This window comes from Staphylococcus sp. AtHG25, from assembly GCF_003217445.1.
GTDB classification, from domain to species: Bacteria; Bacillota; Bacilli; order Staphylococcales; family Staphylococcaceae; genus Staphylococcus; species Staphylococcus haemolyticus.
In genome coordinates this window covers 1-81,547 of record NZ_QJSN01000012.1, presented here as the reverse complement: position 1 = coordinate 81,547, position 81,547 = coordinate 1, and the positions used below count along the sequence as shown (strand labels likewise).

The 81,547-nt window shown below is 32.4% G+C and carries 87 protein-coding genes, 8 tRNA genes, 3 rRNA genes and 1 riboswitch; of the genes, 87 read left to right on the top strand and 11 right to left on the bottom strand.

Translation table 11 applies throughout. The features are described 5' to 3' along the window. The 14 genes from BDW31_RS09565 to BDW31_RS09500 all read left to right on the top strand — a co-directional run. Window positions 1–110: ribosomal RNA gene (locus tag BDW31_RS09565) — 23S ribosomal RNA — on the top strand; the annotation flags it as partial. Window positions 111–181: 71 nt separating this feature from the next. Further along, a 5S ribosomal RNA gene (rrf, locus tag BDW31_RS09560) occupies window positions 182–296 on the top strand. A gap of 12 nt (window positions 297–308) precedes the next feature. Beyond that, window positions 309–383 (top strand) — tRNA-Asn (locus BDW31_RS09555). Window position 384: 1 nt separating this feature from the next. Beyond that, window positions 385–459, top strand: a tRNA-Glu gene (locus BDW31_RS09550). 5 nt (window positions 460–464) lie between these two features. Further along, window positions 465–540, top strand: a tRNA-Val gene (locus BDW31_RS09545). Between the two features lie 10 nt (window positions 541–550). Continuing rightward, window positions 551–634, top strand: a tRNA-Tyr gene (locus BDW31_RS09540). A gap of 6 nt (window positions 635–640) precedes the next feature. Then, window positions 641–715: transfer RNA gene (locus tag BDW31_RS09535), tRNA-Gln, on the top strand. 3 nt (window positions 716–718) lie between these two features. Next, window positions 719–791: transfer RNA gene (locus tag BDW31_RS09530), tRNA-Lys, on the top strand. Between the two features lie 222 nt (window positions 792–1,013). Further along, window positions 1,014–1,820: a diadenylate cyclase CdaA gene (gene cdaA, locus BDW31_RS09525; RefSeq protein ID WP_011275189.1), complete on the top strand. Its 807-nt coding sequence runs from the start codon at window positions 1,014–1,016 to the stop codon at window positions 1,818–1,820. A 1-nt stretch (window position 1,821) separates the two neighbouring features. Further along, a complete protein-coding gene (locus BDW31_RS09520) occupies window positions 1,822–2,754 on the top strand; it encodes a CdaR family protein (RefSeq protein WP_053025315.1) in 933 nt (310 codons plus the stop codon). Window positions 2,755–2,777: 23 nt separating this feature from the next. After that, window positions 2,778–4,130 carry a phosphoglucosamine mutase gene (gene glmM / locus BDW31_RS09515; RefSeq protein WP_053025314.1) on the top strand — a complete coding sequence of 451 codons (1,353 nt, stop codon included), beginning with the start codon at window positions 2,778–2,780 and terminating at the stop codon, window positions 4,128–4,130. A 666-nt stretch (window positions 4,131–4,796) separates the two neighbouring features. After that, window positions 4,797–6,602 (top strand): glutamine--fructose-6-phosphate transaminase (isomerizing), encoded by a 1,806-nt coding sequence (gene glmS / locus BDW31_RS09510; protein ID WP_110709604.1) that lies wholly within the window; start codon window positions 4,797–4,799, stop codon window positions 6,600–6,602. Window positions 6,603–6,858: 256 nt separating this feature from the next. Next, entirely contained in the window at window positions 6,859–7,641 is a 783-nt protein-coding gene (locus BDW31_RS09505) for an ABC transporter ATP-binding protein (RefSeq protein WP_053025313.1), read from the top strand. Between the two features lie 71 nt (window positions 7,642–7,712). Beyond that, entirely contained in the window at window positions 7,713–8,567 is an 855-nt protein-coding gene (locus tag BDW31_RS09500; protein WP_226955430.1) for an HAD family hydrolase, read from the top strand. Between the two features lie 56 nt (window positions 8,568–8,623). On the opposite strand, the gene BDW31_RS09495 is transcribed toward BDW31_RS09500, so the two are convergent. Next, complete coding sequence (locus tag BDW31_RS09495; protein WP_053025312.1) at window positions 8,624–9,742, bottom strand: hypothetical protein; 1,119 nt, start codon at window positions 9,740–9,742, stop codon at window positions 8,624–8,626. A 131-nt stretch (window positions 9,743–9,873) separates the two neighbouring features. Here BDW31_RS09495 and BDW31_RS09490 point away from each other — a divergent pair, with 131 nt between their 5' ends. Then, a complete protein-coding gene (locus BDW31_RS09490) occupies window positions 9,874–10,605 on the top strand; it encodes a metallophosphoesterase family protein (protein ID WP_053025311.1) in 732 nt (243 codons plus the stop codon). 77 nt (window positions 10,606–10,682) lie between these two features. On the opposite strand, the gene czrB is transcribed toward BDW31_RS09490, so the two are convergent. Continuing rightward, window positions 10,683–11,633, bottom strand: a complete 951-nt coding sequence (gene czrB, locus BDW31_RS09485; RefSeq protein ID WP_053025310.1) for a CDF family zinc efflux transporter CzrB — start codon at window positions 11,631–11,633, stop codon at window positions 10,683–10,685. After that, on the bottom strand, window positions 11,626–11,955 hold the full coding sequence (locus BDW31_RS09480) for an ArsR/SmtB family transcription factor (protein WP_037551884.1): 330 nt from the start codon (window positions 11,953–11,955) through the stop codon (window positions 11,626–11,628). Before BDW31_RS09480 ends, czrB begins: the two co-directional genes overlap by 8 nt. Window positions 11,956–12,096: 141 nt before the next feature. Between BDW31_RS09480 and BDW31_RS09475 the strand changes: the two genes are divergently transcribed. The 6 genes from BDW31_RS09475 (at window position 12,097) to BDW31_RS09450 (ending at window position 17,174) form a co-directional block, all read left to right on the top strand. After that, entirely contained in the window at window positions 12,097–12,753 is a 657-nt protein-coding gene (locus tag BDW31_RS09475; RefSeq protein ID WP_053025309.1) for an SDR family oxidoreductase, read from the top strand. Window positions 12,754–13,086: 333 nt separating this feature from the next. After that, a complete protein-coding gene (locus tag BDW31_RS09470; protein WP_037551888.1) occupies window positions 13,087–14,019 on the top strand; it encodes a type I phosphomannose isomerase catalytic subunit in 933 nt (310 codons plus the stop codon). Between the two features lie 53 nt (window positions 14,020–14,072). Then, window positions 14,073–14,303 carry a hypothetical protein gene (locus BDW31_RS09465; RefSeq protein WP_011275203.1) on the top strand — a complete coding sequence of 77 codons (231 nt, stop codon included), beginning with the start codon at window positions 14,073–14,075 and terminating at the stop codon, window positions 14,301–14,303. Window positions 14,304–14,529: 226 nt separating this feature from the next. Beyond that, complete coding sequence (locus BDW31_RS09460) at window positions 14,530–15,903, top strand: EVE domain-containing protein (RefSeq protein ID WP_053025308.1); 1,374 nt, start codon at window positions 14,530–14,532, stop codon at window positions 15,901–15,903. Between the two features lie 190 nt (window positions 15,904–16,093). Continuing rightward, the gene (locus BDW31_RS09455) at window positions 16,094–16,489 is read left to right on the top strand and encodes a thiol-disulfide oxidoreductase DCC family protein (RefSeq protein ID WP_037551892.1); all 396 of its coding nucleotides are present in this window, start codon (window positions 16,094–16,096) and stop codon (window positions 16,487–16,489) included. Between the two features lie 241 nt (window positions 16,490–16,730). Continuing rightward, the gene (locus BDW31_RS09450; protein ID WP_110709602.1) at window positions 16,731–17,174 is read left to right on the top strand and encodes a Dps family protein; all 444 of its coding nucleotides are present in this window, start codon (window positions 16,731–16,733) and stop codon (window positions 17,172–17,174) included. Between the two features lie 73 nt (window positions 17,175–17,247). Here the strand turns inward: BDW31_RS09450 and deoD are convergent, their stop codons facing one another. Further along, a complete protein-coding gene (gene deoD / locus BDW31_RS09445) occupies window positions 17,248–17,958 on the bottom strand; it encodes a purine-nucleoside phosphorylase (RefSeq protein ID WP_037551894.1) in 711 nt (236 codons plus the stop codon). 166 nt (window positions 17,959–18,124) lie between these two features. On the opposite strand from deoD, the gene deoC reads away from it, so the two are divergent. From deoC to BDW31_RS09425, 4 genes are all read left to right on the top strand, one after another. Beyond that, window positions 18,125–18,787 carry a deoxyribose-phosphate aldolase gene (gene deoC, locus BDW31_RS09440; RefSeq protein WP_053025306.1) on the top strand — a complete coding sequence of 221 codons (663 nt, stop codon included), beginning with the start codon at window positions 18,125–18,127 and terminating at the stop codon, window positions 18,785–18,787. Between the two features lie 61 nt (window positions 18,788–18,848). Then, window positions 18,849–20,150, top strand: a complete 1,302-nt coding sequence (locus BDW31_RS09435) for a pyrimidine-nucleoside phosphorylase (protein ID WP_037551899.1) — start codon at window positions 18,849–18,851, stop codon at window positions 20,148–20,150. A gap of 15 nt (window positions 20,151–20,165) precedes the next feature. Then, window positions 20,166–21,353, top strand: a complete 1,188-nt coding sequence (deoB, locus tag BDW31_RS09430) for a phosphopentomutase (protein ID WP_011275210.1) — start codon at window positions 20,166–20,168, stop codon at window positions 21,351–21,353. After that, a complete protein-coding gene (locus BDW31_RS09425) occupies window positions 21,353–21,703 on the top strand; it encodes a DoxX family protein (protein WP_053025305.1) in 351 nt (116 codons plus the stop codon). The genes deoB and BDW31_RS09425 overlap by 1 nt, the downstream gene beginning before the upstream one ends. Window positions 21,704–21,783: 80 nt before the next feature. Here the strand turns inward: BDW31_RS09425 and BDW31_RS09420 are convergent, their stop codons facing one another. After that, window positions 21,784–22,254: an S-ribosylhomocysteine lyase gene (locus BDW31_RS09420; RefSeq protein ID WP_037551902.1), complete on the bottom strand. Its 471-nt coding sequence runs from the start codon at window positions 22,252–22,254 to the stop codon at window positions 21,784–21,786. A gap of 255 nt (window positions 22,255–22,509) precedes the next feature. On the opposite strand from BDW31_RS09420, the gene BDW31_RS09415 reads away from it, so the two are divergent. From BDW31_RS09415 to BDW31_RS09405, 3 genes are all read left to right on the top strand, one after another. Next, window positions 22,510–23,694 carry a M20 family metallopeptidase gene (locus tag BDW31_RS09415; protein WP_053025304.1) on the top strand — a complete coding sequence of 395 codons (1,185 nt, stop codon included), beginning with the start codon at window positions 22,510–22,512 and terminating at the stop codon, window positions 23,692–23,694. Continuing rightward, the gene (gene ldmS / locus BDW31_RS09410) at window positions 23,691–24,884 is read left to right on the top strand and encodes an L-aspartate--L-methionine ligase LdmS (RefSeq protein ID WP_037551906.1); all 1,194 of its coding nucleotides are present in this window, start codon (window positions 23,691–23,693) and stop codon (window positions 24,882–24,884) included. Before BDW31_RS09415 ends, ldmS begins: the two co-directional genes overlap by 4 nt. Before the next feature lie 252 nt (window positions 24,885–25,136). Next, window positions 25,137–25,802 (top strand): DUF2750 domain-containing protein, encoded by a 666-nt coding sequence (locus BDW31_RS09405; protein ID WP_037551908.1) that lies wholly within the window; start codon window positions 25,137–25,139, stop codon window positions 25,800–25,802. A 335-nt stretch (window positions 25,803–26,137) separates the two neighbouring features. Here the strand turns inward: BDW31_RS09405 and coaW are convergent, their stop codons facing one another. Further along, on the bottom strand, window positions 26,138–26,938 hold the full coding sequence (gene coaW, locus BDW31_RS09400) for a type II pantothenate kinase (RefSeq protein ID WP_037551909.1): 801 nt from the start codon (window positions 26,936–26,938) through the stop codon (window positions 26,138–26,140). Window positions 26,939–27,130: 192 nt separating this feature from the next. Between coaW and BDW31_RS09395 the strand changes: the two genes are divergently transcribed. The 3 genes from BDW31_RS09395 (at window position 27,131) to BDW31_RS09385 (ending at window position 30,447) form a co-directional block, all read left to right on the top strand. After that, window positions 27,131–27,991, top strand: coding sequence for a GNAT family N-acetyltransferase (locus tag BDW31_RS09395; RefSeq protein WP_037551913.1), 861 nt, complete (start codon window positions 27,131–27,133; stop codon window positions 27,989–27,991). Between the two features lie 114 nt (window positions 27,992–28,105). Next, a complete protein-coding gene (gene rpoE / locus BDW31_RS09390) occupies window positions 28,106–28,624 on the top strand; it encodes a DNA-directed RNA polymerase subunit delta (protein ID WP_053025303.1) in 519 nt (172 codons plus the stop codon). Window positions 28,625–28,839: 215 nt separating this feature from the next. Beyond that, a complete protein-coding gene (locus BDW31_RS09385) occupies window positions 28,840–30,447 on the top strand; it encodes a CTP synthase (RefSeq protein WP_053025302.1) in 1,608 nt (535 codons plus the stop codon). 64 nt (window positions 30,448–30,511) lie between these two features. Here the strand turns inward: BDW31_RS09385 and BDW31_RS09380 are convergent, their stop codons facing one another. Continuing rightward, a complete protein-coding gene (locus BDW31_RS09380) occupies window positions 30,512–31,033 on the bottom strand; it encodes a DUF2529 family protein (protein ID WP_037551919.1) in 522 nt (173 codons plus the stop codon). Window positions 31,034–31,233: 200 nt separating this feature from the next. On the opposite strand from BDW31_RS09380, the gene fdaB reads away from it, so the two are divergent. The 27 genes from fdaB to fabZ all read left to right on the top strand — a co-directional run bounded on the left by fdaB (window position 31,234) and on the right by fabZ (window position 54,770). Continuing rightward, on the top strand, window positions 31,234–32,091 hold the full coding sequence (gene fdaB, locus BDW31_RS09375; RefSeq protein ID WP_011275221.1) for a class IIb fructose-bisphosphate aldolase FdaB: 858 nt from the start codon (window positions 31,234–31,236) through the stop codon (window positions 32,089–32,091). A 282-nt stretch (window positions 32,092–32,373) separates the two neighbouring features. Further along, on the top strand, window positions 32,374–33,645 hold the full coding sequence (locus BDW31_RS09370; protein WP_110709601.1) for a UDP-N-acetylglucosamine 1-carboxyvinyltransferase: 1,272 nt from the start codon (window positions 32,374–32,376) through the stop codon (window positions 33,643–33,645). A 186-nt stretch (window positions 33,646–33,831) separates the two neighbouring features. After that, a complete protein-coding gene (locus BDW31_RS09365) occupies window positions 33,832–34,167 on the top strand; it encodes a winged helix-turn-helix transcriptional regulator (protein ID WP_011275223.1) in 336 nt (111 codons plus the stop codon). 168 nt (window positions 34,168–34,335) lie between these two features. Then, window positions 34,336–35,763: an aldehyde dehydrogenase family protein gene (locus BDW31_RS09360; protein WP_053025300.1), complete on the top strand. Its 1,428-nt coding sequence runs from the start codon at window positions 34,336–34,338 to the stop codon at window positions 35,761–35,763. A 266-nt stretch (window positions 35,764–36,029) separates the two neighbouring features. Continuing rightward, window positions 36,030–37,346 carry a transcription termination factor Rho gene (gene rho, locus BDW31_RS09355; RefSeq protein ID WP_011275225.1) on the top strand — a complete coding sequence of 439 codons (1,317 nt, stop codon included), beginning with the start codon at window positions 36,030–36,032 and terminating at the stop codon, window positions 37,344–37,346. A 120-nt stretch (window positions 37,347–37,466) separates the two neighbouring features. Beyond that, entirely contained in the window at window positions 37,467–37,724 is a 258-nt protein-coding gene (locus BDW31_RS09350; RefSeq protein WP_011275226.1) for a type B 50S ribosomal protein L31, read from the top strand. A gap of 150 nt (window positions 37,725–37,874) precedes the next feature. Next, on the top strand, window positions 37,875–38,474 hold the full coding sequence (locus tag BDW31_RS09345; RefSeq protein WP_085060569.1) for a thymidine kinase: 600 nt from the start codon (window positions 37,875–37,877) through the stop codon (window positions 38,472–38,474). Further along, window positions 38,474–39,550, top strand: a complete 1,077-nt coding sequence (gene prfA, locus BDW31_RS09340) for a peptide chain release factor 1 (protein ID WP_011275228.1) — start codon at window positions 38,474–38,476, stop codon at window positions 39,548–39,550. The genes BDW31_RS09345 and prfA overlap by 1 nt, the downstream gene beginning before the upstream one ends. Continuing rightward, complete coding sequence (gene prmC / locus BDW31_RS09335; protein WP_110709599.1) at window positions 39,537–40,373, top strand: peptide chain release factor N(5)-glutamine methyltransferase; 837 nt, start codon at window positions 39,537–39,539, stop codon at window positions 40,371–40,373. Before prfA ends, prmC begins: the two co-directional genes overlap by 14 nt. Window positions 40,374–40,456: 83 nt before the next feature. After that, a complete protein-coding gene (locus BDW31_RS09330; protein ID WP_085060568.1) occupies window positions 40,457–41,500 on the top strand; it encodes an L-threonylcarbamoyladenylate synthase in 1,044 nt (347 codons plus the stop codon). Next, complete coding sequence (locus BDW31_RS09325; protein WP_037551928.1) at window positions 41,497–41,913, top strand: low molecular weight protein arginine phosphatase; 417 nt, start codon at window positions 41,497–41,499, stop codon at window positions 41,911–41,913. The genes BDW31_RS09330 and BDW31_RS09325 overlap by 4 nt, the downstream gene beginning before the upstream one ends. A gap of 110 nt (window positions 41,914–42,023) precedes the next feature. Further along, the gene (locus tag BDW31_RS09320; protein WP_110709597.1) at window positions 42,024–42,548 is read left to right on the top strand and encodes a TIGR01440 family protein; all 525 of its coding nucleotides are present in this window, start codon (window positions 42,024–42,026) and stop codon (window positions 42,546–42,548) included. 26 nt (window positions 42,549–42,574) lie between these two features. Then, window positions 42,575–43,813, top strand: a complete 1,239-nt coding sequence (glyA, locus tag BDW31_RS09315) for a serine hydroxymethyltransferase (protein ID WP_110709596.1) — start codon at window positions 42,575–42,577, stop codon at window positions 43,811–43,813. Between the two features lie 26 nt (window positions 43,814–43,839). Then, window positions 43,840–44,469, top strand: a complete 630-nt coding sequence (upp, locus tag BDW31_RS09310) for a uracil phosphoribosyltransferase (RefSeq protein ID WP_037551932.1) — start codon at window positions 43,840–43,842, stop codon at window positions 44,467–44,469. 18 nt (window positions 44,470–44,487) lie between these two features. Continuing rightward, window positions 44,488–45,621 carry a non-hydrolyzing UDP-N-acetylglucosamine 2-epimerase gene (wecB, locus tag BDW31_RS09305; RefSeq protein ID WP_037551934.1) on the top strand — a complete coding sequence of 378 codons (1,134 nt, stop codon included), beginning with the start codon at window positions 44,488–44,490 and terminating at the stop codon, window positions 45,619–45,621. A gap of 154 nt (window positions 45,622–45,775) precedes the next feature. Beyond that, window positions 45,776–46,126 (top strand): ATP synthase subunit I, encoded by a 351-nt coding sequence (locus BDW31_RS09300; RefSeq protein ID WP_037551936.1) that lies wholly within the window; start codon window positions 45,776–45,778, stop codon window positions 46,124–46,126. Between the two features lie 27 nt (window positions 46,127–46,153). Beyond that, window positions 46,154–46,879: a F0F1 ATP synthase subunit A gene (gene atpB, locus BDW31_RS09295; protein ID WP_011275237.1), complete on the top strand. Its 726-nt coding sequence runs from the start codon at window positions 46,154–46,156 to the stop codon at window positions 46,877–46,879. Between the two features lie 32 nt (window positions 46,880–46,911). Beyond that, window positions 46,912–47,124: a F0F1 ATP synthase subunit C gene (gene atpE, locus BDW31_RS09290; RefSeq protein WP_011275238.1), complete on the top strand. Its 213-nt coding sequence runs from the start codon at window positions 46,912–46,914 to the stop codon at window positions 47,122–47,124. An 85-nt stretch (window positions 47,125–47,209) separates the two neighbouring features. Next, complete coding sequence (locus BDW31_RS09285) at window positions 47,210–47,740, top strand: F0F1 ATP synthase subunit B (RefSeq protein ID WP_037551939.1); 531 nt, start codon at window positions 47,210–47,212, stop codon at window positions 47,738–47,740. After that, window positions 47,740–48,279, top strand: coding sequence for a F0F1 ATP synthase subunit delta (locus BDW31_RS09280; protein ID WP_037551941.1), 540 nt, complete (start codon window positions 47,740–47,742; stop codon window positions 48,277–48,279). Before BDW31_RS09285 ends, BDW31_RS09280 begins: the two co-directional genes overlap by 1 nt. Window positions 48,280–48,299: 20 nt before the next feature. Further along, the gene (atpA, locus tag BDW31_RS09275; protein WP_011275241.1) at window positions 48,300–49,808 is read left to right on the top strand and encodes a F0F1 ATP synthase subunit alpha; all 1,509 of its coding nucleotides are present in this window, start codon (window positions 48,300–48,302) and stop codon (window positions 49,806–49,808) included. 31 nt (window positions 49,809–49,839) lie between these two features. After that, window positions 49,840–50,706 (top strand): ATP synthase F1 subunit gamma, encoded by an 867-nt coding sequence (gene atpG / locus BDW31_RS09270; protein WP_085060563.1) that lies wholly within the window; start codon window positions 49,840–49,842, stop codon window positions 50,704–50,706. A gap of 21 nt (window positions 50,707–50,727) precedes the next feature. Next, a complete protein-coding gene (gene atpD, locus BDW31_RS09265; RefSeq protein ID WP_037551943.1) occupies window positions 50,728–52,140 on the top strand; it encodes a F0F1 ATP synthase subunit beta in 1,413 nt (470 codons plus the stop codon). A gap of 20 nt (window positions 52,141–52,160) precedes the next feature. After that, a complete protein-coding gene (locus BDW31_RS09260) occupies window positions 52,161–52,562 on the top strand; it encodes a F0F1 ATP synthase subunit epsilon (RefSeq protein WP_011275244.1) in 402 nt (133 codons plus the stop codon). Window positions 52,563–52,689: 127 nt separating this feature from the next. Continuing rightward, window positions 52,690–52,923, top strand: a complete 234-nt coding sequence (locus BDW31_RS09255) for a DUF1146 family protein (RefSeq protein ID WP_110709595.1) — start codon at window positions 52,690–52,692, stop codon at window positions 52,921–52,923. A gap of 104 nt (window positions 52,924–53,027) precedes the next feature. Then, window positions 53,028–54,293: a UDP-N-acetylglucosamine 1-carboxyvinyltransferase gene (gene murA / locus BDW31_RS09250; RefSeq protein WP_110709593.1), complete on the top strand. Its 1,266-nt coding sequence runs from the start codon at window positions 53,028–53,030 to the stop codon at window positions 54,291–54,293. Between the two features lie 39 nt (window positions 54,294–54,332). Beyond that, window positions 54,333–54,770, top strand: coding sequence for a 3-hydroxyacyl-ACP dehydratase FabZ (gene fabZ, locus BDW31_RS09245; RefSeq protein ID WP_110709592.1), 438 nt, complete (start codon window positions 54,333–54,335; stop codon window positions 54,768–54,770). Window positions 54,771–54,819: 49 nt separating this feature from the next. Here fabZ and BDW31_RS09240 read toward each other — a convergent pair whose 3' ends face one another. Continuing rightward, window positions 54,820–55,263, bottom strand: a complete 444-nt coding sequence (locus BDW31_RS09240; protein ID WP_110709590.1) for a YwpF-like family protein — start codon at window positions 55,261–55,263, stop codon at window positions 54,820–54,822. A gap of 188 nt (window positions 55,264–55,451) precedes the next feature. Between BDW31_RS09240 and BDW31_RS09235 the strand changes: the two genes are divergently transcribed. The 7 genes from BDW31_RS09235 (at window position 55,452) to yidC (ending at window position 61,075) form a co-directional block, all read left to right on the top strand. Beyond that, window positions 55,452–55,850, top strand: coding sequence for a single-stranded DNA-binding protein (locus BDW31_RS09235; protein WP_110709589.1), 399 nt, complete (start codon window positions 55,452–55,454; stop codon window positions 55,848–55,850). A 338-nt stretch (window positions 55,851–56,188) separates the two neighbouring features. After that, entirely contained in the window at window positions 56,189–56,896 is a 708-nt protein-coding gene (locus BDW31_RS09230) for a transglycosylase family protein (protein WP_110709587.1), read from the top strand. 109 nt (window positions 56,897–57,005) lie between these two features. Beyond that, window positions 57,006–57,108, top strand: a riboswitch (TPP riboswitch). 75 nt (window positions 57,109–57,183) lie between these two features. Then, on the top strand, window positions 57,184–57,873 hold the full coding sequence (gene tenA, locus BDW31_RS09225; protein WP_110709586.1) for a thiaminase II: 690 nt from the start codon (window positions 57,184–57,186) through the stop codon (window positions 57,871–57,873). Continuing rightward, on the top strand, window positions 57,866–58,687 hold the full coding sequence (thiD, locus tag BDW31_RS09220) for a bifunctional hydroxymethylpyrimidine kinase/phosphomethylpyrimidine kinase (protein ID WP_037551958.1): 822 nt from the start codon (window positions 57,866–57,868) through the stop codon (window positions 58,685–58,687). Before tenA ends, thiD begins: the two co-directional genes overlap by 8 nt. Then, the gene (gene thiM / locus BDW31_RS09215; protein WP_110709584.1) at window positions 58,680–59,471 is read left to right on the top strand and encodes a hydroxyethylthiazole kinase; all 792 of its coding nucleotides are present in this window, start codon (window positions 58,680–58,682) and stop codon (window positions 59,469–59,471) included. The genes thiD and thiM overlap by 8 nt, the downstream gene beginning before the upstream one ends. A gap of 1 nt (window position 59,472) precedes the next feature. Then, window positions 59,473–60,111 (top strand): thiamine phosphate synthase, encoded by a 639-nt coding sequence (gene thiE, locus BDW31_RS09210; RefSeq protein WP_037551962.1) that lies wholly within the window; start codon window positions 59,473–59,475, stop codon window positions 60,109–60,111. A gap of 88 nt (window positions 60,112–60,199) precedes the next feature. Beyond that, a complete protein-coding gene (gene yidC / locus BDW31_RS09205) occupies window positions 60,200–61,075 on the top strand; it encodes a membrane protein insertase YidC (protein ID WP_037551964.1) in 876 nt (291 codons plus the stop codon). A gap of 64 nt (window positions 61,076–61,139) precedes the next feature. Here yidC and BDW31_RS09200 read toward each other — a convergent pair whose 3' ends face one another. Beyond that, a complete protein-coding gene (locus BDW31_RS09200) occupies window positions 61,140–61,781 on the bottom strand; it encodes an HD domain-containing protein (RefSeq protein WP_110709583.1) in 642 nt (213 codons plus the stop codon). A 99-nt stretch (window positions 61,782–61,880) separates the two neighbouring features. Beyond that, entirely contained in the window at window positions 61,881–63,365 is a 1,485-nt protein-coding gene (gene cls / locus BDW31_RS09195; protein WP_037551969.1) for a cardiolipin synthase, read from the bottom strand. Between the two features lie 229 nt (window positions 63,366–63,594). On the opposite strand from cls, the gene BDW31_RS09190 reads away from it, so the two are divergent. The 3 genes from BDW31_RS09190 (at window position 63,595) to BDW31_RS09180 (ending at window position 64,309) form a co-directional block, all read left to right on the top strand. Continuing rightward, window positions 63,595–63,846 carry a metal-sensitive transcriptional regulator gene (locus tag BDW31_RS09190; protein ID WP_375342106.1) on the top strand — a complete coding sequence of 84 codons (252 nt, stop codon included), beginning with the start codon at window positions 63,595–63,597 and terminating at the stop codon, window positions 63,844–63,846. A gap of 11 nt (window positions 63,847–63,857) precedes the next feature. Next, on the top strand, window positions 63,858–64,064 hold the full coding sequence (csoZ, locus tag BDW31_RS09185) for a putative copper chaperone CsoZ (protein ID WP_037551971.1): 207 nt from the start codon (window positions 63,858–63,860) through the stop codon (window positions 64,062–64,064). A 107-nt stretch (window positions 64,065–64,171) separates the two neighbouring features. Next, a complete protein-coding gene (locus tag BDW31_RS09180; RefSeq protein WP_011275260.1) occupies window positions 64,172–64,309 on the top strand; it encodes an Lmo0850 family protein in 138 nt (45 codons plus the stop codon). A gap of 48 nt (window positions 64,310–64,357) precedes the next feature. Here BDW31_RS09180 and BDW31_RS09175 read toward each other — a convergent pair whose 3' ends face one another. Further along, window positions 64,358–65,548, bottom strand: a complete 1,191-nt coding sequence (locus tag BDW31_RS09175) for an FtsW/RodA/SpoVE family cell cycle protein (RefSeq protein WP_037551974.1) — start codon at window positions 65,546–65,548, stop codon at window positions 64,358–64,360. A gap of 417 nt (window positions 65,549–65,965) precedes the next feature. On the opposite strand from BDW31_RS09175, the gene BDW31_RS09170 reads away from it, so the two are divergent. The 19 genes from BDW31_RS09170 to BDW31_RS09080 form a co-directional block, all read left to right on the top strand. Continuing rightward, a complete protein-coding gene (locus tag BDW31_RS09170; protein ID WP_053020221.1) occupies window positions 65,966–67,036 on the top strand; it encodes a D-alanine--D-alanine ligase in 1,071 nt (356 codons plus the stop codon). A 15-nt stretch (window positions 67,037–67,051) separates the two neighbouring features. Beyond that, window positions 67,052–68,407 carry a UDP-N-acetylmuramoyl-tripeptide--D-alanyl-D-alanine ligase gene (locus BDW31_RS09165; protein WP_110709580.1) on the top strand — a complete coding sequence of 452 codons (1,356 nt, stop codon included), beginning with the start codon at window positions 67,052–67,054 and terminating at the stop codon, window positions 68,405–68,407. Between the two features lie 270 nt (window positions 68,408–68,677). Continuing rightward, entirely contained in the window at window positions 68,678–70,189 is a 1,512-nt protein-coding gene (gene cshA / locus BDW31_RS09160) for a degradosome RNA helicase CshA (protein ID WP_037551982.1), read from the top strand. Window positions 70,190–70,354: 165 nt separating this feature from the next. Further along, window positions 70,355–70,834, top strand: coding sequence for a PH domain-containing protein (locus tag BDW31_RS09155; protein ID WP_085060551.1), 480 nt, complete (start codon window positions 70,355–70,357; stop codon window positions 70,832–70,834). Beyond that, the gene (locus BDW31_RS09150) at window positions 70,827–72,350 is read left to right on the top strand and encodes a PH domain-containing protein (protein ID WP_110709578.1); all 1,524 of its coding nucleotides are present in this window, start codon (window positions 70,827–70,829) and stop codon (window positions 72,348–72,350) included. Before BDW31_RS09155 ends, BDW31_RS09150 begins: the two co-directional genes overlap by 8 nt. Continuing rightward, the gene (locus BDW31_RS09145) at window positions 72,343–72,870 is read left to right on the top strand and encodes a PH domain-containing protein (protein ID WP_110709577.1); all 528 of its coding nucleotides are present in this window, start codon (window positions 72,343–72,345) and stop codon (window positions 72,868–72,870) included. Before BDW31_RS09150 ends, BDW31_RS09145 begins: the two co-directional genes overlap by 8 nt. Window positions 72,871–72,879: 9 nt before the next feature. Next, window positions 72,880–73,239: a holo-ACP synthase gene (acpS, locus tag BDW31_RS09140; protein ID WP_037551987.1), complete on the top strand. Its 360-nt coding sequence runs from the start codon at window positions 72,880–72,882 to the stop codon at window positions 73,237–73,239. A 95-nt stretch (window positions 73,240–73,334) separates the two neighbouring features. Then, complete coding sequence (gene alr, locus BDW31_RS09135; RefSeq protein WP_110709575.1) at window positions 73,335–74,483, top strand: alanine racemase; 1,149 nt, start codon at window positions 73,335–73,337, stop codon at window positions 74,481–74,483. 85 nt (window positions 74,484–74,568) lie between these two features. Next, on the top strand, window positions 74,569–74,739 hold the full coding sequence (gene mazE, locus BDW31_RS09130) for a type II toxin-antitoxin system antitoxin MazE (protein WP_037538759.1): 171 nt from the start codon (window positions 74,569–74,571) through the stop codon (window positions 74,737–74,739). Next, window positions 74,736–75,101 carry a type II toxin-antitoxin system PemK/MazF family toxin gene (locus BDW31_RS09125; protein WP_011275272.1) on the top strand — a complete coding sequence of 122 codons (366 nt, stop codon included), beginning with the start codon at window positions 74,736–74,738 and terminating at the stop codon, window positions 75,099–75,101. The genes mazE and BDW31_RS09125 overlap by 4 nt, the downstream gene beginning before the upstream one ends. A 306-nt stretch (window positions 75,102–75,407) precedes the next feature. Next, on the top strand, window positions 75,408–76,409 hold the full coding sequence (locus BDW31_RS09120) for a SpoIIE family protein phosphatase (protein ID WP_085060547.1): 1,002 nt from the start codon (window positions 75,408–75,410) through the stop codon (window positions 76,407–76,409). 98 nt (window positions 76,410–76,507) lie between these two features. Then, window positions 76,508–76,834 (top strand): anti-sigma factor antagonist, encoded by a 327-nt coding sequence (locus BDW31_RS09115; protein ID WP_011275274.1) that lies wholly within the window; start codon window positions 76,508–76,510, stop codon window positions 76,832–76,834. A gap of 28 nt (window positions 76,835–76,862) precedes the next feature. Beyond that, entirely contained in the window at window positions 76,863–77,315 is a 453-nt protein-coding gene (rsbW, locus tag BDW31_RS09110) for an anti-sigma B factor RsbW (protein ID WP_052071620.1), read from the top strand. After that, window positions 77,290–78,060, top strand: coding sequence for an RNA polymerase sigma factor SigB (sigB, locus tag BDW31_RS09105; protein WP_011275276.1), 771 nt, complete (start codon window positions 77,290–77,292; stop codon window positions 78,058–78,060). Before rsbW ends, sigB begins: the two co-directional genes overlap by 26 nt. A gap of 249 nt (window positions 78,061–78,309) precedes the next feature. After that, on the top strand, window positions 78,310–80,457 hold the full coding sequence (locus BDW31_RS09100; RefSeq protein WP_110709573.1) for a Tex family protein: 2,148 nt from the start codon (window positions 78,310–78,312) through the stop codon (window positions 80,455–80,457). Beyond that, on the top strand, window positions 80,450–80,905 hold the full coding sequence (locus BDW31_RS09095; RefSeq protein ID WP_049426538.1) for a SprT family protein: 456 nt from the start codon (window positions 80,450–80,452) through the stop codon (window positions 80,903–80,905). The genes BDW31_RS09100 and BDW31_RS09095 overlap by 8 nt, the downstream gene beginning before the upstream one ends. Before the next feature lie 254 nt (window positions 80,906–81,159). Further along, a tRNA-Leu gene (locus tag BDW31_RS09090) sits at window positions 81,160–81,245 on the top strand. Between the two features lie 21 nt (window positions 81,246–81,266). Further along, window positions 81,267–81,340: transfer RNA gene (locus tag BDW31_RS09085), tRNA-Gly, on the top strand. Between the two features lie 114 nt (window positions 81,341–81,454). Next, a 16S ribosomal RNA gene (locus BDW31_RS09080) occupies window positions 81,455–81,547 on the top strand; the annotation flags it as partial.

The window sequence follows — 81,547 nt, the reverse complement described above, 5'->3', positions numbered from 1 at the left end:
CCCAACTTCGGTTATAAGATCCCTCAAAGATGATGAGGTTAATAGGTTCGAGGTGGAAGCGTGGTGACACGTGGAGCTGACGAATACTAATCGATCGAAGACTTAATCAATTTATTTCAACGTTTTGCGAAGCAAAATCATTTACTTACTATCTAGTTTTGAATGTATAATCATTCTCTTGTCTGATGACAATGGCAAGGAGGTCACACCTGTTCCCATGCCGAACACAGAAGTTAAGCTCCTTAGCGCCGATGGTAGTTGGATTTACGTTCCGCTAGAGTAGGACGTTGCCAGGCAAATTAAATTATTCCGCAGTAGCTCAGTGGTAGAGCTATCGGCTGTTAACCGATCGGTCGTAGGTTCGAATCCTACCTGCGGAGCCATGGCTCCTTGGTCAAGCGGTTAAGACACCGCCCTTTCACGGCGGTAACACGGGTTCGAGTCCCGTAGGAGTCACCATTATTGGAGAATTAGCTCAGCTGGGAGAGCATCTGCCTTACAAGCAGAGGGTCGGCGGTTCGAACCCGTCATTCTCCACCATTTATATATCGGAGGGGTAGCGAAGTGGCTAAACGCGGCGGACTGTAAATCCGCTCCTTCGGGTTCGGCAGTTCGAATCTGCCCCCCTCCACCATTCTAATGGGCTATAGCCAAGCGGTAAGGCAACGGACTTTGACTCCGTCACGCGCTGGTTCGAATCCAGCTAGCCCAGCCATTAGAGCCATTAGCTCAGTTGGTAGAGCATCTGACTTTTAATCAGAGGGTCAGAGGTTCGAATCCTCTATGGCTCACTTATTAGCACTCCTAATCAGGAGTGCTTTTTTTATAAAATTAAATAGAAGTATTATAAAGTTTATCTATTTGAAGATTGATTATATTGGTAATAAATCATTAATCAATTGCTGATTAATTGAATAATCTACTTTTTTTAATACAATTTATTTGTTCATATGACAGTTGTAATTATCATTGGTATAATTATGACTATGGAAAATATATTCGGAGGAGATGCTATGGATTTTTCCAACTTTTTTGATAATCTTAGTACATTAAAAATTGTGACGAGTGTGCTGGATTTACTTATAGTATGGTATGTCCTTTATCTTCTCATAACTGTATTTAAAGGAACCAAAGCAATTCAATTACTTAAAGGTATTCTTTTTATTGTAATTGGTCAACAAGTGAGTAAAATTCTAAATTTAACTGCTACATCTAAACTTTTTGATATTGTAATTCAATGGGGTGTTCTTGCGCTTATTGTTATTTTCCAACCCGAAATAAGAAGAGCATTGGAGCAGTTAGGTCGTGGAAGCTTATTTAAGCGTTATACTAATACATACAGTCATGATGAAGAAAAGTTAATTGAAGCAGTATCGAAAGCTGTTCAATATATGGCTAAAAGACGTATTGGTGCTTTGATTGTTTTTGAAAAAGAAACGGGATTACAAGATTATATTGAAACGGGTATAGCGATGAATTCTGAAATATCTCAAGAATTATTAATTAATGTATTTATACCAAATACCCCGCTACATGATGGTGCAATGATTGTTCAAAATTCTAAGATTGCTAGTGCAGCTAGTTATTTGCCTTTATCAGATAGTGCTAAAATTTCTAAAAGTCTAGGAACGAGACATAGAGCTGCAGTGGGTATCTCTGAAGTTTCAGACGCATTTACAATTGTTGTTTCAGAGGAAACAGGTTCAATATCTGTAACTTTTGATGGTAAATTACGTAGAGATATCTCAACTGAGGTATTTGAAGAATTATTAGCCGAACATTGGTTTGGCACACGCTTTCAAAAGAAAGGTGTGAAATAAGATGCTAGAGAGTAAATGGGGTCTCAGATTTATTGCTTTACTATTGGCAATCTTTTTCTATTTATCAGTTAATAATGTATTTGGAAATATTTTTAGTAATGATAATTTATCACAAAATTCATCTAAAACAATTGAAGATGTACCTGTTGAGATAATTTATAATTCCAAAGTATTACATGTAACTAAAGCACCTGAGACTGTTAATGTAACTGTTTCAGGTCCACAATCTAAATTATTAAAAATCGAAAACGCCGATGATATTAAAGTTGCAGTGGATTTATCCAACGCTAAAGCCGGAAAATACAAAGAAGACTATATCGTTAAAGGCTTAAGTAATGATATTAATTACAATGTTAAACCTAAGCAAGCTTATGTTACTTTGGAAAATAAAGAAACTAAAACGATGCATGTTCAAGCAGATATAGGGAAAGATGATATAGACCCAAACTATAAAGTGAAAGACAGTTCTGTTGAGCCTAATTCTGTCAAAGTAACTGGAGGACGAGAACAACTTAAGAAAATCGCATATTTAAAAGCTACTTATAAAGAAGCTAACAAATTAAGGCAAGATACTTCTAGTGTAGCAGATGTTACTGCTTTTGATAAATCATTAAATAAATTAGATGTTAATATACAGCCTAATGAAGTCAAATTAAATGTTAAACTCCAAGAATATAGCAAAAAGGTTAAAGTTAAAATTAATAAAAAAGGCAGTTTACCTGATGGTGCTAGCTTGGATGATATAACAGTTGATGAGAATGAGATAGAGATTTATGGTAATAGAGATGATTTACAAGATATTAATGAGATAGAGGCAAATGTTGATCTTAAGAATATAACTGAATCTAAAGATCAGAATGTTCAATTAAATTTACCAGATAAAGTAAAGAAATCTGATCCAGATGAAATAACAGCACATATTAGCTTAAAATAACAAATTAAAAAGGAGTATTAATGATGGGAAAATATTTTGGTACTGATGGAGTAAGAGGAATAGCCAATAAAGAGTTAACACCTGAATTAGCATTTAAGTTGGGTCGTTATGGTGGTTATGTACTAGCACATAATGAAGGTGCTGACAGACCAAAAGTTTTAGTTGGTAGAGATACACGTGTGTCAGGTGAAATGCTTGAATCTGCTTTGATTGCAGGATTAGCTTCAATTGGGGCTGAAGTTATGAGATTAGGTGTTATATCTACACCTGGAGTAGCTTATCTTACTAGAGAAATGGGAGCTGAATTAGGTGTAATGATTTCAGCTTCGCACAATCCAGTGGCTGATAATGGAATTAAGTTCTTCGGTGCAGATGGTTTTAAATTATCTGATGCTCAAGAGGAAGAGATTGAAACATTATTGGATCAAGAAAATCCTGATTTACCAAGACCAGTTGGAACAGATATTGTACATTTTTCTGATTACTTCGAAGGTGCTCAGAAATATTTAAGCTACTTAAAATCAACTATTGATGTTAATTTAGAAGGATTAAAAATCACACTTGATGGTGCAAATGGTTCTACATCAGCACTAGCACCTTTCTTATTTGGAGATTTAGAAGCTGATACTGAAACAATTGGCTGTAGCCCAGATGGTTATAATATTAATGATAATTGTGGATCAACTCATCCTGAATTATTAGCTGAAAAGGTTCTTGAAACTGAAAGCGACTTTGGTTTAGCATTTGATGGCGATGGTGATCGATTAATTGCTGTTGATGAAAAAGGTAATATTATTGATGGTGACCAAATCATGTTTGTCATTGGTCAAGAAATGCATAAAAACCAAGAATTAAACAACGATATGATTGTTTCTACTGTTATGAGTAATTTAGGTTTCTATAAAGCTTTAGAAAACGAAGGTATCAAATCTAATAAAACAAAAGTTGGAGATAGATACGTAGTAGAAGAAATGAGAAAAGGTAACTACAACCTTGGTGGTGAGCAATCAGGACATATTGTTATGATGGATTACAATACTACAGGAGATGGTTTATTAACTGGTGTTCAATTAGCTGCTGTTATTAAAATGAGTGGTAAACCTTTAAGTGAGTTAGCTGCTCAAATGAAAAAATATCCGCAATCTCTAATCAATGTTAAAGTTACAGATAAGCATCATGTAGAAGAAAATGTAGATGTTAAAAAAGTGATGGATGAAGTAGAGACTGAAATGAATGGTGAAGGTAGAATTTTAGTTAGACCATCAGGTACAGAACCGTTAATTCGTGTAATGGTCGAGGCTTCAACTGACGAAGATGCGCAACGTTTTGCACAACGAATTGCTGATGAAGTTCAATCTAAAATGGGCTTAGAGTAACCAATTTAATAAAACAATTTTCGTTTTCCTTCAAAGTTTACATTTAATGTGTGGCTTTGGAGGTTTTTTAAATGTTTAATTAACGTTTTTCTGAAGCGTTTTCATTTAATTGGTTGCGATATTGTTTAGTAATAATTTAATAATTAGAAACAATTATTATGTAATTTAGAAGATTACAAAAGATATTTATTTTAAATTTTTACTAAAAAGGTCGGAAATTGTTTGCATTCATTTATTTGAAAAGTGTAAAATAAATAATATTGGAAGGAGGATAGTTCAAAATTAATTATAAAGCGCCAGGGCAAAATATAAGTGTACCTATAATCAAAAGTTAAATATGAGAGCTTTTGTAGGGCAATTTATTACTTTGCAGACGAGGAGAATAGTCATCGAAAATATCGGCGGATGCTATTCCGGATGAGGCTCATTCGTTAGCTTATTATTTAAAACATTTAGGTAACTAAATGCACAAAAATAATAAGAATGCCTAAAATTTATAAAATCTTAGAAATATAATATGGCTTTAATGGGTAAATACAATAAATATAAAACATTAATAATAAATAGAATTATTAATAAAATTACTAATGTTTAAAAACACTTTACCTTTTTAAATTTTATATAACAGATAAAATTTTCAAGCTATATTTAACGGAGGAAAAATTTATGTGCGGAATTGTAGGATATATTGGATATGATAATGCAAAAGAATTGTTATTATCAGGATTAGAAAAATTAGAATATAGAGGGTATGACTCAGCTGGTATTGCAGTTGCAAACGATAATGGTACAACTGTTTTTAAAGAAAAAGGTCGTATTGCAGAATTAAGAAAAGTTGCTGACAACAATGACACTGATGGTCACGTTGGTATCGGTCACACACGTTGGGCTACACACGGTGTACCAAGTACAGTGAATTCACATCCTCACCAATCTAATAATGAACGTTTTACATTAGTTCATAATGGTGTAATTGAAAATTATGAAGAATTAAAAAGTGAATATTTATCAGATGTAACATTCCAATCTGAGACAGATACAGAAGTTATTGTTCAATTAGTTGAACACTTCTCGAATAAAGGTTTAGAAACTGAAGAAGCTTTCTCTAAAGTAGTTTCTTTATTACACGGTTCATATGCATTAGGCTTACTTGATAATCAAGATAGCGATACAATCTATGTAGCTAAAAACAAATCACCTTTATTAGTTGGTGTTGGAGAAGGGTTCAATGTCATTGCATCAGACGCATTAGCTATGATTAAAGTAACGAATGAATACAAAGAAATTCATGACCATGAAATTGTTATTGTTAAAAAAGACAGTGTAACTATTAAAGACCTTGATGGCAATGTACAAGATCGAGACACTTATACTGCTCAAATCGATGCTTCAGATGCTGAAAAAGGTATCTATGATCACTACATGCTTAAAGAAATTAATGAACAACCAGCAGTTATGCGTCGTATTATTCAAGAGTATGAAGATGAAAATGGCGACCTAAAAATTGACCCTGAAATTGTTAAAGATGTTGCAGCTGCAGATCGTATATATATCATCGCAGCAGGAACAAGTTATCATGCAGGTCTAGTTGGTAAAGAATACTTAGAAAAATGGGCTGGTGTACCTACTGAAGTACATGTAGCTTCTGAATTTGTTTATAACATGCCACTATTATCTGAAAAACCATTATTCATTTATATTTCTCAATCAGGTGAAACTGCTGATAGCCGTGCAGTGTTAGTTGAAACTAACAAATTAGGTTACAAATCATTAACAGTTACAAATGTGGCTGGTTCAACATTATCACGTGAAGCAGATCATACATTGTTATTACATGCTGGTCCTGAAATTGCAGTTGCTTCAACAAAAGCATATACAGCTCAAATTGCTGTTTTATCAATCTTATCTCAAGTTGTAGCTAAAGCACATTGTCGAGATAATGATATTGATTTATTGAGAGAATTAGCTAAAGTAACAACTGCAATTGAAACAATTGTAGATGATACTCCAGTAATGGAACAAATTGCTAAGGATTTCTTAGAAACAACGCGTAATGCATTCTTCATCGGACGTACAATGGACTATAATGTAAGTCTTGAAGGCTCATTAAAACTAAAAGAAATTTCATATATTCAAGCTGAAGGATTCGCTGGTGGAGAACTTAAACATGGTACAATTGCATTAATTGAAGACGGCACACCTGTAATCGCATTATCTACACAAGAAAAGGTTAACTTATCAATTCGTGGTAATGTCAAAGAGGTAGTAGCACGTGGTGCAAAACCATGTATTATCTCTATGGAAGGTTTAGAAAAAGAGGGAGATACTTATGTAATTCCACATGTACATGAGTTATTAACTCCGCTTGTATCTGTAGTTACATTACAATTAATTGCTTACTATGCAGCACTACACAGAGGATTAGACGTAGATAAACCTCGTAACTTAGCTAAATCAGTTACAGTTGAATAATTCGTATAAATTTTGAGCCGGGGTAAAATTTAATAAGGTTAGACAACATTGAAATTGAAGTGGCTAACTTAAATGTGAAAGCGTTAATCGCATGCTCTTCTCTAATATAGTTATCCTAGTGGGAGCAAGATGTTAAATTCATTAAGAATTTGATCTTGCTCTTTTTTTATTTGAAATACTAACTTATAAAATATAGTCTGTTATTTTGAAAAAATGTCTGAATTATCTTACAATTATCGTATTGTGAGGTGATACTATGCTAATTTCAATGAATAATGTACATCGATATAGAAGAGGTAAGCATATATTAAACGGTATTGATTGGAATATTAAAAAAGGGGATAAATGGATATTATATGGTTTAAATGGTGCTGGAAAAACAACTTTATTAAATATTCTAAACGCTTATGATTCAATTACAAGTGGCAACATAGTCCTTTTTGGTATGACACCTGGAATGGTTGGATATTCAGCAGATAATGTGAGACAACATATCGGTTTCATTTCAAACAAGCTCACTAATCAATTTCAAGATGGAGAGCATGTGATAGATGTGGTATTAAGTGGCTATTTTAAATCTATTGGCCTATACAAAACATTCAATCATCAACAATTGTTAGAAGCGCAGAAGCTATTAAAATTAGTCGGTATGGCAGAATTTGAGAATGAATACCTCGGTTATTTATCAACTGGACAACAACAAAGGGTTATGATTGCACGTGCGCTTATAAGTAATCCAGAATTATTAATTTTAGATGAGCCAGCTTCGGGCTTAGATTATTTAGCGCGTGAAACACTATTGGAAGTATTAGAAACTTTATCACATGAGCGACCTGAAATTACTATCATTTATGTGACACACTTCATTGAAGAAATCATACCAATATTTGATAAAATTTTTATTTTAAGTAAAGGCATGAATTTTGCACAAGGAAAGATTGATGATGTTTTAACTAATAAGACGATGTCATCTCTTTTCAATAAAAATGTAGAAGTTGTGAATTATAAAAATCGATTTTCTTTACACATGATAGGGTAATCTCGTTGCACATTTCATCAAATAATGCCACAATTTTAAAAAAGACACGTAAAGGAGAAGGCTACATGACATTGAATAATATCAAAGCGATTTTTCTAGATATGGATGGAACAATTTTACATGAGAATAATAAAGCTTCAATTAAAACAAAATCAATTATTGATGAATTACGAGAAAAGGGATATAAGGTATTTTTAGCAACTGGTCGATCATATACAGAGATTGATCAACTTGTACCTCCTCAATTTGAAGTTGATGGAATCATCAGTTCTAATGGTACGAGTGGAGAAGTAAACGGTGATAATCTTTTCATGCATAGTTTATCGAGTGAAAGTGTTAAACGAATCGTATCTTTAGCACAACAGCAAGAAATATATTATGAAGTTTTCCCATTTAATGGATCAAGAATTGCGCTAAATGAAGATAAAGCATGGATGCAAGAGATGATTAAAGGTGATACGCCTCCAAATCATGTAAGCGAAAGTGAATGGAAATCAAGATTAGATGCAATGTCTGGTAAGATTGATTGGAAAGAGGACATACCTGAAGATGACTATGCTAAAATTTATTTATTTACGCCAAACTTAGAAAAAATAACAACTTTTAGAGATGAACTTATTCAAAATCAAGTGCTTTTAAACATTAGTGTTTCTAATTCATCAAGATTTAACGCTGAAACTATGGCATATCATACCGATAAAGGAACGGGTATTAAAGAAATGATAGAACACTTTAATGTTAAACAAGAAGACACGCTTGTAATAGGGGATAGTGATAATGATAGAGCTATGTTTGCATTTGGTGGTTATAGCGTCGCAATGAAAAATGCACGACAAGAAATACAGGAAATTACTAATGAAGTGACACAATTCACTAATGAAGAAGATGGCGCTGCATTATTCTTAGAAAGCAAATTCCTAAAATAAAATTGTGGAACATAAAAGGTGGAACCCCTATTTAATTGGGTTCCACCTTATTTGTATTATTTATCTTTATTGAAATTATGACTTGCTTCATCTTTGGCATTCTCAGATTTTTGTTTAACATTGTTTGTAACATTATTTGAATGTTCTTCAACATTGTTTTTAGAAGATTGATGAGTATTGTCAATTTTTTGTTGATTACTCAATGTGTCATTTTTATTAGTTACGCTTTTATTTTTATTTTTGTGCTTTTTCTTCTTCTCGTTAGTAGTTTTATTTAATTTTTCACCACGTTTTAAGAAGTACTGAACTGCACCCATTATAAGAACAAAATAAAGGATTAAACGTAATATAACAATAATTACTTGTGCTACATACAGAATGACTGTAGCAACTTTTTGAGACATGTTTCCAGTTGTTACAGAAAGAATTGTACCAAGTGGTTGAGTAATGATAATAATAATTAAATTTAATAAAAGAACAGCTATAAAGAATTTAAACCAAGTTTTATGGCCATTTCTAATACCTTTAAAGCCAACTTTAAAGTGAGACATTGCACTATAGTTAGATTCTCTTACTAATGAAACAGTATAATTAATCATTAAAATGAAAAAGAACCATGATACGATTGATGTGATTAATCCAATAATAATTAAAATAATAATTTGAATTGTTAGTAAAATGGCAATTGCATTATCAGATGAACTTACAGCTGACTGTAATGATGTAAATAAAGGTGTTAATGCTAAATTAAATAAATAATTTAATGCCATTATAATTAAGTACATCACTATAAATAAGCCAATTGAGATTAATGATAAAATTAAACTCTTACCATATTTACCTTTTTTGAATGCAACAAATAAGTCATTGAAATGAACATTTTCACTTGAAATTGCTTTTGCAATAACATTAATTGCACCTGCTAGTAATTGATAACCTGCAAATATAAAGAATAATAATCCCAATAATAAAGCCAGGATCATAATAATTAAATATGGACCCGATGATTGTTGTAATTGCGCTGCTAGCTGCATTTGCATGAAATATTGCATAAAGAAAGTTCTAGCAACAGCAAAAACCGCAAATACTACAATGAAACTAACGATACTAAACAAAATCGTCTTAAGAATTTGCGGTTTAGCATTTTTTAATGCCCAACTATGATATTTGAACAAATATAAGCACTCCTTTACTTTAATATAAATACAATATCAAAATTTATACTTTTTTTAAAATAATATCTAACATATTTGAAGATTAAGTGTTAAAATATGCTAATGATTAAATTTTGAAAGGAGATATCATCATGAAATTCGCGATTATTACAGATGTGCATGGTAATTTCGATGCATTACAAACTGTCTTAGATGATATTGATAATAGAGTAGACATCGATAAAATTTACAATCTCGGGGACAATATCGGAATTGGTCATGAAACAAATAAAGTACTCGATACAATATTTGATCGTGATGATATGGAAATTATAGCTGGTAATCATGATGAAGCGGTTATGTCATTAGTAAATAACACGCCTTATCCTGAAGATTTGAAGGATAAATTTTATGAGCATCATCAATGGATAGAGAGCCATATGGATGAAGATTACTATGACCAACTTAATTTGTTACCTAGATATATCGAAAAAACTATTTGTGGAAAAAAATTACTATTCATTCATTATGAAATTGAGAATCAAAAATTAGAGACTGGCATAGAAGGACAGCCGTATAGTCCAATTACTGAAAATAGTAAAGAAAATATTATTGAATTATTTAAAGATAAAGATGCTGATTTAATTGCATTTGGCCATAACCATCAAATGCATTTATATGATGATAATAAAACAATTTATTTTAATCCTGGCGCAATAGGTTTAAACAATGGTGCCAATGCCGTCTACGGTATTGTAACTATTAATGATAATGAGTTTTCAATCGAAAGAATTAAGCTACCTTATGATAATGAAGAATATTTACAAGGGTTTGATGAAAAACAAGTGCCTGCGAAGCAACTCATTTTTGAACATTTTCTATAAGTTTTAAAAATCAGGGGTTAGACAGAATTTAACTCGAATTCAACGTCTAACCCCTGATTAATTTTTAATAAGTTATACTAATGTGAGTGTTGATGCATAACTCCAGAACATAAAATTGATTCGTCATGTTGATGTTTTGGTGTTTCTAATTGAATCGTCATATGTTGTATATTAAGATGTGCTAATTCATGTTCTATTTGTTTAAGTAATTGTTCACAATCCTCTATCGTAAGTGATTTATCTACTACTGCATGACAACTTAAAGCATTCATATCATTAGAAATAGTCCAAACATGATAATCATGAACATTTTGTATTTCCTCATGACCCATTATTGTATAGATGACTTGTTCTAAATCTATGTCAGAGGGCGTTCCTTCCATTAAAATATTAATAGATGATTTCGTAATTCCGTATGCACTCTTTAAAATTAGCAGTGAAACCACTATACTCGCAATAGGGTCTGCAATTGTAAAATTAAATGTCCATATGAGTATTGAGGCAATAATTGCACCAACAGACCCTAATAAATCTCCTAGTACGTGAATAAACGCACCACGCATATTTAAATTGTGATTGGTATCTCCGCCTTTAAACATTATAAGTGCTACTACGATATTAACTATTAAGCCTACTAAACTAATAATAAACATTTCTGTTGATTGAACTTCAGGTGGTGCAAAAAATCTTTTAATTGCTTCAACGATAATAACTACACTAATAACAAATAAAGTGACGCCATTAAACAATGCAGCTAAAACTTCAAAACGTTTATAACCAAATGTTTTACTAGATGTGGCATTCTTTTCAGCATAAATAAATGCAATAAGGGCAACACCTAGAGAAACTGTGTCGCTAAACATATGTAGTCCGTCAGATAATAATGCTAAACTATTAGCAATAAAGCCACCTACAATTTCTATCACCATGAAAAGCCCAATAATAATAAAGGAAATGGCTAAAATTTTTTTATTATTAGTATGTACATGTGAATGGTTGTGTGAATGTGTATGAGAATGACTAGTCATTTGAAACTTCACCTCTTAGATGTTTCGTATGATGAATGGCTTGTTTCAATAGGGTTGAAACATGTTGATCATCAATCGAATAGATTTTTGATTGACCTTGTCTTAAGGACTTAACAAGTCTAGCTTGTTTAAGGATTTTAAGTTGATGAGAAACATTAGACTGGCTCAAGTTTAGCGTATGTGTAATATGACCAACGCTAGATTCCTCTTGCTCTAACAATAATAGAATTCTTAATCTATTTTTATCACTTAGGGCTTTAAAAATTTCAGTAGTCTGTATTAAGGTAGCATCTTCGTTCCAACTGCTTAAAGATACATTCAAATAAATCACCTCTTATATATGAATATATGTTCATATATTAATTTAATATACATGATTGACTATGTCAAAAATGACTTACGTTTTAATTTTTATTTAAGTGGTAAATTGATGGAAGTAGAAATACTAAGGAGGAAGATTTGAATGAGTTTATTAGTTATAGGTGCTAACGGTGGAGTAGGTTCTAAATTAGTAAAGCAACTAAAAGAAGATCAGGTAGATTTTACAGCTGGTGTACGTAAAAACGAACAGATCGAAACATTAAAGCAAGATAATATTGAAGCAACTTTAGTTGATGTAGAAAAAGATAGTATTGAAGACTTAACTGAAACATTTAACGGTTATGATAAAGTTTTATTTACTGTGGGTTCTGGAGGCAGTACAGGTGCTGACAAAACTATTATTGTAGATTTAGATGGTGCGATTAAGACAATTGAAGCTAGTAAACAAGCCAATATTAAACATTATATTATGGTGTCAACGTATGATGCTCGTCGTGAAGCTTTTGATTCAAGCGGTGATTTAAAACCATATACAATTGCTAAGCACTATGCTGATGAACACTTAAAAAATTCTGGATTAAATTATACGATTGTTCATCCAGGTGCGTTAGAAGATAAAGAAGGAACTTCTAAAATAGAGACTGATTTATACTTTGATGGAAGAGGTTCTATACCTAGAGAAGATGTGGCATCTGTGTTAAAAGAAGTTGCTTTATCTGAGAATAAATTCATAAATAAAGAATTCCAAGTTATTACAGGTAATCAATCAATAAGCGAAGCATTGTCTTCATTTGAATAAATGAGTTGTTTAAAGATAATCATTGAATTAAAAAATGCTTTCATTAAACTTTAACTAATAGTAATTATTTCAGTTGTGGTGGGATAATGAATTCTAATTGAATTATGTCCCACTTCTTTATGTGTTTTATCATTTAAATAATTTCTATTAAAATAAAGATAAAGTTGATATAATAAGGATACGAATGGTAACACAAGTAATGTTGGATAATTATTTTGAATATAATTTCACTTTTACATAATTAATTTTTAAGTTTTATACATATAAATCAGATATTATCATTTACTTTAGAAATAGAGAATATAGCCTTAAATGGTTTTAGGGGGTGCAACTATGCCATTATTTTTAAAGCCTATTTTTTTCGAGAAAATTTGGGGCGGTAATAAATTAACTCAATTCAATTATGATATACCTAGTGAATCCACAGGAGAATGTTGGGGGATTTCTGCACACCCAAATGGAAAGAGTATGATCCTTAACGGGCCTTATGCTGGACAAACATTAGACCAAGTTTGGACGCAACATAGAGAATTGTTCGGTGATTTTCCAAGCAAAGATTTTCCGTTATTGTGCAAAATAGTTGATGCGAATGAGCCGCTATCGATTCATGTTCACCCAGATGATTCTTATGCTTATGAATTTGAAAATGGGCAATATGGCAAATCAGAATGTTGGTATATTATTGATGCAGAAGAAGATGCTGAAGTTTTAATTGGTACTACGGTTAACTCTAAAGAAGAACTGGAAGATCAGATTAGCCAAGATAATTTCTTGGAATCTTTAAAAAGAGTTAAAGTACAACCTGGGGAATTTTATTTTATTCCTGCTGGTACTATACATTCAATCGGTTCAGGTATAACTGTGTATGAAACAATGCAATCTTCAGATATTACATATAGATTATATGATTATAATAGACAACGTGAAAATAGTTCTTCATTAGATGTTGATAAAGCATTAGATGTTATTCAATATTCTCAAGAACTACCTAGTATCGTTCCCGAAAATGAAATTATTGAAAATCATAAATGCAGTCACATTGTGTCTAATGATTTCTTTACAATGGTTAAATGGGAAGTTAGTGGGACATTAAATTATATGAAACCTAGAGAATTTTGTCTTGTTTCAGTTTTAAATGGTGATGGACAAATTATTATTGATGGAGAAATCTTCAAGATTCAAAAAGGTTCCAATTTTGTTCTGACTTCAGAAGACTTAGATAGTGTCTTTGAAGGAGACTTTACGCTAATCATTAGTTATATTTGATTTTTATTGTTCGTGTTATAAATGATTCATTGTATTAAAGAGGAGTGTGAATATTGAAACAGTTTTTATATATCTCTTTAGTATGTGGTGTGATAGCAGGGGCAGGTGTCTTTTTCAATATGCCACAATATCCTTCACTTGTTATTCCTAGAGTTGTTGCAATATTAGGTATTATAAGTGCAATTATTACCATTAAAGACAAAGATTTAAGTGGATTACTAAAACTTGGTGGCATCATGATCAATTTAATGCCATTATTAGGTAGTTTACTAGCACCTCATTAAATTAATGCATAGGGGAATATTTAGAATTATTTATGATGGATTCTGAATGTTCCCCTTTATAGCAACTTATTAAAATGAGATAAAACACTAAAAAAATTAAACATAAATAACGACGATATGTTAAGATTTATAGCATAACTTAATAAACATAGCGTTTAATTAAAATACAATGAAATCAATTAAAATACATAATAACTTTTGAGAATTAATTTAAAGGAGACCCACAATGGAAGAAGAAGTAAATTACTTTTGGCTTAACTGTGGCTATACTAGATGGAATCACAATGAACCGTTAGTAGGTCAAACAACATTATTTGAATCTGGAGCTCAATTCAACCCTACTCAAGGTTTTAGAGCCTTCAAAAAGGCTAAGACAGGGGATCAAGTTATATTTTATCAAGTCCAAACAGATACTGGATTACTTGGTATTGGAGAAATTATTAGTGTTCAAACAGGTGCTCAAAATAAAATTAGAGTTGAATTTAAATTTAATGAACTATTAAAATCACTTACAACTGATTATTTAAAGCGAAGTGAAACGCTTGATTTTCGCATGAATAATATGCGTGAAACTTTAATCAATCAATTAACTAAAGAAGAGTATGATTTAATTGTTTCACTAGGTAAAGGTGAATTGAAACTTCCACGTTATTTCTTCCTTTCTGAAACTGAGTCATTTGAATCAGGAGAATATTATACTATTTATACTCATACGTATAACGGCATTAAACGTAATGGATATCATTTTTACAATCAGTTAGAAATAGGAGATAATCTTATCTTCTATAATAAATATGAAGATCAATCAGTGGTAGGTATTGGAGAAGTTTCTCGACATATTCATGAGAAACCACCTATTCCTGGTAGAACAAATAGTACTGCCATTGAAATATATTATGATAAGCATATTACTCCAGTGACATTAGGTGCATTAAATAAACATCCTAAGTTAAAAAATCTTTATTTTTTACAAGAAAATGCGAAACAAGCCATCGCAAGCATGAGTCAAACTCAATACGATGCTATTATTGAAATGAGTAATAATGATAGTGTGAAAACACCTTTTGAAACAATTAAAAAAACTGAAATTGATTCAGCAAATCATGATGAGTCAATAAAACCTTTTATATTGTTGATTGTTGAACAACGTGAAGAAGGATTGAAAGCGGCAAATAATTTATTACAAAAGACAAATGCAAATCCTGTAATAACTAGTGGACATCCGGATTTTACAGAGGACATGTTATATGGTAAATATTTACCAAATGAAACTGGTGCCCTATACTATCGCGAAGGTTTTATCACTCAATTAATGCCTAAAAATGATAAAAGTTATTTAGTCATCGATAATTTTAATAGAATTGATCCTGACATTTTCCAAACTTACATCAATGTGTTAGAAGGATATGAAGTAACATTACCTAGGTATAATAAAGAGGGGCAAATGGTAAAATGGTCAAGAGAAAAAGATTCATTCTATCATTTTAATCCGAACTGGCATATTATTGGTGTAACTTACGACCGTCTAGAAGATATAAAACGCAAATATTCAAATCAATTTCTTAAATATACAAGAATTGTAAAAGTAAATCATGAATAACTTAAGATAACTAAACCTGAGACGTTTTACTATGTCTCAGGTTTTTAATTTTATTATTATGGCTTTAAAATTTTATATCAAATTTAAATCATTCATAGTTAAAGGCATGCTATACTATGGACATTTTTAATGTTTAATGTAAGGCATAGAATGGAATATTTATAATAAGACTTAGAGGAAGGTGAAAGAAATGCCTATTATTTATTACGATGGTAATTGTGTTTATTGTTATAACTATTGCATTTGGTTAATACAGAATGGACTTCCTAAGAGTTATGAATTCGCAACTTTAAAAGGGGAAGCAGGGCAACACTTATTTGAACAACATCCAGAAGCATTAAATAAAAACAGCGTGATTTTACAACGTGGTCAACATTTAGAGTTTAAATCTAATGCGATTGCTAATCTTATCATGACTACAACGAATTACAAGTGGTTAGGATTGTTAATTAAAGTCATTCCACGTCAAATAAGAGATTTAGCGTATAATTTATTTGCAAATAATCGAAATAAGATGTGGAAGACGCATTGGCATAAACCAAATGAATATGAAAAATCCTTTTTCATAGATGATAAACGCATGTAATTGATAAAATATTGTCATAATTGATAATGAGAGGTTTGTTAGTAAATATATATATAATTTTAGTTGCTGATGTAAATCACTTTTCAAACACTGGTAAATAAGTTTTAATAGTTGATAGGAAAAGGTAGTTATAAAAATCAGTGCAAAAAATGTTAAGCATAACTATTTACAAATTATAATGATTATAATATAATAATTATTGTAATAAAGAGAAACCAATTCAGAAGTACAAGGAGAGAATATAATGAGTCAACAAGATGTAGTAAAAGAATTAAATCAGCAAGTTGCAAACTGGACTGTAGCGTATACTAAATTACACAATTTCCATTGGTATGTTAAAGGACCTAATTTCTTCTCATTACATGAGAAATTCGAAGAGTTATACAATGAAGCTAGCCAATATGTAGATGACTTAGCTGAACGTATTTTAGCAATTGGTGGAAATCCTGTTGGTACATTGAAAGAAAGTCTTGAAATTTCTATCGTTGATGAAGCTGGTAAAAATTACTCAGCTGAACAAATGGTTGAAGCCTTCTCTAATGATTTAACTCATATTTCAGAGCAATTAATTAAATCTATAGAAGTAGCTGGAGAAGCTGGCGATGATGTTTCAGAAGATATGTTCATCGGTATGAAAAATTCTGTTGATAAACACAATTGGATGTTCAAATCATATTTAGTTTAATTAATCATATAAAAAGGTGCTTGAGATTTCATTATCGTCTCAAGCACCTTTTATTATCTATTAGAATTTGATATTACTCGGCGATTTCCAATGCAATTTCCATCATTTGAGTAAATGAATTTTGTCTTTCTTCAGCTGTAGTTGCTTCGTCTTTTAGAATATGGTCACTAACTGTAAAAATACCTAACGCTTTTTTACTAGCATTAATTGCATTCAAGTATAAACCTGCTGATTCCATTTCTATACCCAATATTCCCATTTTTTGCCAATTATCATTGAATGTTTTATCAGCATTGTAGAATGTATCTGAAGATAAAACATTACCTACATGGCTTACTGCTCCTATTTCATCTGCTACATTTTTAGCTTTAGTGATGAGATCATAGTCAGCTATTGGAGCAAAGTGACCAGGTATATTAAATTGATCAACATAATTAGAATTTGTAGATGCTGCTTGAGCAATAATGACATCATATAAATTTACATTCTCTTGTAATGCGCCACATGAACCTACGCGAATAATAGTATCAACATCAAAGAAATTATATAACTCATAAGAATAAATACCGATACTTGGTATTCCCATCCCTGATCCCATTACAGAAACTTCTTTTCCTTTATATGTACCTGTGTAACCAAACATATTTCTAACTTCATTAAATTGTTCAACATTTTCTAAAAAGTTATCAGCAATATATTTTGCACGTAATGGATCGCCAGGCATTAAAACAGTCTTTGCGATTTTTGTTCCATTAGGTTGAATATGAGGTGTGCCATTTGTCATTAATATCTTCTCCTTATCATGATTGTTAAGATTAAGATAACATTTGTTTAACTTTTTTGCGAATTTTTGTACTATAGAAATGAGAGGACTATATTAATTTAAATAGTTAATATTCCAGTTAGATGGAATATCATTAAAATTTAACAACATATTGGAGGAAACTACTATGAATTATGCTAAATTTATTGATCACACATTATTGAAACCGGAATCTACACGTCAACAAATCGATCAAATTATTGATGAAGCCAAAGAGTATAACTTTAAATCTATTTGTGTAAATCCTACACATGTAAAATATGCAGCAGAACGATTAAATGATTCTGATGTATTGGTTTGTACCGTTATAGGTTTCCCACTTGGTGCTACTACAACTGCTACTAAAATCTTTGAAACTGAAGATGCCATTAAAAATGGCGCATCTGAAATTGATATGGTTATCAATATCGGCGCACTTAAAGATGGAAGATTTGAAGAAGTTCAAAAAGACATTGAGGGCGTAGTTGGAGCAGCAAATGGAAAAACAGTAAAAGTGATTATTGAAACTGTGCTTTTATCAGATGAAGAAAAAGTTAAAGCAAGTGAATTAGCGAAAGCAGCAGGTGCTGATTTCGTTAAAACATCAACTGGTTTTGCTGGGGGAGGCGCTGCACCTGAAGGTGTGAAATTAATGAAAGATACAGTGGGAGACGAATTAGAAGTTAAAGCATCAGGTGGCGTTCGCAGTTTGGAAGATTTCAATAAAATGATTGATGCAGGTGCTACGCGTATAGGTGCGAGTGCAGGTGTTCAAATTATTCAAGGCTTAGAGTCAGATTCTGATTATTAATAATGCAATTAACGTAACAGCACATAGATACAACAGCTTATTTTGAGAGGGGTTCAGAATTATGAGAATGGTAGATATTATTGAAAAAAAACGCGATGGTAAATCATTATCAAAAGAAGAAATTGAATTCTTTATCAAAGGTTACACGAATGGGGATATCCCGGATTATCAGGCATCGAGTTTAGCTATGGCTATCTTTTTCCAAGATATGAATGACGAAGAGCGCGCAGCATTAACTATGGCAATGGTTAATTCAGGTGATGTGATTGACTTATCAAAAATCAATGGTATTAAAGTTGATAAGCACTCAACAGGAGGCGTTGGTGATACAACTACATTAGTATTAGCGCCTCTAGTGGCAGCAGTGGGTGTCCCAGTAGCCAAAATGAGTGGACGTGGCTTAGGACATACGGGTGGAACAATTGATAAATTAGAATCAATAAAAGGATTCCACGTTGAAATCTCTGAAGAGGATTTCATTAAACTTGTTAATGAAAATCAAGTAGCTGTTATTGGACAGTCAGGTAATTTAACTCCAGCTGATAAGAAACTTTATGCATTGAGAGATGTAACAGGGACAGTTAACTCAATTCCTTTAATTGCATCATCTATTATGAGTAAAAAAATTGCTGCGGGTGCTGATGCTATCGTCTTAGATGTTAAAACTGGTAATGGTGCTTTCATGAAAACATTAGAGGACGCTGAAGCGTTAGCTCATGCTATGGTTAGTATAGGGAATAATGTAGGTAGAAATACAATGGCTATTATTTCTGACATGAGCCAACCACTTGGTCGAGCGATTGGTAATGCTTTAGAATTGAAAGAAGCTATTGATACATTAAATGGTAAAGGACCAGAAGATTTAACTGAACTTGTATTAACACTCGGTTCTCAAATGGTAGTTCTAGCTAATAGAGCAAAAACACTTGAGGAAGCACGTCAATTATTAAATGAAGCAATTGAAAATGGTTCAGCTTTAGAAAAATTTAAAACATTTTTAGAGAATCAAGGTGGCGATGCCTCAGTAGTTGATGCGCCTGAACTATTACCAACAGCAACATATCAAATCGAGTATAAAGCTCAATCAAGTGGCGTAGTTTCAGAACTTATTGCTAATGAAATTGGTGTTGCTTCAATGATGTTAGGTGCTGGGAGACAAACTAAAGAGGATGAAATAGATTTAAGTGTTGGGATTGTATTAAATAAGAAAGTAGGAGACGTTGTTAAAGAGGGAGAATCTTTATTAACCATTCACAGTAATCGTGAAAATGTTGACGACGTTATTAAGAAACTTGATGAAAGTATTGAAATTCAAGCACAAGCAACAACACCAACATTAATTCATAAAATAATTACAGAGTAGGAGGGAGTGTTAAATATGACTACACCATTCAAAAGAGTACATTTAATTGTTATGGATTCAGTAGGTATCGGAGAAGCGCCTGATGCTGCAGCTTTCAATGATGAAGGATCTCATACATTAAAGCATACATTAGAAGGATTTAACCAAACGCTACCTAATTTGGAAAAATTAGGATTGGGTAATATTGAAGAATTACCTGTTGTCAATAAAGTTGAACAACCAGGTGCTTTCTATACTAAACTTAGTGAAGCTTCAGTGGGTAAAGATACCATGACAGGACATTGGGAAATCATGGGCTTAAATATCATGCAACCATTTAAAGTATATCCAAACGGATTTCCTGATGAGTTAATACAAGAGATTGAAGAAATGACAGGTCGTAAAGTTGTAGCAAATAAGCCCGCTTCAGGGACAGCCATTATTGATGAATTAGGTGAGCATCAAATGAAAACTGGGGACTTAATCGTCTATACTAGCGCTGACCCAGTACTTCAAATTGCTGCACATGAAGATATTATTCCTCTTGAAGAATTATATGATATTTGTGAAAAGGTTCGAGAATTAACTAAAGATCCTAAATACTTAATTGGTCGTGTAATTGCACGTCCGTATGTAGGTGAACCAGGAAACTTTACACGTACTTCTAATCGACATGATTACGCACTCAAACCATTTGGCAAAACTGTTATGAATACATTAAAAGATAATAACTATGATGTTATTGCTATAGGAAAAATTAATGATATTTATGATGGTGAAGGTGTAACTGAAGCAATAAGAACAAAAAATAATATGGATGGTATGGATCAATTAATTAATGTCGTAAAAAAAGATTTTAATGGCATTAGTTTCTTAAATTTAGTTGATTTCGATGCACTATACGGCCATCGTAGAGACAAAGAAGGTTATGCACAAGCTATTAAAGATTTCGACGAGCGATTACCAGAATTAATCGACAATCTTCAAGAAGATGATTTAGTTATTATCACGGCTGATCACGGAAATGATCCTATTGCCGATGGTACTGATCATACTAGAGAGTATATCCCAGTACTTATGTTTAGCCCTAAAATTGATAAATACCATGAATTATCAGGAGACAGTACGTTTAGTTCAATCGGTGCGACCATTGCAGATAATTTCAATGTGGAATTACCTGAATTTGGTAAGAGTTATTTGAATGAAATGGGAGTAGAACATTAATGAAAGTATTTCGTTATTTATTAGGTTTATCATTTGGAACAGCTGGCGTTCTACATTTTACTAATGAACGCTCATTTAGAAATATTGTTCCAGAATACTTACCATTACGTAAAACAGCTGTTTTAGTAACAGGTGTATTTGAAATTTTCTTTGGCATTATGTTGTTATTAAAACGTCCTGCTAATTGGTTAAAAACAGGTATAAATCTTTTCTTATTAGCTGTATTACCAGCAAATATATATATGGCACGAAAAGAATTACCTTTAGGTGATAAACAAGTACCTAAATGGGCATTATACACAAGACTACCAATGCAATTTGTTTTAATTGCACTAGTGAAAAAATTATAGAAGAGAAAAGTAAAACCACCAATATTTAAATATACTTAAGTATATTTAAATATTGGTGGTTTTTATTTTGAATATGAAATTTATTTACCTTCACCAAAAATATCTGACCATTGATTGCGTTTATCTAAAAATGCTTGCGCAATTTCTTTTGCACCTTCAAGTGAATGACTTGCTGCCCAACCGCATTGTACTTCATTGCAAGCGGGTACCTCAGTAGCTTCTAAAACATCATTTAGTGTTTTTTCAATTATATTTAACACTTCTTCATAGTCGTCATGATTAATAAATGAAACATAAAAACCAGTTTGACAACCCATTGGACTTAAATCTACAACTTTATCAGTATGATTTCTAATGTTTTCAGCCATTAAATGCTCTAGTGAGTGTAACCCAGGCATTTCCATGTGCTCCTTGTTAGGTTGTTTGAAGCGAATGTCATATTTTTTAATAACATCACCATTTAAGCCTTCCATTGTACCAGCTAAACGGACGAAAGGTGCGACAACTTTAGTGTGATCTAGATTAAAACTTTCAACGTTCATTTTAGTCATGATAAATCCTCCTATATTAAATAAGCTTAATTATTAAGTTAACGATTTGATTGTATCAATAGTTAAGGGTATTTACAATTTTCAAAATTATAGTTAAACAAAGTTAATTGTGAGAAAATTTCGTAAATATAAAGTTATTTAATGACAACAATCTTTAAATCCGATAAAATAAGTAATAATTAATTGAGAAACGATATGGTTACAATATCCAAAATATTTTTAAAAATTTTTACAATAATAAGGGAGTTATGATTTATGAGTAATAAACAAGGAATTTTAGATTATATAGAGAATAATAAATATGATTATGTTGAAATTAGTCATAGAATACATGAACGCCCTGAATTAGGCAATGAAGAAATTTTCGCGTCTAGAACGCTTATAGATAAATTGAAAGAGAATGATTTCGATATAGAAACGGATATTGCTGGACACGCTACTGGATTTATAGCTACATATGATTCTGGGCAAGAAGGCCCGGTTATTGGCTATTTAGCTGAATATGATGCATTACCAGGCCTAGGTCATGCATGTGGTCATAATATTATTGGAACTGCTAGTGTACTTGCGGGTTCAGCATTGAAACAAGTTATAGACCGCATCGGTGGCAAAGTTGTCGTGCTCGGTTGTCCTGCAGAAGAAGGTGGCGAAAATGGTAGTGCAAAAGCGACATATGTTAAGGCTGGTATTATCGATGATATCGATATAGCATTAATGATTCATCCAGGTAATGCAACTTATCCAACCATTGATACACTAGCGGTGGATGTATTAGATATAAAATTTTATGGCAAAAGTGCACATGCTTCTGAAAATGCTGACGAAGCTTTAAACGCTTTAGATGCAATGATTTCATATTTTAACGGTGTAGCACAGTTAAGACAGCATATTAAAAAAAGTCAACGCGTACATGGTGTTATCTTAGACGGAGGAAAAGCTGCAAATATTATACCCGATTTTACACATGCTCGATTCTACACACGTGCAACAACTCGAAAAGAACTAGATATTTTAACAGAAAAAGTTAATCAAATTGCTAGGGGTGCCGCAATTCAAACAGGTTGTGATTATGAATTTGGCCCTATACAAAATGGTGTGAACGAATTTATTAAGACACCTAAATTAGATGAATTATTTAAAAAGTACGCGCTCGAAGTTGGTGAAGATGTAAGTCATGATGATTTTGGTTTTGGTTCAACAGATACGGGTAATGTCAGTCATATAGTACCTACGATTCATCCTCATGTGAAGATAGGATCTAGAAACTTAGTTGGTCATACACATAGATTTAGAGAGGTTGCGGCAAGTGTACATGGTGATCAAGCGTTAATTCATGGTGCGAAAATTATAGCATTAATGGGATTAGAACTAATTGAAAATAAGGGAATGTTTGATGAAATTGTTCAACAGCACTCTCATATAAAGGGGCAGTCAAAATGACGATAAATGAAAAGGGTCTAAAATTAACTTTAAGTGACTTATATAATGAAAATATAGTGTATAACTCGAGACCATCTTATGTTTCAAATCCATGGTTAAAGCCAGAGGAGCATCAATCTAATTTCTTAACTGGTAGGGAAATGCTTATTGCAGATTCAATGCCAATGATTGTACATGAAGCAAGTATTACTGAAAAATTAGATCAACTATTTAATCTTGTTGGAAAAAAAGTTCCCACAAATACGTATCAATTTAAAAACCGTGAAACATATGAAGCACTATTAAATCGAATTGTTAAAGAAGAAGGTAAAGATATATATTTTCAATATATTCATAGTGAAGATGTTGTTTCGGATAAATGCTACGCTGTAGATAAAGAGACATTTGTAGCTTTGAACAATAAAGCGCGAATACCAGAATGGACGAATCATAAATATTTACCAGAGCGAGAAATTGTATCGATAAATGATTTTAAAGCGCGCATAAAAGAATGGGATTTCCCTTTTGTAATTAAACCAGGTGATGACTTACCAACAGCTGGTGGATATGGTGTAATGATTTGCTATGATGAAGAAGACTTAGCTAAAGCAACACAACGTATTTTAAAAGCAAGTGATGCTACGGATAATTTAATAATTGAACAAAAAATTGAAGCGGTAAAGAATTATTGTGTTCAGTATGCTTATTCTGAAGAAATAGGTGTGACTTATTTAGGGACTGCACATCAAATCACTGATAAATATGGATTTTATGCTGGAAATGAAAATGTTCAAGATGTTCCTCAACAAGTTATTGATGCAGGAAGAGAAATTATGGAAAATGGTGTAAAGTTGGGTTTCTTCGGTGTAGCTGGATTTGATTTACTATTAGATAAAAACGATGATGTTTTTGCCATCGATTTAAACTTTAGACAAAATGGCTCAACAAGCATGTTATTATTACAAGAAGAATTAAATTCATCATATCAGAAATTCTATAGTTACTTCTCTAATGGTGATAATGAACATTTCTTTAATACAATTTTAAAATATGTCAAAAAGGGCGTATTATATCCATTATCTTATTATGATGGTGATTGGTTTGGAAAGAATGCAGTTAATTCTCGTTTTGGTTGTATATGGACTGGAGATTCAAAAGAAGCCATAGAGAAAATTGAAAAATCCTTTTTAGCTGAATTAGATAAAAATTAAATTACCCTAATCACTATCCATTGATAGGTATATAGCAATAATTTTAAAAAGCATAATTTCAATTCTTAGCATTTAAATGAATCAAAAGATAATAATTCAATATAGTTATAGCTCTATGCGTCAATTTGGGAGCAAGACATGGCATTCATCAAGAATACAGTCTTGGTCCTTTTTTTAGAATAGAAATTTGACGACATAAGTATTGTCATTTAGTATTTTAATAGTTGCAAATTAGAAATGGAGGGTTATGCATTGTCTTATAAGAATGAGGCGTACTTTAAAGATGTACTGATTAATGAAGTGTTTTATGTTGCTAACAAAAATAAAAAACTGGTCAGACTAAATAGTAATAACCAAGATTATGTTGGCGTTTGGACTCAAGAAGGACAAGCGGAAGACTATTTAAAACATGCGTCAATCGATTATGACCGTGTGCTAAAAATTGATATTGATACATTCGTTACATATGAATTGGATGACTTATTTGATGAGGATGATCAAGTTATCATTAATCAAACATCACAAGAAACTGGTCAAATTGTAAAAGTCGTTAAAATGACTGATGAATTAATGTCAGAGTTGGATAAAATTCGTATTAAAGAATTTGTAAAGGATGTTGCCAAAGAAGACCAAGTATTTGGTTTATCAAAACATGGCGAAAATCACTTTATATTGATTAGTGATGATAGTGAAGACAAACCTCAAATCATGCCGGTTTGGAGCTTGAAAAATAGAGCACTCAAAGTTCGTGATGAAGATTTTGAGGAATGTGAATTAATTGAAATTGAAGGTAGTGTATTTAGTGATTGGTTAGATAAGTTGCGTGATAATGACCAAGCTGTCGCAATTGATTTGAAACCTGGTGTGGTAGGCACAGTCATTTCTGCACAAAAATTATCAAATGAATTAACTTTTTAATTTGAAGCACGTAACATTTAGTGAAATCTTGTCTTTATATATACATTATTAAATAGTCGATGTTAAATATGTCGATGCAGTTAAGAATTAGATAAATTGTAGAGGGAGCAGACAGAATTAATATTTTTCAAAATTTATTTGTTGTATCCCCAGCTTGCTTAGCTTGTATAATTTCTTTAGGAAATTCTCTTTTCTGGGGCCCGTCTGCCATGCAAGGTTACTAGAATTAAAAAGCTTGTTACAAGTGCGCTTTTTAATTCAGTCAACTACTGCCAATATATATTTGTAGCCTGAGGCATTGAATTATGTCCCAGGCTCTTTTCAATAATAAGTATTTAATTTAAATAAATTGCGCCAAGTGCTCCTGAAAAAGCACCATTCTCAATGTAATATGGTTTGAAACCACGTAATACCGTATAATCTTCAATTACTTCACGTAAAAGTGGATTATTGTTGAAAGAAGACCCGATATATACAACATTCTCAGTTTTATTTTCACGAGCAACGGTTATGGCCATAGTAGTTATTACTTCACCAACAACTCCAACCACTGATGCTAATTTATTAGCAGGTGAAAAATCTACGTCTAAATTATGTAAGACGTTTCCAAAGTTAGCAGCTGTTAATTCACCTGGAATAGGTGGTTCGGTATCTTTGTAAATATGCTTAACTTTAAGATCAATCGTATCTCTATCTCCAGATTGAGCTAGATTTGTAAGTACTTCATAATCTGTAATTTGTGATAATAAGTATCCCAGTCCTTGAATCATACCTCCACCAGTACCTACACCGCCTACACGACGTTGTTGTTTGCCATCGAAATAATGTAACGAAGTGCCTGTACCGACATTAGCGAATATATATTCGTCAATATGATGACCTTGCTCTTTAAGAAGCATACCCAAACCTTTGGATGATGCATCGAATTCAACAAATATAGTTGCATCCACATTTAAACTTTCAGCAATAACGCCTGCATTCCCGCCAGTAAGACTGATTGATTCAAAAGTGTTTGCGTTTAACCATGCAATTACTTCTGAAATGTTTGTAGTAAGTTTTGTTTCATACGAACGTCCTTGTTGAGATTCTTGGACGATTTTTATTAGCGTACCACCGGCATCTATACCGACTTTCATTCTAGTTCACCTCGTGATTTTTATATGTCATATTTATAGTAAAGCAAATTAGCTAAATTTCAATAGATTATTTTTAAATTGTAAAAATTTAAAACAATTGTACCTAACTTAAAGTAGATTTTATTTTGATAAGTGTAAAAAAACAATTATAATAAAATTGATTAATTAAAAGAGGCATAGGGGTTAGTGGTTATGACTATAAAAAAACAGTTTGAAAATATAACGATTCAAGAATTTGAAGAAAAGTATAGACAGGATGTAGTTAACTTTGAATTAAGTGAGAGACAACAAATATACTCATCCTTACCGAAATCAGTTCTAGATGATGCTCTTTCAGATTCAAATAGAGTGGCTAATATAGCTATTAATGAGTATGGTGATGTTGTTGGTTTCTTTGTATTACATCAATATTATCAACATGAAGGGTATGATACACCTGAGAATGTTGTATATGTAAGATCATTATCAATTAATGAGAAGTTTCAAGGAAATGGCTATGGAACTACGATGATGATGTATTTACCTCAATATGTACAAGATTTATTCCCTGATTTCAATCACTTGTATCTGGTTGTCGATGCTGAAAATAAAGGGGCTTGGAATGTGTATGAACGTGCTGGTTTTATGCACACTGCTACTAAAGAAGAAGGTCCTATTGGTAAAGAACGGTTATATTATTTGGACTTAGATTCAAAACATGTGTCTTCACTACGATTAACTGAAAATGAAGCATCAAGCATTTCATCTTATAGTGTTGTTGATTTACTAAAAGATAACCAAAAAGTAGGTTTTATAGCACTTGAACAAACGGATAATCGAATTGATATTGTGGCTATTGAAGTGTATAAAGAACAACGAAAAGAAGGTATCGCTGAAAGTGCATTAAGACAAATTCCTACATATGTACGAAAGCATTTCAAACAAGCTAAAACGATTATGATTACGTTATTTGGTGAAAACAATGAATTAAAATCATTATGTGTAAATAGTGGTTTCGTAGAAATTGATCAGTCAGATGATTTAGTTATTTTCGAGAAATATGTAAATTACTGAGATAATCGTAATTGCGAAATCGTGTATTGTCATTTATAATTTATTTTTGTTACTATTAATTAATGAAATCTAACGACATAATTAAAAAATTCTTCGAAAGGAAGATTAGCTATAATGAAAATCCAAGATTATACTAAAGAAATGGTTGATGAAAAGTCATTTATAGATATGGCTTATACGTTATTAAATGATAAAGGTGCAACGATGAATTTATACGATATCATCGATGAATTCAAAGATTTAGGTGGTTATGAATTTGAAGAGATTGAAAATCGTGTAGTTCAGTTCTATACAGACTTAAATACAGATGGACGTTTCTTAAACATTGGTGAAAATCAATGGGGATTACGTGATTGGTATTCTGTAGACGATATTGAAGAAAAAATCGCACCTACAATTCAAAAATTCGATATTCTTGATGATGAAGATGAAGAAGATAAAAATCTTAAATTATTGGGTGATGACGAAATGGATGACGACGATGACATTCCTGCCCAAACGGATGATCAAGAAACTTTAGACGACCCTGAAGATGAACAAGTAGAAGACGAGATTAGTGAATCAGATTTAGTAATTGAAGATGACGAAGATGATGAACTCGACGAAGAAGACGAGGACGAATTCGAAGACTAAGAAGATTTTAAAACTAAATTTTAGTTTTAATTGACTTTTACTAAAAAAATGATAGAATTTTATTCGGGCTCCTTTAAATAGGACACGTGTATAAATCATATACGCTCCCCTTACAGATATGTGAGAGGGAGCGATTTTTTTATTTTTTAAAAGTGATTATTTAAAAAGAATAAATAGGTAAGGAAGCATCCCTTTATAAATTAGGAGGTCAGGAAATGACAAAATTTATTTTTGTAACGGGCGGAGTAGTATCATCATTAGGAAAAGGTATCACAGCCGCTTCTCTAGGTAGATTGTTAAAAGATAGAGGCTTAAAAGTAACAATTCAAAAATTTGATCCATATTTAAATGTTGACCCAGGAACTATGAGTCCGTATCAACATGGAGAAGTATTTGTTACAGATGATGGTGCTGAAACTGACTTAGATTTAGGACACTATGAGCGTTTTATTGATATTAATTTAAATAAATATTCAAATGTTACAGCTGGGAAAGTTTATTCACATGTACTCAAGAAAGAACGTCGTGGTGATTATTTAGGTGGAACAGTTCAAGTTATTCCACATATTACTAATGAAATTAAAGAACGTTTACTACTTGCTGGTGAGAGTACAAACGCAGATGTAGTTATTACTGAAATCGGTGGTACAACTGGTGACATTGAATCACTTCCATTTATTGAAGCAATTAGACAGATTAGAAGTGATTTAGGTCGTGAAAACGTAATGTATTTACATTGTACATTGCTTCCATACATTAAAGCTGCTGGTGAAATGAAAACAAAACCAACACAACACAGTGTTAAGGAACTACGTGGTTTAGGTATTCAGCCGGATTTAATTGTAGTGCGTACAGAATATGAAATGACACAAGATTTAAAAGATAAAATTGCATTATTCTGTGATATTAATAAAGAGAGCGTTATAGAATGTAGAGACGCATCATCTTTATATGAAATTCCATTACAATTAAGTGCACAGGATATGGATGACATTGTCATCAAGCGATTAGATTTAGATGCTAAATATGAAACGCAATTAGATGAATGGCAATATTTACTAGATACCGTTAATTCACTTGATGGTACAATCACGATTGGATTAGTAGGTAAATATGTTAGCTTACAAGATGCATACTTATCTGTTGTAGAGTCATTGAAACATGCTGGCTACCCATTGAAGAAAGACGTTGTAGTTAAGTGGATTGATTCTGGCGAAGTTAATGATAATAATGTTGAAGACTATTTAAAAGATGTAGATGGCATTCTTGTACCAGGTGGATTTGGATTTAGAGCAAGCGAGGGTAAAATTGCTGCAATTAAATACGCTCGTGAAAATAATGTTCCATACTTTGGTATTTGCTTAGGTATGCAATTAGCGACTGTTGAGTTTGCACGTAATGTACTAGGTTTAGAGGGAGCACACTCAGCAGAACTTGATCCTAGCACACCTTATCCAATTATTGATTTATTACCTGAGCAAAAGGATATTGAAGATTTAGGTGGCACGTTACGTTTAGGATTATATCCATGTAAAATTAAAGAAAACACATTGGCACATCAAATTTATGACGCAATAAATATTGAAGAAAGACACCGCCATAGATATGAATTTAATAATGAATTTAGAGAACAATTAGAAGCCAATGGTATGGTGTTCTCTGGTACTAGTCCAGATGGTCGATTAGTAGAAATGGTAGAAATTCCAGAGAATGACTTCTATATCGCATGTCAATTCCATCCTGAATTCTTATCAAGACCTAACAGACCTCAACCTATTTTCAAATCGTTTGTAGAAGCGGCTTATAAACATCAAAATAAATAATATAATAAATCAACCCTTACGTACTGAAATGGTGACGTAAGGGTTGATTTTATAATGAATGACATCACAACTCTAAATCTCGTGTCATTTCAATCATTTGAGTGTAAATTTCATAATATATGTAATTAAAAGATATCGTATGAGGTTGAACAACTTTATCATAATCCTCAGTATAAACAATTGGTCTAGGGGTAGCTAGATTGATGAAATGTATAAAGTGTTCTGGTATTTCTGAATCTTTGGGTCGATTACAAATTAAGACAACATCTATATCGTTATCTACTAATGTTTGTAAATCTTTAGCTACTTCTTCAGTGTAAAATGGTGAAAAGAGTAACACGCGATCTGTTGAATCTATATCATCAAATGTTGTGAGCGTGGATAATAATTTACTAGATTTAAGGTGCTCTTCACTTTCTATAACGAAAGGCTCGAAAAATTTCAAATCGCCATAGCCTTTAATGTATACATAACCTTCGCCACCGATTGCTTGTATTAGACATTGAGCAGCCATTTGAATATCTAAAGCTTGATCTTCTAACCGATTAAATATACCCGTTAATTGAGTTTGTAATATTTTAGACATGTTGTTCCTCCGTTTCATATGTATTGTAAATAAACTCAAACTTATGTGCAATAAAACCGTTCATATATTGAATTATTAATAATTTAGTATTTAATAGTAAAAGTTTATTTTAAATCAAGCATGCATTCACATGCAATTCAAAAAAATATCTGATATAATGATTTTAAAAATTGTGCAGTTGCACACAAGGAGGAACTTTCATGCCATTAGTTTCAATGAAAGAAATGTTAATCGATGCAAAAGAAAATGGTTATGCGGTTGGTCAATACAACTTAAATAACTTAGAATTTACACAAGCTATTTTAGAAGCTTCACAAGAAGAGAACGCGCCAGTTATCTTAGGTGTTTCAGAAGGTGCTGCACGTTATATGAGTGGTTTCTATACAGTAGTTAAAATGGTTGAAGGTTTAATTCATGACTTAAACATTACTGTACCTGTAGCTATTCACTTAGACCATGGTTCAAGCTTTGAAAAATGTAAAGAAGCGATTGATGCTGGATTCACTTCAGTAATGATCGATGCTTCTCATAGTCCTTTTGAAGAAAATATCGAAATCACTTCAAAAGTTGTAGAGTATGCTCATCAACATGGTGTATCAGTAGAAGCTGAATTAGGAACAGTTGGTGGACAAGAAGATGATGTTGTAGGTGGCATTATTTATGCTGATCCTAAAGAATGTCAAGAATTAGTTGAAAGAACTGGCATTGATACTTTAGCTCCAGCATTAGGTTCAGTTCACGGGCCATATAAAGGTGAACCTAAATTAGGATTCAAAGAAATGGAAGAAATTGGTGCATCAACTGGTTTACCATTAGTTTTACATGGTGGTACTGGTATACCAACTAAAGACATTCAAAAAGCAATCCCTTATGGTACTGCTAAAATTAATGTTAATACTGAAAACCAAATTGCTTCAGCTAAAGCAGTAAGAGAAGTTTTAAATAATGATCAAGATGTATATGATCCACGTAAATATTTAGGACCTGCTCGTGAAGCGATTAAAGAAACAGTTAAAGGTAAAATTAGAGAATTTGGTACATCTAATCGTGCTAAATAAATAATTTAATTGAAGATGTTTTGAAATAGGAGTGAAACTTTAAGTCGTTTCACTCTTTTTCTTTATAATTTGAGTATTCATATTTAAATATTTTTCAAAAATGATTTATAATATTTGTACATATAATTCTCGAATTAGTTTTATAAAGTTTGAATCGATAATTTTAATAATTGCAATTATCAATAAATCGTAATAATTTATGTTTTACAAATAAAGAATATGTATTTTATAATGTTACTAATGTATTATTTTAAATAAATGAGAAACAAAGGAGATAAACTTATGACTCAAGAGGTAATAAAAATTCGCGGTGGTCAAACACTAAAGGGAGACGTTACGATAAGTGGTGCCAAAAATAGTGCGGTAGCAATTATCCCAGCAACATTATTAGCTCAAGGCCAAGTTAAATTAGATGGCTTACCACAAATTTCCGATGTAGAGACGCTAGTTAGTTTATTGGAAGATTTAAATATTAAAGCCCATTTAAATGGAAAAACTTTAGAAGTAGATACTTCAAAAATTGAAAATGCACCACTGCCTAACAATAAAGTTGAATCTCTTAGAGCATCTTATTACATGATGGGAGCAATGTTAGGGCGTTTTAAAAAATGTGTAATAGGTTTACCTGGTGGTTGTCCATTAGGGCCACGTCCAATTGATCAACATATTAAAGGTTTTAAAGCATTAGGAGCAGAAATAGATGAATCAAATGATACATCTATTAAAATAGAAGCTAAAGAACTACATGGTGCTAATATCTTCTTAGATATGGTTAGTGTAGGCGCAACAATCAACATTATGTTGGCAGCTGTTCATGCAACTGGTCAAACAGTCATTGAAAATGCAGCTAAAGAACCTGAAGTTGTAGATGTTGCTAATTTCTTGAATAGTCTTGGCGCAGATATTAAAGGGGCAGGGACAAGTACGTTAAAAATTAATGGTGTTGATAGCTTACATGGTTCTGAATACCAAATTATCCCTGATCGTATTGAAGCAGGGACGTACATGTGTATAGCGGCAGCAGTTGGAGAAGAAATTACTATTAATAATATTGTTCCAAAACATGTTGAAGCACTTACTGTTAAATTAAAAGAACTTGGTGTAGACATCCAAGTAGATGGTGATGCTGAAAAAGCAATCATAAAACGCAAATCATCTTATAAAAATGTAGATATTAAAACTTTAGTATACCCTGGGTTTGCAACAGATTTACAACAACCAATCACGCCTTTATTATTTATGGCAGATGGCCCTTCATTTGTAACAGAAACAATATATCCTGCACGTTTTAAACATGTCGATGAGTTAAAAAACATGGGTGCTAATATTGAAGCCGATATGGAAACTGGAACTGCTACAATTAAACCATCATCACTTAATGGTGCTAAAGTATATGCAAGTGATTTGCGTGCAGGTGCATGTTTAATTATTGCAGGTCTTTTAGCTGAAGGCGTTACTACAATTTATAACGTTAGACATATTTATAGAGGCTATACTGACATTGTTAAGCATTTAAAAGAATTAGGTGCAAATATTTGGACTGAAGAAGTCTAAAGGTATTGATAAGTTAATATTGACAGTTTCAACTCTCGACATATTAGCTTTTTCTGGTATAATAATTATATTAGATACTAATAAGATTTTGGTTTATAGATATCATTAAAGCCTATACAATGTTTATATTTATAAGCGATTTTTAGTACCTACAATCTAAAGAAGTTTTGAATAGAGGTGAAGACAATGGAAATCTGTCCATATCTTGAAGAAACCTTTAAAATTGTTGGTAGAAGTTGGAACGGTTTAATCATTAATTATCTATCACGATGCACTGATTATACTGCGCACTTTTCCGATATGAAAAGGGATTTAAAGACCATTACACCACGTGCATTAAGTATTAAATTAACTGATTTAGGTGAATGGGGATTAGTTGAAAAGAAAGTAGTCTCAACTAGTCCAGTTTCAATCATTTATGAATTGACTGATAAAGGTAAAGCTTTAGCAGAAGCTTTAAAACCCATTGAAAAATGGGCTCAAGAACATGTAACACTTGAAGAAGAAGTTAAATCTAAATAATATAATAAAGAGTTTTGTGCTTTATATTGAATGAATAATCACTTTTATAATTGTTCATCATTGCTAGGTGCAAAACTCTTTTGTTATTTCATACTAAGATGGTATGTTTAATTTTCAATGAAAAAAGGTATAAAAATGACATAATGATTCTTAAGGAGTGAAGAATTTATGAGAAATTATACTCAACAATATATAAATGGCGAATGGATTGATAGCGATAGTAATGAAACGATTGAAGTAATCAATCCAGCAACTGAAGAAGTTATTGGTAAAGTAGCTAAAGGTAATGCTAATGATGTGGAAAAAGCAGTAGAAGCTGCAAATAACGTTTATTTAGAATTTCGTCATAGTTCAGTGAAAGAAAGAAAAGAACTATTAGATAAAATTGTAGAAGAATATAAAAATAGAAAACAAGATATTGTAGAAGCCATAACAGATGAATTAGGTGCACCTTTAACAGTATCTGAGAATGTCCACTACCAAATGGGACTAAATCATTTTGAAGAGGCAAGTAGAGCACTAGATTCATTCGAATTTGAAGAAAGACGTGGAGATGCATTAGTTATTAAAGAGGCAATTGGTGTTTCAGGCCTAGTAACACCTTGGAATTTCCCAACTAATCAAACTTCATTGAAATTAGCAGCCGCTTTTGCAGCAGGTAGTCCTGTTGTTCTAAAACCTTCAGAAGAAACACCATTTGCTGCAGTCATTTTAGCTGAAATATTTGATAAAGTAGGCGTACCAAAAGGTGTATTTAATCTTGTTAATGGTGACGGCGAAGGTGTAGGTAATCCACTAAGTGAACATCCAAAAGTTAGAATGATGTCATTTACTGGTTCAGGACGCACAGGTTCAAAAATAATGGAAAAAGCTTCTAAGGATTTCAAAAAAGTATCACTTGAATTAGGCGGTAAATCGCCTTATATCGTATTAGATGATGTTGATGTTAAAGAAGCAGCGAAAGCAACTACTGGCAAAGTAGTTAATAACACAGGTCAAGTATGTACTGCAGGTACTCGTATTTTAATTCCTGAAAGCAAAAAAGAAGACTTATTAACTGCACTTAAAGAAGAATTTAGTAAAGTTAAAGTTGGAGATCCACGAGAAGAAGGTACTCAAGTTGGACCGATTATTAGTAAGAAACAATTTGATACAGTCCAATCATATATTGATAAAGGTATTGAAGAAGGTGCAGAGTTATTCTACGGTGGTCCTGGTAAACCTGAAGGATTAAATACTGGTTATTTCGCGAGACCAACTATTTTTATCAATGTAGACAATGACATGACAATTGCTCAAGAAGAAATCTTTGGACCAGTTGCTTCTGTAATCACATATAATGATTTAGATGAAGCAATCAAAATTGCTAATGATACTAAATATGGATTAGCAGGATATGTAATAGGTAAAGATAAAGAAACACTTCAAAAAGTAGCTCGTTCAATTGAAGCAGGTAGAATTGAAATCAATGAAGCTGGAAACCAACCAGATTTACCATTTGGTGGATATAAACAATCTGGAATTGGTCGTGAGTGGGGCGATTATGGTATAGAAGAGTTCTTAGAAGTGAAATCAATTGCTGGTTATTTCAGTTAATTTAAAAAATTAATTTATATATTATTTGTATCAGTTCATGGAATATTTTTAGTTCCATGAGCTGTTTTATTTTTGGAAATTTAATAAAATCGTTTTGTATTTAAATTGAAAATTTGCTATATTAATTCTAGTATTCAAGACTTTAAATATTATTTTATGAGATATCCTAAATAGACTTAGTGAGTTCTTGAAATGAAACTATTTAAAATATCTCTTTTCTAATCAAATTGAAGTCTTTATAAATATATAAGAAATGGGTGCAATTTATGCCTGAAAAAGTACGTACATCTCCACAGTATGAGTCGTTTCATGAATTGTATAAAAATTACACAACGAAAGAATTAACACAAAAAGCAAAAACATTAAAACTTACTAATTATAGTAAATTGAATAAGAGTGAATTAGTTTTAGCTATCATGGAAGCCCAAATGGAAAAAGATGGTAACTATTACATGGAGGGTGTCTTAGATGATATCCAGCCTGATGGTTATGGGTTCCTAAGAACAGTCAACTATTCAAAAGGTGAAAAAGATATTTATATATCTGCAAGTCAAATACGACGTTTCGAAATTAAACGTGGTGATAAAGTAACCGGAAAAGTTCGTAAACCTAAAGATAATGAAAAATATTATGGTTTATTGCAAGTTGACTTTGTTAATGATGAGAATGCTGAAGTTGTAAAAAAACGCCCTCACTTTCAAGCTTTAACGCCTCTCTATCCTGAGGAAAGAATCGTTTTAGAAACAGATCCCCAAAATTATTCAACACGTATAATGGATTTAGTTACGCCTATTGGTCTAGGTCAACGTGGACTTATTGTTGCACCTCCTAAAGCGGGTAAAACGTCTTTATTAAAAGAAATTGCAAATGCGATTAGTAAAAATAAACCTGATGCAAAATTATTTATTTTATTAGTTGGGGAACGTCCAGAAGAAGTAACTGATATTGAAAGATCCGTTGAATCTGCTGAAGTAGTGCACTCGACTTTTGATGAGCCACCAGAACACCATGTTAAAGTAGCTGAATTATTACTAGAACGTGCTAAACGATTAGTTGAGATTGGTCAAGATGTTATTATTCTGATGGACTCAATTACTCGATTGGCAAGAGCGTATAACTTAGTTATACCGCCAAGTGGAAGAACATTATCAGGTGGTCTTGATCCTGCTTCATTACACAAACCTAAAGCATTCTTTGGTGCTGCGCGTAACATTGAAGCAGGAGGAAGTTTAACGATATTAGCCACTGCATTAGTTGAAACAGGATCACGCATGGATGATATGATTTATGAAGAATTCAAAGGAACAGGAAATATGGAACTTCATCTTGATCGTAAATTATCTGAACGTCGAATTTTCCCTGCTATTGATATTGGAAGAAGTTCTACGCGCAAAGAAGAATTACTAATTAGTAAATCTGAACTTGATTCACTATGGCAGTTAAGAAACATGTTTACAGACTCTACAGATTTCACAGAAAGATTTATTAGAAAATTAAAACGTTCTAAAAGTAATAAAGAATTTTTCCAACAGTTGCAAAAGGCTGCTGAAGAAAGTACAAAAACAGGAAAACCGATTATTTAACGAATGTCTGTTTGAGGGTTGCGTTTTAATCTAATAACTATTATAATTACCAAGTATTGGGTAAAAAAACTCACAAATAACTCTGTTCCAGATGGTTCAGGGCAAAGGAGCTGAAAATTAATGAGACAAGGAATCCATCCTGATTATCACAAAGTTATCTTTTTAGATACAACTACTAACTTTAAATTTTTAAGTGGTTCAACTAAAACATCTTCAGAAACAATGGAATGGGAAGATGGCAATGAATACCCAGTTATTCGTTTAGATGTATCTTCTGATTCACACCCATTCTACACAGGACGTCAAAAATTCGCTGCTGCGGATGGTCGTGTGGAACGTTTCAACAAAAAGTTTGGTCTCAAATCAAACAACAACTAATTATAAGTTTAAACTGTCTGCCTAATCTATTTTATATAGAAATGCGTAGACAGTTTTTTTAAATTTAAGTAGTATTTAAAGTGATATTTATAATACATGGAAATATGATATAATTAAGCGATTATGTTTTTGTAAAAGGTGGAACTTATAATGTATGAAACTTACCATTCCGGTTGGATTGAATGCATTACTGGAAGTATGTTTAGCGGTAAGTCAGAAGAACTAATTCGTAGACTAAGAAGAGGGATATACGCTAAACAAAAAGTAGTAGTGTTTAAACCAGCGATTGATGATCGTTATCATAAAGAAAAAGTTGTTTCTCATGACGGTAATGAATTAGAAGCAATTAATATTTCTACTTCAAGAGATATATTATTACAGGATTTGTCTCATGTTGATGTCATTGGTATTGATGAGATTCAATTTTTCGATAAAGAAATTGTAAATATAGTGGAGAAGCTTGCTGAAAATGGCCATCGAGTAGTGGTTGCAGGCTTAGATATGGATTTCAGAGGGGAACCATTCGAACCCATGCCACAAATCATGGCGGTAAGTGAACAAGTTACTAAATTACAGGCTGTATGTGCAGTATGTGGTTTATCATCAAGTAGAACACAACGCTTAATCGATGGACAGCCAGCTAAAGTAGATGATCCTATCATTTTAGTTGGGGCAAATGAAAGTTATGAACCGAGATGTCGTGCACATCATATCGTAGCACCAAGTACAAGTGACGAGGAGGAAATGTAGTGTTTGATCAATTAGATATCGTTGAAGAAAGATATGAACAACTCAATGAAATGTTAAGTGACCCTGAGATTGTTAATGATTCAGATAAGTTACGTAAATATTCAAAAGAACAAGCTGATTTACAAAAAACAGTTGATGTATATAGAGATTATAAAAGTAAAAAAGAAGAAATTGCTGAAATTGATGAAATGTTAAATGAAACAGAAGATAAAGAAGAAATTGAAATGTTGAAAGAGGAAAGTGCTAGTTTGAAAAGTGCGATTCCTGAGTTGGAAGAACAACTTAAATTTTTATTAATTCCAAAAGACCCTAATGATGAGAAAGACGTTATCGTTGAAATCAGAGCAGCAGCAGGTGGGGATGAAGCGGCAATCTTCGCTGGCGATTTACTAAGAATGTATAGTAAGTATGCAGAATCTCAAAACTTTAAAACTGAAATTGTTGAAGCGGCTGAAAGTGACCATGGTGGTTATAAAGAAATTAGTTTCTCAGTTTCAGGTAGCGGTGCTTATAGTAAATTAAAATTTGAAAATGGTGCACACCGAGTTCAACGTGTACCTGAAACAGAATCAGGCGGACGAATTCATACTTCAACAGCGACAGTTGCTGTTCTTCCTGAAGTTGAAGATGTTGAGATTGAAATCCGAAATGAAGATTTGAAAATAGACACCTATCGCTCAAGTGGTGCTGGTGGTCAGCACGTTAATACAACTGATTCAGCTGTTCGTATCACTCACTTACCTACTGGTGTTATTGCAACTTCTTCTGAAAAATCTCAAATTCAAAACCGTGAAAAAGCGTTGAAAGTTTTAAAAGCACGTTTATATGATATGAAATTACAGGAAGAACAACAAAAATATGCAGCACAACGTAAATCAGCAGTGGGTACAGGAGATAGATCTGAAAGAGTTAGAACATATAACTATCCTCAAAGCCGTGTAACTGACCATAGAATAGGATTAACTTTACAAAAGTTAGATCAAATTATGGAAGGTAAATTAGATGAAATTATTGATGCATTAACTTTATCTGAACAAACTGAGAAATTGAAAGAACTAAACAATGGTGAACTTTAAAGAACAATTAGATTATGCGATTAAACAAGCTGTAGATAAGGGTTATGAACAATCGAGAGCAGAATGGTTGATGCTTGATTTGTTTGGGTGGTCAAGAACTGATTATTTAATTCACATGTATGATGACATGTCAAAAGCAGAAGAAATCAAGTTTTCACTTGCGACTGAACGGATGCTTTTAGGTGAACCTATACAATATATTGTTGGTTTTCAATCTTTCTATGGCTATCAATTTCAAGTTAATGAAAATTGTTTAATTCCACGTCCTGAAACGGAGGAAGTGATGTTGCATTTTCTTGAAAATTGTAAATCAAGTGCTACAATCGCTGATATTGGAACTGGCAGTGGTGTTTTAGCTGTTACTTTGAAAAAGTTAAATAAAGATTTCACTGTTTATGCAACAGACATTCTCCAAGAGACCTTAGAAGTTGCATCAGATAATGCGCATTATCATGAGGCTGCTGTAACTTTTTTTAAAGGCAATGCATTGAAACCTTTCATACAAAAGAATATAAAATTGGATGGTATTGTTTCTAATCCACCATATATTGATGTAGATGAGATAGAAATGATGGAGAACACAGTTGTTAAGTATGAACCTCATATAGCATTGTTTGCAGAGAATAGGGGTTTCGCTATTTATGAATTAATCCTTAATGATTTGCCTAAAGTTTTAAATAAAGATGCTTTTGTCACCTTTGAAATTGGTTATAACCAGGGTGAAAGGTTAAAAAATATTATTTTAGAAAAGTATCCAAAACTTGATGTTAAAGTTGTTAAAGATATAAATGGTAATGAAAGAATAGTGTCATTTAAATGGTAAAACTCAAAGTTACTTATCTGATATAATTTAGATGAGTAACTTTTCATATATATGAATAAAACAATAATGAAGGAGTGAGCTTGATGAAAACTGAGATATGGGATATGCGTGATTATCAAGAATCGCCATTGGATTATCCAGAATTGGAAAATATAAAACAGGTATATAATGATGGTGGGTTAATTGCAATTCCAACAGAGACTGTTTACGGATTGGGTGCAGATGCTCGAAACCAACATGCAGTTTCAAACATATATCAAGCCAAAGGACGTCCTTCTGACAATCCATTAATTGTCCATATACATGATTTATCTCAGCTTGATCAAATTATTTCTCATTTGCCTGAAGAAGCCAAATGTTTGATGGATGAATTTTGGCCTGGACCTATTTCATTTATTTTACCTTTAAGACAGGGTTATCTTTGTGAGAAAGTAACAGGTGGTTTACAATCAATTGCGGTAAGAATGCCTAGTCATCCAATAGGAAGAGCTATACTTCAATACATTGATATGCCTATCGCTGCCCCTAGTGCTAATGTAAGTGGGCGACCTTCTCCTACAACCTTTCAACACGTTTTTAATGATTTAAATGGCAAAATTGACGGTATAGTCAATGGTGATCAAAGTGAAGAAGGATTAGAAAGCACCGTGATAGATTGTACACAGTTTCCTTTCAGAATAGCAAGACCAGGATCAATAACACAAGCAATGCTCAATGATGTTTTACCAGGAAGTGTTGAGAATTATCATTATGACGCCAATAGCCAACCAATAGCACCTGGAATGAAGTATAAGCACTATGCCCCTGATATACCAGTAACGATGTTAACGCATCTTAGTGAACCTATCAAAACAATTAAAGAATGGAGTAATACAGCTTTTATTTTACCGGAAACTTTGAAGCAGTATGCTCCAAGTGATGCATTATTCATTAAACTTTGTAAAGATGAAAAAGATATAAGACAAGCTAATCATAATTTGTATCAAATACTTCATAGTATTGATGAAAATCCATCAATAGATCAAGCATATATTTATGCTTTTGATAAAACAGATGAATCTGAAGCAATTATGAATCGGATTATTAAAGCTACAGGTAATCACATTGTTAGAGGTGAGAACTTATGAGAATAACATTTGTATGTACTGGAAACACTTGCCGAAGTCCAATAGCCGAAAGTATCGCGAAGAAAATGTTTGTAGATGACACAATTAATTCTAGAGGACTGTTCGCGATTAACGGTCAATCCGTATCACCAGAGTCATTAGAAGTCATTATGGAGCATAATTTTCCTGAACCGACTGTAGCTAAGCAATTTAGTGAGAAAGATTTGAATAGTGACTTAATTTTAACGATGACAGATATGCATAAACAACAACTGGTTTCTCATTATGGTGACAATGGTCGCATTTATCAACTCAGTGAATATGTTGGAGAAATAGGTGACATTGTTGATCCTTTTGGTGGTAGCATAGATACTTACCGTCAAACGTTTGAACAACTTCTGTATTTGATAGGTAAGTTACGTACAAATTCATAAGCCAAATATTATACAATTAGTATATGTTAAGCTTTAAATAAGTTATAATGAAGAAGTATAGCTAGTTTGCTATGCTTCTTTTTAATTATGTATTTAAGGTGGAGATTTCAATGCAAGAACTTAAAACTTTGCTTGATGAACTTAAATCGCAATCATTTTTCAATGAAAATGAAATTTGTGTGATAGGATGTTCGACTTCTGAAGTTATAGGACAGAAGATTGGTTCTGTAGGATCAATGGAAGTTGCTGAAGCGATCTTTAATGCATTAGAAGAAGTGAAACAAGATACTGGTGTTTCTTTTGCATTCCAAGGTTGTGAACACATTAATAGAGCAGTCACAATTGAACGTGAAGATTTCAACCCTCTAACTATGGAAGAAGTCACTGTTGTTCCCGATGTTCACGCAGGAGGTAGTCTTGCTACATATGCTTATAAGCATATGAATGACCCAATCGTAGTTGAACATATTTCAGTACCTAAAGGTATTGATATAGGTCAAACATTAATTGGAATGCATATTAAACATGTTTGTGTACCGATTAGGACAAGTGTCAAACAGGTTGGTGAAGCAATTGTAACGATTGCAACCTCAAGACCTAAGAAAATCGGTGGTGAACGAGCTAAATACGAATAAGCTTGAAAGCGTAGGAGGGGATTTTTATGTCTTATATCCAAAATCAAGATAAAGCTGTCTATGAAGCGATTCAAAATGAATACAATAGACAAAATAACAACATTGAATTAATAGCATCTGAAAATTTTGTATCTGAAGCGGTAATGGAAGCACAAGGTTCTGTAATGACTAATAAATATGCTGAAGGCTATCCTGGTCGTCGCTATTATGGTGGTTGTGATTATGTAGACGTTACAGAAATAATTGCTATCGAACGAGCTAAAGCATTATTTGGTGCTGAACATGTAAATGTGCAACCACATTCCGGTTCTCAAGCAAACATGGCAGTTTATCTTGTCGCTCTAGAGATGGGTGATACTGTTTTAGGAATGAATTTAAGTCATGGTGGTCACTTAACACACGGGTCACCAGTTAATTTTAGTGGTAAATTCTATAATTTTGTTGACTATGGTGTAGATAAGGAAACTGAAAAAATTGACTATGAAGTGGTGCGTCAATTAGCACATGAGCATAAACCTAAATTGATAGTTGCAGGTACATCATCATATTCAAGACAACTGGATTTTAAAAAGTTTAAAGAAATCGCTGATGAAGTTGGTGCTAAATTAATGGTTGATATGGCCCATATCGCTGGTTTAGTAGCAGCAGGTTTACATCCAAATCCTGTTGAACATGCAGACTTTGTAACTACAACTACTCATAAAACTTTACGTGGCCCACGTGGAGGCTTAATTCTTTGTAAAGAAGAGTATAAGAAAGATATTGATAAAACAATATTCCCTGGAATTCAAGGTGGCCCTTTAGAGCATGTCATTGCAGCTAAAGCTGTTGCGTTTGGTGAAGCGCTTGAGCAAGATTTTAAAGTTTATCAAGAACAAGTAATTAAAAACGCTAAAGTACTTTCACAAACATTGCAAGAAGAAGGCTTTAGAATTGTTTCAGGAGGAACTGATAATCATTTACTTTCTGTAGATGTTAAAAATTCAGTTAATGTTACTGGTAAAGAAGCTGAAGCGACTTTAGATTCTATTGGAATAACATGTAATAAAAATACAATCCCATTTGATCAAGAAAAAGCATTCGTAACAAGTGGTATACGTTTAGGTACACCTGCAGCGACTACGAGAGGCTTTGATGAGGAAGCGTTTAAAGAAGTAGGTCGTATTATTAGCTTAGCACTAAAAAATCCTAATAATGATACTAAATTAAAAGAAGCAAGAGAAAGAGTAAGTCGTTTAACTGCTAAATATCCGCTATATGAATAATTTATAAAATTTTGGAGGAAATATAAATGAGTAAAGTACATGTATTTGATCACCCACTAATTCAACACAAATTAAGTTACATCCGTGATATGAATACGGGAACTAAAGAATTTAGAGAACTTGTTGATGAAGTAGGCATGTTAATGGCGTATGAAGTTACTAGAGATTTAGAACTACAAGATGTAGAAATTAAAACGCCAGTAACAACAATGACTGCAAAAAGATTAGCTGGTAAAAAATTGGCGATCGTTCCAATACTTAGAGCTGGTTTAGGTATGACAGATGGTGTGTTAAATCTAGTACCAGCGGCCAGAGTAGGTCATATTGGTCTATATCGTGATCCTAACACATTAAAAGCAGTAGAATACTTTGCTAAACTTCCACAAGATATTGATGAGAGACAAATCATTGTTGTAGATCCAATGCTAGCAACTGGAGCATCAGCAATTGAAGCCATCAATTCATTAAAGAAACGCGGTGCAAAAAATATTAGATTCATGTGTTTAATTGCAGCACCAGAAGGTGTAGAAAAGATGCAAGAGGCGCATGATGATGTAGATATTTATATTGCAGCATTAGATGAAAAATTAAATGACAAAGCATACATTACGCCTGGTTTAGGTGATGCTGGGGACAGATTATTTGGTACAAAATAGTATTTAGGAGCTTAAAGTATGAAAAAAATTATGACAGTCTTTGGTACTAGACCAGAAGCAATTAAGATGGCACCTTTAGTAAAGGCACTCGAATATGATGCTGAGTTAGAACCAATGATTGTTGTAACTGCTCAGCATCGTGAGATGTTAGATTCAGTATTACATACTTTTAACATTAAGCCACATTATGATTTAAATATTATGAAGGAAGGTCAAACACTTTCCGACATTACCTCAAGAGCTATGACGAAACTTGAAGATGTTATAAAAAAAGAGAAACCAGATATGGTATTAGTTCATGGCGACACAACTACAACATTTTCTGGTGCTCTTGCTGCTTTTTATAATAAAGTTGCTATTGGTCATGTTGAAGCAGGTTTAAGAACGCGACATAAATATGCGCCATTTCCAGAAGAAGTGAATAGGCAAATGGTAAGTAATTTAGCCGATATACATTTTGCACCTACTAAAGGGGCGGCTAATAATCTACTTCAAGAAAACAAGAGTCCAGATTCAATTATTATTACTGGAAATACTGCTATCGACACACTCGAACTAACAATTCAAAAAGAATATACTTCAGATATTATAAGAAAACATCAAGGTAAACGTATTATATTATTAACTGTCCATAGACGAGAAAATGTCGGACAGCCAATGATTGATATTTACAAAGCGATGCGCAAAATTGTGGATGAATATGAAGATATCGTTATTGTGTCTCCTTTACATTTAAATCCTAAAGTAAGAGAACTAGCTTTCGAGTATTTAGGAGAACATGAACGTATAGAATTAATTGAACCACTCGATGTTGTAGATTTTCATAATTTTGCAAATAAAGCATATTTAATTTTGACTGATTCAGGGGGGATTCAAGAAGAAGCCCCTTCATTAAATAAACCTGTTCTTGTTCTAAGAGATGTAACTGAAAGACCAGAAGGTGTAACAGCAGGTACTTTAAAGGTTGTAGGCACTGATTTTGATAATGTTTTTAAATCAACAACAGAAATCTTAGATAATCAAATGATTTATGCTCAAATGGCGCTAACTCAAAATCCTTATGGTGATGGCAATGCATCTTTGAGAATATGTGAGAGTATAAAATATTATTTCGGCTTAACTTCAAAAATGCCAAAGTCTTTCAATTCATAAAATAATCATAATTGTGAACATTTTTTGACAATTAAATAGTTAATTTTTACAACAATTTGAATAGAATTGACACACTATTTACCCTATATTATTATTAAATTTGTATGAGTGGAACGGTTTGCATGGTTGTCATAAGTTAATTTGGAGGAAAAAAATGAGGCGTTTCAGCATCATATTTAAACAATTCATTCAATATTATATTTATTTTCTAATTTTATTGGGTGTATTGTATATCATTATTCCAAAACCTTTTATTCTTGGATTGATAATCGGCACAGTTGGATCTTTAATAAATACCTATATTTTCGAATTATATTTATCTCGGGCAAAACAACCAGATAATATACATATTTCTACAGGCAATACTTGGAGGTACTTAGTCGCTATCATTGCGTGCGTAATATGGTTTTTATTAAAAGTTTATGTCAATATTATTGGAATAATGATAGGTCTTATGTTTTCTTATGTTTTAATCATACTACGCCCTCTACTGCTAAAGAGTTAAAATTTTAAGAACGAAAGAGGTGAGTACATGGATCACAAAAACCCGCTCGTGAGTTGGAATGTGTTTGGTTTTGATCTCGTTTTCAATTTAGCAAGCATCATGATGTTAGTTATTACAGCAATCATTGTTTTTCTTATAGCTATTATTTGTACACGTAATTTAAAGAAAAGACCATCAGGTAAACAAAATTTTATTGAATGGATCTTTGACTTTGTGAGAAGCATCATTGAGAGTAATATGGCTTGGAAAAAAGGTGGTCAGTTTCACTTCTTAGCTGTAACATTGATATTATTTATCTTTGTTGCAAACATGTTAGGGTTACCATTTGCTATAGTGACTAAAGATCATTATCTTTGGTGGAAATCTCCAACAGCAGATGCAACAGTCACATTGACATTGTCAACTATGATGATATTACTTACACACTATTATGGTGTGAAAATGCGTGGTACTAAGGCATACATAGGTAATTACTTCAAACCATTCTGGCCTTTAGCAATTATCAATGTTTTTGAAGAATTCTCTTCAACATTAACACTTGGACTACGTTTATATGGTAATATTTTTGCCGGTGAATTATTACTTTCATTATTAGCCGGTTTAGTTGTAAGTAGTGCTTGGGGTTGGATTATAGGTATTCCAGGCTTAATCGTATGGCAAGGATTCTCAATCTTTGTTGGCTCAATCCAGGCATATATATTTATCATGCTTTCAATGGTTTACATGTCCCACAAAGTAGCGGACACACATTAACTTAAACAAACATTTTAGGAGGAATTATTAATATGGGTTTAATCGCAGCAGCAATTGCAATTGGTTTATCAGCACTAGGCGCAGGTATCGGTAACGGTCTTATCGTTTCAAGAACAGTAGAAGGTGTAGCTCGTCAACCAGAAGCACGTGGACAATTAATGAGTATCATGTTCATCGGTATTGGTTTAGTTGAGGCATTACCTATCATCGGTGTTGTAATCGCATTCATGACTCTTTTCCAATAAGAAAATTTCATGGCGAAGTCACTTGGATCTTCGCCGTTCGTTTTATTTAATGGCAAGTGGTGATTAATTATGAAAGGAGTGTCAAATGCCAGTGAATGCATTAACTAATTCATTCGTTCTAGGTGCAGCAGGTGGTGGAGTTGAATGGGGTACTGTCATTGTAACATTTATCACATTTGCTATATTACTAGCACTACTTAAAAAATTTGCTTGGGGTCCATTAAAAGAAGTAATGGATAAACGTGAACGTGACATCAATAGAGACATTGATGAAGCCGAAGAAGCAAAATTAAATGCACAAAAACTTGAAGAAGAAAACAAAAAGACACTAAAACAAACTCAAGATGAAGTTCAACGTATTTTAGAAGATGCTAGAGTTCAAGCACGTAAACAACACGAAGAAATCATTCATGAAGCAAATATTCGTGCAAACGGTATGATTGAAACTGCTCAAAGTGAAATCAATAGCGAGAAAGAACGTGCATTAGCGGATATTAACAATCAAGTGTCTGAATTATCAGTATTAATTGCTTCTAAAGTACTTCAAAAAGAAATTTCAGAACAAGATCAAAAAGAACTTGTTGATAAGTATTTAAAAGAGGCAGGCGATAAATAATGGCAAATGTAGCAAATAAATACGCTAAAGCATTATTTGACGTAGCTATTGATAAAGACATATTAGATTTAATGTATGACGAATTGAGTGAAGTTAGTGAAGCTACGAGAAACTATGGTGAAGATTTTAGAGCAATTGACTCAAATCCTAACCAACCAGCTTCTGAAAGACGCAAATTTGTTGGTATCATTTTTGGAGATGCTAATTATTATTTGAAAAATATGCTAATGATATTAGCTAATAATCGTCATTTAGTACTTATCAATTCAATTTTTAAAGAATTCAAAAGTTTATATAATGAGTATCATAATGAAGATTCAGCAATTGTTGAATCAGTTTATCAATTAAGTGATGAAGAACTTGATCGCATTAAAGACTTAATTTTAAAACAAACTAATTTATCTCAAGTACATATTACTACGAAAATAAATCCAGAATTAATTGGAGGATTTAGAGTTAAAGTTGGTACTACTGTGCTAGATGGCAGTGTTAAAAAAGATTTAGAACAAATCGAACGCAAATTTAGAAGAGTAAACTAAAATAAAGAGGAGTGACATAGATGGCCATAAAAGCTGAAGAAATCAGTGCATTACTTCGCTCACAAATTGAAAATTATGAGTCTGAAATGTCTGTAACTGATGTTGGTACGGTACTCCAAATTGGTGACGGTATCGCATTAATTCACGGATTAAATGACTGTATGGCTGGTGAGCTAGTAGAGTTTTCAAATGGTGTTCTTGGTTTAGCTCAAAACCTTGAAGAATCAAATGTGGGTGTAGTTATTTTAGGACCATATACTGAAATTACTGAAGGCGACGAAGTTAGACGTACTGGACGTATTATGGAAGTTCCAGTAGGGGAAGAACTTATTGGTCGTGTTGTTAACCCACTTGGTCAACCTATTGATGGGCAAGGTCCTATCAATACAACTAAAACACGTCCTGTTGAGCAAAAAGCTACAGGTGTAATGGCTCGTAAATCTGTTGACGAACCACTTCAAACTGGTATTAAAGCGATTGACGCATTAGTTCCAATTGGACGTGGTCAACGTGAGTTAATTATCGGAGATAGACAAACAGGTAAAACAACAATCGGTATTGATACAATCTTAAACCAAAAAGGTTTAGATACAATTTGTATTTACGTAGCAATTGGTCAAAAAGATTCAACTGTGCGTGCAAATGTAGAAAAATTGCGTCAGGCTGGTGCATTAGATTACACAATTGTTGTTTCAGCTTCAGCATCTGAACCTTCACCATTACTTTACATTGCACCTTACTCAGGTGTAACTATGGGTGAAGAGTTTATGTTCAATGGTAAACATGTATTAATCGTTTACGATGATTTAACTAAACAAGCTGCTGCTTACCGTGAGTTATCATTATTATTACGTAGACCACCAGGTCGTGAAGCGTATCCAGGTGACGTATTCTACCTGCATAGTAGATTATTAGAAAGAGCAGCTAAACTTAATGATGATTTAGGTGGCGGTTCAATAACTGCTTTACCAATCATTGAAACACAAGCAGGGGATATTTCTGCATACGTACCAACTAACGTAATTTCAATTACAGATGGACAAATTTTCTTACAATCTGATTTATTCTTCTCAGGTGTAAGACCAGCGATTAACGCGGGACAATCAGTTTCACGTGTAGGTGGATCTGCTCAAATTAAAGCAATGAAGAAAGTAGCAGGTACGCTACGTTTAGACTTAGCTTCATATAGAGAATTAGAATCATTTGCACAATTTGGTTCTGATTTAGATGAATTTACAGCTAGAAAACTTGAAAGAGGTAAACGTACGGTTGAAGTCTTGAAACAAGATCAAAACAAACCACTTCCTGTTGAAAATCAAGTTTTAATTATCTATGCATTAACAAAAGGTTACCTAGATGATATTCCTGTAGAAGACATCACACGTTTTGAAGATGAATTGAATAGTTGGACTAAATCAAATGGTTCAGACTTATTAAATGAAATTAGAGAAACTGGTGGCTTACCATCTGATGATAAATTTGAAGCAACTATTAATGAATTCAAGAAAAGCTTTAGCAAATCTGAATAATTAAACTTTAAATTGAAAGGGTGGTGAGATAATGGCTTCATTAAAAGAGATAGATGGTCGTATTAAATCGACGAAAAAAATGAAACAAATTACCAAAGCGATGAATATGGTATCAAGTTCAAAATTACGTCGAGCTGAAAAAAACACTAAACAATTTGAACCTTATATGGAGAAAATGCAAGATGCTATTACTGCAATTGCAGGTGCTAGTAAAAATTCTAGTCATCCTATGCTTAGACCTAGACAAGTTCAACGTAGTGGCTACCTAGTTATTACAAGTGATAAAGGCTTAGCAGGTGCTTATAGTTCAAATGTACTAAAACGACTTATTAATGATATTAAAGAAAAGCATTCTAGCAGTGACGAATATAGTATTATTGTATTGGGTCAATCTGGTGTTGATTTCCTTAAAAATAGAGGTTATGAAATTGAGAATTCACTTGTTGATGTTCCTGATCAACCTTCATTTAAATCAATACAAGCAATTGCTAAACATGCGATTGACTTATTCAGTGAAGAACATATTGACGAATTAAAAATTTATTACAGTCACTATGTTAGTGTTCTTGAAAATAAACCAACAACTAAACAAGTTTTACCATTATCTCGTGAAGATTCTAGCCAAGGTCAAGGCCAAATGTCTTCATATGAATTTGAGCCTGATAAAGAGTCTATCCTAAGTGTTATTCTTCCTCAATATGTTGAAAGTTTAATTTATGGAACGATTTTAGATGCTAAGGCTAGTGAACATGCAGCGAGAATGACTGCAATGAAAAATGCTTCTGATAATGCAACTGAACTTATTGATGACTTATCATTACAATATAATAGAGCTAGACAAGCTGAAATCACTCAACAAATCACAGAAATTGTTGGTGGTTCCGCAGCACTTGAATAATAATTTAAAGGAGGAAACAACATGAGTAATGGCCGTGTAACTCAGGTTATGGGTCCTGTTATTGACGTTCGTTTTGAACATAATGAAGTACCTGAAATTAATAACGCCTTAATCATCGAAGTTCCCAAAGAAGATGGTACTTTTGAATTAACGCTTGAAGTTGCATTACAACTAGGTGATGACGTTGTTCGTACAATTGCCATGGATTCAACAGATGGTGTTCAACGTGGTATGGAAGTTCAGAACACTGAAAAAGACATTTCAGTACCAGTTGGCGAAGTAACTTTAGGACGTGTATTTAACGTATTAGGTGACACAATTGATTTAGAAGATAAATTAGATGGTTCAGTAAGACGTGATCCAATTCATAGACAATCACCTAACTTTGACGAATTATCTACTGAAGTAGAAATTCTTGAAACTGGAATCAAAGTTGTAGACTTATTAGCACCATACATCAAAGGTGGTAAAATCGGTCTGTTTGGTGGTGCCGGTGTTGGTAAAACCGTTTTAATCCAAGAATTGATTAATAATATCGCACAAGAACATGGTGGTATTTCAGTATTTGCTGGTGTAGGTGAACGTACACGTGAAGGTAACGACCTATATTATGAAATGAGAGATAGTGGCGTTATTGAGAAAACAGCAATGGTATTTGGTCAAATGAACGAGCCACCTGGTGCGCGTATGCGTGTGGCACTTTCTGCATTGACAATGGCTGAGTATTTCCGTGATGAACAAGGACAAGACGTTCTGTTATTCATCGATAACATTTTCAGATTTACTCAAGCAGGTTCAGAAGTATCAGCATTATTAGGACGTATGCCATCAGCTGTAGGTTATCAACCTACTTTAGCTACGGAAATGGGTCAATTACAAGAACGTATTACATCAACGAATAAAGGTTCAGTAACCTCAATTCAAGCTGTATTCGTACCAGCCGATGACTATACTGACCCAGCGCCAGCAACTGCATTCGCTCACTTAGATGCTACAACTAACTTAGAACGTAAATTAACTGAGATGGGTATCTATCCTGCCGTGGATCCTTTAGCATCTACATCAAGAGCGTTAGAACCAGCAATTGTTGGTCAAGAGCATTATGAAGTGGCACGAGATGTCCAATCAACACTTCAAAAATATAGAGAATTACAAGATATCATTGCTATTTTAGGTATGGATGAGTTATCAGAAGAAGATAAATTGACTGTAGAACGTGCACGTCGAATTCAATTCTTCTTGTCACAAAACTTCCATGTAGCAGAACAATTCACTGGTCAAAAAGGTTCATACGTTCCTGTTAAAACTACAGTAGCTGATTTTAAAGACATTTTAGATGGTAAATATGACCATATTCCTGAAGATGCTTTCCGTTTAGTTGGAAGTATGGAAGATGTCATTGCCAAAGCAAAAGATATGGGTGTTGAAGTCTAAACAATTAGGAGGTATAGATAATGAGTACAGTTAATCTTGATATTGTCACTCCTAATGGTTCAGTCTACGAAAAAGATGACGTTGAATTAGTTGTTTTTCAAACTACAGCTGGTGAAATGGGTGTCATGAGTGGGCATATTCCGACAGTTGCCGCATTAAAAACAGGCCATGTAAAAGTGAATTTTAGAAATGGTACTGAATATATAGCTGTTAGTGGTGGCTTTGTTGAAATTAGACAACATAAAGTATCTGTCATTGTTCAAACAGCTGAAACTGCAAGTGAAATTGATGTAGAACGAGCTAAATTAGCTCGTCAAAGAGCACAATCTCATTTAGAAGATCAGGATAACAGTGATATAAACAGAGCTAAAAGAGCGTTGGCAAGAGCTGAAAACCGCTTACGCGTAGCAGAATTAAAATAATTAAAAAGGTTTGGAAACTAACATTAGTTTTCAAACCTTTTTTATGTTGTATCATAGTCACGATTAGTACCATTCTGTGCTTATTTAATGTACAATATAGTACAGAAATCTAAAAGGAGAGAATGTCATGGATTATATTGAACAATTTGCAATAGTACACTTAATTTTACATGTTCTGTGTATTTGCGTAGCTTATTGGGCATTAAACTCTCTAAAATTAGATCAATTTTTTAAAAAAGGCTATGCTACTCAAGTACAAGTTTGTCTAATGTTTTTAGCAGTATTATTGGGTACAACTGTCAGTAATTTTTTAATTGATTTATTACAATTCTCAACACAAGTGAAATTTTTATTTCAATAATGAGTTTATTGTAAATTCTTTTTAAAAATGGATATAATAAATAAATAATTGATTGAAAATCGGGAAATGATGATAGTAATAAGAGTTTAAAGTGGAGGATTATTATGGATAAAATAGTTATAAAAGGTGGCAATCGCCTAACTGGAGAAGTTAAAGTTGAAGGAGCTAAAAATGCAGTTTTACCAGTACTAACTGCATCACTGTTAGCATCAGAAGGTCAAAGTAAACTTGTTAACGTTCCAGATCTAAGTGATGTTGTAACAATAAATAATGTGTTATCAACATTAAACGCTAATGTGGAGTATAACAAAGAAGAAGGTGCTGTATTAGTTGATGCATCTACAACATTAAAAGAAGAGGCACCTTATGAATATGTTAGTAAGATGCGTGCGAGCATATTGGTTATGGGTCCTTTGCTAGCTCGATTAGGACATGCCATTGTCGCATTACCAGGTGGTTGTGCAATTGGTGCACGACCAATAGAGCAGCATATTAAAGGTTTTGAAGCTCTAGGTGCTGAAATTCACCTTGAAAATGGAAATATTTATGCTAGTACAAAAGATGGTTTAAAAGGTACAGATATTCATTTAGATTTCCCTAGTGTAGGTGCAACTCAAAACATTATTATGGCTGCTTCACTTGCAAAGGGTAAAACAGTAATTGAAAATGTTGCTAAAGAACCTGAAATTGTTGATTTAGCAAATTATATCAATGAAATGGGTGGTAAAGTTACCGGAGCTGGTACTGATACTATTACAATTCATGGTGTCGAAAAATTAAGAGGTGTTGAACATTCAATTATTCCAGATAGAATTGAAGCAGGTACCCTTATCATAGCTGCTGCAATTACACGTGGTGATGTATTTGTTCGAGACGCTGTGAAGGAACACATGACTAGTTTAATTTATAAACTAGAAGAAATGGGTGTTAATTTAGATTTCCAAGAAGATGGTGTAAGAGTCACTGCTGAGGATGAACTTAAACCAGTTGACGTTAAAACATTGCCACATCCCGGATTCCCAACAGATATGCAATCACAAATGATGGCGTTATTATTAACAGCTGAAGGCCATAAAGTGATAACTGAAACAGTCTTCGAAAATAGATTTATGCATGTTGCCGAATTTAGACGTATGAATGCAAATATTACTGTAGAAGGCAGAAGCGCTAAAATACAAGGTAAGAGTCAATTACAAGGTGCTCAAGTTAAAGCAACGGATTTACGTGCAGCTGCGGCATTAATATTAGCTGGTTTAGTAGCTGAAGGTACAACTCAGGTTACTGAATTGAAACATTTAGACCGTGGTTACGTTAATTTCCATGAGAAATTAAAATCATTGGGTGCTAACATTGAAAGAGTAAATAATTAATAATATATTTTTCGTATAAACTTCTGGAGGATTTACATTATGAAAACAATTTTCGATTATAATCAAATTAAACAAATCATTCCACATAGACAACCATTTTTACTAATAGACCGTGTAGTTGAATATGAAGAAGGCAAAAGATGTGTGGGCTTAAAACAAGTATCTGGTAATGAGCCTTTTTTCCAAGGACACTTTCCAGATTATGCTGTGATGCCTGGCGTACTAATTACTGAAGCTTTAGCTCAAACAGGAGCTGTTGCTATGCTAAACAGTGAAGAGAATAAAGGTAAAATTGCTTTATTTGCTGGTATTGATAAATGTAGATTCAAAAAGCAAGTAACTCCTGGTGATACTTTAATGTTAGAAGTAGAAATTACTAAAATTAAAGGTCCGATTGGAAAAGGTACAGCTAAAGCAACTGTTGGTGGACAATTAGCTTGCAGTTGTGAACTAACTTTTGCAATTCAAGATGCTTAAATAATAAAAAATTGCCTCCTAACTTAATAAAGTGTTAGGAGGCAATTTTTTATTCTCTCTCAAATTTTTCTTCTTTAAGTTTTGGTTTTGATTGCATCATTCGATTGAATGTTATTTTTAACTCTTCACCAGAAAGACCTTCATCAATTAGCTGTTCTAATAAACTCTCTGCATATACTTGACGTAAAGTATAAATATGACAGTCAAATACTATTGACATTGTTGTTTCGAATTCAGAAATGCTTTTAATTGTGGCATCAAATAAAGCGGGATCATTTGAAGGACGCGTTATCACGACTCTAATGTCCAATAAAGTTTGATCATCATAATATTTTTTCATTGTCTCATAATGTGCATTTGAAATGACAACCTCTAAGAGCCAACCTGTGCCACTATTTTCTTTATTAATGATTACACCATCTTCTAACTTGAATTCAGTTATTCCACCATTTTCGTTAACGATTTGAAAACGTACAGCTTTAAATGTCTTCACTTCATCACATCCCCAAAAAAATTTAAAATTATGCAAAAAATGAAATTATTAATAATCTAATATGAGTTTTACAATTATTTTCTTTAAATATATCAAACTTTGTGTATTAAGAGGAATAAAAATATTAAAAATAGAATTTTGACGCCTAAATTATAAATGAATAATATAGTTATAGAAGGAGGTGACACATGCTAAATAAAATTGTGATAGTAGGTCGATTGACCAAAAAGGCACAAATATTTGAAAACGAGGAGGTGAAGATAGCTACGTTCTGTGTTGCAACTGACCGTAATTATAAAGATGAAAATAATGAAATAGCTTGTGATTATATTTTTTGTAAGGCATTTGGTAAAATAGCAACAAATATAGAATCATATACAGACCAAGGCACTTTAGTTGGTATTACAGGACAAATGAGATCTCGTAAGTACGATAAAGATGGTCAAACGCACTTTGTGACTGAATTATATGTTGAAACAATTAAATTTATGTCCCCTAAATCTAAAAACGATAATAATCTTCTTAACGCCACATATGATGAAGACGCTTATTCCTTTGATCACCTTGAAGTGATTGATGTTAACTAATGTTCTAATAACTCCATCCCTATTTACTATAAAAACTTCTTTTAATTATACTCATGGCCTCTCTTATATAAAGAATTTATAAGGGAGGCTATTAAATTACCCGTTTATTTATCTGAAAGATTTCATAAATATTACAAAGAAAAGATGTTTATATACCTATTCAAAGCTGTCATGATAGTTTGCAATTGAAATAATTATGGTTTTACTAATGTAATTTCTATGTAAAAAAGTCCTGTCTTTTTTAATTTCACTGTAACCTACTATGATTTTATGGATGTTAAAGTTGTACTTGTAAAAATAAATTAAGACACAAACATTCTTAGGAGGATATATATATTATGAAAAAGACAATTATTGCTTCATCATTAGCAGTAGGTTTAGGAGTAGTTGCTGGCAACGCTGGACACGTAGATGCGAGCGAAGCTCAAGTAAATAAAGCAGAATTAGCTCAATTAGCTCAATCAAATGATCAATCATTAAATGATAGCCCTATTCAAGAGGGTGCTTACAATGTAACTTTTGATTATGAAGGTTTCACTTATCATTTTGAATCAGATGGTACTAACTGGAGCTGGAACTATGCACAATCAGGTCAAGCTTCTCAACTACAAGATGTAAGTGCACAAGCTTCAACTGTTTCTAATCAAACTTCAGCTGAACAAGTTGGTTCTCAACAACAATCTAGTCAAGTTCAACCAACTCAAACACAACAAGCACCTCAAACTGAACAAACACAACAACCACAAACTGAAGCTACAACTTCTAACTCAAGTTCTTCAAATAACAATGCTTCAAGTGGTTCTTCTGTAAATGTTAACAGTCATTTACAACAAATTGCACAACGTGAATCTGGTGGCGACATTACTGCTATCAACCCAAGTTCAGGTGCAGCAGGTAAATATCAATTCTTACAATCTACTTGGGATTCAGTAGCTCCTGATGAATATAAAGGTGTTTCACCAGCACAAGCTCCTGAACACGTACAAGATGCTGCAGCAGTTAAATTATATAACACTGCAGGCGCTTCACAATGGGTAACTGCATAATATAGTAATTTAATCATTTAAAGTAAGAGTGGAACAGTGAATTTTGTTCCACTCTTTTTTGTTTTGTTTGATAAAAAGCAGTCATTTTGATATTGTTAAATTAATAGATTAATGCTACTAGGGGAACCATAGTAAATGGCTGAGATGATTAATTCAGACCCTTACAACCTGATTTGGTTAGTACCAACGTAGGAAAGTAGTTATGTAAATGTTACGTTCTCTTTATTGAATGATAGCTACATTTCTACGTTGAAATGTAGCATTTTTTAAATTTAAGGAGGATTAATATGACATTTTCAACTGAGATTAAAGAGGCTGCGCAACCTATTATTGAAGAGATTTATAATGATGGTTTTATACAAGACCTATTAAAAGGGGATTTAGATGCTCAAGCAGTACGTCAATATTTAAGAGCAGATGCGTCATATTTGAAAGAATTTACAAATTTATATGCACTTCTTATCCCAAAAGCGCCATCAATGAAGGATGTCAAATTTTTAGTTGAACAAATTGAATTTATGCTTGATGGTGAGGTTGAAGCACATGAAATCCTAGCAGATTATATCAACGAACCTTATGAAGAAATTGTTAAAGAAAAAGTATGGCCACCTAGTGGAGATCATTACATTAAACATATGTATTATCACGCATATGCTCATGAAAATGCTGCGTATACTATAGCTGCAATGGCACCTTGTCCTTATGTATATGAAGTAGTAGCTAAAATGGCATTAAAGGATCAAAACCTAAATAGAGATTCTGTTACAGCAAAATGGTTTGATTTCTATAGTACAGAAATGCGACCATTAATTGAAGTATTTGATAATTTATTAGATAAATTAACAACAAATTGTACAGAACAAGAGAAGAAAGATATTAAAGAAAGTTTCTTACAAAGTACCATACATGAACGTAATTTCTTTAATATGGCTTATATTAATGAACAGTGGAACTTCGGAGGCGATAAAAATGCATAAACCCAAAATTGCTTTAACAATTGCAGGAACTGATCCATCAGGTGGCGCTGGTGTGATGGCCGATTTAAAATCATTTCATTCCTGTGGCGTCTACGGTATGGCAGCGATTACAAGTATCGTTGCGCAAAACACTAAAGGCGTTCAACATATCCATAATCTTGAGACAAGTTGGGTACAAGAACAATTAGACAGTGTCTTTAATGATGAATTACCACATGCTATTAAGACAGGCATGATTGCAACTCATGAAACAATGGAGTTAATCCAACATTATTTGAAACAACACTCAGATATTCCATATGTTATTGATCCAGTTATGCTTGCTAAAAGTGGTGATTCACTCATGGATGATGATACTAAGAAACATTTACAGAATACATTACTACCTTTAGCAGATGTCGTCACGCCAAATATTCCTGAAGCAGAGGAAATTACAGGTATCAAACTAGACACTGAAGAAAATATACGAAAAGCTGGTAACATATTTATTAACGAGATAGGTAGTAAAGGCGTCGTAATAAAAGGTGGGCATTCAACTGATTTAAACAATGCCAAAGATTTCTTGTTTACTAAGGATGATGTATATACTTTTGAAGATCAACGCTTTGATACAAAACATACTCACGGCACCGGATGTACATTTTCAGCGGTAATTACTGCAGAACTTGCAAAAGGGAAATCAATCTATGAAGCGGTAAAAAAAGCTAAGAAATTTATTTCATTAAGTATTCAATATACGCCAGAGATTGGTCAGGGTAGAGGGCCGGTAAACCATTTTGCTTATATGAAGAAAGTAGGTTTAGATGATGAATAACTTAGAACGTTTGAGACAAGAGAACCCTCTAGTTGTATGTTATACAAATGATGTCGTGAAGAATTTTACAGCCAATGGTTTACTCAGTATCGGCGCGAGCCCAGCAATGAGTGAAGCACCTGAAGAAGCGAGGGAATTTTATAAAGTCGCTGGTACATTACTTATTAATATTGGCACGATGACTAAAGCAAATGAACAAGACATATTGGAAATTGGTAAAATTGCGAATCAACAAGGAACACCGATTGTATTTGATCCAGTGGCAGTTGGTGCATCTTCATATCGTAAAGCATTTTGCCAAAAATTCTTATCAGAAGTGAAAGTATCAGTAATTAAAGGAAATGCCTCAGAAATTTTAACGTTAGTAGATGCGACTACAACGATGAAAGGTACAGATGGTGAAACTGACTTAGATGTTGTAGAAATAGCTAAGAGAGCCCATGAGGAATTGAATACAGCCATCGTGTTAACAGGTAAAGATGATGTTGTTGTCCAAGGTGGCAAAGTTGTCAAGTTATATAATGGGTCACCTTTATTAGCTAAAATTACTGGTGCTGGATGTTTACTCGGTGGTATTGTAGCGAGTTTCTTATTTAGAGAAGAAAATCCAACACTACAAGTGTTAGAAGAAGCAGTGAGCATTTATAATATTGCTGCTGAAATTGCTGAAAAGGATCAACAAGTGAATGGACCAGGTACATTTTTACCCAAACTGTTAGATCAAATGTATAACATTGACTTTAATACTTACCAACACCAAGTCAAAAGACAAGAGGTTGAATAATATGTTTAATTCATCATTATTAAACGTTTATTTTATTTGCGGTACACAAGATGTTCCAGAAGAAAAAGATATTAGAGTAATACTAAAGCAAGCTTTAGAAGCTGGAATTACCCTTTTTCAATTCCGTGAAAAGGGGCCAACATCATTAGATGGTGTTGCGAAAGAAGATTTAGCAATTGATTTATTAAAACTATGTCATGACTATCAAGTACCATTTATTGTAAATGACGATGTTGATTTAGCTGAAAAAATAAATGCAGACGGTATTCATGTAGGGCAAGATGATGAAAATGTGAAGTCTTTTGCTGAACGTTTTAGAGATAAAATCATTGGGCTTAGTATTGGAAATGAGAAAGAATATTATCATTCGGATTTAGAACACGTTGATTATATTGGAGTTGGACCTATGTTTGCAACAATCTCTAAAGATGATGCTAACGCACCAGTAGGTCCATCAATGATTGCTAAAATAAAGAACATCAATCCTTCGTTACCAATGGTAGCAATTGGAGGCATAACAGAAGACAATATTGAACCTATTGCTCAAAATGGTGCAGATGGTGTTTCAGTTATTTCAGCGATTGCACGTAGTCATAATATTGACAAGACTGTTACTAAAATGAAAAGTTATTTCAAATAAATAATAAAATTTTTCTTTTTTTGTTTTCTAGTACACGGTTACTATGATAAAATAATCTCTATGTGAATATATCAATAGAGGTGTAAAAATGAAGAAGAAAGCGTTACTACCTTTGTTATTAGGGGTAATGGTCTTTTTAGCCGGATGTGACTATTCTAAATCTAGTAATAGAGATGGATTTTTCTATAATACATTCGTAGAACCAATGTCTAAAGTATTACATTGGTTAGGCCATTCAGTATTTAACGATGACTACGGTATTGCAATTATCGTATTAGTTTTAGTAATACGTATTATCTTGTTACCATTCATGCTATCAAACTATAAAAATAGTCATTTGATGCGTGAAAAAATGAAAGTTGCCAAACCAGAAGTTGATGGCGTGCAAGAGAAAGTTAAACGTGCACGTACTCAAGAAGAGAAAATGGCAGCAAACCAAGAAATGATGGAAGTTTATAAGAAATACGATATTAATCCAATGAAGAGTGCATTAGGATGTTTACCTGTATTAATTCAAATGCCAGTTGTCATGGGATTATACTTTGTATTACGTTACCGTATTGGTGGCGGTATTGCAGAACATCCTCACTTCTTATGGTTTAATTTAATACATCCTGATATTTGGATTACTATTATTGCCGGTGTGCTTTACTTTATCCAAGCTTGGGTATCAAGTAAGCAAATGCCTCAAGAACAACGTCAAATGACATATATGATGATGATTGTATCACCAATCATGATTATTTGGATTTCATTAAGTTCGGCTTCAGCTTTAGGTTTATATTGGTCAGTCAGTGCGGCATTCTTGATTGTTCAAACTTACTTCGCCAATATGTACTATGAAAAAGTTGCTCGAAGAGAAGTTGCACCAATGATTGAAAAATTTGAGGAAAATAATAGTAACTCAAATAAAAAAGGTAAAAACACTCAAGTCGTTTCTAAGAATAATAAAAAGAAAAAATAAATTAGTTTAATTGAAACTAGTAAGTAAAAAGGCCGATATCCTTACGTAGGGTATCGACCTTTTTTTATATATGCCATTCTTTATAAAATTGATTTAAAAACTGTTCCATAAACGCATGTCTTTCTCTAGCTAATTTTCTAGCAGTTTCAGTATGCATTAAATCTTTTAATTTTAATAATTTATCATAAAAGTGACGTATAGCTGAAGGTTCTAAATTAGTAATCGTTTCAATATTAGGTATGTCTCTATGTGGTGATTCTGTCCACATTGGCTCGTTAAAATGGCCTGAAAATTGAAATGCTCTAGCAATACCAATAGCACCAATCGCATCTAGTCGATCAGCATCCCTAACAATTTGTCCTTCAATAGGAAGGTCTACATGATTATTTTGTCCATTTCTATAACTTAAATGCTGAATGATGTAAATAATCTTTTGTTGTTGATCAAAAGATACACGAATGTTCTTTAAAAATGTTTTTAAACAATCTAAAGCATTGGCTTTATTTGTTAACTTATCATCAATGACATCATGAAGTAATGCAGATAGTGTGATAATTAAATATTCTCCTTGTTGCTCGCATTTAGAGATTGTTTGAGCTAGTGACGTTACACGTTCTACATGTGCAATATCATGACCAGAATAATCATTTTTATGAAAATCTTTCATATAACGATGGGCTAATTCTATTTGTCGTGTTACATCCATTTTAATCTCCTTATTGTTCAGATAAGTTCGGGACTAAAGTAGTATTTTAAGTCTATTATATTTTCAATGTAATTTTTTAAACTACTATATCTAAATTATCTATAGAATAGGTGAAAGTAATTGAGATATACCTTCTTTAAATTTGATCCACAGGCTTCGTTTATTATATAAGTCTTCAGTGAGTCGGTAGGATACTTTCATATCTTGAATAAATGCTTCTTTTAGTTGAATTGCAATTGCTTCATCATAGATAAATGCGTTTACTTCAAAATTCAATGTAAAACTACGATTATCCATGTTGGCAGTACCTACTGAAGCAATTTCATCATCAATAATTAATGTTTTGGAGTGTAAGAAACCATTATCATAATGATAGATTTTCACACCAGCTGATAATAGAGAAGCTGCGTTTTTTAAGGTAGCCCAATAAACAAAAGGATGATCAGGTTTATTAGGAATCATAATATTGACCTCTACACCACCTAAAGCTGCTATTTTAATTGCATCAATGAAGGCTTGATCAGGAATAAAATAGGGTGATTGAATATAGATAGATTGTTTAGCTGAAGAAATCATTTTCAAATAACCATATTTGATTTGCTCCCAATCTTCATCAGGACCACTTGAGGCAATTTGTACACCTATTGTTCCACCAGAGTCTACATCAGGAAAATAGCGATCTTCATATTCGATTGAATCACGGTTTGATTGTGAATTCCAATCTAATATAAATCTCAGTTCAAGTGCGTTTACAGAATCTCCTTCTAATCGCAAATGAGTGTCTCGCCAATATCCAAATTTTTTATCTTTACCTAAATATTCGTCTCCTACATTAAAACCACCAACATAACCAATTTTACCGTCAATAATAACTATTTTTCTATGGTTTCGGTTATTCATACGGAGGTTTATAAGTGGGAGTTTAGAAGGGAAGAAAGATTCAACATGTCCACCTTTTTGACGGAAGTGTTTTAAATCTTTTTTTCTTAAAGTTCTTGATCCCATATCATCGTATAACATTTTAACTTCTAAGCCCTCATCAAGTTTATCCTCAAGTGCTGAGAGAATTCGATGACCTAATTCATCACTTTTGAAAATATAGTATTGAATATGTATATAATCCTTTGCATTTTTAATATCACTTAATAATGCATCAAATTTTGCATGGCCATCAGTATAAATCTTGATTTGATTATCAGTAGTAAGGAATGCAGCATTGTTAAAAAGTAACATGCGTACCATTTCTTTAAACTTAACAATTTGATGATTACCCTTTGAGAAATCGTCGCTTTCTAATGCTTCAATTTGTTCATCGACAATCATAGCAAGGCCTTTACGGTCTTCCTTTTTCAATTTAAAAATACGATTGCGTTGAATTTGGCGTCCTAATAGTAAATATAAAATAAACCCTATAATTGGTAAAAATACTAAAACAAGTAGCCAAGCCCATATTGAACCAGCACTACGCCGCTCCATAAAGATAATAACAAACGCAAAAATTAAGTTTAATATAAAGGCAGCAATTAAAATGATATTAATAATCAATGAGGAATGCGTGAAAGACATTGAATATATTTCTACCATAGTACGCCTCCTGTTTATTTTTTTAATTCTTGCAAGAATAAGATAAGTCTAGTACTTTCTTAAACTTAATTGTATCATGGCATTAACTAAATAGCATGACCCTTTTTCATGTAAATAAGTTACAGTGTTTGACGAATATGAAGGTAAATTATACGATATGATAGTACTATTAGAAAGGGTGACGACCTTGAATAATCATGAAAATGCACATCATTCCGAGCAAATTAAAATGAATTTAAAATCAAGACTAAATCGTATTGAAGGGCAAGTTAGAGCGATTAATCGCATGATTGAAGAAGATGCATACTGTGATGACGTGCTAACTCAAATTAGAGCTACAAGATCTGCATTAAATAGTGTGGCCACTAAGTTGCTAGATCATCATATGAAAAGCTGTATCATGGATAAAGTGAATAACGGCGCTCAAGAAGAAGCGATGGAAGAATTGTTAGTGACATTTCAAAAATTAATGAAAGATTAGGGGTTAATTAAATGAACTTTAGTGAAATTAGAATTAGTGAATTAAATACTGAAGAGCAAGCTAATTCGCTCCAACATAGACTTGAGAAGATGATAGGTGTAGATGAAGTAATTGTAGAACTAAATGACCAATTAGTTAAAATTTCTTTTGAAACACCAACGAATTTAAATAGTATTGAAAAAGAAATTTATGATGATGGTTATAAGGTATTAGGTTGATAAATTAAAATAATTTTATTAAATATCAATTTTATGCTGAATTAATGTAGTAAAACATCGATAATTGGGGTAGTATAACTTTGAAGTCATAAAACGAGGTGAAAGCCATGAGTAATTCGGATAAATTGCAAAATGTTGTTAAATTATTATCGTCATTAGGTGTGAATATTAAAAAAACTAAATCTCGTTTAGACATTATTAATACATTGCCAGCTACAACACCTGTGCGCCAAGAACTTAAATAGTCTGCTAGCAATTGATAAAGGGAGAAGCGTAATCACTTTTAAATGTGATTACGCTTCTTTATTAGGCATTGTTTGTCTTTGATGGAAATGTATAGATAAGACGACACCTATACCAACCATTAAACTCCATAGTGAACTACCGCCGTAACTAATAAATGGTAATGGTATACCGGTAATAGGTAGTAATTGGATTGTCATACCTATATTTTGTAATATATGGAAGACAAGTAGTGATACATAGCCTATGATAAATATTTTGCTGAATGGAGATTCAACTTTCGTAGCTAGTCGAATTAAATGAAAAATTAATGCTAAAAAGATGAGTAGTAAAACTACAGCGCCTATAAATCCCATTTCTTCTCCAACTACTGAGAATATAAAATCTGTATGATTTTCAGGAATGTAAACCTCACCATGATTAAATCCTTTACCGAATAATTGACCAGACCCAATCGCTTTTAAAGATTCTGTTAAGTGATAACCGTCTCCAGCACTATATGAATATGGATCCAACCAAGAATTAATTCGCCCCATTTGATACATTTTCACACCTAGAAGGCTCTCAATTAACGTTGGTTTATAAATGATAGCTAATATAATAGTTCCTCCAAAAACAAAAGCGGCTATAAATAATGGGGCTAAGATTCTCCATGTAATACCGCTAACTAACATTATTCCTATTATAATAGCGCAAATCACAAGCGTTGTACCTAAGTCATTTTGTAATAAGATTAAAGTCATTGGTACTATTGAAATTCCTATGATTTTAAAGAACAAGACCAAATCAGTTTGAAAAGATTTATTAAAAGTAAAACGATTATGGTTAGAAACGCTCTTTGCTAATGCTAGAATTAAGATGACCTTCATAAATTCTGAGGGTTGAATACTTACTGGTCCAAATGAATACCAACTTTTAGCACCATTAATGATTGGTGTAATAGATGTTTCAGGTAATATGAGTAAACCTATAAGTAGTACACAAAAGATAAAATAAAGAATATATGTATTATTTCTAATCTTTTTAGGTGAAATAAGCATAATAACTAATGCGATAATAGCACCTAATATGTAATAAATGATTTGGCGAATACTAAAGTTTGCACTATATTGTCCTCCACCCATAGCTGAACTAATCGTAGTAACACTTATAATGGCAAGTATGGTTAATAATGCTACAAGTATCCAGTCTATCTTACGTAGCCAATGTTTTGAAGGCTGTTGACGGGATGAATATTTCATGAGAAAACTCCTTAAATTCTTATAATCGAACGATTAATATTATATACAAATTTTACATGACTTTATATTAATTTGCTAGAAAATAACAGGCAGAATATAGAAAACTAAAAATTCAATCTAAAATTGTGTTTGAATTATGATTGGTAAATTAATCTAATAAAAACCAAAAAAATTAATTAAACATAATTAGATTTAAGTTGATAAATGCAAAATCACTTTAGACTGTGATAATATTGATTTTTAGAAAGCATAGTTTAAACTAAATAAAATTTATAAAATATTGATAGTTAACTAAAAAGAAAATGTAAAAATGAATTGAAAGAGATATAGACATTTGTAAGAAGTTGAAATAACGTAATAGTTTAATACTTCTCATAAATGATTGAGTTATGATCTTTCTTAATGGAGGAACTACTTATGGTAAAAGAAAACATTTGTATCGTATATGGTGGTAAAAGTGCTGAACATGATGTTTCTAAATTGACTGCGCAAAATGTTCTTAATGCAATTGATAAAGAAAGATATTTAGTGGATATCATTTATATTACGAATGATGGCTTATGGAAGAAAAAAGAAAATATCACTGAGGAAATTAAAGAAATTGAATCCCTAAATATGACAGATATAGAAGCGGGCGAAATCACTATTTTGCTTAAAGAAAGTAGCGATGGTAAACCTTATGATGCTATATTCCCATTACTTCATGGCCCTAATGGTGAAGATGGCACAATTCAAGGGTTATTTGAAGTTCTTGATTTACCATATGTTGGGAATGGTGTACTAGCTGCATCAAGTTCAATGGATAAACTTGTCATGAAACAATTATTTGAACATAGAGGATTGCCTCAATTACCTTACATTAGTTTCTTAAGAAGTGAATATGAAAAATATGAGGGTAACATTATTAAACTCGTTAAAGATAAACTTACATATCCAGTATTCGTAAAACCTGCAAATCTTGGTTCAAGTGTAGGTATTAGTAAATGTAATAATGAGGATGAATTAAAATCAGGTATTGAGGAAGCTTTCCAATTTGACCGTAAACTTGTTATTGAACAAGGTATTAATGCTCGTGAAGTTGAAGTAGCTGTATTAGGCAATGACTATCCTGAAACAACATGGCCAGGAGAAGTTATCAAAGATGTTGCATTCTATGATTACAAATCAAAATATAAAGACGGTAAAATCAGTTTACAAATTCCTGCAGAATTAGATGAAGAAGTACAAATGACATTAAGAAACATGGCATTGGAAGCATTTAAAGCTACAGATTGTTCGGGATTAGTACGTGCGGATTTCTTTGTTACTGAAGACAATCAAATTTTTATTAATGAAACAAATGCAATGCCTGGATTCACAGCATTTAGTATGTATCCAAGTTTATGGGAGAATATGGGCTTATCTTATTCTGACCTAATCACAAAATTAATTGACCTAGCTAAAGAACGTCACGAGGATAAAAAGAAAAACAAATACACAATTGACTAAGAGAGGGATTCATAAATGATAGAAGTTTCTTTACAGCAAATTCAGGAATGGATACCTTGTGATATTGATTCACAATATTTACAACAAACCATCAAAGGTGTGACGATCGATTCACGTGCAATCAAAACTAATATGTTATTTATACCATTTAAAGGTGAGAACGTAGATGGTCATCGCTTTGTTTCACAGGCGTTAAAAGATGGCGCTGGGGCTTCTTTCTATGAAAAAGGCCATGACATTGATGATATTGTGGAAGGACCTATTATATGGGTAGACAATACATTAATTGCGTTACAACAATTAGCTAAAGCATATCTTAAACATGTGAACCCTAAAGTAATAGGTGTTACTGGTTCAAACGGTAAAACAACTACAAAAGATATGATTGAGAGTGTATTACACACTGAATTTAAAGTTAAAAAAACTCAAGGTAATTACAATAATGAAATAGGCTTACCATTAACTATTTTAGAGCTTGATTTAGATACAGAGATTTCAATATTAGAAATGGGTATGTCTGGATTCCATGAAATAGAATTACTTTCTAATATAGCAGAACCAGATATTGCTGTTATTACAAATATTGGTGAATCACATATGCAAGATTTAGGTTCTCGTGAAGGCATTGCTAAAGCTAAATCTGAAATAACAATTGGACTTAAAAAAGAGGGAACATTCATCTATGATGGTGATGAACCATTGCTTGAACCACATGTTAAAGAAATTAAACATGCTAAATGTTTAAGTGTAGGTTTGAAACAAGATAATGCTTTAGTATGCGAAGTAGAACATAGTGAAAATGATGGCATTGCTTTCTCTATTAACGGTAATGAACATTATAAATTACCTATTCTTGGAATCCATAATATGAAAAATGCAGCTATCGCAATTGCTATTGGTCATGAACTAGGACTTAAATATGAGACTATTCAACATAACATTAATCATGTTCAACTCACTGGTATGCGAATGGAACGCCATATTACTGATGATAATATTACTATCATAAATGATGCTTATAATGCCAGTCCTACAAGTATGAAAGCCGCAATTGATACTTTGAGTCAAATGGAAGGTAGAAAAATTATTGTACTTGCTGACTCACTTGAATTAGGGGAAAATAGTCGTTCAATGCACGAAGAGGTAGGCGCATATTTAGAAGGTAAAAACATCCATACTTTATTAACATATGGCAAAGATGCAAAGTATATTAGTGATATAGGAGGTCAATTTGTTGACCACGTTGAATATTTTATTGATAAACAACAATTAACTCAATATTTAATAAATAACTTAGTTGCTAACGACAAAGTTCTTGTAAAAGGTTCAAGAGGAAATAAACTTGAAGAAGTTGTAAATAAATTGATTTAATTATTTTCAAAATTACTAGCATGCTAAGCAAGTCACTAATTAGGAATCTAAATCCTTTAGTGGCTTGTTTTTTTACTTTAAAAATTTAAATAATAAGTGAAAAATATAAACGCTATTATATGAAAATAGATTTGAAAACGAGTTCATCTATAAAATTGCTTTATTGCGATATGTAATTTTAGGTGGTACTATATAGAAGTTGACGTAATAAGAGGACCTTATATACACAAACGTATATTGATAAATAAGAAAGTTAAAAGGAGAATTATATTGCAAAATTTTAAAGAACTAGGGATTTCGGACAAAACAGTTGAGACCCTTGAAGCAATGGGCTTTAAGGAACCCACACCTATCCAAAAAGATAGTATCCCTTATACATTAGAAGGAAAAGACATCCTTGGACAAGCTCAAACTGGTACTGGTAAAACGGGAGCGTTCGGGATTCCTTTAATAGAAAAAGTTGTAGGTCAATCAGGTGTGCAAGCTTTAATATTAGCACCTACAAGAGAATTAGCTATGCAAGTAGCTGAACAATTAAGAGAATTTAGCCGTGGTCAAAATGTACAAGTTGTAACGGTATTTGGTGGTATGCCAATCGATCGACAAATTAAAGCTTTAAAAAGAGGACCACAAATCGTTGTAGGTACACCAGGACGTGTCATTGACCACTTAAATAGACGTACATTAAAAACAAATGGTATTCATACATTGATTTTGGATGAAGCGGATGAAATGATGAACATGGGATTCATCGATGATATGAGATTCATTATGGATAAAATTCCAGCTGAGCAAAGACAAACAATGTTATTCTCAGCAACAATGCCTAAAGCAATCCAAACTTTAGTACAACAATTCATGAAATCTCCTCAAATCGTTAAGACAATGAACAACGAAATGTCAGACCCTCAAATTGATGAATATTATACAATTGTGAAAGAACTTGAAAAGTTCGATACATTTACTAATTTCTTAGATGTACACCAACCTGAATTAGCCATTGTCTTCGGTAGAACAAAACGTCGTGTGGATGAATTAACAAGTGCTTTATTATCTAAAGGTTACAAAGCAGAAGGCTTACATGGTGATATCACACAAGCTAAACGTTTAGAAGTATTGAAGAAATTTAAAAATGATCAAATCGATATATTAGTTGCTACAGACGTTGCAGCACGCGGTTTAGATATTTCAGGTGTAAGTCATGTATATAACTTTGACATTCCTCAAGATACTGAAAGCTATACACATAGAATCGGACGTACAGGAAGAGCTGGTAAAGAAGGCATCGCTGTTACATTCGTAAATCCAATTGAAATGGATTACATCCGTCAAATTGAAGATGCAAATGGAAGACGCATGAACGCTTTAAGACCACCTCACCGCAAAGAAGTATTAAAAGCGCGTGAAGATGATATTAAAGATAAAGTGAAAAATTGGATGTCACGAGAAAGTGAAGCACGTTTGAAACGTATCTCAAGCGAGTTATTAGAAGAATATGATAGTACTGAATTAGTTGCATCGTTACTACAAGAATTAGTAGAAGCAAATGATGAAGTGGAAGTACAATTAACATTTGAAAAACCATTAGCACGTAAAAATCGCCAAGGTAAAGGTAATGGATCACGTCGTGGTGGAAAACGTAATAACAAGTTCGATAATAAAAACAAACGTTCAAAAGGCAACTTTAATAAGAAAAAAGGTAAAAAACCTGACCGTCGTGAAAGACAAGACAAAGGTAAATCTACGATGAAAGGTCGAACATTCGCAGATTTACAAAAATAAAATAATTCAATATTGAATTTTATAATCAAACCATCTCATGCTTTTGAGGTGGTTTTAAATTTGATTAAATAGTAGAAGTAATTTAACAACTTCGCATATTCAGCAAGGTCAGTAAGCCTCACACTAAATATGATATAATAAAATAAAATTACAAAGGAGTATATTATGAAGGTAGAAAGTTCATTTCATAAAAGTCCTAAGAATGCACTGAAATACCACTGGCTTAATAGTGGTATCTTATTTTTAATAGAACTGATTATCATTGCTGCACTATTCTCAATGTGGCGATATTTTAATTGGTACCACTTTATTGTCTACATACTTATCTTCTTAGTCTTCATTTCGGTTATTCGTTTGCTATTACAACCCATTATTAATTATAAATATCGTTTTTATAGGGTTAATGATAGAAATGTCGAAGTTAAAAAGTCTTTTATTTTTAAAAAACACCAAATGACTAAAATTGAACGGCTACAATTTTTAGAAATTAAAAGTAATCCTATTTTAAAGCTACTAAATTTAAATATTTTAATTTTTGTAACAGCAGGTCATGAATTAAAATTACCAATTGTCTCAGAAGAAGAAATGAATCAATTATCAGAAGATATTTTTATAGCATTGCGAGGTGCTGATTCAGATGTTTAATCCTCAAAAATTGCATCCAATTTCATACATAACAGGGATAATAGATGTAATTAAACAAAATATTTTTACATTTATAATATTAGTTGGTTTTAATATATGGAATTTTGATTTTACAGAAATTCGTCATTATATTGGCCCATCAATCTTTTTGTTTATCCTTATTGTAACGTTTATACATCGATTTTTAGAAATTAAAGTTACAAGATATTGGATTGAAAACGACCAATTTATTGTTACATCTGGATGGTTAAATAAAAAAAGAAAAGAACTAAATCTAAGTAGAATTCAGTCATTAGATACAACACAAGGTTTGATTAACCAAATCGTTGGTGGCGTTAGTTTACAAATTAAAACGCCAAGTGATGGCATTGAATTGGCAACAATAACGAAGAAACAGAGTGAGTTCATTGAACAAACCATACGAATGAGACAAAAAGAATTAAATAATAATACTCAAGAATATTTAATCAATGATGAATCGGATGAAAATGAACTAAAAACGGAGCAATATAATGCATCGACAAGTGTAACAGAAAGTAATTCAGAACATGTGTTCAATATGTCCTTAACTTCACTAATTCTAATGGCTATGACGAGTGGGGCAATAGGTGTGGCCTTTGCTGCCGTTTCGCCAATAGTAGGTGCATTTCAAGATATTATCCCTTGGGATAAATGGACGTCTAATCTATGGCATTGGGTAAATTCTGTATTTATTATTGTGCTGTTTGTTGTTGCATCGATTTTAATCATTAGTTATGTTTTAGGAACTATAATTACGATTATACGTTATTATAACTACAAAGTTGTACAACAGGGTAATCATCTTAAAATTAGTTATGGTCTTTTTAATGTGAAAAATCTAACAGTTCCAACTGATCGACTACAAGCAGTGTTAGAGAAACAATCTTTCTTAAGAAAAATATTTGGATATACCTCTATACACTTTATTATCACGAGTGATATGGATATAGAGTCTAATGATGATGCAAGTGACAATGGTAAAATTATGATATTACCATTTATAAAACAAAAAGAAGCATATGAAATTATTGGAAAGCTCGTACCAGAAATGAAGTTTAATAAGGTCGAAAACGTTATGCCATGGAAAGGATTTCATCGTCATTTCTTTATACCAAGTATTATCGTTTTAATTTTAGCTAGTATCGGAACTTATTTTTGGAGTGCATGGAGCTTTTTAATCGCTTTGATGATAATTATTGTGATGATGTCTCATGCATATATCTACGTTAAAAATGCTGGCTTAGTGATAGAGAATGATGAAATAACTTTGAAACGTGTAAGCACTTTTGGTTTTCAAACATATTACTTCAAAACGGATAAAATTATAGGTATAGAAACGAGCCAACATCCTTTTCTCGAAAGAAGTCATTTAGCAAATTTATATTTCCTTATTGCTAAAGGATCAATATTTGAGTTTATGGAATTAAAGTTCATAAAAGAAGATATATCGCAACGCTACGTTGATGCGTATTTAAGAGGTGAGTACGATGTCTAATTATAATTACATGAATAAAAAAGGCCCTAAAGTGATGAGAATTGCTTCAATGATTACTACCATTATTTTTACAATTATAGTGATAATAGCAAGTATTTTATGTGATTTATACATTGAGGAAATGAGTCGCGCATTACTTGTAAGTCTTGCGATAGCACTAATCATTTTATGTTGTGTTGTTTTTATAGTTATAACACCATTTTTAAAATATAAAAACTTTCGATATGGTTATTCAAACGATGAAATTTATATAAGAAGAGGCATTATTTTTATCAATACTAAAATTATTCCATTTTATCGAATTCAGAATATCGATATTGAAGAAGGTTTTTTAATGAGAAAATATAAGTTAGCTTCATTGCATTTGTCGACTGCAGGAGGCGTTTCTCAAATAGATTTGATTGCAAAGAAAGACGCAATAAAACTTAAACAAATGATACAAAAAAAGAAAAGTATTCAGCAAAATGATATTAGTGAAATGAATACGAAAATAGATCATTCAAATATACCTAGTGAGTGAGGGGTTAGCATGATACATGGAATAGGTATTGATTTAATAGAAATTGAAAGAATTAAAAAAGCTTTTGAGAAACAAAAAGACAAGTTAGTAAAGAGAATTTTAACACAAGAAGAGGAACAACAATTTCATTCATTTAAAAGTGAAAAGAGAAAACTTGAATATTTATCTGGTCGTTTCGCAACCAAAGAAGCTTTCAGTAAAGCATTAGGTACAGGCTTAGGAAAAACAGTGGCATTCAAAGACATTAATTGTTACAACGATATAAAAGGTAAACCATGTATAGATTACAATGGTTTTATCGTACATGTTTCAATAACTCATACAGAACATTATGCGATGAGTCAGGTTTTGTTAGAAAAGAGAGATTAACAGTATTATAATAAAAATAATTTCTACCTCGTATATTGAACGAGTTAAATCAATAATAAATAAGATTTTTTTACTAATTAAGAGGAGGATTACGTATGTCAGATAAATTCTATAGATCAACTTATTTAAACGTAGATTTATCAGCGATTTTAAATAACTATAATACTGTTAGAACGTTGCATAGCGATAAAACAGTTATACCAGTAGTAAAAGCTAATAGTTATGGGTTAGGTAGCGTTAAAATCGCACAACATTTAATGAAAAACGGTGCTGACTTTTTTGCAGTAGCAACTCTTGATGAAGCTATTGAATTACGTATGCATGGAATCAATGCTCAAATACTTATCCTAGGTGTCATTCCTCTTGAAGATATAAATAAAGCTATTCAACACAGAGTTGCTTTGACTGTACCATCATTACAATGGATACAACATGCAATAGAATTAATTAGTGATGATTATGAAAAGAATTTATGGCTACATGTGAAACTCGACACAGGTATGGGCAGACTTGGAATTAAATCACTGGAAGAATATAAAGAAGTCATTGACTTAATTCAAAGTCATTCTCATTTAGTATTCGAAGGTGTATATACGCACTTTGCTAATGCTGATGAACCTGGCGACTCAATGGATCATCAATATGAACAATTTGAAACTTTAGTAACTCAAGCTGAGAAACCTAAATTCATACATTCTCAAAATTCAGCTGGTTCTTTATTGAGAAACTTTGAATTATGTAACGCAGTTAGACTTGGTATTTCACTTTATGGTTATTATCCGTCAGAGTACGTAAAAGAAAAAGTTGAAACTGAATTACAACCAAGTGCGCAATTATTAACACAAGTTGTCCAAACTAAATATTTAAAAGTTGGAGAATCGGTAAGTTATGGCAGTACATATACAGCAACTGAAGATATAAAGATCGCGATTTTGCCAATTGGATATGCGGATGGATACTTACGCTCAATGCAAGGGGCATTTGTTAATGTCAAAGGCCATCAATGTGAAGTCATAGGTCGAGTATGTATGGATCAAATGATAATTAAAGTGCTAGATGATGTAAAAGAGGGAGACACTGTGACACTTCTAGATAATACTTATGATTCACCTCAATCAGCTGAAACTTTAGCTCAAAAACAAGACACGATTAGCTATGAAGTTTTATGTAATTTAGGTAGACGTTTACCTAGAATCTATCAAGTTGATGACCAGATGCATGTAACTAATGAATTATTAAAATAGTATAGTCACTTGAAATAAAATTTGTTATTATAAAATTAATTAAAGTTTATAATGTCTTATTTGGTATCAACTGGAGGTTCATATTATGCTTACTTTCAATCAAAATAGAAGTCACAGTCTTGAACAATCTTTAAAAGAAGGCTATGCACAAATGGCCGAATTAAATCTCTCCCTAGCGACAGAAGCTTTTCCTCTAGAATGCGAAGCTTGTGATTGCAACGAAACGTACATTATTTCTAATTATAAAAGTGAATGATTAGAAGAGGCGATGTATATTTAGCTGATTTGTCACCAGTACAGGGCTCAGAACAAGGGGGAGTCAGACCTGTAGTTATCATTCAAAACGATACTGGCAACAAATATAGTCCTACCGTAATCGTTGCTGCGATTACGGGAAGGATTAATAAAGCGAAAATACCCACACATGTTGAAATCGAGAAAAAGAAATACAGACTTGATAAAGATTCAGTAATTCTACTCGAGCAAATTAGAACATTAGATAAAAAACGACTAAAAGAAAAATTAACATATCTATCTGATGAGAAAATGCAAGAAGTAGATGAAGCACTAGACATTAGTCTAGGATTGCATGATGAAGTTAAAACGCAAAATACATAACTTAATTCATGTATAATTCAAAAGTATTTCATTTTAACTATTAAAGACAATATTTTAAATTCAGTTATTCGAATTTTCGTACTTTAATTTCTATGTACTTAATACATATTAGTCCTATTTGAAGGTAAGTACTAGATTAATTGATAGTCTTTAGTTGTTGACTTTAGGTAATACCTAAAGTCTTTTTTAAATATAAAGCATATTATTTAATATTATGGTTTTAACAATAATGAATTTTATTAATAAATATCAAATGCATATAAAAAGTTCTAAGTGATAGATATATTGAAGCAAGGAGGCAGATTTGTGGAAGAATGTAAGCAGCATTATAAGCAACTTATTGATGAAAGTTTAGTTACGCAAAATAAACAACAATTTCTAGAAAAGTGTAATGATTTTACAGATGAAGTAATTAAAAAAGATATTCTACCTGAAGATATTGTGAATATACACAAATCATATGTATCCTCCTTAAATTTAAATAAAGAACAAATTTTTGATACATTAGATGTGTTACAAGAGGTTGTAAAAGGGTTTGGATATAGTTATCGAGACTACCAAAAGTTAGTTGATAAAATGCAATTCCACGATAAAGAAATTGATTTAGCTTCTAGGCTTCAACAGACAATGTTAAAAACTGATATCCCTCAATTTGATAGTATACAGATTGGTGTGATTTCAGTTGCTGCTCAAAAAGTGAGTGGCGACTATTTTAATTTAATTGATCATAGAGATGGAACGATGAGTTTCGCTATTGCTGATGTTATAGGTAAAGGAATTCCAGCTGCATTAGCTATGAGTATGATTAAATTCGGAATGGACTCCTATGGGCATTCCCAATTACCAAGTGATGGATTGAAACGTCTTAATCGTGTTGTGGAGAAAAACGTAAATCAAAACATGTTTGTGACTATGTTTTACGGATTATATGAAGAAATGAACCATCTACTTTATTGTAGTTCTGCAGGTCATGAACCTGGATATATATATAGAGCGGAAACTGAAACATTTGAAGAAATTGAAGTTAGAGGAAGAGTCTTAGGTGTAAGTCAGCACACTCGTTATAGACAACAAGAAATTCCCATTCATTTAGATGATTTAGTTATCATATTTACTGATGGTGTTACAGAAGCAAGATACACAGATGGTGAATTCATAGCTAAAAACACATTGTTGAACCTCATACGTAAGTATAAGCATATGCATCCACAAGATATAGTACAAATATTATATGAAGCTATATTAAAAATACAAAACCCTAACAAACGTGACGATATGACTATTATGATTATAAAACGTGTAAATTAAATATTAAATTTTTAGATTATATAAATCTAACTATGGGTATACTTACTAAAGTATACATATTATTAGTAACAAAAGACTAAACTAGGAGTGTAAGAACTATGAACCTTAACATTGAGACGGTAACACATGATGAATATTATGAAGTCATTGTGGCTGGGGAATTAGATGTTTATACAGTACCTGAATTAGAAGAAGTTTTGATGCCAATGCGTCAAGAAGGTACTCATGATATTCACGTGAATGTGACAAACGTTAGTTATATGGATTCTACAGGATTAGGTTTATTTGTAGGAACATTAAAAGCTTTGAATCAAAATGATAAAGAATTATATATTTTAGGTGTATCAGATAGAATCGGAAGATTATTTGATATTACTGGCCTTAAGGACTTAATGCATGTCAATGAAGGAACGGAGGTAGAGTAACTTGCCTATTAAAAATGATTATATCGAGATGAAATTGCCTGCCTCTGCTGAGTATGTGAGTTTAATTCGTTTAACTCTATCAGGGGTATTCTCAAGAGCAGGCGCATCTTACGACGATATAGAAGATTCTAAAATTGCAGTAAGTGAAGCCATTACTAACGCAGTGAAGCATGCTTATAAAAATGATGAAACAAATGGTATGATAAATTTATGTTTTGAGTTATTTGATGATAAAATAAAAATAGTTATCTCAGATCAAGGTGAAAGTTTTGATTATGAAACGACTAAATCACAGTTAGGACCTTACGATGAGAATGAAAATATCGATTTCTTACGTGAAGGCGGACTTGGTTTATTCTTAATTGAATCCTTGATGGATGAAGTGAAAGTCTTTAAAGAATCTGGTGTAACAATCAGCATGATTAAGTATATAAAAAAAGAGCAGGTGCCAAATAATGACGAAAGAGTCGAAATCAGTTAATGATGTATCACCTGAGCAAATTAACCAATGGATTAAAGAACATCAAGATAACGCTAATACAGAAGCTCAAGATAGATTAGTTAATCATTATCGAAAATTAATTGAATCTTTAGCTTATAAGTATTCTAAAGGACAATCACATCATGAAGATTTAGTTCAAGTTGGTATGGTTGGTTTAATAGGTGCTATTAACAGATTTGATTTGTCTTTTGATCGCAAATTTGAAGCATTCTTAGTACCGACCGTTATTGGTGAGATTAAGAGATATTTAAGGGATAAAACTTGGAGTGTTCATGTTCCGAGAAGAATAAAAGAGATAGGCCCACGTATCAAAAAAGTAAGCGATGAACTAACAAATGAGTTGGAAAGATCCCCATCAATTGCAGAAATTGCTGATCGTTTAGAAGTTTCAGAAGAAGAAGTGTTAGAAGCTATGGAAATGGGTCAAAGCTATAACGCGCTTAGTGTTGATCATTCAATTGAGGCAGATAAAGATGGTTCAACAGTAACTCTATTAGATATCATGGGGCAAAAAGATGATAATTATGACTTAACTGAAAAACGTATGATTCTTGAACGTATTTTGCCTATTCTCTCAGATAGAGAAAGAGAAATTATTCAATGCACGTTCATAGAAGGATTAAGCCAGAAAGAAACTGGGGAACGTATTGGATTAAGTCAAATGCATGTATCACGCTTACAAAGAACTGCAATTAAGAAATTGCAACAAGCTGCTAAACAATAAAATATTACATTTAGAGTCTAGAACATTAATTATATAAAACTATAGTGGACAGTCGCAATTGTTGCACGTATTGATAAATAGTTCAACTAGTAGTTTTTCAGTTCTAGTCATCTATGTAGGGGTGGGACAATGAATTCACTATGAATTCTATCCGACTCCTTTTTTACTTTTGAATTAAAAAAGCAATGCTTAAAATTAAATATTGTATACTTAGAGAAATAAGAATTTTTGAAAAGTGTGGTTATATAAATGGATAAAATGTTAATGAATGAAATAGTGTCTAAATATCAATTTTCTGAAAAACAAGTAAAATCCGTATTAGAATTGCTAGAAGAAAATAATACTGTTCCTTTTATAGCAAGATATCGTAAAGAAGCAACGGGTGGTTTGGATGAAGTTCAAATCAAACAAATTTCTGACGAATATCAATATGTTGCAAATTTACAGAAAAGAAAAGATGAAGTTATACATAATATTGAACAACAAGGTTTATTAACAAATGAATTAAAAGAAGATATTCTTAAACAAACCAAATTGCAGCGTGTCGAGGATCTTTATAGACCTTTTAAACAAAAAAAGAAAACAAGAGCAACTGAAGCTAAGCGAAAAGGACTTGAAAGTTTAGCCCAATGGATTAGTGATGGTCAACAGGGTGAATTGAGTCAAAAAGCTGAGGCGTATATTAATGATGAAGTAGCTACTGTTGACGAGGCAATTCAAGGAGCGTTAGATATCATTGCTGAACACGTTTCAGATAATCCTAAGTATCGCAGTCGTATATTGAAAGATATTTATAGGCAAGGAAATATAGTAACGGCTAAGAAGAAAAAAGCGGATGATGAAAAAGAAACATTTGCAATGTACTATGATTATGTGGAACCTATTAAGAACGTTGCTAATCATAGAGTGCTAGCTATGAATCGTGGTGAAAAAGAAAAAGTGCTTTCAGTCAAAGTAGAATTTGATACTCAACAAGTAGCAAGTGCTATTGAAAAAAATGAGGTTAAAAATAATAATCCACATGGAGATTATATAAAATTAGCAATTGAGGACAGTTTAAAAAGGTTAATAATGCCTTCGATTGAAAGAGAAATACGCGCTGATTTAACTGAGAAAGCAGAACAACATGCTATTGAGGTCTTTAGTGAAAATTTACATCACTTATTGTTGCAACCGCCTATGAAAGGTAAGCAAATATTAGGAGTTGACCCAGCATTTAGAACAGGATGTAAACTAGCAGTCATTAATCCTTATGGGACTTTTATTGATAAAAGTGTAATTTATCCACATCCACCTAAATCTAAAGTAGAAGCATCTGAAAAAGAAATTGTCCGAATGATTAAAGAAAATAATATAGAACTTATTGCAATTGGTAATGGTACAGCAAGTCGTGAAACTGAACAATTCGTTGCAGATGTTATCAAAAAATATAATTTAGATATTAAATTTATTATTGTCAATGAAGCGGGGGCCTCAGTGTATTCTGCTTCAGAAATTGCTAGATCTGAGTTTCCTAATTTTCAAGTTGAAGAACGAAGTGCTGTTTCAATAGGAAGACGAGTTCAAGACCCATTAAGTGAATTAGTTAAAATAGATCCTAAATCTATTGGTGTGGGTCAATATCAACATGACGTAAATCAGAAAGAACTTGAAAGTGCATTAACATTTGTTGTTGAAACAGCCGTAAACCAAGTTGGTGTAGATGTAAATACAGCATCAAAATCTTTATTACAGTATGTTTCTGGTCTATCTAGTGCAATAGCTCAAAACATTATTGATTACCGTGAAGAAAATGGAGCAATCAAGCACAATAAAGAAATAAGTAAAGTGAAACGATTAGGTGCTAAAACATTCGAACAAAGTATAGGATTTTTGCGTATTGTAGATGGCTCTGAACCAATTGATAATACATCAATTCACCCTGAGAGTTATGATGTGACATATGAATTATTGACAGTTTTAAATTTTGATATCAATGATTTAGGTACTGACAAGTTAAAAGCTGAATTATCCAAAATAAACACAAATCAAATAGCTGAACAATTAAATGTTGGAGTACCAACCTTAGAGGATATTATTAAATCTCTAATGGCACCTAATCGAGATCCTCGTGATGAGTTTGAAACGCCTATCCTAAAATCTGATGTACTATCTATTGAAGATTTAAAAGAAGGTATGAAATTAAGTGGAACAGTAAGAAATGTTGTTGATTTCGGAGCATTTGTAGATATAGGTGTGAAACAAGACGGATTAGTACACGTATCTAAATTATCAAAAAAATTCGTCAAAAATCCTATGGATATAGTTAGTGTTGGAGATATAGTAGAAGTTTGGATTCTTGATATTGATCAAAATAAAGGAAAAGTTTCTCTAACAATGATTGATCCACATGAATAATAATGAACTTCAAAATATGGTTGAAAGCATTTCAAACCGATATTTTAATGAACCTTTTCGTCATAATGCTTTGTTTAATAATAAGCTACGTACTACAGGTGGACGTTATATTTTAGATTCACATAACATTGAAATTAATCCTAAACAATATCAGTATTATGGTAAAAATGCACTAATCGATATAATTAAACATGAATTATGTCACTATCATCTGCATTTAGGTGGAAAAGGTTATAAACATAAAGATCCAGACTTTAAAATGTTGAGTAAGCAAGTCGGTGCTCCGAGATTTTGTAAACCTATTCAATCATATGAAGCGCGTGCTAATTATTTATATAAATGTCAATCATGTGGTTGCAAATATTTAAGGATAAGGAAAGTAGATGTTCGGAAGATGAGGTGTGGAATTTGCAATGGAAAGTTGTCACTAATCGAACATTTAACTTAGTTACTAAGTAACTAAAATTGAAATTCAGGTCTACTTTTACAATAATTGTAGATCTGAATATTTTTGTTTATTAAATGTTGACATTAATTATAAAAACATGTATAGTATATATCGTTGCTTTAATAAAAGAGTTAAACATTAATTGATTGTAAAACGTCTTTAAAAATATGTTAAAAAGTTATTGACATTTCATTACAAAACATTTACAATAATTTATGTTCTCGATAGTTAATAGTAATTATTGCGTTTTGCCAGCGGTCGTGGCGGAATGGCAGACGCGCTAGGTTGAGGGCCTAGTGGGAGAAATCCCGTGGAGGTTCAAGTCCTCTCGGCCGCACCAAATAAACTTTTAATTTAATATGCGGGTGTAGTTTAATGGCAAAACCTCAGCCTTCCAAGCTGATGTTGTGGGTTCGATTCCCATCACCCGCTCCATTATTAATGAACATTGAAAACTGAATGACAATATGTCAACGTTAATTCCAAAAGCAGTAACTTAAATGTTACAAACACTATTTAGTATTATGAGCTAATCAAACATCATAAATTTTTATGGAGAGTTTGATCCTGGCTCAGGATGAACGCTGGCGGCGTGCCTAATACATGCAAGTCGAGCGAACAGATAAGGAGCTTGCTCCTTTG

Bases quoted from the DNA above. Each gene is read 5' to 3' on its own strand.
- atpD (WP_037551943.1), top strand. From the start codon at position 50,728: ATGAGTAATGGCCGTGTAACTCAGGTTATGGGTCCTGTTATTGACGTT.
- BDW31_RS09200 (WP_110709583.1), bottom strand. From the start codon at position 61,781: ATGGATGTAACACGACAAATAGAATTAGCCCATCGTTATATGAAAGAT.
- fabZ (WP_110709592.1), top strand. From the start codon at position 54,333: ATGAAAACAATTTTCGATTATAATCAAATTAAACAAATCATTCCACAT.
- BDW31_RS09145 (WP_110709577.1), top strand. From the start codon at position 72,343: ATGTCTAATTATAATTACATGAATAAAAAAGGCCCTAAAGTGATGAGA.
- BDW31_RS09350 (WP_011275226.1), top strand. From the start codon at position 37,467: ATGAGACAAGGAATCCATCCTGATTATCACAAAGTTATCTTTTTAGAT.
- BDW31_RS09475 (WP_053025309.1), top strand. From the start codon at position 12,097: ATGAGTTTATTAGTTATAGGTGCTAACGGTGGAGTAGGTTCTAAATTA.
- BDW31_RS09260 (WP_011275244.1), top strand. From the start codon at position 52,161: ATGAGTACAGTTAATCTTGATATTGTCACTCCTAATGGTTCAGTCTAC.
- atpG (WP_085060563.1), top strand. From the start codon at position 49,840: ATGGCTTCATTAAAAGAGATAGATGGTCGTATTAAATCGACGAAAAAA.
- cdaA (WP_011275189.1), top strand. From the start codon at position 1,014: ATGGATTTTTCCAACTTTTTTGATAATCTTAGTACATTAAAAATTGTG.
- mazE (WP_037538759.1), top strand. From the start codon at position 74,569: ATGCTTACTTTCAATCAAAATAGAAGTCACAGTCTTGAACAATCTTTA.
- tenA (WP_110709586.1), top strand. From the start codon at position 57,184: ATGACATTTTCAACTGAGATTAAAGAGGCTGCGCAACCTATTATTGAA.
- BDW31_RS09490 (WP_053025311.1), top strand. From the start codon at position 9,874: ATGAAATTCGCGATTATTACAGATGTGCATGGTAATTTCGATGCATTA.
- atpA (WP_011275241.1), top strand. From the start codon at position 48,300: ATGGCCATAAAAGCTGAAGAAATCAGTGCATTACTTCGCTCACAAATT.
- atpE (WP_011275238.1), top strand. From the start codon at position 46,912: ATGGGTTTAATCGCAGCAGCAATTGCAATTGGTTTATCAGCACTAGGC.
- alr (WP_110709575.1), top strand. From the start codon at position 73,335: ATGTCAGATAAATTCTATAGATCAACTTATTTAAACGTAGATTTATCA.
- atpB (WP_011275237.1), top strand. From the start codon at position 46,154: ATGGATCACAAAAACCCGCTCGTGAGTTGGAATGTGTTTGGTTTTGAT.
- BDW31_RS09280 (WP_037551941.1), top strand. From the start codon at position 47,740: ATGGCAAATGTAGCAAATAAATACGCTAAAGCATTATTTGACGTAGCT.
- BDW31_RS09165 (WP_110709580.1), top strand. From the start codon at position 67,052: ATGATAGAAGTTTCTTTACAGCAAATTCAGGAATGGATACCTTGTGAT.
- BDW31_RS09370 (WP_110709601.1), top strand. From the start codon at position 32,374: ATGACTCAAGAGGTAATAAAAATTCGCGGTGGTCAAACACTAAAGGGA.
- rpoE (WP_053025303.1), top strand. From the start codon at position 28,106: ATGAAAATCCAAGATTATACTAAAGAAATGGTTGATGAAAAGTCATTT.
- acpS (WP_037551987.1), top strand. From the start codon at position 72,880: ATGATACATGGAATAGGTATTGATTTAATAGAAATTGAAAGAATTAAA.
- thiM (WP_110709584.1), top strand. From the start codon at position 58,680: ATGAATAACTTAGAACGTTTGAGACAAGAGAACCCTCTAGTTGTATGT.
- BDW31_RS09175 (WP_037551974.1), bottom strand. From the start codon at position 65,548: ATGAAATATTCATCCCGTCAACAGCCTTCAAAACATTGGCTACGTAAG.
- BDW31_RS09230 (WP_110709587.1), top strand. From the start codon at position 56,189: ATGAAAAAGACAATTATTGCTTCATCATTAGCAGTAGGTTTAGGAGTA.
- BDW31_RS09505 (WP_053025313.1), top strand. From the start codon at position 6,859: ATGCTAATTTCAATGAATAATGTACATCGATATAGAAGAGGTAAGCAT.
- glmS (WP_110709604.1), top strand. From the start codon at position 4,797: ATGTGCGGAATTGTAGGATATATTGGATATGATAATGCAAAAGAATTG.
- BDW31_RS09300 (WP_037551936.1), top strand. From the start codon at position 45,776: ATGAGGCGTTTCAGCATCATATTTAAACAATTCATTCAATATTATATT.
- ldmS (WP_037551906.1), top strand. From the start codon at position 23,691: ATGACGATAAATGAAAAGGGTCTAAAATTAACTTTAAGTGACTTATAT.
- BDW31_RS09380 (WP_037551919.1), bottom strand. From the start codon at position 31,033: ATGTCTAAAATATTACAAACTCAATTAACGGGTATATTTAATCGGTTA.
- thiE (WP_037551962.1), top strand. From the start codon at position 59,473: ATGTTTAATTCATCATTATTAAACGTTTATTTTATTTGCGGTACACAA.
- deoD (WP_037551894.1), bottom strand. From the start codon at position 17,958: ATGACAAATGGCACACCTCATATTCAACCTAATGGAACAAAAATCGCA.
- coaW (WP_037551909.1), bottom strand. From the start codon at position 26,938: ATGAAAGTCGGTATAGATGCCGGTGGTACGCTAATAAAAATCGTCCAA.
- BDW31_RS09425 (WP_053025305.1), top strand. From the start codon at position 21,353: ATGAAAGTATTTCGTTATTTATTAGGTTTATCATTTGGAACAGCTGGC.
- wecB (WP_037551934.1), top strand. From the start codon at position 44,488: ATGAAAAAAATTATGACAGTCTTTGGTACTAGACCAGAAGCAATTAAG.
- BDW31_RS09460 (WP_053025308.1), top strand. From the start codon at position 14,530: ATGGAAGAAGAAGTAAATTACTTTTGGCTTAACTGTGGCTATACTAGA.
- BDW31_RS09150 (WP_110709578.1), top strand. From the start codon at position 70,827: ATGTTTAATCCTCAAAAATTGCATCCAATTTCATACATAACAGGGATA.
- BDW31_RS09235 (WP_110709589.1), top strand. From the start codon at position 55,452: ATGCTAAATAAAATTGTGATAGTAGGTCGATTGACCAAAAAGGCACAA.
- BDW31_RS09095 (WP_049426538.1), top strand. From the start codon at position 80,450: ATGAATAATAATGAACTTCAAAATATGGTTGAAAGCATTTCAAACCGA.
- BDW31_RS09365 (WP_011275223.1), top strand. From the start codon at position 33,832: ATGGAAATCTGTCCATATCTTGAAGAAACCTTTAAAATTGTTGGTAGA.
- BDW31_RS09520 (WP_053025315.1), top strand. From the start codon at position 1,822: ATGCTAGAGAGTAAATGGGGTCTCAGATTTATTGCTTTACTATTGGCA.
- BDW31_RS09420 (WP_037551902.1), bottom strand. From the start codon at position 22,254: ATGACTAAAATGAACGTTGAAAGTTTTAATCTAGATCACACTAAAGTT.
- BDW31_RS09360 (WP_053025300.1), top strand. From the start codon at position 34,336: ATGAGAAATTATACTCAACAATATATAAATGGCGAATGGATTGATAGC.
- BDW31_RS09345 (WP_085060569.1), top strand. From the start codon at position 37,875: ATGTATGAAACTTACCATTCCGGTTGGATTGAATGCATTACTGGAAGT.
- BDW31_RS09320 (WP_110709597.1), top strand. From the start codon at position 42,024: ATGCAAGAACTTAAAACTTTGCTTGATGAACTTAAATCGCAATCATTT.
- BDW31_RS09255 (WP_110709595.1), top strand. From the start codon at position 52,690: ATGGATTATATTGAACAATTTGCAATAGTACACTTAATTTTACATGTT.
- BDW31_RS09100 (WP_110709573.1), top strand. From the start codon at position 78,310: ATGGATAAAATGTTAATGAATGAAATAGTGTCTAAATATCAATTTTCT.
- BDW31_RS09115 (WP_011275274.1), top strand. From the start codon at position 76,508: ATGAACCTTAACATTGAGACGGTAACACATGATGAATATTATGAAGTC.
- czrB (WP_053025310.1), bottom strand. From the start codon at position 11,633: ATGACTAGTCATTCTCATACACATTCACACAACCATTCACATGTACAT.
- thiD (WP_037551958.1), top strand. From the start codon at position 57,866: ATGCATAAACCCAAAATTGCTTTAACAATTGCAGGAACTGATCCATCA.
- cls (WP_037551969.1), bottom strand. From the start codon at position 63,365: ATGGTAGAAATATATTCAATGTCTTTCACGCATTCCTCATTGATTATT.
- yidC (WP_037551964.1), top strand. From the start codon at position 60,200: ATGAAGAAGAAAGCGTTACTACCTTTGTTATTAGGGGTAATGGTCTTT.
- BDW31_RS09180 (WP_011275260.1), top strand. From the start codon at position 64,172: ATGAGTAATTCGGATAAATTGCAAAATGTTGTTAAATTATTATCGTCA.
- murA (WP_110709593.1), top strand. From the start codon at position 53,028: ATGGATAAAATAGTTATAAAAGGTGGCAATCGCCTAACTGGAGAAGTT.
- csoZ (WP_037551971.1), top strand. From the start codon at position 63,858: ATGAACTTTAGTGAAATTAGAATTAGTGAATTAAATACTGAAGAGCAA.
- BDW31_RS09395 (WP_037551913.1), top strand. From the start codon at position 27,131: ATGACTATAAAAAAACAGTTTGAAAATATAACGATTCAAGAATTTGAA.
- BDW31_RS09325 (WP_037551928.1), top strand. From the start codon at position 41,497: ATGAGAATAACATTTGTATGTACTGGAAACACTTGCCGAAGTCCAATA.
- BDW31_RS09170 (WP_053020221.1), top strand. From the start codon at position 65,966: ATGGTAAAAGAAAACATTTGTATCGTATATGGTGGTAAAAGTGCTGAA.
- BDW31_RS09435 (WP_037551899.1), top strand. From the start codon at position 18,849: ATGAGAATGGTAGATATTATTGAAAAAAAACGCGATGGTAAATCATTA.
- BDW31_RS09455 (WP_037551892.1), top strand. From the start codon at position 16,094: ATGCCTATTATTTATTACGATGGTAATTGTGTTTATTGTTATAACTAT.
- BDW31_RS09330 (WP_085060568.1), top strand. From the start codon at position 40,457: ATGAAAACTGAGATATGGGATATGCGTGATTATCAAGAATCGCCATTG.
- BDW31_RS09385 (WP_053025302.1), top strand. From the start codon at position 28,840: ATGACAAAATTTATTTTTGTAACGGGCGGAGTAGTATCATCATTAGGA.
- BDW31_RS09285 (WP_037551939.1), top strand. From the start codon at position 47,210: ATGCCAGTGAATGCATTAACTAATTCATTCGTTCTAGGTGCAGCAGGT.
- prmC (WP_110709599.1), top strand. From the start codon at position 39,537: ATGGTGAACTTTAAAGAACAATTAGATTATGCGATTAAACAAGCTGTA.
- rho (WP_011275225.1), top strand. From the start codon at position 36,030: ATGCCTGAAAAAGTACGTACATCTCCACAGTATGAGTCGTTTCATGAA.
- BDW31_RS09190 (WP_375342106.1), top strand. From the start codon at position 63,595: ATGAATTTAAAATCAAGACTAAATCGTATTGAAGGGCAAGTTAGAGCG.
- sigB (WP_011275276.1), top strand. From the start codon at position 77,290: ATGACGAAAGAGTCGAAATCAGTTAATGATGTATCACCTGAGCAAATT.
- deoB (WP_011275210.1), top strand. From the start codon at position 20,166: ATGACTACACCATTCAAAAGAGTACATTTAATTGTTATGGATTCAGTA.
- BDW31_RS09155 (WP_085060551.1), top strand. From the start codon at position 70,355: ATGAAGGTAGAAAGTTCATTTCATAAAAGTCCTAAGAATGCACTGAAA.
- glyA (WP_110709596.1), top strand. From the start codon at position 42,575: ATGTCTTATATCCAAAATCAAGATAAAGCTGTCTATGAAGCGATTCAA.
- glmM (WP_053025314.1), top strand. From the start codon at position 2,778: ATGGGAAAATATTTTGGTACTGATGGAGTAAGAGGAATAGCCAATAAA.
- rsbW (WP_052071620.1), top strand. From the start codon at position 76,863: ATGAAATTGCCTGCCTCTGCTGAGTATGTGAGTTTAATTCGTTTAACT.
- BDW31_RS09415 (WP_053025304.1), top strand. From the start codon at position 22,510: ATGAGTAATAAACAAGGAATTTTAGATTATATAGAGAATAATAAATAT.
- BDW31_RS09470 (WP_037551888.1), top strand. From the start codon at position 13,087: ATGCCATTATTTTTAAAGCCTATTTTTTTCGAGAAAATTTGGGGCGGT.
- deoC (WP_053025306.1), top strand. From the start codon at position 18,125: ATGAATTATGCTAAATTTATTGATCACACATTATTGAAACCGGAATCT.
- fdaB (WP_011275221.1), top strand. From the start codon at position 31,234: ATGCCATTAGTTTCAATGAAAGAAATGTTAATCGATGCAAAAGAAAAT.
- upp (WP_037551932.1), top strand. From the start codon at position 43,840: ATGAGTAAAGTACATGTATTTGATCACCCACTAATTCAACACAAATTA.
- BDW31_RS09125 (WP_011275272.1), top strand. From the start codon at position 74,736: ATGATTAGAAGAGGCGATGTATATTTAGCTGATTTGTCACCAGTACAG.